The sequence below is a fragment of the Escherichia sp. 93.1518 genome, assembly GCF_013368915.2.
Taxonomy (GTDB): Bacteria; Pseudomonadota; Gammaproteobacteria; order Enterobacterales; family Enterobacteriaceae; genus Escherichia; species Escherichia ruysiae.
The window spans coordinates 57,672-151,772 of sequence record NZ_JABWMT020000011.1; the positions used below are offsets into that span (position 1 = coordinate 57,672).

107 protein-coding genes and 6 pseudogenes (1 of these 113 cut by a window edge) are annotated in these 94,101 nt (G+C 48.4%); 69 read left to right on the forward strand and 44 right to left on the reverse strand.

Going from position 1 to position 94,101, the window contains the following annotated elements; all coding sequences use genetic code 11:
* On the reverse strand, positions 1 to 90 hold the 5' portion of the coding sequence (ribA, locus tag HEN21_RS10330) for a GTP cyclohydrolase II (RefSeq protein ID WP_001176295.1). Its footprint begins 501 nt before the window's first position; only the first 90 of its 591 coding nucleotides appear in the window; it begins with the start codon at positions 88 to 90; its stop codon lies beyond the left edge, outside the window.
* 169 nt (positions 91 to 259) lie between these two features.
* On the opposite strand from ribA, the gene pgpB reads away from it, so the two are divergent.
* The 5 genes from pgpB to yciH all read left to right on the forward strand — a co-directional run bounded on the left by pgpB (position 260) and on the right by yciH (position 3,912).
* Positions 260 to 1,024 carry a phosphatidylglycerophosphatase B gene (gene pgpB / locus HEN21_RS10335; RefSeq protein ID WP_176251875.1) on the forward strand — a complete coding sequence of 255 codons (765 nt, stop codon included), beginning with the start codon at positions 260 to 262 and terminating at the stop codon, positions 1,022 to 1,024.
* Positions 1,025 to 1,172: 148 nt separating this feature from the next.
* On the forward strand, positions 1,173 to 1,481 hold the full coding sequence (gene lapA, locus HEN21_RS10340; RefSeq protein WP_000876294.1) for a lipopolysaccharide assembly protein LapA: 309 nt from the start codon (positions 1,173 to 1,175) through the stop codon (positions 1,479 to 1,481).
* A gap of 6 nt (positions 1,482 to 1,487) precedes the next feature.
* A complete protein-coding gene (lapB, locus tag HEN21_RS10345; RefSeq protein WP_000891364.1) occupies positions 1,488 to 2,657 on the forward strand; it encodes a lipopolysaccharide assembly protein LapB in 1,170 nt (389 codons plus the stop codon).
* A gap of 191 nt (positions 2,658 to 2,848) precedes the next feature.
* On the forward strand, positions 2,849 to 3,586 hold the full coding sequence (gene pyrF / locus HEN21_RS10350) for an orotidine-5'-phosphate decarboxylase (protein WP_000176254.1): 738 nt from the start codon (positions 2,849 to 2,851) through the stop codon (positions 3,584 to 3,586).
* Complete coding sequence (yciH, locus tag HEN21_RS10355; protein ID WP_001353236.1) at positions 3,586 to 3,912, forward strand: stress response translation initiation inhibitor YciH; 327 nt, start codon at positions 3,586 to 3,588, stop codon at positions 3,910 to 3,912. The genes pyrF and yciH overlap by 1 nt, the downstream gene beginning before the upstream one ends.
* Before the next feature lie 125 nt (positions 3,913 to 4,037).
* Here the strand turns inward: yciH and osmB are convergent, their stop codons facing one another.
* The 3 genes from osmB to HEN21_RS10370 form a co-directional block, all read right to left on the reverse strand.
* Positions 4,038 to 4,256, reverse strand: coding sequence for an osmotically-inducible lipoprotein OsmB (gene osmB / locus HEN21_RS10360; protein WP_000498252.1), 219 nt, complete (start codon positions 4,254 to 4,256; stop codon positions 4,038 to 4,040).
* 268 nt (positions 4,257 to 4,524) lie between these two features.
* On the reverse strand, positions 4,525 to 5,274 hold the full coding sequence (gene yciT, locus HEN21_RS10365) for a DNA-binding transcriptional regulator YciT (protein WP_001088634.1): 750 nt from the start codon (positions 5,272 to 5,274) through the stop codon (positions 4,525 to 4,527).
* Positions 5,275 to 5,362: 88 nt separating this feature from the next.
* A complete protein-coding gene (locus tag HEN21_RS10370; protein ID WP_001288366.1) occupies positions 5,363 to 5,536 on the reverse strand; it encodes a YciZ family protein in 174 nt (57 codons plus the stop codon).
* A gap of 35 nt (positions 5,537 to 5,571) precedes the next feature.
* Between HEN21_RS10370 and HEN21_RS23585 the strand changes: the two genes are divergently transcribed.
* Positions 5,572 to 5,700 carry a hypothetical protein gene (locus tag HEN21_RS23585; protein ID WP_225762567.1) on the forward strand — a complete coding sequence of 43 codons (129 nt, stop codon included), beginning with the start codon at positions 5,572 to 5,574 and terminating at the stop codon, positions 5,698 to 5,700.
* Here HEN21_RS23585 and pdeR read toward each other — a convergent pair.
* On the reverse strand, positions 5,682 to 7,667 hold the full coding sequence (pdeR, locus tag HEN21_RS10375) for a cyclic di-GMP phosphodiesterase (RefSeq protein ID WP_176251874.1): 1,986 nt from the start codon (positions 7,665 to 7,667) through the stop codon (positions 5,682 to 5,684). The genes HEN21_RS23585 and pdeR overlap by 19 nt on opposite strands.
* A gap of 53 nt (positions 7,668 to 7,720) precedes the next feature.
* Between pdeR and HEN21_RS10380 the strand changes: the two genes are divergently transcribed.
* Positions 7,721 to 7,843: a hypothetical protein gene (locus HEN21_RS10380; protein ID WP_000221850.1), complete on the forward strand. Its 123-nt coding sequence runs from the start codon at positions 7,721 to 7,723 to the stop codon at positions 7,841 to 7,843.
* Between the two features lie 65 nt (positions 7,844 to 7,908).
* On the opposite strand, the gene HEN21_RS10385 is transcribed toward HEN21_RS10380, so the two are convergent.
* The 13 genes from HEN21_RS10385 to puuA all read right to left on the reverse strand — a co-directional run bounded on the left by HEN21_RS10385 (position 7,909) and on the right by puuA (position 21,982).
* Complete coding sequence (locus HEN21_RS10385) at positions 7,909 to 9,843, reverse strand: exoribonuclease II (protein WP_176251873.1); 1,935 nt, start codon at positions 9,841 to 9,843, stop codon at positions 7,909 to 7,911.
* 67 nt (positions 9,844 to 9,910) lie between these two features.
* A complete protein-coding gene (locus tag HEN21_RS10390) occupies positions 9,911 to 11,050 on the reverse strand; it encodes a CMD domain-containing protein (protein ID WP_105285792.1) in 1,140 nt (379 codons plus the stop codon).
* Between the two features lie 143 nt (positions 11,051 to 11,193).
* Positions 11,194 to 11,982 carry an enoyl-ACP reductase FabI gene (fabI, locus tag HEN21_RS10395; RefSeq protein WP_000506490.1) on the reverse strand — a complete coding sequence of 263 codons (789 nt, stop codon included), beginning with the start codon at positions 11,980 to 11,982 and terminating at the stop codon, positions 11,194 to 11,196.
* 490 nt (positions 11,983 to 12,472) lie between these two features.
* Positions 12,473 to 12,835 carry a DUF559 domain-containing protein gene (locus tag HEN21_RS10400; protein WP_176251872.1) on the reverse strand — a complete coding sequence of 121 codons (363 nt, stop codon included), beginning with the start codon at positions 12,833 to 12,835 and terminating at the stop codon, positions 12,473 to 12,475.
* 70 nt (positions 12,836 to 12,905) lie between these two features.
* A complete protein-coding gene (gene sapF / locus HEN21_RS10405; protein WP_000573415.1) occupies positions 12,906 to 13,712 on the reverse strand; it encodes a peptide ABC transporter ATP-binding protein SapF in 807 nt (268 codons plus the stop codon).
* A 1-nt stretch (position 13,713) separates the two neighbouring features.
* Positions 13,714 to 14,706, reverse strand: a complete 993-nt coding sequence (gene sapD / locus HEN21_RS10410) for a peptide ABC transporter ATP-binding protein SapD (RefSeq protein WP_001128858.1) — start codon at positions 14,704 to 14,706, stop codon at positions 13,714 to 13,716.
* Entirely contained in the window at positions 14,706 to 15,596 is an 891-nt protein-coding gene (gene sapC, locus HEN21_RS10415) for a peptide ABC transporter permease SapC (RefSeq protein WP_001146146.1), read from the reverse strand. The genes sapD and sapC overlap by 1 nt, the downstream gene beginning before the upstream one ends.
* A complete protein-coding gene (sapB, locus tag HEN21_RS10420; RefSeq protein WP_000583302.1) occupies positions 15,583 to 16,548 on the reverse strand; it encodes a putrescine export ABC transporter permease SapB in 966 nt (321 codons plus the stop codon). Before sapB ends, sapC begins: the two co-directional genes overlap by 14 nt.
* A complete protein-coding gene (gene sapA, locus HEN21_RS10425) occupies positions 16,545 to 18,188 on the reverse strand; it encodes an ABC transporter substrate-binding protein SapA (protein WP_001250189.1) in 1,644 nt (547 codons plus the stop codon). Before sapA ends, sapB begins: the two co-directional genes overlap by 4 nt.
* A gap of 307 nt (positions 18,189 to 18,495) precedes the next feature.
* The gene (locus tag HEN21_RS10430; protein ID WP_016158382.1) at positions 18,496 to 18,741 is read right to left on the reverse strand and encodes a YmjA family protein; all 246 of its coding nucleotides are present in this window, start codon (positions 18,739 to 18,741) and stop codon (positions 18,496 to 18,498) included.
* Between the two features lie 132 nt (positions 18,742 to 18,873).
* A complete protein-coding gene (puuP, locus tag HEN21_RS10435; protein ID WP_176251871.1) occupies positions 18,874 to 20,259 on the reverse strand; it encodes a putrescine/proton symporter PuuP in 1,386 nt (461 codons plus the stop codon).
* Positions 20,249 to 20,413, reverse strand: coding sequence for a YmjE family protein (locus tag HEN21_RS10440; protein ID WP_123058196.1), 165 nt, complete (start codon positions 20,411 to 20,413; stop codon positions 20,249 to 20,251). Before HEN21_RS10440 ends, puuP begins: the two co-directional genes overlap by 11 nt.
* Before the next feature lie 150 nt (positions 20,414 to 20,563).
* Positions 20,564 to 21,982 carry a glutamate-putrescine ligase gene (puuA, locus tag HEN21_RS10445; RefSeq protein WP_000449634.1) on the reverse strand — a complete coding sequence of 473 codons (1,419 nt, stop codon included), beginning with the start codon at positions 21,980 to 21,982 and terminating at the stop codon, positions 20,564 to 20,566.
* A gap of 212 nt (positions 21,983 to 22,194) precedes the next feature.
* Here puuA and puuD point away from each other — a divergent pair, with 212 nt between their 5' ends.
* From puuD to puuE, 5 genes are all read left to right on the forward strand, one after another.
* Positions 22,195 to 22,959 (forward strand): gamma-glutamyl-gamma-aminobutyrate hydrolase, encoded by a 765-nt coding sequence (gene puuD, locus HEN21_RS10450; RefSeq protein ID WP_176251870.1) that lies wholly within the window; start codon positions 22,195 to 22,197, stop codon positions 22,957 to 22,959.
* 25 nt (positions 22,960 to 22,984) lie between these two features.
* The gene (gene puuR / locus HEN21_RS10455; RefSeq protein WP_001278727.1) at positions 22,985 to 23,542 is read left to right on the forward strand and encodes an HTH-type transcriptional regulator PuuR; all 558 of its coding nucleotides are present in this window, start codon (positions 22,985 to 22,987) and stop codon (positions 23,540 to 23,542) included.
* 150 nt (positions 23,543 to 23,692) lie between these two features.
* Positions 23,693 to 25,174: an aldehyde dehydrogenase PuuC gene (gene puuC / locus HEN21_RS10460; protein WP_176251869.1), complete on the forward strand. Its 1,482-nt coding sequence runs from the start codon at positions 23,693 to 23,695 to the stop codon at positions 25,172 to 25,174.
* 1 nt (position 25,175) lies between these two features.
* Positions 25,176 to 26,456 (forward strand): gamma-glutamylputrescine oxidase, encoded by a 1,281-nt coding sequence (gene puuB / locus HEN21_RS10465; protein WP_176251868.1) that lies wholly within the window; start codon positions 25,176 to 25,178, stop codon positions 26,454 to 26,456.
* 37 nt (positions 26,457 to 26,493) lie between these two features.
* Positions 26,494 to 27,759: a 4-aminobutyrate transaminase gene (gene puuE, locus HEN21_RS10470; protein ID WP_021550850.1), complete on the forward strand. Its 1,266-nt coding sequence runs from the start codon at positions 26,494 to 26,496 to the stop codon at positions 27,757 to 27,759.
* A gap of 121 nt (positions 27,760 to 27,880) precedes the next feature.
* On the opposite strand, the gene pspF is transcribed toward puuE, so the two are convergent.
* On the reverse strand, positions 27,881 to 28,858 hold the full coding sequence (pspF, locus tag HEN21_RS10475; RefSeq protein ID WP_016231730.1) for a phage shock protein operon transcriptional activator: 978 nt from the start codon (positions 28,856 to 28,858) through the stop codon (positions 27,881 to 27,883).
* A 166-nt stretch (positions 28,859 to 29,024) separates the two neighbouring features.
* On the opposite strand from pspF, the gene pspA reads away from it, so the two are divergent.
* From pspA to tyrR, 8 genes are all read left to right on the forward strand, one after another.
* Complete coding sequence (gene pspA, locus HEN21_RS10480; protein WP_000511032.1) at positions 29,025 to 29,693, forward strand: phage shock protein PspA; 669 nt, start codon at positions 29,025 to 29,027, stop codon at positions 29,691 to 29,693.
* A gap of 53 nt (positions 29,694 to 29,746) precedes the next feature.
* Positions 29,747 to 29,971 (forward strand): envelope stress response membrane protein PspB, encoded by a 225-nt coding sequence (pspB, locus tag HEN21_RS10485; protein WP_001274965.1) that lies wholly within the window; start codon positions 29,747 to 29,749, stop codon positions 29,969 to 29,971.
* Positions 29,971 to 30,330, forward strand: coding sequence for an envelope stress response membrane protein PspC (gene pspC, locus HEN21_RS10490; protein ID WP_176251867.1), 360 nt, complete (start codon positions 29,971 to 29,973; stop codon positions 30,328 to 30,330). Before pspB ends, pspC begins: the two co-directional genes overlap by 1 nt.
* An 8-nt stretch (positions 30,331 to 30,338) precedes the next feature.
* On the forward strand, positions 30,339 to 30,560 hold the full coding sequence (pspD, locus tag HEN21_RS10495) for a phage shock protein PspD (protein WP_176251866.1): 222 nt from the start codon (positions 30,339 to 30,341) through the stop codon (positions 30,558 to 30,560).
* Between the two features lie 74 nt (positions 30,561 to 30,634).
* A complete protein-coding gene (gene pspE / locus HEN21_RS10500) occupies positions 30,635 to 30,949 on the forward strand; it encodes a thiosulfate sulfurtransferase PspE (RefSeq protein ID WP_176251865.1) in 315 nt (104 codons plus the stop codon).
* A gap of 118 nt (positions 30,950 to 31,067) precedes the next feature.
* Entirely contained in the window at positions 31,068 to 32,465 is a 1,398-nt protein-coding gene (locus HEN21_RS10505; protein WP_176251864.1) for a YcjX family GTP-binding protein, read from the forward strand.
* A complete protein-coding gene (locus tag HEN21_RS10510; RefSeq protein ID WP_176251863.1) occupies positions 32,462 to 33,520 on the forward strand; it encodes a YcjF family protein in 1,059 nt (352 codons plus the stop codon). The genes HEN21_RS10505 and HEN21_RS10510 overlap by 4 nt, the downstream gene beginning before the upstream one ends.
* A gap of 150 nt (positions 33,521 to 33,670) precedes the next feature.
* Positions 33,671 to 35,212, forward strand: coding sequence for a transcriptional regulator TyrR (gene tyrR, locus HEN21_RS10515; RefSeq protein WP_010357009.1), 1,542 nt, complete (start codon positions 33,671 to 33,673; stop codon positions 35,210 to 35,212).
* Positions 35,213 to 35,256: 44 nt separating this feature from the next.
* On the opposite strand, the gene tpx is transcribed toward tyrR, so the two are convergent.
* Positions 35,257 to 35,763: a thiol peroxidase gene (gene tpx / locus HEN21_RS10520; RefSeq protein ID WP_000078459.1), complete on the reverse strand. Its 507-nt coding sequence runs from the start codon at positions 35,761 to 35,763 to the stop codon at positions 35,257 to 35,259.
* A 118-nt stretch (positions 35,764 to 35,881) separates the two neighbouring features.
* Here tpx and ycjG point away from each other — a divergent pair, with 118 nt between their 5' ends.
* Positions 35,882 to 36,847, forward strand: coding sequence for an L-Ala-D/L-Glu epimerase (ycjG, locus tag HEN21_RS10525; protein WP_176251862.1), 966 nt, complete (start codon positions 35,882 to 35,884; stop codon positions 36,845 to 36,847).
* Here the strand turns inward: ycjG and mpaA are convergent.
* The gene (gene mpaA, locus HEN21_RS10530; protein ID WP_010344731.1) at positions 36,822 to 37,550 is read right to left on the reverse strand and encodes a murein tripeptide amidase MpaA; all 729 of its coding nucleotides are present in this window, start codon (positions 37,548 to 37,550) and stop codon (positions 36,822 to 36,824) included. The two genes, ycjG and mpaA, sit on opposite strands and share 26 nt — an antisense overlap.
* Before the next feature lie 182 nt (positions 37,551 to 37,732).
* On the opposite strand from mpaA, the gene mppA reads away from it, so the two are divergent.
* The 3 genes from mppA (at position 37,733) to HEN21_RS10545 (ending at position 42,543) form a co-directional block, all read left to right on the forward strand.
* Positions 37,733 to 39,346: a murein tripeptide ABC transporter substrate-binding protein MppA gene (gene mppA, locus HEN21_RS10535; protein ID WP_105282427.1), complete on the forward strand. Its 1,614-nt coding sequence runs from the start codon at positions 37,733 to 37,735 to the stop codon at positions 39,344 to 39,346.
* Positions 39,347 to 39,627: 281 nt separating this feature from the next.
* On the forward strand, positions 39,628 to 40,614 hold the full coding sequence (locus HEN21_RS10540; protein WP_176251809.1) for a glycoside hydrolase family 25 protein: 987 nt from the start codon (positions 39,628 to 39,630) through the stop codon (positions 40,612 to 40,614).
* A gap of 3 nt (positions 40,615 to 40,617) precedes the next feature.
* The gene (locus HEN21_RS10545) at positions 40,618 to 42,543 is read left to right on the forward strand and encodes a GH25 family lysozyme (RefSeq protein ID WP_176251810.1); all 1,926 of its coding nucleotides are present in this window, start codon (positions 40,618 to 40,620) and stop codon (positions 42,541 to 42,543) included.
* A gap of 57 nt (positions 42,544 to 42,600) precedes the next feature.
* Here HEN21_RS10545 and ynaI read toward each other — a convergent pair whose 3' ends face one another.
* Positions 42,601 to 43,632: a low conductance mechanosensitive channel YnaI gene (ynaI, locus tag HEN21_RS10550; protein WP_000559884.1), complete on the reverse strand. Its 1,032-nt coding sequence runs from the start codon at positions 43,630 to 43,632 to the stop codon at positions 42,601 to 42,603.
* A 243-nt stretch (positions 43,633 to 43,875) separates the two neighbouring features.
* Here ynaI and HEN21_RS10555 point away from each other — a divergent pair, with 243 nt between their 5' ends.
* Positions 43,876 to 44,133: a DUF2534 family protein gene (locus tag HEN21_RS10555; protein WP_000606103.1), complete on the forward strand. Its 258-nt coding sequence runs from the start codon at positions 43,876 to 43,878 to the stop codon at positions 44,131 to 44,133.
* 49 nt (positions 44,134 to 44,182) lie between these two features.
* Here HEN21_RS10555 and uspE read toward each other — a convergent pair whose 3' ends face one another.
* From uspE to HEN21_RS23420, 4 genes and pseudogenes are all read right to left on the reverse strand, one after another.
* On the reverse strand, positions 44,183 to 45,133 hold the full coding sequence (uspE, locus tag HEN21_RS10560) for a universal stress protein UspE (protein WP_001262134.1): 951 nt from the start codon (positions 45,131 to 45,133) through the stop codon (positions 44,183 to 44,185).
* A gap of 151 nt (positions 45,134 to 45,284) precedes the next feature.
* Positions 45,285 to 46,037, reverse strand: coding sequence for a fumarate/nitrate reduction transcriptional regulator Fnr (gene fnr / locus HEN21_RS10565; protein WP_000611910.1), 753 nt, complete (start codon positions 46,035 to 46,037; stop codon positions 45,285 to 45,287).
* Positions 46,038 to 46,231: 194 nt separating this feature from the next.
* Positions 46,232 to 46,747, reverse strand: a complete 516-nt coding sequence (gene ogt / locus HEN21_RS10570; protein WP_176251811.1) for a methylated-DNA--[protein]-cysteine S-methyltransferase — start codon at positions 46,745 to 46,747, stop codon at positions 46,232 to 46,234.
* Positions 46,748 to 46,757: 10 nt separating this feature from the next.
* A pseudogene (locus HEN21_RS23420) lies at positions 46,758 to 46,979 on the reverse strand (p-aminobenzoyl-glutamate transporter); the annotation flags it as partial.
* On the opposite strand from HEN21_RS23420, the pseudogene HEN21_RS23050 reads away from it, so the two are divergent.
* Positions 46,966 to 47,097 (forward strand): annotated as a pseudogene (locus HEN21_RS23050) (LysR family transcriptional regulator); the annotation flags it as partial. The pseudogenes HEN21_RS23420 and HEN21_RS23050 sit on opposite strands and share 14 nt — an antisense overlap.
* Positions 47,098 to 47,539: 442 nt before the next feature.
* On the forward strand, positions 47,540 to 48,103 hold the full coding sequence (gene smrA / locus HEN21_RS10575; RefSeq protein ID WP_001046829.1) for a DNA endonuclease SmrA: 564 nt from the start codon (positions 47,540 to 47,542) through the stop codon (positions 48,101 to 48,103).
* Between the two features lie 20 nt (positions 48,104 to 48,123).
* Here the strand turns inward: smrA and HEN21_RS10580 are convergent, their stop codons facing one another.
* Positions 48,124 to 49,356: a sensor domain-containing diguanylate cyclase gene (locus HEN21_RS10580; protein WP_021550838.1), complete on the reverse strand. Its 1,233-nt coding sequence runs from the start codon at positions 49,354 to 49,356 to the stop codon at positions 48,124 to 48,126.
* Between the two features lie 257 nt (positions 49,357 to 49,613).
* On the opposite strand from HEN21_RS10580, the gene zntB reads away from it, so the two are divergent.
* From zntB to dbpA, 3 genes are all read left to right on the forward strand, one after another.
* Positions 49,614 to 50,597, forward strand: a complete 984-nt coding sequence (gene zntB / locus HEN21_RS10585; protein WP_016158374.1) for a zinc transporter ZntB — start codon at positions 49,614 to 49,616, stop codon at positions 50,595 to 50,597.
* 274 nt (positions 50,598 to 50,871) lie between these two features.
* On the forward strand, positions 50,872 to 51,045 hold the full coding sequence (gene ynaL / locus HEN21_RS10590; RefSeq protein WP_001296046.1) for a proline-rich small protein YnaL: 174 nt from the start codon (positions 50,872 to 50,874) through the stop codon (positions 51,043 to 51,045).
* Positions 51,046 to 51,074: 29 nt separating this feature from the next.
* Entirely contained in the window at positions 51,075 to 52,448 is a 1,374-nt protein-coding gene (dbpA, locus tag HEN21_RS10595) for an ATP-dependent RNA helicase DbpA (RefSeq protein WP_176251812.1), read from the forward strand.
* 94 nt (positions 52,449 to 52,542) lie between these two features.
* Here the strand turns inward: dbpA and ttcA are convergent, their stop codons facing one another.
* The 10 genes from ttcA to kilR all read right to left on the reverse strand — a co-directional run bounded on the left by ttcA (position 52,543) and on the right by kilR (position 59,759).
* Positions 52,543 to 53,478, reverse strand: a complete 936-nt coding sequence (gene ttcA / locus HEN21_RS10600; protein ID WP_105282424.1) for a tRNA 2-thiocytidine(32) synthetase TtcA — start codon at positions 53,476 to 53,478, stop codon at positions 52,543 to 52,545.
* A gap of 51 nt (positions 53,479 to 53,529) precedes the next feature.
* Positions 53,530 to 54,765 (reverse strand): tyrosine-type recombinase/integrase, encoded by a 1,236-nt coding sequence (locus HEN21_RS10605; RefSeq protein WP_000040851.1) that lies wholly within the window; start codon positions 54,763 to 54,765, stop codon positions 53,530 to 53,532.
* Position 54,766: 1 nt separating this feature from the next.
* On the reverse strand, positions 54,767 to 54,982 hold the full coding sequence (gene xisR, locus HEN21_RS10610; RefSeq protein ID WP_000079604.1) for an excisionase XisR: 216 nt from the start codon (positions 54,980 to 54,982) through the stop codon (positions 54,767 to 54,769).
* Between the two features lie 99 nt (positions 54,983 to 55,081).
* A complete protein-coding gene (locus HEN21_RS10615) occupies positions 55,082 to 55,270 on the reverse strand; it encodes a DUF1187 family protein (RefSeq protein ID WP_001302840.1) in 189 nt (62 codons plus the stop codon).
* Positions 55,263 to 55,457 (reverse strand): type I toxin-antitoxin system endodeoxyribonuclease toxin RalR, encoded by a 195-nt coding sequence (ralR, locus tag HEN21_RS10620; protein ID WP_042038331.1) that lies wholly within the window; start codon positions 55,455 to 55,457, stop codon positions 55,263 to 55,265. The genes HEN21_RS10615 and ralR overlap by 8 nt, the downstream gene beginning before the upstream one ends.
* 56 nt (positions 55,458 to 55,513) lie before the next feature.
* Entirely contained in the window at positions 55,514 to 56,323 is an 810-nt protein-coding gene (gene recT, locus HEN21_RS10625) for a recombination protein RecT (RefSeq protein WP_000166319.1), read from the reverse strand.
* Complete coding sequence (recE, locus tag HEN21_RS10630; RefSeq protein WP_176251813.1) at positions 56,316 to 58,916, reverse strand: exodeoxyribonuclease VIII; 2,601 nt, start codon at positions 58,914 to 58,916, stop codon at positions 56,316 to 56,318. Before recE ends, recT begins: the two co-directional genes overlap by 8 nt.
* Before the next feature lie 101 nt (positions 58,917 to 59,017).
* The gene (locus tag HEN21_RS10635; protein WP_000632297.1) at positions 59,018 to 59,293 is read right to left on the reverse strand and encodes a protein RacC; all 276 of its coding nucleotides are present in this window, start codon (positions 59,291 to 59,293) and stop codon (positions 59,018 to 59,020) included.
* A 74-nt stretch (positions 59,294 to 59,367) separates the two neighbouring features.
* Positions 59,368 to 59,538, reverse strand: a complete 171-nt coding sequence (locus tag HEN21_RS10640; protein WP_001352098.1) for a YdaE family protein — start codon at positions 59,536 to 59,538, stop codon at positions 59,368 to 59,370.
* Positions 59,538 to 59,759: a killing protein KilR gene (gene kilR, locus HEN21_RS10645; protein ID WP_000560223.1), complete on the reverse strand. Its 222-nt coding sequence runs from the start codon at positions 59,757 to 59,759 to the stop codon at positions 59,538 to 59,540. The genes HEN21_RS10640 and kilR overlap by 1 nt, the downstream gene beginning before the upstream one ends.
* 441 nt (positions 59,760 to 60,200) lie before the next feature.
* Here kilR and HEN21_RS10650 point away from each other — a divergent pair, with 441 nt between their 5' ends.
* On the forward strand, positions 60,201 to 60,689 hold the full coding sequence (locus tag HEN21_RS10650; protein WP_176251820.1) for a superinfection exclusion B family protein: 489 nt from the start codon (positions 60,201 to 60,203) through the stop codon (positions 60,687 to 60,689).
* On the opposite strand, the gene HEN21_RS10655 is transcribed toward HEN21_RS10650, so the two are convergent.
* The 3 genes from HEN21_RS10655 to HEN21_RS10660 all read right to left on the reverse strand — a co-directional run bounded on the left by HEN21_RS10655 (position 60,686) and on the right by HEN21_RS10660 (position 61,696).
* Positions 60,686 to 60,841 (reverse strand): YdaF family protein, encoded by a 156-nt coding sequence (locus HEN21_RS10655; protein ID WP_001169151.1) that lies wholly within the window; start codon positions 60,839 to 60,841, stop codon positions 60,686 to 60,688. The two genes, HEN21_RS10650 and HEN21_RS10655, sit on opposite strands and share 4 nt — an antisense overlap.
* 10 nt (positions 60,842 to 60,851) lie before the next feature.
* The gene (locus HEN21_RS23055) at positions 60,852 to 60,986 is read right to left on the reverse strand and encodes a phage protein (protein WP_000233809.1); all 135 of its coding nucleotides are present in this window, start codon (positions 60,984 to 60,986) and stop codon (positions 60,852 to 60,854) included.
* A gap of 290 nt (positions 60,987 to 61,276) precedes the next feature.
* On the reverse strand, positions 61,277 to 61,696 hold the full coding sequence (locus HEN21_RS10660; protein ID WP_000233320.1) for a helix-turn-helix domain-containing protein: 420 nt from the start codon (positions 61,694 to 61,696) through the stop codon (positions 61,277 to 61,279).
* Positions 61,697 to 61,775: 79 nt separating this feature from the next.
* Between HEN21_RS10660 and HEN21_RS10665 the strand changes: the two genes are divergently transcribed.
* From HEN21_RS10665 to HEN21_RS10690, 6 genes and pseudogenes are all read left to right on the forward strand, one after another.
* Positions 61,776 to 62,030, forward strand: coding sequence for a helix-turn-helix transcriptional regulator (locus HEN21_RS10665; RefSeq protein WP_001072340.1), 255 nt, complete (start codon positions 61,776 to 61,778; stop codon positions 62,028 to 62,030).
* Positions 62,027 to 62,449, forward strand: a complete 423-nt coding sequence (locus HEN21_RS10670) for a toxin YdaT family protein (RefSeq protein WP_000693802.1) — start codon at positions 62,027 to 62,029, stop codon at positions 62,447 to 62,449. Before HEN21_RS10665 ends, HEN21_RS10670 begins: the two co-directional genes overlap by 4 nt.
* Before the next feature lie 12 nt (positions 62,450 to 62,461).
* A complete protein-coding gene (locus HEN21_RS10675; protein WP_176251814.1) occupies positions 62,462 to 63,319 on the forward strand; it encodes a YdaU family protein in 858 nt (285 codons plus the stop codon).
* A 6-nt stretch (positions 63,320 to 63,325) separates the two neighbouring features.
* The gene (locus HEN21_RS10680) at positions 63,326 to 64,072 is read left to right on the forward strand and encodes an ATP-binding protein (protein ID WP_096251804.1); all 747 of its coding nucleotides are present in this window, start codon (positions 63,326 to 63,328) and stop codon (positions 64,070 to 64,072) included.
* Between the two features lie 22 nt (positions 64,073 to 64,094).
* Positions 64,095 to 64,855, forward strand: a pseudogene (locus HEN21_RS10685) (DUF1627 domain-containing protein).
* 15 nt (positions 64,856 to 64,870) lie between these two features.
* Positions 64,871 to 65,246: pseudogene (locus HEN21_RS10690) on the forward strand (DUF977 family protein).
* A 358-nt stretch (positions 65,247 to 65,604) separates the two neighbouring features.
* On the opposite strand, the gene HEN21_RS10695 reads toward HEN21_RS10690, so the two are convergent.
* Both HEN21_RS10695 and HEN21_RS10700 read right to left on the reverse strand, forming a co-directional pair.
* On the reverse strand, positions 65,605 to 66,957 hold the full coding sequence (locus tag HEN21_RS10695; RefSeq protein WP_176251815.1) for an SIR2 family NAD-dependent protein deacylase: 1,353 nt from the start codon (positions 66,955 to 66,957) through the stop codon (positions 65,605 to 65,607).
* 301 nt (positions 66,958 to 67,258) lie between these two features.
* Positions 67,259 to 67,602 (reverse strand): annotated as a pseudogene (locus HEN21_RS10700) (RNA-guided endonuclease InsQ/TnpB family protein); the annotation flags it as partial.
* Between the two features lie 541 nt (positions 67,603 to 68,143).
* Here HEN21_RS10700 and HEN21_RS10705 point away from each other — a divergent pair.
* The 4 genes from HEN21_RS10705 (at position 68,144) to HEN21_RS10720 (ending at position 71,079) form a co-directional block, all read left to right on the forward strand.
* Complete coding sequence (locus tag HEN21_RS10705) at positions 68,144 to 68,743, forward strand: DUF1367 family protein (protein ID WP_176251816.1); 600 nt, start codon at positions 68,144 to 68,146, stop codon at positions 68,741 to 68,743.
* On the forward strand, positions 68,743 to 69,033 hold the full coding sequence (locus tag HEN21_RS10710; protein WP_000228023.1) for a DUF1364 domain-containing protein: 291 nt from the start codon (positions 68,743 to 68,745) through the stop codon (positions 69,031 to 69,033). Before HEN21_RS10705 ends, HEN21_RS10710 begins: the two co-directional genes overlap by 1 nt.
* A complete protein-coding gene (locus tag HEN21_RS10715) occupies positions 69,030 to 69,572 on the forward strand; it encodes a DUF1133 family protein (RefSeq protein ID WP_000640108.1) in 543 nt (180 codons plus the stop codon). The genes HEN21_RS10710 and HEN21_RS10715 overlap by 4 nt, the downstream gene beginning before the upstream one ends.
* A 1,276-nt stretch (positions 69,573 to 70,848) precedes the next feature.
* The gene (locus tag HEN21_RS10720) at positions 70,849 to 71,079 is read left to right on the forward strand and encodes a hypothetical protein (protein WP_001314667.1); all 231 of its coding nucleotides are present in this window, start codon (positions 70,849 to 70,851) and stop codon (positions 71,077 to 71,079) included.
* On the opposite strand, the gene HEN21_RS10725 is transcribed toward HEN21_RS10720, so the two are convergent.
* The gene (locus tag HEN21_RS10725; RefSeq protein ID WP_000418708.1) at positions 71,076 to 71,588 is read right to left on the reverse strand and encodes a hypothetical protein; all 513 of its coding nucleotides are present in this window, start codon (positions 71,586 to 71,588) and stop codon (positions 71,076 to 71,078) included. The two genes, HEN21_RS10720 and HEN21_RS10725, sit on opposite strands and share 4 nt — an antisense overlap.
* A 216-nt stretch (positions 71,589 to 71,804) precedes the next feature.
* Here HEN21_RS10725 and HEN21_RS10730 point away from each other — a divergent pair, with 216 nt between their 5' ends.
* On the forward strand, positions 71,805 to 72,020 hold the full coding sequence (locus HEN21_RS10730; RefSeq protein WP_000839585.1) for a class II holin family protein: 216 nt from the start codon (positions 71,805 to 71,807) through the stop codon (positions 72,018 to 72,020).
* Positions 72,021 to 72,024: 4 nt separating this feature from the next.
* Positions 72,025 to 72,369, forward strand: coding sequence for a YdfR family protein (locus HEN21_RS10735; protein ID WP_000189896.1), 345 nt, complete (start codon positions 72,025 to 72,027; stop codon positions 72,367 to 72,369).
* Here HEN21_RS10735 and HEN21_RS10740 read toward each other — a convergent pair.
* Positions 72,335 to 72,607, reverse strand: coding sequence for a hypothetical protein (locus tag HEN21_RS10740; RefSeq protein WP_000369847.1), 273 nt, complete (start codon positions 72,605 to 72,607; stop codon positions 72,335 to 72,337). The genes HEN21_RS10735 and HEN21_RS10740 overlap by 35 nt on opposite strands.
* A gap of 105 nt (positions 72,608 to 72,712) precedes the next feature.
* Between HEN21_RS10740 and HEN21_RS10745 the strand changes: the two genes are divergently transcribed.
* From HEN21_RS10745 to gpJ, 26 genes and pseudogenes are all read left to right on the forward strand, one after another.
* On the forward strand, positions 72,713 to 73,246 hold the full coding sequence (locus tag HEN21_RS10745; RefSeq protein WP_176251817.1) for a lysozyme: 534 nt from the start codon (positions 72,713 to 72,715) through the stop codon (positions 73,244 to 73,246).
* Positions 73,243 to 73,707 (forward strand): lysis protein, encoded by a 465-nt coding sequence (locus HEN21_RS23590; protein WP_001362632.1) that lies wholly within the window; start codon positions 73,243 to 73,245, stop codon positions 73,705 to 73,707. The genes HEN21_RS10745 and HEN21_RS23590 overlap by 4 nt, the downstream gene beginning before the upstream one ends.
* Before the next feature lie 137 nt (positions 73,708 to 73,844).
* A complete protein-coding gene (gene trkG / locus HEN21_RS10755) occupies positions 73,845 to 75,302 on the forward strand; it encodes a Trk system potassium transporter TrkG (protein ID WP_001363926.1) in 1,458 nt (485 codons plus the stop codon).
* Positions 75,303 to 75,439: 137 nt separating this feature from the next.
* Positions 75,440 to 75,697: pseudogene (locus tag HEN21_RS23595) on the forward strand (ParB/Srx family N-terminal domain-containing protein); the annotation flags it as partial.
* Positions 75,698 to 76,223: 526 nt separating this feature from the next.
* Positions 76,224 to 77,156, forward strand: a complete 933-nt coding sequence (locus tag HEN21_RS10765) for a GREB1-related protein (RefSeq protein WP_001204033.1) — start codon at positions 76,224 to 76,226, stop codon at positions 77,154 to 77,156.
* Positions 77,134 to 77,343 (forward strand): hypothetical protein, encoded by a 210-nt coding sequence (locus tag HEN21_RS10770; protein WP_000126788.1) that lies wholly within the window; start codon positions 77,134 to 77,136, stop codon positions 77,341 to 77,343. Before HEN21_RS10765 ends, HEN21_RS10770 begins: the two co-directional genes overlap by 23 nt.
* 3 nt (positions 77,344 to 77,346) lie before the next feature.
* Positions 77,347 to 78,441: a terminase small subunit gene (locus tag HEN21_RS10775; protein WP_097700280.1), complete on the forward strand. Its 1,095-nt coding sequence runs from the start codon at positions 77,347 to 77,349 to the stop codon at positions 78,439 to 78,441.
* Positions 78,422 to 79,723, forward strand: a complete 1,302-nt coding sequence (locus HEN21_RS10780; protein WP_000625348.1) for a terminase large subunit domain-containing protein — start codon at positions 78,422 to 78,424, stop codon at positions 79,721 to 79,723. Before HEN21_RS10775 ends, HEN21_RS10780 begins: the two co-directional genes overlap by 20 nt.
* Before the next feature lie 2 nt (positions 79,724 to 79,725).
* On the forward strand, positions 79,726 to 81,132 hold the full coding sequence (locus tag HEN21_RS10785) for a DUF4055 domain-containing protein (protein WP_000763702.1): 1,407 nt from the start codon (positions 79,726 to 79,728) through the stop codon (positions 81,130 to 81,132).
* The gene (locus HEN21_RS10790; protein WP_001363932.1) at positions 81,116 to 82,228 is read left to right on the forward strand and encodes a phage minor head protein; all 1,113 of its coding nucleotides are present in this window, start codon (positions 81,116 to 81,118) and stop codon (positions 82,226 to 82,228) included. Before HEN21_RS10785 ends, HEN21_RS10790 begins: the two co-directional genes overlap by 17 nt.
* A 104-nt stretch (positions 82,229 to 82,332) precedes the next feature.
* Positions 82,333 to 83,097: a DUF6651 domain-containing protein gene (locus HEN21_RS10795; protein WP_000770042.1), complete on the forward strand. Its 765-nt coding sequence runs from the start codon at positions 82,333 to 82,335 to the stop codon at positions 83,095 to 83,097.
* 98 nt (positions 83,098 to 83,195) lie between these two features.
* Positions 83,196 to 84,335, forward strand: a complete 1,140-nt coding sequence (locus tag HEN21_RS10800) for a P22 phage major capsid protein family protein (RefSeq protein WP_000918487.1) — start codon at positions 83,196 to 83,198, stop codon at positions 84,333 to 84,335.
* A gap of 42 nt (positions 84,336 to 84,377) precedes the next feature.
* Positions 84,378 to 84,554, forward strand: coding sequence for a hypothetical protein (locus HEN21_RS10805; protein WP_000908084.1), 177 nt, complete (start codon positions 84,378 to 84,380; stop codon positions 84,552 to 84,554).
* Positions 84,555 to 84,557: 3 nt separating this feature from the next.
* Positions 84,558 to 84,953, forward strand: a complete 396-nt coding sequence (locus tag HEN21_RS10810) for a protein singed (protein WP_176251818.1) — start codon at positions 84,558 to 84,560, stop codon at positions 84,951 to 84,953.
* Complete coding sequence (locus HEN21_RS10815) at positions 84,953 to 85,336, forward strand: hypothetical protein (protein WP_000524259.1); 384 nt, start codon at positions 84,953 to 84,955, stop codon at positions 85,334 to 85,336. Before HEN21_RS10810 ends, HEN21_RS10815 begins: the two co-directional genes overlap by 1 nt.
* Positions 85,337 to 85,717: a hypothetical protein gene (locus HEN21_RS10820; protein ID WP_001029819.1), complete on the forward strand. Its 381-nt coding sequence runs from the start codon at positions 85,337 to 85,339 to the stop codon at positions 85,715 to 85,717.
* A complete protein-coding gene (locus tag HEN21_RS10825) occupies positions 85,714 to 86,106 on the forward strand; it encodes a phage tail terminator-like protein (protein ID WP_000144678.1) in 393 nt (130 codons plus the stop codon). The genes HEN21_RS10820 and HEN21_RS10825 overlap by 4 nt, the downstream gene beginning before the upstream one ends.
* 26 nt (positions 86,107 to 86,132) lie before the next feature.
* Positions 86,133 to 87,095 (forward strand): phage tail tube protein, encoded by a 963-nt coding sequence (locus HEN21_RS10830; protein ID WP_000094289.1) that lies wholly within the window; start codon positions 86,133 to 86,135, stop codon positions 87,093 to 87,095.
* Between the two features lie 150 nt (positions 87,096 to 87,245).
* Positions 87,246 to 87,605 carry a protein YdaY gene (gene ydaY, locus HEN21_RS10835; RefSeq protein ID WP_012565075.1) on the forward strand — a complete coding sequence of 120 codons (360 nt, stop codon included), beginning with the start codon at positions 87,246 to 87,248 and terminating at the stop codon, positions 87,603 to 87,605.
* Between the two features lie 182 nt (positions 87,606 to 87,787).
* Positions 87,788 to 87,913 (forward strand): hypothetical protein, encoded by a 126-nt coding sequence (locus tag HEN21_RS23425; protein WP_001635124.1) that lies wholly within the window; start codon positions 87,788 to 87,790, stop codon positions 87,911 to 87,913.
* Positions 87,914 to 88,078: 165 nt separating this feature from the next.
* Entirely contained in the window at positions 88,079 to 91,312 is a 3,234-nt protein-coding gene (locus HEN21_RS10845; RefSeq protein ID WP_000840613.1) for a phage tail tape measure protein, read from the forward strand.
* Positions 91,305 to 91,643, forward strand: coding sequence for a phage tail protein (locus HEN21_RS10850; RefSeq protein ID WP_000024051.1), 339 nt, complete (start codon positions 91,305 to 91,307; stop codon positions 91,641 to 91,643). Before HEN21_RS10845 ends, HEN21_RS10850 begins: the two co-directional genes overlap by 8 nt.
* Entirely contained in the window at positions 91,643 to 92,341 is a 699-nt protein-coding gene (locus HEN21_RS10855) for a phage minor tail protein L (protein WP_183082911.1), read from the forward strand. Before HEN21_RS10850 ends, HEN21_RS10855 begins: the two co-directional genes overlap by 1 nt.
* Before the next feature lie 5 nt (positions 92,342 to 92,346).
* Positions 92,347 to 93,090 (forward strand): C40 family peptidase, encoded by a 744-nt coding sequence (locus tag HEN21_RS10860; RefSeq protein ID WP_183082912.1) that lies wholly within the window; start codon positions 92,347 to 92,349, stop codon positions 93,088 to 93,090.
* On the forward strand, positions 92,988 to 93,635 hold the full coding sequence (locus HEN21_RS10865) for a tail assembly protein (protein WP_032158963.1): 648 nt from the start codon (positions 92,988 to 92,990) through the stop codon (positions 93,633 to 93,635). The genes HEN21_RS10860 and HEN21_RS10865 overlap by 103 nt, the downstream gene beginning before the upstream one ends.
* Positions 93,636 to 93,695: 60 nt before the next feature.
* Positions 93,696 to 94,101: TipJ family phage tail tip protein (gene gpJ / locus HEN21_RS10870; RefSeq protein ID WP_445297813.1), on the forward strand; the 406-nt coding region annotated here is incomplete at its 3' end.

Here is a 94,101-nt window from a genome sequence, read left to right on the forward strand (position 1 = left end):
GTGTCCGGTTGCCAGTTCTTCAAATCCCACCATCAGGAAATCGCCCCATGGGGTTGGCAGTTTGGCTTCTGCCACACGTTTAAGCTGCATGAAATTCTCCAGATAATGCTGGTTCTGTATTGGCTTATTTTGCCATAACGAGAAGGGGTTCACCTAATCACGACGCGTCGATCGTTCACGGAATGGCACAAATCTGTCAATTTTTCCAGGTCAGGGCATTTTCAGTTATGATTGTGAGACTTATAAGAAAGGAGAGACCATGCGTTCGATTGCCAGACGTACCGCAGTTGGAGCTGCACTATTACTTATCATGCCTGTAGCGGTATGGATTTCTGGCTGGCGTTGGCAACCAGGAGAGCAAAATGGGTTGTTAAAAGCGGCCTTTTGGGTCACTGAAATCGTCACTCAGCCCTGGGGCGTCATTACGCATCTGATTTTATTCGGTTGGTTTCTCTGGTGTCTGCGCTTTCGTATCAAAGCTGCAATTATGTTGTTTGCCATACTGGCAGCGGCGATCCTTGTCGGGCAAGCGGTAAAATCCTGGATTAAAGACAAAGTTCAGGAGCCGCGCCCGTTTGTTATCTGGCTGGAAAAAACACATCATATTCCGGTTGATGAGTTCTACACTTTAAAGCGTGCGGAGCGCGGAAATTTAGTGAAAGAACAGTTGGCTGAAGAGAAAAATATCCCGCAATATTTGCGTTCTCATTGGCAGAAAGAGACCGGTTTTGCCTTTCCTTCTGGTCACACAATGTTTGCTGCCAGTTGGGCTCTGCTGGCCGTTGGGCTGTTATGGCCGCGTCGGCGAACCGTAACCATTGCACTCTTGCTGGTTTGGGCAACGGGAGTCATGGGAAGCCGCCTGCTGCTTGGGATGCATTGGCCGCGCGATCTGGTGGTGGCTACGTTGATTTCGTGGGCGCTGGTCGCGGTAGCAACCTGGCTTGCGCAACGTATTTGTGGGCCATTAACACCACCACCGGAAGAAAATCGTGAGATAGCGCAACGAGAACAAGAAAGTTAATACTGGTTGAATTTCCGAATTTAACCCTCAAATCATCAACAATGATTGTGGCTACCATTTCGCAGACGTCGTGAAAATGGTAATTTAAAGGGCTATTGCGGTAAATTGACCATAATTTATTCGCTCTAACCACATAACGGGAAGTAATGTGAAATATTTACTCATTTTCTTACTGGTGTTAGCGATTTTTGTGATTTCCGTCACATTGGGTGCGCAAAATGATCAACAGGTAACGTTTAATTATCTGTTAGCGCAAGGGGAGTATCGTATCTCCACATTGCTCGCTGTATTGTTTGCTGCGGGTTTTGCTATTGGTTGGTTGATTTGTGGCCTTTTCTGGCTGCGAGTTCGTGTTTCTCTGGTACGCGCTGAACGTAAAATAAAGCGACTGGAAAACCAGCTTTCACCTGCGACTGGCGTGGCGGTAGCGCCTGATTCGTCAGTGGCGAAGGAATAACTTTCTATGCTGGAGTTGTTGTTTCTGCTCTTGCCTGTAGCCGCTGCCTATGGCTGGTATATGGGCCGCAGAAGTGCGCAACAAAACAAGCAAGATGAAGCCAACCGCCTGTCACGTGATTACGTAGCAGGTGTTAACTTCCTGCTTAGTAATCAACAGGATAAAGCGGTTGATCTGTTCCTCGATATGCTCAAAGAGGACACCGGCACCGTTGAAGCCCACCTTACGCTCGGAAACCTGTTCCGTTCGCGTGGCGAAGTCGATCGCGCGATTCGTATTCATCAAACCTTAATGGAAAGTGCCTCGTTGACCTATGAGCAACGCTTGCTGGCAATTCAGCAACTGGGTCGTGATTACATGGCGGCGGGTTTATACGATCGTGCGGAAGATATGTTTAATCAACTGACCGATGAAACGGACTTCCGTGTTGGCGCATTGCAACAGCTGTTACAAATCTATCAGTCCACCAGTGAATGGCAGAAAGCAATTGATGTTGCAGAACGCCTGGTGAAGCTGGGCAAAGATAAGCAACGCGTTGAGATCGCCCATTTCTACTGTGAACTGGCGCTCCAGCACATGGCCAGCGATGATCTTGATCGCGCTATGACTTTGTTGAAAAAAGGGGCTGCGGCAGACAAAAACAGCGCCCGCGTATCCATCATGATGGGACGTGTGTTTATGGCGAAAGGAGAATACGCCAAAGCGGTCGAAAGCCTGCAACGCGTCATTTCCCAGGACAGAGAACTGGTCAGCGAAACGCTGGAAATGCTGCAAACCTGCTATCAGCAACTGGGTAAAACTGCCGAATGGGCAGAGTTCCTGCAGCGCGCGGTGGAAGAGAATACCGGTGCCGATGCTGAATTGATGCTTGCAGACATTATCGAAGCGCGCGACGGCAGTGATGCCGCACAGGTCTATATTACGCGCCAGCTACAACGTCACCCGACCATGCGCGTGTTCCACAAGTTAATGGATTACCACCTGAATGAAGCAGAAGAAGGGCGCGCTAAAGAGAGCCTGATGGTGCTGCGTGACATGGTAGGTGAGAAGGTGCGTAGTAAACCGCGTTATCGTTGCCAGAAGTGTGGTTTTACTGCATATACGCTCTACTGGCATTGCCCGTCATGTCGGGCGTGGTCAACCATTAAACCTATTCGCGGCCTTGATGGCCTGTAATTTTTAAAAAAATCCAGCTTTAGTTACAACATCCTAATGGTTGTTCCCACATTTTGCTTCGGCAACTCCAGTGTAAAAAAGCCTGGCAGGGGAAAAATCGCAACTGTTAATTTTTTATTTCCACGGGTAGAATGCACGCCGTTTACCTGTTTCGCGCCACTTCCGGTGCCCATCATCAAGAAGGTCTGGTCATGACGTTAACTGCTTCATCTTCTTCCCGCGCTGTTACGGATTCTCCTGTCGTTGTTGCCCTTGATTACCATAATCGTGACGCCGCGCTGGCATTTGTCGACAAGATCGACCCACGTGATTGTCGTCTGAAAGTCGGCAAAGAGATGTTTACGCTGTTTGGGCCGCAGTTTGTGCATGAACTGCAACATCGTGGTTTTGATATTTTCCTCGATCTGAAATTTCACGACATTCCCAACACCGCAGCGCACGCTGTGGCTGCAGCGGCTGACTTAGGCGTGTGGATGGTTAACGTTCATGCCTCCGGTGGGGCTCGTATGATGACCGCAGCGCGTGAGGCTCTGGTTCCGTTTGGTAAAGATGCACCGTTATTAATTGCCGTGACTGTATTGACCAGCATGGAAGCCAGTGACCTGACCGATCTTGGCGTGACACTGTCACCAGCGGATTATGCAGAACGTCTGGCGGCATTGACGCAAAAATGTGGGCTTGATGGTGTGGTGTGTTCTGCTCAGGAAGCTGTGCGTTTTAAACAGGTATTCGGCCAGGAGTTCAAACTGGTTACGCCGGGCATTCGTCCGCAGGGGAGTGACGCTGGTGACCAGCGCCGCATTATGACGCCAGAACAGGCGTTGGTGGCTGGAGTTGATTATATGGTGATTGGTCGCCCGGTAACGCAATCGGCAGATCCAGCGCAAACGCTGAAAGCGATCAACGCCTCATTACAACGGAGTGCATGATGAGTGATTCCAATAGCCGTCTGGTTTACTCAACGGAAACCGGACGTATTGATGAGCCAAAAGCGGCCCCTGTACGCCCTAAAGGCGACGGCGTGGTGCGCATTCAACGTCAAACCAGTGGACGTAAAGGAAAGGGCGTTTGCCTGATCACTGGAGTCGATCTCGATGATGCAGAACTGACAAAACTGGCGGCGGAGCTGAAGAAAAAATGCGGCTGCGGTGGAGCAGTAAAAGACGGAATTATCGAAATCCAGGGAGATAAGCGTGATTTATTAAAATCACTCCTTGAAGCGAAAGGAATGAAAGTAAAACTCGCTGGCGGTTAACAAAAAAGCCACGGAAATATTCCGTGGCTTTCGTTTATTTTACTGTGTGTACTATTCAGTTATTTCGTAATGAACAGAGTCAAGCGTATTATAATTGCGAGTCGCTTATCGACATTTATTTACGATTATTTACCGACCTGGTGACCGATAATACCACCAACTGCTGCACCACCTAATGTACCCAGCGTGCTGCCATCAGTCAGTACTGCACCACCTAAAGCCCCTGCACCCGCACCGATTGCGGTGTTACGGTCTCGTTTTGACCAATTAGAACAGGCGCTTAGAGACATTGCCAGTGTAATTGCCAGAACAGCTGCGGTCATTTTTTTGCTCGTTACAAACATAATACTCTCTCCTGAATTTATGATTCACGGAAGTAAGCTCTCTATAACTATAATAGTTCAGAATACGCCTGGTAAAATAACTCCGTGAAATCTTCTCGCGCGCAGGGTTATATCACGCAGGTGATAGTGACTTCCTGTTATATCGCTGATAATAAGTTTATAACTTTAGGATGTTAATAACAGGTAAATAGTCTTAATTATCAACCAGGAATCATCTTAGAGCGGATGATTTGCGTCAGGGCAAACCATCCGTAGGGAGGGAAAGTGATTATATGTCAACGACGTGAACGATTAATTTACTGTGTTCCAAAAGCATCATATCGCTGGCGCGAATCTTCGAATCGGTTATAACACGTTTGATTCTCTCCACAGGACCGATGGAGTAAGAGTGTACGGCACCAAACTTAGAACTGTCAGTCAGGACTATGGTTTCGCATTCTTTTTCCAGCACGGCATTGACCACATCGGTACGCATCATGTCGCGACCTGTAAATCCAGTTTCAGGTTGCCAGCCATCGATACCAATAAATGCCTTACTGAAATGCACCTGTTGGATGCACTGACGTGTCAGTGGCCCAACCATACTTTCGCTTTTTTTCTGGTACACGCCGCCAAGTAAAATGACTTCACAAGGCGCGTCTTTCAGTAAATGCGCTATATAGCTGCTGACCGTAATGATGGTGACATTTTTCTTCTGCTCACCTAATGTGCGAGCCAGAAGGGCGTTACTGCTACCATTCTCGATAAAGATGGTTTCACCCGGTTGAACCAGTGAGGCGGCAAACTCGGCGAGTTCACGCTTCAGCGTATAATTACTCATCATACGGGTTTCGACGTCATCACTATCAAGCGAAACTGCAAAGCCATGTGCACGGCGTAGATAGCTAAGTTTTTCGAGGGTGTTGAGATCCTGGCGAATGGTAACTTCGGAAACTCCAGTGGCTTTCGCCAGATCGGTTACGCTAACCTGACCCTGCTCAATGACCATCTGTAGAATAGTTTGTTGTCGGGAATTCATCGCTGTAATTCTTATAACGTTATAATACTAAATAAAAAATGCTGACGTGCCGGGCATCCTTAAATAGGGAAAACTGAAAGCACGATTGTTAAATCTCCCACGGTGCCTTCGGGATGTCTGGCGTAGATGCAGCAACCTGGCGCAACAGTTCTGCTTTAAGTATCTCGAGATTATGGATCGCAGAGTGGTAATCGCCCGCCACAAGGATATCTAACACAATATCAATACGTTCGGCAACGCGTTGGGCATCAAATTCAGACATCAGGGTATCCTCAAGGCAAAAAGTGAAAATGAATAATGCAAAAATTGCCGCTAAAAGAGAAGTGCTTAACGGCAAAGGCTAATTATCATTCATTAATACGATATGTAATGGAATTATATACCGTTACATTTATATATTCGTCTCTTTATGCGCGCTTCAGATAACGTTTATACCAGCGTTCGAAAGCTACAGCAGGCATCGGTTTGGCAAACAAAAATCCTTGTCTCTCATTGATGCCATTTTTGGTCAAAAAGGCATCTTCTTTTGTACTCTCTACACCTTCGGCAATCACCTGAAGATTGAGCGCCTGAGCCACGGCGACGATCGCACGTACCAGCGACTGCGAGACTGGCTGTTTGTGAATATCACGAACAAAAACCTGGTCGAGTTTTATTGCATCGATGGGGAATCGTGCCAGTTGGGAAAGAGAAGAGTAACCCGTGCCGAAATCATCCAGATGAACCTGCGCGCCTAATTGACTGAATTGCTGAATAACGGAAAGCGCCAGCTGATCGTTTTCAATCAGACAGCTTTCAGTCAGTTCGACATCAATAGGGCAATACTCAAATTTAAGTTCCTGGAGTACCTGTTTCAGGTCAGTGAAAATGGTTTGATCGGCGAGTTGGCGTGCTGAGACATTCACCGCCACCCGAAGATTAATACCTTTATCTCTCCATTTTGCAACCTGGCGCACGACGTCGAGAATAACCCAACGGCCCAGTGGCACAATCAGACCAGACTCTTCGGCATAGGAAATAAAGTCCAGAGGGGGAATTAAGCCACGTTCGGGGGACTGCCAGCGTACCAGAGCTTCCAGACTGCGTACTTCACCGCGCCAGGTGATTTTCGGCTGATAGTGAATGACTAACTGATCGTTTTCCAGTGCTTTACGCAGGTTGGTATCCAGCCACAGATACTCAAATACCCGTTGATTCATTTCCGGCGAAAAGACGCAAAATTGTCCTCGTCCGCCTTCTTTGGCACTGTACATTGCCGTATCGGCATGGCGAATAATCGCCGCGCTGTCTGGACCGTGTTGCGGTGAAAGTGAAATACCAATCGAACAGCCAGTATAAACTTCGATTAAACCGATGCGAAAGGGGTGGCGCAGGCGGGTCAAAATCCGCGATGCCATTGCTTCCAGGGCACTTTGTGAGGTGTCTGGTGCGAGTACCAGAAATTCATCGCCGCCAAGACGTGCCAACACCTGATCCTGTTCAAGACAGCTTAAAATGGCCAGTGAAACCTCGCGTAACAGCTGGTCGCCAAACAAATGCCCGTAGGCATCGTTCACTTTTTTAAAATTGTCTAAATCGAGATAAACCACTCCGACCTTACTCTCGTCGGTCTGATTAATGGCGTAGTCGATTAATTCCTGCATTGCGTTACGATTCGGTAGCCCGGTGATGCTGTCAGTGTTAGCCAGGATTCGCAATCGTTCCTGGGCGTGACGTTCTTCGGTTATATCGGTGCCGGAACAGATTAAATAGATCTCATTTTTGCCGCTACCGCTGTGGACAAATTTGTTGCGAAACAGAAACAGTCGCTGACCTTTGCGCGTCTGTACCCAACGCTCGACTTCATAGGCGTTGCCACTACGAAAAAAACTGCTGTTGTTACGCCGTGAGATCGCAGCTTCACGGCGACTCATAAACAATTTAAACACGCTTTGCCCAATGACATCGTGTTCTTTCAGCCCTGTATATTCTTCACATAACCGATTAAAACGCTGGATATTCCCCCGGCTGTCCAGAATCACTATTGCGGAATGCGCTTCAGAAACGACCTGTTCGGCAAAGGAAAGTCCGTGTGATAAGTCACGAGCAACCGCCGGTGTATCATGCCATGCCGACGCGTTGCCACCCCATTCGCGCTTATTGATTTTTCGTCCCACCAGATGGACAGAAAGGTCGCTCTCATCGACTGTCAGACTCATCATCAGGCTGGAGGTGATGACCGTCATTTCCCGGATGCGAGCAGCCTGTTCGGCGGATAACTGCAGAGTACGTTCAGGTTCTGTTGTTTCAGTGGTGGAAAAGCGCAAAACATCACTGTTTTCCGACAACCGCCAGTATGGGTTGTGCGATCCGAGAAAGTTGTACAACGTTGTGGACTCCCTAACGGTTTTCATGATGCATACCCTACGGTTAACGGCGAACCATGCCATTAAATGGAAGGTCCAACATGACTTACATGAAATTAATGTCGGCTAAACGTATTGTTTTTTTTATATATTTATTTGTAATCCAGTTTTGGGAAAACGCCAGTTTTCAAACGGAAGTCATTAAAAAAAATCTGCTGAGATAAAACGAATGCGAAGGGAGGGGGGAAAGCAAACGGCCCATCCGTAATGAACGGGCCGTGAAGGGGGATTACGCGACCGGGCGCGCAATAATACTGCGGGTTTCCATGCGTACTTCGGCGATGGTGACGTCGATAACGTCGGTTACTTTGTAAACTGTTTCACCTTTAATTTGTACGGTGCCGTTTTCCTGACTGCAAACCAGTTCATCGCGCACAGCGTGTAAGAATGGTGCAGGGATAAAGGCAATAGCGCCGTTATCGACCAGCCGCACACGCATACCGCCACGGCTGATATCGACGATTTCTGCCGCAAAACGGGTGTCGGTTCCGGCTTTGTCTTTCAGGAAACGTGCGTATAACCAGTCGCCGACATCACGTTCTGCCATCCGGTTAAGACGGCGACGTTCTGCCATTTGGACGGTGATTTCATCCTGCGGGCGCGTCGCTGTTTCGCCTTTGATGATCGCTTTCAGCAGACGATGGTTGATCATGTCGCCATACTTACGAATCGGTGAAGTCCAGGTGGCATATGCTTCCAGACCGAGGCCAAAGTGAGGGCCAGGTTCGGTGCTGATTTCTGCAAAAGACTGAAAACGGCGAATGCGGCTGTCGAGAAAACCTGTCGGTTGCGCATCCAGCTCACGGCGCAGTTTGCAGAAGCCGTCCAGTGTGAGCACTTCTTCGGCGTCAACATGTAGGCCGTGCGTTTTCAGTAATGCTGCCAGCGCGTCGGCATTTGCCGGATCAAAGCCCATATGTACGTTATAGATACCGAAACCGAGCTTATCGCGCAGCACGCGAGCCGCACAAATGTTAGCGGCGATCATCGCTTCTTCGACGATACGGTTAGCAATACGACGCGGTTCAGCGACGATATCCAACACTTCACCTTTTTCACCGAGAATAAAACGGTAATCCGGGCGATCTTTAAACACCAACGCATGGTTATTACGCCATTCGCCGCGACGCTGGCAAATTTGCGCTAACAGGCGGATTTGTTCCGCAATCGCATCACTTTCTGGCTGCCAGTCACCGGTGTTTTCCAGCCAATCTGAAACCTGGTCATAAACCAGTTTGGCTTTGGATTCGATGGTAGCAGCAAAAAATTCGATGTCGTCTTCAATGGTGCCGTCAGCGGATAGCGTCATCCGACATGCCAGCACCGGACGCACTTCATTGGCACGCAGGGAGCAGAGGTCGTCGGAAAGTTCCCGTGGCAGCATTGGGATATTGAAGCCTGGCAGATAGTTGGTGAACGCACGAATTTTCGCGGCTTTGTCCAGCTTGCTGCCTTCTGCGATCCACGCGGTTGGGTCGGCAATCGCGACAATCAACTGTAGTTTGTCATCCGGCAACGCCTTAGCGAAAAGGGCATCATCCATATCCTCCGTGCTGGCGCTGTCAATGGTGACAAAGTCCAGAGCAGTCAGATCTTCACGTTGCAGACCTTCATCGAGCATTTCGGTAGCAACACCGTCTGGCGCTTCTTTTTCCAGATTATGGCGTGCCAGGGTTACCCACCACGGTACGAAGTGGTCGTCACCAAAAGTGATGTATTGTGTCAGTTCCGCATAGAAGGAGCGATCGCCTTTCAACGGATGGCGGCGCATTTCGGCAACCGCCCAGTCGCCTTCTTTAAACTCATGGGTCAGGCCACGAGCCGCGCGACAAGGAATGGCGTCTTTTAAGAGTGGATGATCAGGAACGATGGTCAGACGATCATTTTTACCCTGAACTTTACCCACGAAACGAGTCAGAAACGGTTCAACCAGTTCTTCTGGCTCTGCGGATTCACGTTCTTTTTCACAGTGGATCACCGCGATAATTCGGTCGCCATGCATGACTTTTTTCATCTGCGGCGGCGGAATGAAATAACTTTTCTGTGCGTCGACTTCCAGGAAGCCAAAGCCTTTTTCAGTGGCTTTTACCACCCCTTCAGCGCGGGGCGTCTGGGAGTGCAGTTGCTGTTTAAGCTGCGCTAGCAGCGGGTTGTCCTGAAACATAATTGTCTATTTTGGTGGCCATTAGAGCGGCTGACAGTTTTACGCGATTCTGCCTGACGCAGCAAGGTTAATGTGTTTCACCCAACGCGATTTTTAAGCGATTTATCCAACCACAAAACCCGCTCCATACCAGCAGATTGATAACCTGAGCTGATGATATTTCATGTTCGAGTAATGGGCTAAACTGGGCGGCGCTAAAGCGATCGGGTGCTCGTGTCAGCCATTGTATCGCCTGAACGGTAGCGCGCTCAACAGAATGACGGTCAGCCCATTGGTTTATTTCGTTTTCGCCCTGACGCAGAATGCATATTGCTTCTTTATATTCAAAATTTGAATGAATTAAAGAGGTGAAACAGGCAACGCTACCATTAATTCGCGCACTGAGTAAGGCAGCAAGTTGATGGCTGGATTTTGTTGTTACCAACGAGCTGGATAGCAATGTCACAAAGAGTGAAAGTGAGGCCGGGTGCAGATTCAGGATTGCTACCAGTTGGCGAAGTTCGGATGGTAACTGTCGGTGAGCATTCATCTCTTGCTCCTGCGGAGATTTCTCCACTTCGTAGCAGGCACGCCAACCAGTTGATGCTTCAGCAAAAAGTGAACCGTCTGCGTAGCTTTGCACTTCCAGACCGGGTAGCCAGCGTATCGGTTGCTCAAGATAAGCCTGAAATGTGGCGATCGCTCGTGCCTGAAAACCAACAAAGCCGATGATTTGGTTGATAATCACACAATCCCAGGCGGTAAGCCCGACATCGTTAAGATGCTGGCGGGACTGACCGTCGATGATTGATGGAGAACCAGCCAGTTGACGGGCATATTGCGTGATTTGCGCCAGCCGATGATTGCTTTCCCTGGAGGAGTCAGGTCCGGGAAGCGGTGTCAGACGCGCGGAATAGTAGTTGCATAGCCGCTGGACGCCGCAGACCTGAGCAACGGTCAGTGCGGTCGTCAGGCGTTCATAGGCGGTGAATGTCTGTAAACGGGTCACCGCAAGCTGGTCGGGGAAGAACTCTACAGCAAGAGCACGCGCCGGGATCAGCCACGAATGAAAGGGATCAAGTGTTTCTTCATCAAGGATCACGTCGAGCAGAAAAGGATCGGTTACCTTTGCGGCTCCCGGAACCAGTGGCAAAACGTCATACTCCGAAGTACTGGATTGCGTTTCATGATACCAGTGGCTTTTGCCGGTAATGTGGCGTTGTTCCATGGGGACTCCTTGGTCGTAAAGGAAATCGTTATCCTGACGCAAGGCTGGGAGGGGAGAAAGACGGATCGGCGATAACAAATATCAGAAAGGTATAACAGAGAAATCGGGCGGCAGAACGCCGCCCATCTTTATCAATAGAACGATTATTTCAGTTCCAGTTCGTTCATGGCAGCGATGCTGAAACCGCCGTCAACGTGAACGACTTCACCGGAGATACCTGCGGAGAGGTCGGAGCACAGGAACGCTGCAGAGTTACCCACATCTTCGATGGTAACGGTACGACGAATCGGTGTAACCGCTTCGCAGTGAGCCAGCATTTTACGGAAGTCTTTGATGCCGGAAGCCGCCAGAGTACGGATCGGACCAGCAGAGATGGCGTTAACACGCACACCTTCCGGACCCATCGCGTTAGCCATATAGCGTACGTTCGCTTCCAGAGACGCTTTTGCCAGACCCATAACGTTGTAGTTCGGGATAGCGCGTTCGGCGCCCAGGTAGGAGAGGGTCAGCAGGGCAGAACCCGGATTCAGCATGGAACGGCAAGCTTTTGCCATTGCAACGAAGCTGTAAGAGCTGATGTCGTGGGCAATTTTGAAGCCTTCACGGGTAACGGCGTTAACATAGTCACCATCCAGCTGATCGCCAGGTGCAAAACCAATAGAGTGTACGAAGCCGTCAAATTTCGGCCAGACTTTACCGAGTTCAGCGAACATGGTGTCGATGCTGGCATCTTCGGCAACATCGCACTGCAGAACGATGTCAGAACCTAATTGAGCGGCAAATTCTTCTACGCGGCCTTTCAGTTTGTCGTTCTGGTAGGTGAATGCCAGTTCAGCTCCTTCGCGGTGCATCGCCTGAGCGATACCGTAGGCGATGGACAGTTTGCTGGCAACACCGGTTACCAGAATGCGCTTACCGGAAAGAAAACCCATAGCTTTAATCCTTATTGTTGATGCTTGTTGTGCCTGAAAATCAGGCGATTCGTCGTTTTAGTAAACAGTACGAACAGATAAACGGTTATTATAATCAACCAGGCTGTGGGTGGCTATAGTTGCCAGGTCCGACCGGAGCAGGGCGCGGGCAGGGTGGGTGCTTTTCCCCTCACCCTAACCCTCTCCCCAGAGGGGCGAGGGGATCGTATTGTGCAAATATTGTCACCCCAGCAACAAACAGGCACATACAGCCCCCTAGTCCTTTCAGGGAGAGGGTGACCGGCAGTTCAGTCCTGGTCGAATATTCTTTATCATCCGCCTCTATATTTTCACCACAACAGCCACCCGGCTCGGTCGGCTTCCTCGCCCTTTCAGGGAGAGGGCTGGGGAGAGGGTGACCGGCGATTCAGTCCTTGCCGAATATTCTTCACCATCCGACTCCATATTTTCACCACAACAGCCACCCGGCTCGGTCGGCTCCCTCGCCCTTTCAGGGAGAGGGCTGGGGTGAGGGTGACAGGCGACTCAGTTCCTGCAGAATAATCTCCAGCACCGCCTCCTCATTACAATCGATCTCATTATTCCAGAAACGCAGCACGGTCCAGCCCTGCGACTCAAGCCAGCGTGTGCGCCTGATATCATAGGCAACGGTCGAATCATGTTGCCCACCATCCAGCTCAACAACTACACGCGCCGAGCAGCAGGCAAAATCGAGAATGTAGCTCCCCACCGGATGTTGACGGCGAAATTTGAAATCACCAAAACGTCGGCTGCGAAGATATCGCCAGAGCTTTCGTTCCTGCGGGGTGAGATTGCGTCTTAAATAACGCGCATTTGATTTTATTTTATCCATCCACTCATTCTGACAAGATTTAATCCCTTGTCAGAATGAGGTGAATTATCTGGAAGGCGGGTTCAGAAAATCAACGATCTTTACGCCACGCATCCGCCGTTAACGCTTCGCCAAAGTGCCCGGAAATGAGCCGTTTGGTTAGTTCATGTAGCGGCGATGCCAGCACGTCAGCCGTACTACCGCGCTCGACCACCTCGCCCTGATGCATGACCAGAACCTGGTCGCTGATATGCTTCATCATCCCGATATGTTGGGTAACATAAATATAAGAAATACCCTGTTTCTCTTGTAGCTCCAGCATCAGATTAATCAACTGCGAACGCATCGACATATCCAGCGAGGCGAGAGCTTCATCCGCGATAATGACTTTTGGGCGCAATATCAGCGCGCGCGCCAGACCCAGACGTTGTTTTTGCCCTGGTGCCAGCATATGCGGATAGTAACTGACGTGATCCGGTAGCAGCCCGACCATACGCATTGTTTCAATAATCTGTTTGCGGCGCTGTTCAGGCTCCAGATCGGTGTTCAAACGCAGAGGAAAATCAAGGATCTGCGAGATACGCTGACGCGGATTCAACGAGGTCGATGGATCCTGAAAAATCATGCGAATCCGCTGGCTGCGGAAGGAGTAATCGCCAAAATGCAGCGGATGATCGTCAATCAATAACTCACCGCTGGTTGGCTCAATCATTCCTGCCAGCATTTTCGCCAGCGTCGATTTACCGGAACCGTTTTCACCAATAATCGCCAGCGTCTGGCGTTCACGTAGCGTAAAGCTCAAGGGTTTTACGGCTTCTACGGTCTGACGACGAAACCAGCCAGTTCGGTAGCGGAACGTTTTGCTTAAATTACGCACTTCGAGCAGAGTTTCTATCATCTCACTCTTTCTCCATGTTCAGCGGGAAATGACAGGCATAGAGATGATTTTTCGCGCCCGTCAGGCGCGGCGTCACTATACATTCTCGTTGTGCATACGGGCAACGTGGCCCCAGACGACAACCTATGGGCAATTGTTCCAGAAGCGGGATTGCACCAGGCAGCGTATTGAGGCGACTTTTATGCGGCATTGCGCTGCCGAAATCTGGTATCGCGCGGATCAGCGCCTGGGTATAAGGATGATGCGGCATCGTCACCAGCTCCTTACTCGGCGCTGTTTCCACGGTTTGTCCGCAGTAAAGCACGTTGATTTTGTCCGCCCATTGACTAAGCATTTGTAAGTCATGACTAATAAGCAAAATAGTGGTATTGCTGTTTTGATTCAAACGCGTCAGCAGGCGAAATATTTGCGCCTGGGTGGTTGGCTCCATCGAGTTTGTTGGTTCGTCAGCTATCAGCAGACGTGGTTGATTCGCCAGCGCGATGGCAATCATCACTTTCTGGCATTCACCTTCGGTCAACTCATACGGAAAACTGCGCATCGCATCTTTGTGATCTTTAATCCCCACGCGGTGCAGCAGCTCAATGGCACGGCGTTTGCGCCAGCCAAATCGCTGCCACCAACGGCCTTTATAGGTCCAGGCCGGGATGTTTTGCATTAACTGACGCCCCACACGTTCAGAAGGGTCTAGACACGATTGCGGTTCCTGAAAAATCATCGACACGTTGTGCCCAACCAGCTTGCGCCGTTCGCGCGCGGAGAGGCGCAGCAGATCGATGTCATCAAAACGCATACGGTCAGCGGTAACACGCCAGTTATCTTTATTGACGCCACAAATCGCTTTCGCAATCAAACTTTTGCCGGAGCCGGATTCACCAACAAGGCCACGGATTTCACCTTCGGTTAAGGTCATACTCACGCGGTCAACGGCTTTAACCCACTCATCACCGGTTTTAAATTCAATGGTCAGGTTACGAATATCCAGTAACGGCATTATTCTACCCCCGCAATAATCGCACGACGCACACCATCACCAAGGAGGTTAACCAACAACACGCTGATCATAATTGCAGCACCAGGCAGCATGACGGTCCACGGGGCGACATAAATCAGTTCCAGCGCATCGCCGAGCATCGCTCCCCATTCAGGTGAGGGGAGTTGCGCGCCGAGATCAAGAAAGCCCAGTGCGGCGATATCAAGAATTGCCATCGACAGTGCGCGGGTGATCTCCGTGACCAGCCCAGCGGTGATGTTTGGCAGCACGGCAAACCAGAGAATATTCAGCGTCGTTGCACCATCCAGGCGAGCAGCGATAACGTACTCTTTTTCCAGCTCATCATGCACCATGCTGTAGACCGAACGCACCATACGCGGCAGTAGTGCCAGCCAGACGGCAAACATCGCGTGCGACAAACTCGGCCCGGCAAACGCCACAACGATAATTGCCAGCAGCAGGGACGGGATCGCCAGTAAGGTATCCAGAATATGATTAAGCACCGCTGACCGTAGGCCATGCGTCGCGCCGGCGAAGGTGCCGAGCACCAGGCCACAGACGGTAGCAGCAAGTGTCACCACAAATGCGCCGCCAACGGTAGGCGCCGCGCCGCTCAATAAACGGCTTAAAACGTCGCGTCCGAGGTCGTCAGTCCCCAGGAAGAAAGAGACTTCGCCATAGCGAGACCATGACGGTGGCAACAATTGATAACCGAGAAACTGCTGGTCAATGCCGTAAGGCGCAAACCAGCCGCCAAAAATACACAGTACAGCCAGCCCCGCGCAGCCGTACAGGCCGACCATTGCAGCGGCGTCACCATAGAATTTGCGCCAGGCGGTACGTAGCGTGCCCGGCGGGCGCTTCTCGCTGTATACGCTATCGTAAGGCATACCATTCCTTATGTTTCAGAGGGTTAGCCATAGCACCCAAAATATCAGAAATCACATTAACAATAATGACCAGCGAACCACACACCATCACACCGGCGGAAATCGCTGCGTAATCTTGTTGGCGAATGGCGTTAATTAACCAGCGCCCCAAACCAGGCCAGCTAAAGACCATTTCGGTGATCATCGCCAGCGTCAGCATGGTGGAAAACTGCAAACCCAGACGAGGGATGACAGGGGGTAACGCGTTATGCAGCACATGGCGACGCAAAATAGTAAAGCGTGACAAACCACGAGTCGCCGCTGCTTTCACATAATTCTGGTCATAGACTTCGATGGTGCTGATACGCATCAATCGGATCACTTCAGTTGTTGGCGCAACCGACAGAGTGATGACCGGCAATACCATATGGCGTATTGCGCTCATGATCATTTCATCCCGCCACGGAGAGTCCGAAAGCCAGGCATCAATCAACGCAAAGCCGGTAACAGGTTTCACTTCATAGAGCAAATCGAAACGCCCAGAAACGGGCAGCCAGCCCAGCGTCAGCGAACAAAACAGCGTCAGCAGAAGCGCCAGCCAGAAAACCGGGATTGAAAAGCCCAGCAACGCGATGGCATTGATCAAGTTATCTTGCCACTTATGGCGCGTAATCCCGGCAATCATGCCCACCGGGATGCCGACAATCAACGCAAAACCGAAAGCGAGAATGCATAGCTCAATCGTCGCCGGAAAGACCTCTTTTAACTGTTCGGCTATCGGCTGACCGTTAATGCTGGAAACACCAAAATCCCAGTGAATCAGGCCGTTAAACCAGAATACCCAGGCATTCCCCAGTGAGGCGCCTTGTAACGGTGCATGTGGCGTGAAATAGCTCAAACTGAAGCCAACGAACGTCAGCAGGAACAAGGTCACGATCAATAATAAAACGCGGCGTAAGGTGAAGATAATCATGGTTTTTTCACCTCATTTTGCTTTTCGCGGTACACACCAGCGAAGGAGGCGTTACCAAATGGGCTAAGAACCAGCCCTTTGATATCGTACCGATAGGCCTGCAAGCGTAGTGATGAGGCCAGCGGTAGAATGGGTAACTCCTGCGCCAGAATACTTTGCGCTTCGTCATAGGCTTCAATACGCGCCGCCAGTTGCTGCGAGGAGAGCGCCTTACGCAACACGCTGTCGAATTTCGGATCGCACCAGTGGGCAAGGTTGGTCTGCGAATGAATTGCCGCGCAGCTCAGTAACGGGCGGAAGAAACTGTCCGGGTCGTTACTGTCCGTCGCCCAGCCGGATAACGTCAGATCATGGCTCATATCCATCAACCGCGCCTCCTGAAAACGACCTTCTACCGGCACAATCACCACTTTCACGCCGACCTGCGCCATATCCGCCTGAATCAGTTCGGCAGTTTTCAGCGGACTGGGGTTCCACGCTTGCGAGCGTGTTGGCACCCACAGTTTCAGCGTTAAATTTTCCAGCCCCAACGCCTTCAACTGTTCGCGTGATTTCGCCGGATTGTATTCGGTAATTTTAGACTCGTTGTCATAAGCCCACGAGGCGCGCGGTAAAATAGAGGCCGCCGTTTCAGCCGTACCGTAATAGATAGATTGCATCAGGCGCTGGTTATTAATCGCCAGTGCCAGCGCATGACGTACTGCCGGATTATTAAGCGGTGGTTTGGCAGTGTTAAACGCCAGATAGGCAACGTTCATCCCCGGACGCAGCGTTAAACGCAAACGCGGGTCGTCGCGCAAAATAGACAGTTGGCTGGCAGCAGGCCAGGCCAGAACGTCACATTCACCGGTCAAGAGTTTCGACAGACGTCCGGTGCCACCAGAACCTAAATCCACCACCACCTGTGGCATCAACGGTTTGCCTCGCCAGAACTCATCATGACGTTGTAAGCGAATATATTGTCCCGTGCGATTTTCCGACAGTTTATACGGTCCGGTGCCTACGGGTTGGCGGTCGAGTTGTTCCTGACGATCTTCTTTTTCTAATTTCTGCGCATATTCGGCAGACATTACCGACGCATAATGGGTCGCCAGGTGCCATAAAAAGGAAGCATCCGGCTGGGCGAGACGGAACTCAACGGTGTGATTATCCAGCTTGCGGACGCTTTTCACGTTATCAGCAAATTGCAGGCTGTCGAAATAGGGGAAGTTGCTACCGTTGACGTTATGCCACGGGTTGTTACGGTCAAAAATTCGCTGGAAGGTAAACACCACATCATCAGCATTCATTTTGCGAGTAGGTGTAAACCAGTCGGTTTTTTGAAACGGAACATCGTGACGCAGGTGGAAGCGATAGGTTGCGCCGTTGTCGAGCACTTCCCAGCTTTCGGCAAGTTCCGGCATCAGACGATAAGTATAGGGATCGACATCCAGTAGTCGATCATAAAACTGGGCGGCAAGGGTATCGACAATTAACCCACTGCTCGCTTTGGATGGGTTAAAGGTGTTGACCTGCCCGCTGACGCAATAGACAAAACCGCTGTCGCGGATATCAGCGTGCGGGGTGGGTTCAGGCGCGGCGATTGCCTGACCACTCACAAGTCCAGCAATCACCAAAAGAGACGATAATACCTGGCGCATAATATTAAGGGATTTTATGTAAAGAGGCTATCTTACTAATATTTAATGACATTTGCCATTACCGTTTGTGTTCAGGGGTCGCAATGAGGGCAGTATGGTTGGTTGTTGCACATGTGGCGTCGCCATCTGTTCAACATTCGTACCCGTGATTTCTCTATAACTATAACTCACAGAACTACTTAGCGAGGAACAGCGTGGCGCGATCGTGAGAAACCCATTAAAGCTGGGTTCATGTCATTTTTAGCCGGATGCGGCATGAACGCCTTATCCGGTCTGCGATACTGACCGGGCATCCGCAATTAAATGATTACTCATTACCCCATTGATTCAAAAACTCTGCGATCTCATCAATGCGTGCGGGATTAATCCCCGCTTCAGCGGCCATTTCATGCTGGGCTGCTTCGCTGATCTCTTCATTATTCATCAAACGGGTGAGTAGTAACTGGAAGTAGTGAGCCAGTGGCGTGCGTTCAGTTTCTGCGACAGGTTCTGCGCATTCAGTCGCGTACTCATCGGCAATATCAAAATATTTCAGTGGGATATCGTGGTTCATTTTTTGCCCTGGGGTTAATGCGTTAAGCATAAGGGCGGATGATAGCACTCGTGATCCGGGTCATACATCTTTTTATAGATAATGGCGCGGCGCATTGCCCCCGGCAGGACAATGCGCCGCGCATCCTACGTATTACGTTTCGCTCACCGGCGTTCTGTCGCCCTCGTACAGCGGCACTTTGCGATAGCGACGGATCAGATACCACAGATATACGCCGCCTAATGAGGCCCATACCAGACCGAGCGTCAGTGACGTTGACTCGAGGTTAACCCACAACACGCCCACCGTCAGCGCGCCAACCAGCGGCATTAATAAATAGTGGAAGTGTTCCTTCCAGCTTTTATTCATCCCTTTGCGTCGCCAGAAGTGATTAAACACAGACAAATTAACGAAGGTAAACGCCACCAGTGCGCCGAAATTAATCAACGCCGTGGCGGTGACTAAATCAAAGAACAGCGCCGACAGTGCCACAATTCCTACCATAATGACGTTCAACGCCGGGGTGCGCCATTTCGGGTGCACATAGCCAAACACGCGTTCCGGGAACACATTGTCGCGGCCCATCACATACAGCAGACGCGAGACGCTGGCGTGCGACGCGAGGCCAGACGCTAACGTGTTCACAAAAGTGGTACAGAGAAAAATCGACTGGAACAGCTTGCCGCCGACGTACAGTGCAATCTCCGGCAGTGCGGCATCCGGGTCTTTAAAGCGGCTGATATCCGGGAAGAACAGTTGCATAAAGAACGATGCGGCAATAAAGATAACGCCACCGTAAACCGCCGTCAGGAAGATGGCTTTCGGGATCACGCGTGCGGCGTCTGGCGTCTCTTCCGAAAGCGTAGTCACTGCATCAAAACCGAGGAACGAGAAGCAGACTATCGTCGCCCCGGTAATAATCGGAATCAGATGCGCGTTCTCGCTAATAAACGGTTGTAGCGACCAGACGGTGCCGACGCCTTCACCTTTATGTAGCCCCTGAACCACCAGGAAGATAAACACCACCATAATGGAGATTTGTACCAGTACAAACAGGGTATTGAAGTTGGCGACCAGGTTGACGCTCTTCAGATTCGCGGCGGTTAAAATGGCGACGAAGGTTACCACCCACACCCACGGCGGCACTTCCGGGAAGAGGGCGGAGAGATAGATTTTCGCCAACAAGACGTTGATCATCGGCAAAAAGAGATAATCCAGCAGCGATGACCAACCGACCATAAAGCCGACATGCGGGTTAATCGACTTTTGTGCGTAGGTATAGGCCGAGCCAGCTTCCGGGAACTGGCGAACTAGCTTGCCGTAGCTGATCGCGGTAAACAGCACGCCTGCCAGCGCCAGCAGGTAGGATGCCGGAACGTGACCGTCGCTAATGCCGGACACAATGCCAAAAGTATCGAACACGGTCATCGGTGTGAGATAGGCCAGACCCATCATCACCACCTGCCACAATTTCAGTGATTTTCGCAGGCGGGTTTTGCCCGGTTGTGTAGTAATGTCCAGCGGTGAATTAATAGCCATAATCGCTGCCTCCACTGCGTAATCGGGTTTGCGGTCGCGTCGACCTGAAATCAAACCTGTTTAGCAGGGGAAGCAAAGGGGGCGGAGTCCGGTCAGTCGCAGGGGGAGCGCATACGCAGCCTCCCTCGCCATGCGGGAATTTCATCATCGGCATCATCTCATTTCCTCGTCACAGTCTTAATCGTTAACGGAAGCCCGTTGCCGCCTGCGCTCCATAACGCGACATCCGGGAAATGTCTGGATTACCAGCAAATGTCAGGCCTGGCTCCGCTCAGGCCGATGAGACAACCCCCGCAAGGGGGCACTACGCGTTTTTCAACATCCACTCAATTTCTGTTTCTGTGATGAGGCGCTCAAACTGCAACAGCTCATCATTTTTACAGGCGTGATACACATGACAGAAACGCTCGCCTAAATAGTGGCGCAGGTGATCGTTTTCGATAAACTCCCACAGGGCATCGCTCTGGCGAATCGGGAAGGGTAATCCTTCCTGTTCCAGCCCGTTACCTTCGACTTCTTCCTGCAACGGCAGCTCGTTATCAAGACCGTGCAGAATACCGGCGAAAATCGCCGCCATCACCAGATACGGGTTGGCATCGGCACCCGCCACGCGATACTCCACGCGGTGGTTATGACGATCGCCGCACGGAATTCGCAGGGCAACGGTACGGTTGTTATGACCCCACGATGCCTGCGTCGGCACATACATGCCTGGCTGGAAGCGGCGATATGAGTTTACGTTCGGCGCCAGCAATGCCATTGATGACGGCATCAGGTCGATCATCCCGGCGAGCATCTTTTTCAGCAGCGGCGAATCTTCGCCTTCCGCGTCAGACAGCACGTTCTCGCCACGATTATTTTGCATACTGATATGGATATGCATCCCGCTGCCCGCGTGCTCTTCATACGGCTTCGCCATAAAAGTGGCGTGCATCTTATGCTTTTCCGCCATCAAGCGCACCAGGCGTTTAAGGGCTAATGCATCATCGCAGGCTTCCAGCACGTTATCGGTATGGTAGAGGTTGATTTCAAACTGACCTGGCGAAGCCTCGGCGACCGCACCATCTGCCGGAATCAACTGTAATTGCGCCAGTTCATCAATATCATTGAGCACATCGGCGAAGTGGTTGAGGTTATCGACAGAGTAGACCTGGCTTTGGGTATTGCGGTCATCGGTGCCTGGCGCGCAGGGCGGTTGCAGATACCCTTCGGCGTCGCGCTGGCGATCCAGTAAATAGAACTCCAGCTCTACCGCTACGACCGGGAACAATCCGCGCTGGCGTAGCTGTTGCCACAGGCGGTTGAGTACATTCCTCGGCTCAACGTCAAAGGGAGCGCCATCTTCATCGACCATGGTCAGAAGCATTTGACCAATAAACTCAGGATCGGCAGCGGAAGGGGTCAAAGAACCGAGAATGGGGACACAGGTACGATCGGGTTCGCCCATTTCTTGTCCTAGCCCAGCTTCTTCTACCACATTGCCCAGAATATCCATCGCAAACACCGAAGCCGGGAAGTAGCATCCTTTCTCCAGTTTTTTCAGGCTGGAGAAGGGGACGCGTTTTCCACGAAAACAGCCATTAAGATCGGTAAGTAAAACATCAACATATTGCGTATTAGGGTAGCGTTCCAGGTAGCGTTTCACTTCCTGCGTAAAGGCGCTACCCCGCCTCTCTTCTGACTGCTGAACAAAGTTCTCTACTTCAACGATATTGGTTTCCATGATTCTTCGCCTTTGGTTTTGTTTTCCACTCGTTATCAGAGCGTAAAATATAATGACCACTCTTCGAATCTGTATGCAAACTAAATGTTTGTCAAATGTTAAATTGAGTTTGCAAAAAAGAAAACTCACTGCTAGATTGAAAAAATATTGAACAGAAAGGTCATTTAAACCGCAGTAATGGCGATAATTTAGTCCACTTTGTGAGATTGAGCATGGAAAATATAATGAACAATCCTGTTATCGGTGTCGTAATGTGCAGGAACAGGTTTAAGGGTCATGAGACCCAGACTCTGCAAGAAAAGTACCTGAATGCCATCATTCACGCGGGTGGTTTGCCGATTGCGCTGCCCCATGCGCTGGCGGAACCGTCCTTACTTGAACAACTTCTGCCGAAACTTGACGGTATTTATCTTCCTGGTAGCCCCAGCAATGTGCAGCCGCACCTATATGGTGAAAACGGCGATGAGCCTGACGCCGATCCCGGGCGTGATCTTCTGAGCATGGCGTTAATTAACGCCGCACTCGAAAGGCGCATCCCCATTTTCGCCATCTGCCGAGGGTTACAGGAAATGGTGGTGGCAACAGGTGGCTCGTTGCATCGCAAGTTGTGCGAACAGCCTGAGCTACTGGAACATCGTGAAGATCCCGAACTGCCGGTGGAGCAGCAATATGCACCGTCACACGAGGTTCAGGTTGAAGAGGGGGGATTACTGTCTGCGCTGTTACCTGAATGTAGCAACTTTTGGGTAAACTCTCTGCATGGACAAGGGGCGAAGGTTGTTAGCCCACGGTTACGTGTGGAAGCTCGCTCGCCGGATGGCTTAGTTGAGGCGGTTAGCGTCATCAATCATCCTTTCGCGCTGGGCGTACAGTGGCACCCGGAATGGAACAGTAGCGAGTATGCGCTTTCGCGTATATTGTTCGAGGGCTTTATCACCGCTTGTCAGAACCATATCGCTGAAAAACAGCGACTCTGACCACTACAGTTAAGGAAATGCAAATATGAGTGATGAGGGACTGGCGCCAGGAAAACGCTTGTCGGAAATCCGCCAGCAGCAGGGGCTTTCACAACGTCGTGCCGCCGAACTCTCCGGGCTGACTCACAGTGCTATCAGTACGATAGAACAAGATAAAGTCAGCCCTGCCATCAGTACGCTGCAAAAGCTGCTGAAAGTGTATGGACTGTCACTCTCGGAATTCTTTTCCGAGCCGGAGAAACCTGATGAGCCGCAGGTCGTCATTAATCAGGACGACTTAATTGAAATGGGCAGTCAGGGTGTGTCAATGAAGCTGGTGCATAACGGTAACCCGAATCGCACGTTGGCGATGATCTTTGAAACGTACCAGCCGGGCACAACCACTGGGGAAAGAATTAAGCATCAGGGTGAGGAAATAGGCACTGTACTGGAAGGTGAAATTGTTCTGACCATTAATGGACAGGATTATCACCTCGTCGCGGGGCAAAGTTATGCCATTAATACCGGCATCCCGCACAGTTTCAGCAATACGTCGGCAGGTATTTGCCGGATTATCAGCGCCCATACCCCCACCACGTTTTAATCTTTTTGTTCTGTAAGCCGGGTAAGCGCAATGCGCCCGGCAATCTATAAAGAATGTCGCCGGAAATAAACGGGCTCATCGCCCGGGGATCTCTGCGCACTGACGTTCACAAACTGCATATATCTGATAGACGTGAAAACAGGAGTCATAATGAATTTTCATCATCTGGCTTACTGGCAGGATAAAGCGTTAAGTCTCGCCATTGAAACCCGCTTATTTATTAACGGTGAATATACCGCTGCGGCGGAAAACGAAACCTTTGAAACTATTGATCCGGTCACCCAGGCACCGCTGGCGAATATTGCGCGCGGTAAAAGCGCCGATATTGACCGCGCGGTGAGCGCGGCACGCAACGTATTTGAACGCGGCGACTGGTCGCTCTCTTCTCCGGCTAAACGCAAAGTGGTACTGAATAAACTCGCCGATTTAATGGAAGCCAACGCGGAAGAACTGGCGCTGCTGGAAACCCTCGACACCGGTAAACCGATTCGTCACAGCCTGCGTGATGATATTCCCGGCGCGGCGCGCGCCATTCGCTGGTACGCCGAAGCTATCGATAAAGTTTACGGCGAAGTCGCTACCACCAGTTGCCATGAGCTGGCGATGATTGTGCGCGAACCGGTCGGCGTAATTGCCGCCATTGTACCGTGGAACTTCCCGCTGCTGCTGACCTGCTGGAAACTCGGCCCGGCGCTGGCAGCAGGTAACAGCGTGATTCTGAAACCGTCCGAAAAATCGCCGCTCAGTGCGATTCGCCTTGCGGGGCTGGCGAAAGAAGCCGGTCTGCCGGATGGTGTGTTGAACGTGGTAACTGGTTTTGGTCATGAAGCCGGGCAGGCGCTGTCGCGTCATAACGATATCGATGCCATCGCCTTTACTGGTTCAACCCGCACCGGGAAACAACTGCTGAAAGACGCAGGCGACAGCAACATGAAACGCGTCTGGCTGGAAGCAGGTGGTAAAAGCGCCAACATCGTTTTCGCCGACTGCCCGGATCTGCAAAAAGCGGCGAGCGCGACAGCCGCAGGTATCTTCTACAACCAGGGCCAGGTGTGCATCGCCGGAACCCGTTTATTGCTGGAAGAGAGTATCGCCGATGAATTCTTAGCCCTGTTAAAACAGCAGGCGCAAAACTGGCAGCCAGGGCATCCACTTGATCCTGCAACCACGATGGGCACGTTAATCGACTGCGCTCACGCCGACTCGGTACACACCTTTATTCGTGAAGGCCAAGGGCAACTGCTGCTGGATGGTCGCAACGCTGAACTGGCTGCGGCCATCGGCCCGACCATCTTTGTGGATGTGGACCCGAATGCGTCCTTAAGTCGCGAAGAGATTTTCGGCCCAGTGCTGGTGGTCACCCGTTTCACCTCAGAAGACCAGGCGCTACAGCTTGCCAACGACAGCCAGTACGGCCTCGGTGCGGCGGTATGGACGCGCGATCTCTCCCGCGCACACCGCATGAGCCGCCGCCTGAAAGCCGGCTCCGTCTTCGTCAATAACTACAACGATGGCGATATGACCGTACCGTTTGGCGGTTATAAGCAGAGCGGCAACGGTCGCGATAAATCCCTGCACGCCCTTGAAAAATTCACCGAACTGAAAACCATCTGGATAAGCCTGGAGGCCTGAAATGACCGAACATACCAGTAGTTATTACGCCGCCAGTGCGAATAAATATGCGCCTTTCGACACGCTGAATGAGTCAATCTCTTGTGATGTTTGCGTGGTTGGCGGCGGCTACACCGGGCTTTCCTCTGCGCTGCATCTGGCGGAAGCGGGCTTTGACGTGGTGGTACTCGAAGCCTCACGCATTGGCTTTGGCGCCAGCGGACGCAACGGCGGCCAGCTTGTGAACTCCTACAGCCGTGACATCGACGTTATTGAAAAAAGCTACGGCATGGACACCGCCCGTATGCTCGGCAGCATGATGTTCGAAGGCGGAGAGATCATCCGCGAACGTATCAAACGTTATCAGATTGACTGCGATTACCGCCCCGGCGGCCTGTTTGTAGCGATGAATGATAAACAGCTCGCCACGCTCGAAGAGCAGAAAGAGAACTGGGAACGCTACGGTAATAAACAACTGGAACTGCTGGACGCCAGTGCCATTCGCCGCGAAGTTGCCAGCGATCGCTACACCGGTGCGCTGCTGGATCACAGCGGTGGGCATATTCACCCGCTGAACCTCGCCATTGGCGAAGCGGACGCAATTCGTCTGAACGGCGGACGCGTGTATGAGCTTTCTGCGGTGACGCAGATCCAGCACACCACGCCAGCCGTTGTGCGTACTGCTAAAGGCCAGGTGACGGCGAAGTATGTGATTGTCGCCGGGAATGCGTACCTGGGCGATAAAGTGGAGCCGGAACTGGCGAAGCGCAGTATGCCGTGCGGCACGCAGGTAATCACCACCGAGCGGCTTTCCGATGATTTAGCCCGTTCGCTGATCCCGAAAAACTACTGTGTCGAAGACTGTAACTATCTGCTTGATTACTATCGTCTCACTGCTGACAACCGCCTGCTGTACGGCGGCGGCGTGGTGTACGGTGCGCGTGACCCGGATGACGTTGAGCGCCTTGTGGTGCCGAAACTGCTGAAAACCTTCCCGCAGTTGCAGGGAGTGAAAATTGATTACCGCTGGACGGGCAACTTCCTGCTGACGCTGTCGCGTATGCCACAGTTTGGTCGCCTCGATAAAAACATTTACTACATGCAGGGCTACAGCGGCCACGGCGTGACCTGTACCCATCTCGCCGGGCGTTTAATTGCTGAACTGCTACGCGGAGATGCCGAGCGTTTCGACGCCTTCGCCAATCTGCCGCATTACCCGTTCCCCGGCGGACGCACGCTGCGCGTACCGTTTACCGCGATGGGTGCGGCGTATTACAGCCTGCGCGATCGTCTGGGCGTTTAATTTCCGATTAACCGTGAAGAGTCAAAAGGTGTGAAACATGAGCAACAATGAATTCCATCAGCGTCGTCTTTCTGCCACTCCACGTGGGGTTGGCGTAATGTGTAACTTCTTCGCCCAGTCGGCTGAAAACGCCACGCTGAAGGATATTGAGGGTAACGAATACATCGATTTTGCCGCAGGCATTGCGGTGCTGAACACCGGACATCGCCATCCTGAACTGGTGGCAGCGGTGGAACAGCAACTGCAACAGTTTACCCACACGGCGTACCAGATTGTGCCATACGAAAGCTACGTCACGCTGGCGGAGAAAATCAACGCCCTTGCGCCGGTCAGTGGTCAGGCTAAGACCGCGTTCTTCACCACCGGTGCGGAAGCGGTTGAGAATGCGGTCAAAATCGCCCGCGCCCATACCGGACGCCCAGGCGTGATTGCGTTTAGCGGCGGCTTTCACGGTCGCACGTATATGACCATGGCGTTAACTGGCAAAGTTGCGCCGTATAAAATTGGCTTCGGCCCGTTCCCGGGTTCGGTGTATCACGTGCCGTATCCGTCAGATTTGCATAGCGTTTCGACGCAAGATTCCCTCGACGCCATCGAACGCTTGTTTAAATCAGACATCGAAGCGAAACAAGTCGCGGCGATTATTTTCGAACCGGTGCAGGGCGAGGGCGGTTTCAACGTGGCGCCAAAAGAGTTGGTTTCTGCGATTCGTCGCCTGTGCGACGAGCACGGCATCGTGATGATTGCCGATGAAGTGCAAAGCGGTTTTGCGCGTACAGGTAAACTGTTTGCCATGGATCATTACGCCGATAAGCCCGATTTAATGACGATGGCGAAAAGCCTTGCGGGTGGGATGCCACTTTCGGGCGTGGTCGGCAACGCAAACATTATGGACGCGCCCGCGCCGGGCGGGCTTGGTGGTACCTACGCTGGTAACCCGCTGGCAGTTGCCGCCGCGCACGCAGTGCTCAACATTATCGACAAAGAATCCCTTTGCGACCGTGCGAATCAACTTGGTCAGCGCCTGACGCAAACGCTGATTGAGGCTAAAGAAAGCGTTCCGGCAATTGCTGCGGTACGCGGTCTGGGGTCAATGATTGCGGCAGAGTTTAACGACCCGCAAACGGGTGAGCCGTCGGCGGCGATTGCGCAGAAAATCCAGCAACGCGCGCTGGCACAGGGATTGTTACTGCTGACCTGCGGCACCTACGGTAACGTGATTCGTTTCTTGTATCCGCTGACCATCCCGGATACGCAGTTCGATGCGGCCATGAAAATTTTGCAGGATGCGCTGAGGGATTAATACGCAGAAGCGGAGGCCAACGCAATAATGCCTGATGCGCTGCGTTTATCAGGCCTGCAAACGGCGTCTTGATTTTGTAGGTTTGATCGCCTTATCCGGCAAGCTACATTGCCCAACTCCGCTAAATCTGGTGCTTTTTAAGCAATGCGCGGAACTGATGATAGGTTAACCCCAGCAACTCAGCTGCGCGCTTCTGGTTATATTTCCCCTGTTGCAAACTGAGTTGCAGCAACTCTTTTTCCTGCTGCATCTGAAACTCACGTAAATCCAGCGGCAATGCCGGAAGAGAGGTGGTTTCTGAAACGGCGATAGCGTCTTCAGGCGGACGCCGTTTAAAGGGATCAATAATGATCTCATCAAGCGGATAATCGCTGTTGCCGTGGCGATACACCGAACGTTCCACCACGTTTTTCAATTCACGGATATTTCCCGGCCAGCGATAGCTCAGTAACGTTTCTCTGGCGCGCTCGGTAAAACCCGGGAACAGAGGCAGCTTGATTTCCCGACACATCTGGATGGCAAAGTGTTCCGCCATCAGCATAATGTCGCCTTCACGCTCGCGCAGGGGCGGCAGTTGCACCACGTCGAAAGCCAGGCGGTCCAGCAGGTCAGCGCGAAAAGTGCCTTCATCGACCATCGCCGGAAGATCGGCATTTGTCGCACATACCAGCCGCACATTGACCTGTAATGGCTGGCTGCCGCCAACGCGCTCCAGTTCACCGTACTCAATTACGCGTAATAATTTTTCCTGCACCATCATTGGTGCCGTAGCGAGTTCATCAAGAAACAGCGTTCCGCCGTCGGCACGTTCAAATCGTCCCGGATGGCGTTTTTGCGCCCCGGTAAACGCGCCCGCCTCGTGCCCAAACAATTCGGAATCCAGCAGATTTTCATTTAACGCCGCGCAGTTAAGGGAAATAAACGGCCCTTGCCAGCGGGAGGAGAGATAATGCAAACGGCTGGCGATCAGCTCTTTACCAGTGCCGCGCTCGCCAATAATCAAAACCGGTTTGTCCAGCGGCGCGAGATGCGAAACCTGTTCCAGCACTTCAAGAAAGCTGTTCGCCTCACCGAGTAAGTTATCTTTGTATTCTGCCATGATGAAATTCGCCACTTGTTAGTGTAATTCGCTAATTTATCCTGGCATGTTGCTGTTGAATCTTCAATCAGATCTTTATAAATCAAAAAGATAAAAAATTGGCACGCAAATTGTATTAACAGTTCAGCAGGACAATCCTGAACGAAGAAATCAAGAGGACAACATTATGGGTATTTTTTCTCGCTTTGCCGACATCGTGAATGCCAACATCAACGCTCTGTTAGAGAAAGCGGAAGATCCGCAGAAACTGGTGCGTCTGATGATCCAGGAAATGGAAGATACATTAGTTGAAGTGCGTTCTACCTCGGCGCGTGCGCTGGCAGAAAAGAAACAGCTGACTCGCCGTATTGAACAAGCGTCGGCGCGTGAAGTTGAGTGGCAGGAAAAAGCCGAACTGGCGCTGCTGAAAGAGAGAGAAGATCTGGCGCGTGCGGCACTAATTGAAAAACAGAAACTGACCGATCTGATTAAGAGCCTGGAACATGAAGTGACGCTGGTGGACGATACGCTGGAGCGTATGAAGAAAGAGATTGGCGAGCTGGAAAACAAATTGAGCGAAACTCGCGCTCGCCAGCAGGCATTGATGTTGCGTCATCAGGCTGCAAACTCGTCGCGTGACGTGCGTCGTCAACTGGACAGTGGCAAACTGGATGAGGCGATGGCGCGTTTCGAATCTTTCGAGCGTCGTATCGACCAGATGGAAGCGGAAGCAGAAAGCCACAGCTTCGGCAAACAAAAATCGCTGGACGATCAGTTTGCCGAACTGAAAGCCGATGATGCAATCAGCGAGCAACTGGCACAATTAAAAGCCAAAATGAAGCAAGATAATCAATAATAACACCCAGGCGGCGTCTGAACGCGCCGCCGCTCATTCTTTAAGGAGTACTTATGAGCGCGCTATTTCTGGCTATTCCGTTAACCATTTTTGTGCTGTTTGTTTTACCTATCTGGTTGTGGCTGCATTACAGCAACCGCTCCAGTCGCGGTGAATTGTCGCAAAGCGAACAGCAGCGATTAGCGCAACTGGCTGATGAAGCAAAACGGATGCGCGAGCGTATTCAGGCGCTGGAATCCATTCTTGATGCAGAACATCCGAACTGGAGGGATCGCTAATGGCGGGCATTAATCTCAATAAAAAATTATGGCGTATTCCACAGCAAGGCATGGTGCGCGGCGTCTGCGCGGGGATTGCTAATTATTTTGATGTACCGGTAAAACTGGTGCGTATCCTCGTGGTGCTGTCGATTTTCTTTGGCCTGGCGCTATTTACCCTGGTTGCTTACATCATTTTGTCATTTGCCCTTGACCCGATGCCGGACAACATGGCGTATGGTGAACAACAACCTTCCAGCAACGAATTGCTGGATGAAGTCGACCGTGAACTGGCGGCCAGTGAAACGCGTTTACGCGAGATGGAACGTTATGTCACTTCCGATACCTTCACGCTGCGTAGCCGTTTCCGTCAATTGTGAGGAAAGTTATGAATATTCGCTGGCAACAGGCCGGGCAAAAGGTGAAGCCTGGTTTTAAATTAGCAGGCAAGCTGGTACTTCTTACCGCACTACGCTACGGCCCGGCGGGTGTGGCTGGCTGGGCGATAAAATCTGTTGCTCGCCGCCCGCTGAAAATGTTGCTGGCTGTGGCGCTGGAACCGCTGTTAAGTCGGGCTGCCAATAAACTGGTGCAGCGTTATAAAAGGTGAGGGGAGTTTCGCAAAAATTGTTAAATCTCAGGCGTATAATGGATGGCAATTTTCATCCATAGAAGGACGCTTACATGTTTAAAAAAGGCTTACTTGCTCTGGCACTGGTGTTTTCACTGCCCGTTTTCGCCGCTGAACACTGGATCGATGTTCGTGTTCCAGAGCAGTATCAGCAAGAGCACGTTCAGGGGGCCATCAATATTCCCCTGAAGGAAGTGAAAGAGCGCATTGCCACCGCCGTTCCGGATAAAAACGACACCGTTAAAGTGTATTGCAACGCCGGACGCCAGTCCGGGCAGGCAAAAGAGATCCTCAACGAAATGGGATATACCCACGTTGAGAACGCCGGTGGTCTTAAAGACATTGCGATGCCGAAGGTCAAAGGTTAACAAATTACTTATTGAGCGGTGTAAATAACGCCGCTTATTCATTTGATAAATCAAAATTAACCCACATTATTATCTCCAGCATCTCATCCTTTCTACAGCTTTCTGGCACAGGACAGCAATGAAGCGACTCAAAAATGAACTTAACGCGCTGGTGAATCGTGGCGTCGACAGGCACCTGCGACTGGCGGTAACCGGACTTAGCCGCAGCGGCAAAACGGCGTTTATCACCGCGATGGTCAATCAGTTGCTCAATATTCATGCAGGAGCACGCTTGCCGCTGTTAAGCTCGGTGCGTGAAGAGCGCCTGCTGGGTGTGAAGCGTATTCCACAGCGCGATTTTGGCATTCCGCGTTTTACTTACGACGAAGGGGTAGCGCAGCTGTACGGCGACCCTCCCGCCTGGCCGACGCCAACGCGTGGCGTCAGTGAAATCCGCCTGGCATTGCGTTATAAATCGAACGATTCGCTACTGCGTCACTTCAAAGACACCTCCACGCTGTATCTGGAGATTGTGGATTATCCCGGCGAGTGGCTACTCGATCTGCCAATGCTGGCGCAGGACTATTTAAGCTGGTCACGGCAGATGACGGGCCTGCTTAATGGTCAGCGCGGCGAGTGGTCGGCAAAATGGCGGATGATGTGCGAAGGGCTTGATCCGTTAGCGCCTGCCGACGAAAACCGTCTTGCCGATATCGCCGCCGCGTGGACCGATTATCTTCACCACTGCAAACAGCAGGGGCTGCACTTTATCCAGCCAGGCCGCTTTGTTCTGCCGGGAGATATGGCAGGCGCGCCCGCGCTGCAATTCTTCCCGTGGCCGGATGTCGATGCCTGGGGCGAGTCTAAACTGGCACAGGCCGATAAGCATACCAACGCCGGAATGCTGCGCGAGAGGTTTAATTATTACTGCGAGAAAGTGGTGAAGGGGTTCTATAAAAACCACTTTTTGCGTTTTGACCGCCAGATTGTGCTGGTGGATTGCCTGCAACCGCTGAACAGTGGGCCGCAGGCGTTTAATGACATGCGTCTGGCGCTGACACAGTTGATGCAAAGTTTCCACTACGGGCAACGTACACTTTTCCGGCGCTTATTCTCGCCAGTTATCGACAAATTGCTGTTTGCCGCGACTAAAGCGGACCATGTGACCATCGATCAGCACGCCAATATGGTTTCATTACTGCAACAACTAATTCAGGACGCCTGGCAAAATGCGGCATTTGAAGGGATCAGCATGGATTGTCTGGGACTGGCCTCAGTACAGGCGACCACCAGCGGCATCATCGACGTCAACGGTGAGAAAATCCCGGCTCTGCGCGGTAATCGACTGAGCGATGGCGCACCGCTTACCGTTTACCCAGGTGAAGTTCCCGCACGTTTGCCCAGTCAGGCGTTCTGGGATAAACAAGGCTTCCAGTTTGAAGCGTTTCGCCCGCAGGTGATGGATGTCGATAAACCACTGCCGCATATTCGCCTTGATGCCGCGCTGGAATTTTTAATAGGAGATAAATTGCGATGACCGAACCGTTAAAACCACGTATTGATTTCGACGGTCCGCTGGAGGTCGATCAGAACCCTAAATTTAAGGCGCAGCAGACCTTTGATGAAAATCAGGCGCAAAATTTTGCCCCGGCGACGCTCGACGAAGCGCCGGAAGAAGAGGGGCAAGTCGAAGCGGTAATGGATGCGGCGCTGCGTCCGAAGCGCAGTTTGTGGCGCAAAATGGTCATAGGCGGGCTGGCGCTGTTTGGTGTGAGCGTTGTTGGTCAGGGTGTGCAGTGGACGATGAATGCCTGGCAAACTCAGGACTGGGTGGCGCTGGGCGGTTGTGCCGCTGGTGCATTGATTATCGGGGCTGGCGTTGGCTCTGTGGCAACAGAGTGGCGACGATTGTGGCGCTTGCGCCAGCGCGCGCACGAACGCGATGAAGCGCGCGATTTGTTGCATAGTCACGGCACGGGTAAAGGGCGCGCATTTTGCGAGAAACTGGCGCAGCAGGCCGGCATCGATCAGTCGCATCCGGCGCTGCAACGCTGGTATGCCTCAATCCATGAAACGCAGAACGATCGTGAAGTCGTCAGTCTGTACGCACATCTGGTTCAGCCAGTGCTGGATGCGCAGGCGCGTAGAGAAATCAGCCGTTCGGCGGCAGAATCGACGTTGATGATTGCCGTCAGCCCGCTGGCGCTGGTGGATATGGCATTTATTGCCTGGCGCAATCTGCGGTTGATTAATCGTATCGCCACGCTCTATGGCATTGAACTGGGTTATTACAGCCGTTTGCGCCTGTTCAAACTGGTATTGCTGAATATCGCTTTTGCCGGTGCCAGCGAACTGGTGCGCGAAGTGGGGATGGACTGGATGTCACAAGATCTCGCCGCTCGTTTGTCGACACGTGCTGCCCAGGGGATTGGCGCCGGACTCCTGACCGCGCGACTGGGAATAAAAGCTATGGAACTTTGCCGTCCGTTGCCGTGGATCGACGATGACAAACCTCGCCTGGGGGATTTTCGTCGCCAGCTTATCGGTCAGGTAAAAGAGACACTGCAAAAAGGCAAAACGACCAGCGAATAATAACGCAATATCGGGTGCTGATCGGATATCTTTACGCCGAAGTGCCCGATAATCCGTCTTTGTGTCAATCTTTGTTGACAGAAATCTTCCTGCCACTCGAATAGTGTCATATCATCATATTAATTGTTCTTTTCTCAGGTGAAGGTTCCCATGCGTCTGGAAGTCTTTTGTGAAGACCGACTCGGTCTGACCCGCGAATTACTCGATCTACTGGTTCTAAGAGGCATCGATTTACGCGGTATTGAGATTGACCCAATCGGGCGGATTTACCTCAATTTTGCCGAACTGGATTTTGACAGTTTCAGCAGCCTGATGGCGGAAATTCGCCGTATTGCAGGTGTTACCGATGTGCGCACTGTGTCATGGATGCCTTCCGAGCGCGAACATCTGGCGTTGAGCGCATTGCTTGAGGCGTTGCCTGAACCCGTGCTTTCTGTCGATATGAAAAGCAAAGTGGATATGGCGAATCCGGCGAGCTGTCAGCTATTTGGTCAAAAACTTGATCGTTTACGCAATCATACCGCTGCGCAATTGATTAACGGATTTAATTTTTTACGCTGGCTGGAGAGTGACCCGCAGGATTCGCATAACGAACATGTGGTGATTAACGGGCAAAATTTCTTGATGGAGATAACACCGGTTTATTTGCAGGATGAACACGACCAACACGTCCTGACCGGTGCGGTAGTGATGCTGCGCTCAACGATTCGTATGGGGCGTCAGTTGCAAAATGTGGCTGCGCAGGATGTCAGCGCCTTTAGTCAGATTGTCGCCGTTAGCCCGAAAATGAAACACGTTGTCGAGCAGGCGCAGAAACTGGCGATGTTAAGCGCGCCACTGCTGATCACGGGTGACACTGGTACTGGTAAAGATCTCTTTGCTTATGCCTGTCATCAGGCCAGCCCTCGCGCCGGTAAACCTTATCTGGCGCTGAACTGCGCGTCTATCCCGGAAGATGCCGTTGAGAGCGAACTGTTTGGACATGCCCCGGAAGGGAAGAAAGGGTTCTTTGAGCAGGCGAACGGCGGCTCGGTGCTGCTGGATGAGATTGGTGAGATGTCTCCACGGATGCAGGCTAAATTGCTGCGTTTCCTTAATGACGGCACTTTCCGTCGGGTTGGCGAAGATCACGAAGTGCATGTCGATGTGCGGGTGATTTGCGCGACACAAAAGAATCTGGTTGAGCTGGTGCAAAAAGGCGTATTTCGGGAAGATCTCTATTATCGTCTGAACGTGTTGACGCTGAATCTGCCACCGCTGCGCGACTGTCCGCAGGATATCATGCCGTTAACCGAATTGTTCGTCGCCCGCTTTGCTGACGAGCAGGGAGTACCCCGGCCGAAATTGGCTGCCGATCTGAATACTGTGCTGACGCGTTATGGCTGGCCGGGTAACGTGAGGCAGTTGAAAAATGCTATCTATCGTGCACTCACGCAACTGGACGGCTACGAACTGCGTCCACAAGACATTTTGCTGCCAGATTATGACGCGACAACCGTTGCCGTGGGTGAAGATGCGATGGAAGGTTCGCTGGATGAAATCACCAGTCGATTTGAGCGTTCGGTGTTAACCCAGCTTTATCGCAATTATCCCAGCACGCGCAAACTGGCAAAACGTCTGGGCGTTTCACATACCGCGATTGCCAACAAATTGCGTGAATACGGCCTGAGCCAGAAGAAGAGCGAAGAGTAAACACGTAAAATGCCTGATGGCGCAATACCATCAGGCATAATAAATTACGCCTTCAGTACCGCCAGAGCTGCTTCGTAATCCGGCTCAGTGGTGATTTCATTCACCAGCTGGCTGAAAATCACATTGTCATTTTCATCAATTACGACAACTGCGCGCGCAGCCAGACCTTTCAGTGGGCCTTCAGCGATCTCAACGCCGTAAGCTTGCAGAAATTCGCTATTACGGAAAGTGGAAAGGGTGATGACGTTGTTCAGACCTTCCGCACCGCAGAAACGAGACTGGGCGAACGGCAGATCGGCGGAAATACACAGTACAACGGTGTTGTCGATTTCTGTCGCCAGTTGGTTAAACTTACGTACTGATGCGGCGCAAACACCGGTATCAATACTCGGGAAAATGTTCAGCACTTTGCGTTTACCCGCAAACTGACCGAGGGTGACGTCAGACAGATCTTTTGCCACGAGAGTAAAAGTCTGCGCTTTGCTACCCACTTGCGGGATGGAATTGGCGACTGTAACCGGGTTGCCCTGGAAATGAACGATTTGTGACATGATTATCTTTCCTGTTTACATATAGTTAACGTCACACCTAGTTTATGCTAACTGTCAATAACACAGCAATCGCTATTTGCGCTTAATCCGCAGTCCATCGCGGCAACAAGGAGTAAAGATGAGAACCGTAAAGGTATTTGAGGAAGCCTGGCCGTTACATACCCCGTTTGTAATTGCTCGTGGCAGCCGCAGTGAAGCGCGTGTGGTAGTTGTTGAACTGGAAGACGATGGCGTTAAAGGTGCCGGGGAATGCACTCCCTATCCGCGCTATGGTGAAAGTGACGCTTCAGTAATGGCGCAAATTATGAGTGTTGTACCGCAACTGGAAAAAGGGCTGACACGTGAAGAATTACAAAAAATTCTGCCTGCGGGCGCGGCGCGTAATGCGCTGGATTGCGCATTGTGGGATCTCAGTGCACGTAAACAGCAGCAGACTCTGGCTGAATGTATCGGTATAACGCTTCCCGACACCATTACCACTGCACAGACGGTTGTCATCGGTACGCCTGATCAAATGGCCAGCAGTGCTGTGGCACTATGGCAAGCAGGGGCGAAATTGCTGAAAGTGAAACTGGATAACCATCTTATTAGCGAGCGGATGGTGGCAATTCGCTCGGCTGTACCCGATGCAACGTTGATTGTTGATGCGAATGAATCCTGGCGCGCAGAGGGATTGGCTGCGCGATGTCAGTTGCTGGCTGATTTAGGCGTCGCGATGCTGGAACAACCGCTTCCCGCACAGGACGATGCGGCGCTGGAGAATTTTATTCATCCGTTACCCATTTGTGCTGATGAAAGTTGTCATACCCGTAGCAATCTGAAGGCGCTGAAAGGGCGCTATGAGATGGTTAATATCAAACTCGATAAAACGGGGGGGCTGACCGAAGCCCTGGCATTGGCGACCGAAGCGCGCGCCCAGGGTTTCAGCCTGATGTTGGGCTGCATGTTGTGCACCTCGCGCGCCATTAGCGCCGCTTTACCATTGGTGCCACAGGTCAGTTTTGCCGATCTTGATGGACCGACCTGGCTGGCGGTGGATGTGGAGCCGGCGCTACAGTTTACGACCGGCGAATTGCATCTTTAGGATGCCAGCGCAGTAAATTCGCCATTGCAAAGAGATACTTTTCACTGGCTTCATCGGAGGAGATGGGCGGAAACTCGGCGGTAATACAGTGCAGGTTCAGATCCGCACACCAACTGCCGAAGGAGCCGGGGGTTTCGTATCCGACGCTGGTCACCAGCGGCAATTCAAATGCCTGAGCCAGCCACTCACCTAATTCACTGTGTCGGGGATCTTCAATACAAGCCAGAGGATCGTGAAAAGAGACAATCCAGGCGGGGTGGATACGATGAATGAGCTGGCACAACGCCTGAGTTTCAGGTTCGGAGCCGGGTTTATCGCCGGTCAGCAAGACCACGTCGCGCTCTTCGGCGGCACTGTTCCAGCGATACACCGTTTCACCTTCCTTCCAGTTCGCCGCCGGAAAGTTTCTGTTTAGATCCACACCATTGGCATTAGCCCGCAGACCAAGCTGGCAACCGTCAGGATTCACACAGAGCACGACATGATGGCGGCGCAGAGACGGTGTTAACGTGCGTAATGCGCAGGAGAGGGTGACGACGGAAGAATTTTCGTCGCCGTGGGTGCCAGCCAGGATTAAACCACTTTCGCTGCTGGCGGCAGAAGCCGGAAACCAGATCAACGGCGCACCTAATAAAGAACGTCCGTAATGTTCGGTTCCTGGCGGAAAAGCGCCCCGTTCGGCGCGCGGGCGGGTCACGGTCATAATCGTCTCGAATATAAGAAGTATTACAGGCAGTGTTGTGCAAATTTTGCGGATTATCAAATCCTTTTCGACAACGATATGTTATCGATCCTTTATCACTTTTTTGCCGGAAGTTATTTGCATTTCTTCAAGGAGAAACAAATAATTACGCATCAATCTTAACATCATTTTGAGGGTATCTTATGCAGCACTCTGTTTCAGTTACTTGTTGTGCGCTGTTAGTTAGCAGCATTTCCCTGTCGTATGCTGCAGAAGTTCCGGGCGGCACAGTACTGGCAGAGAAGCAAGAGCTGGTACGCCACATTAAAGATGAGCCAGCTTCGTTAGATCCCGCGAAAGCCGTGGGTTTGCCAGAGATTCAGGTCATTCGCGATTTGTTTGAAGGTCTGGTGAATCAAAACGAGAAAGGGGAGATTGTGCCTGGTGTCGCCACGCAGTGGAAAAGTAATGACAATCGTATCTGGACTTTTACCCTGCGCGAGAACGCCAAATGGGCCGATGGTACGCCGGTAACGGCGCAAGATTTTGTCTATAGCTGGCAGCGTCTGGTGAACCCGAAAACGTTGTCTCCGTTTGCCTGGTTTGCCGCGCTGGCAGGGATCAATAACGCTCAGGCGATTATTGATGGTAAGGCTACGCCTGACCAACTAGGTGTCACCGCTGTTGATGCTCATACCCTGAAAATTCAGCTTGATAAACCATTGCCCTGGTTTGTGAATTTAACGGCTAACTTTGCTTTCTTCCCGGTGCAAAAAGCCAACGTTGAAAGTGGTAAAGAGTGGACGAAACCAGGGAATCTGATCGGCAATGGCGCTTATGTACTTAAAGAGCGCGTGGTTAATGAAAAGCTGGTCGTTGTGCCGAATACTCATTATTGGGATAACGCCAAAACGGTGCTGCAAAAAGTCACTTTCTTGCCGATTAACCAGGAATCTGCTGCCACTAAACGCTATCTCGCAGGTGATATTGATATCACTGAATCCTTCCCGAAAAATATGTATCAAAAGCTGTTGAAGGATATTCCAGGGCAGGTTTACACGCCGCCACAGTTGGGGACGTATTATTATGCATTTAACACGCAAAAAGGACCGACGGCAGATCAACGAGTGCGGCTGGCATTAAGTATGACAATTGATCGCCGTCTGATGACGGAAAAAGTGCTGGGCACGGGTGAAAAACCAGCATGGCATTTCACGCCAGATGTTACTGCCGGATTTACGCCAGAACCTTCGCCGTTTGAACAAATGAGTCAGGAAGAACTGAATGCCCAGGCGAAAACATTGTTGAGCGCCGCCGGGTATGGTCCACAGAAGCCGTTAAAACTTACACTGTTATATAACACGTCGGAAAATCACCAGAAAATTGCCATCGCTGTGGCGTCGATGTGGAAAAAGAATCTTGGCGTAGATGTCAAACTGCAAAATCAGGAATGGAAAACCTATATCGACAGCCGTAATACCGGCAATTTTGATGTTATCCGCGCCTCGTGGGTGGGGGATTATAATGAACCCTCCACCTTCCTGACGCTGTTAACGTCAACGCACTCAGGGAATATTTCACGCTTTAACAATCCGGCATACGATAAAGTGCTGGCTCAGGCATCGACTGAAAACACCGTCAAAGCACGCAACGCCGATTACAACACGGCAGAGAAAATCCTCATGGAGCAAGCACCGATTGCGCCAATTTATCAATACACCAATGGACGGCTAATCAAACCGTGGCTGAAAGGTTATCCCATTAATAACCCGGAAGATGTGGCTTATAGCCGGACTATGTATATTGTAAAACATTGATTATGATGTCATCTGGCGCAAAAGTTGCGCCAGATTTTACAACCCCGATAAAATCCCTCTCTTTTTTAAACTTACCCTATAAAAATTGCTCTCAAGATGAGACTGTGAAATTTCCAGTTTATATTAAGTACAAACTCTAATCATAAATTTTATTTGCCTGCTGTATTACATACTCCAAATATAAGCTGTGCTTTACTTTTTTTATAACGTGAAGTGTATTTCATTACTTGTAAAACATCTTCATATGAAAATAAACACACAGCTAAAAATGGGGTGGTAAAATGAAAAAAGCCTCCGCTATTCAGTTAGTTATCTCGCTATTCCTCTCTCATTATTCTTCTTTTAGTCTGGCCGCAGAGCCGCTTCCCGATGCCGCATCACTGGGACTGGAAAACTTAACTAATGATCTCTCACGACAGCAGTTATTTGTAAAAATCCTGGGATCAGATCTTTCCCGTGAAATGGAATATGACACGTTCGCAGTAAAAAAATATTTTAAATTTCCGACTGATGTCTCTTATGACTCGGTATTAAATCAACCGCGACCAAGTTCTTTATTTGGAGTGGATATCAGCCATCATAACGGTAAGAATTTTCCAATCGAACTGTTGGCAAAAAATAAGTCTGTGTTTCTGTATATGAAGTCCAGTCAAGGAACGCGTTATGTCGATCCCGAATTTTCCGGTTTCTGGCAACGGGCCGGGGATACGGAACGGGGGATAAAATTACACCGTGGAGCATATCATTTTCTTTCCAGCGGTACACCGGCAGACGACGCTGAAACATGGGGACGCAAGCAGGCGATGACGTTTGTTAAAATTATTAAAGCTAACGGGGGATTACGCGCAACGGATATGCCACCGGCGGTGGATGTGGAGTGGGATGTGGACTCATCAACGGGTAAGGATCGTTGGCAAAAGCGTAAACCAGCTGAAATTATAACGATGATCAAGGCGTTTACCGCACAGGTCGAAGCCGATTTAGGGCGTAAACCGGTTATCTACACTGCGCGAGCCTGGTGGAAAGATGCCGTTGGTGGGGAAAATAGTTTTGCCCAGGTTGCAGATCACAAACTGTGGCTGGCTGATTACTCTAATCAGGCTCAGGCCAGTGAAACACCGCGTTCAATCAACCAGACAAAATGGGCGATCTGGCAGTTCACCGACGCAGCACAGCTTAATTTAGGATCGAGTAAGAAGTTTGATGCCAGTATTTATAAAGGTCCAATTGCTGAATTTTATACCACTTTGGGCGTGCAGGAATTTTAACTTATGAACAGACGATGGCTTACTTTATGTATATCGGTTCTGGGGCTATTTGTTGCCGGAATATCACATGGAATATCAGATGCACGTGCAGATGATATTTGTAAAAATGGTGCAATGGTTCCTGATGAGTATTGTCATTTTTTTATCCATTATGGGCCTGAGGCTCCTGGTAAACTGGATATCCGTATCAGTGATGCATTAAAAATACCAGATCAGGATGCAGCGAAAACTCGCGCGATTGGGCTGATTATTTCAATTTCAAAATATCCACTGTTACATGCAGATATTCCAGCAGCTGCAGTAGACGGTCAAAGAATGGCTGATTTTCTTATTAATGGGCAAAAGTTTGATGAGGTTATTTTACTGAAAGATCAGGATGCGTCACTGGATAACATTAATTATTTTCTGAAAGAATATCTCCCTGCCAGAGGGATGATGTTTGATAAGAAAGCTCGCTTGTTAATTGCTTATTCAGGTCATGGGCGTTTTGGCACTCAAAATGGTAATTCTGATAAGGCACCGGCATTTGTTTTGAGTAATGCTACAGATATCGATGGTTCAAAAGGCATGTATGAAATGCCAGCTTTGAATGCTCAACTCAACATTCTGGCAAAGCGTTATTTCCATGTTTTGACTTTAGTTAATGCTTGTTTTGGTTCAGGTCTTTTTGGCATGACAGATGGCGCAGGGAATTCAAACGCGTATAGTAAACCAGGTGCGTATGCGATAGCCGCTGGTGATGATAAAACAGAAGTTTATTCCCTGGAAAAAGATAAAGCCAGTGTATTTTTTGATACCCTTATAAAAGGCGTTGCTGATGGCGTTGCCGACGAACGCTTCGGGAAATCGTATATGGTAAAAATTGATGGTAAAAAGGAATACTACGCGGGCATTACCCGAATATTAAGTTTGTTTATCTATGTGAACGACCAATATATAAAAATCAATGAAAAACTGGACGAGGAAGGGAAAGGAATACATCTCAGTGATGCCTGGATAGGAGCAACAGAAAACCCAGCCGGACCGGGTGGTTTCTTCTTTATTAACGATCCTGCGGTCAGTCGTCTGGATAAAAAAACACAATTATCAGCCGGGAATGCAGATGAATTTATAAATGTTGATAAGACCGCATATTCTATTAAAGAACTGCCTACTGCGCCAGATGAACCAAAGAACAAAGATATAACACCTATTGAAATTCCTTATGGCCCCGTAAGTGCAATTCCCAACCGACCTGATATCCGTATCTTCAAAACACCGGATATTTACCCGATCAGTGGTCATGATATTTCGTCTAACGATGGCGAAATCGACTGGAAATTGTTTCAGGAGAAATCACCTGCGCGTTTTGTCTACGTGAGAGTGGTTGGCTGGAGAGGGCCAGACTCGTCGTTTAAGGCTCACTGGAAGCAATTAGCAGATTCAAAATTTGATCGCGGAGGCTATTTTAAATTTGATTTTTGCCACACTCCTGAGGCGCAACTGGAAACAGCAAAAAGCCTGCTGCCTGAAGACCCGAAAATGTTGCCTCCCGGTATTTTACTGGTGAATCCAGAAGGTGAAGATACAACCCAACTGGCTTGTTTTAAAAAATCGGGAATGGTGAATGCACGGAATGATATTTTACGTTTTGCTGCCCTGATGTATAAAAATTACCATAAAATACCAATATTTTATGGCAATCATAATAATTTGTCCCATTTCATGGACAGTCGGTTCGACCAGTATATGGTGTGGATGGGGTATTGGGGACAAGCTGGTGTGAAACTCGAGGGGCGTAATCCCTGGACGCTTTGGCAATATTCAGGAAACGAAAAGGTGCCGGGCATTGGTCACAGCACAGAGTCAGAAGTTTTCTTTGGTACTGAAGAACAGTATGCCCAGTTTAAAGCGGGTGAGAATAATGTCGCTCTGGCTGCGGTAAATTAAGGTAATAAATAAAACCGGATGTCGAATATTATTATCGTCATCCGGTTTTGTTGAGTGTTATTTAAGCTGTTCGGGGGGTGTAATATTATCCATATACAGCGTCTGGCTGGGGAAGGCAAAGTCCGCGCCGTGTGACTGCACAATATCAATAATCTTCAAATAAACATCCTGCTGGGCGGCCAGCCATTCGGCCCAGACCGTGGTTTTAGTAAAGCAATAGACCATAATATTTAATGACGAATCGGCAAACTGGTTGAAATAAACCAGTAAGGTTTGTCGCTGGTCGATAGCAGGGTGATTTTTCAGCATCTCACGTACGGCTTCGACAATAGCCCCAACTTTTGCGGCATCTTCATAACGTAAACCAATGGTAGTGGTAATACGCCGGTTGGTCATTCGCCCTGGGTTTTCTACGCTAATGGACGAAAAAAGCGAGTTTGGTACGTACAGTGGGCGATTATCAAAGGTGGTGATTTTTGTGATACGCCAGCCAATTTCTGCTACTGTGCCTTCGATATTCCTGTCCGGTGAACGGATCCAGTCGCCAATACTAAAGGGGCGATCGAAATAGAGCATAATCCCGGAAAAGAAGTTACTCAGAATATCTTTACCGGCCATACCGACAGCCAGACCACCAATACCACCAAAGGTCAACAAACCAGAAAGGCTCATGCCGAAATGTTCGCCATAAAGCAGAACAATCACCACGATAATACTGATTTTGATGATGCGCGACATAATCCGCGCGCTGGTGATGTCTCGACCTTTTTTTATCTGTTGCCTTTCAAACTGATTAATCAGGAGAAATAACTTAACCGTCAGAATAAGCGCAATCAGTGACGTACAGATAAAATCGATAACGCCTGGGGTGATAAATTTGAGTTTGTAATTTTCAATAACATAATTAATGATGCTGCCGACAGCACTGATAATTATGGTGTAGATTAAAAATTGAACCGCATGGAATAAGAATCCTTTTCTTTTACGATTTCCACGACGAAACCAAAAGCTCATCAGAATCAATGCTGCGCAGCTACCGAAAATAATGACCAGATTAAGCGCATTATTTGTAAACAGTTCAGCGATCATTGTTTTATCAGGCTCCTCCAGATAATTGATGTCATGCCGGAAACCCCTGGCCGGGGTATTTTATCGCGATAATTCATTCATATCATCAATAGACAGGGAAGGAAGTAGCAACATTAGCGAATTTATCAATGGGTTGATGATTTGAACAGCAACAATCTCATGCTTTCGGGGCAGACAACGAGGAAATGTCATGATATTGTTACACACAAGTAACAAAGGGTTTATCTGCATAAGGATTACATCATGATCATGACGAAGCTGAAGTCAGCAAAGGGGAAGAAGTTTCTCTTTGGTCTGTTGGCGGTTTTCATTATTGCGGCGTCAGTTGTGACTCGCGCGACTATCGGCGGTGTTATCGAACAATATAATATTCCGCTTTCTGACTGGACGACATCAATGTATGTGATTCAGTCATCGATGATTCTTGTTTATAGTCTGGTCTTTACTGTATTGCTGGCAATCCCGCTGGGAATTTATTTCCTCGGTGGTGATGAGAAGTAAATAAAAGAAAGGCCCGAGATATCGGGCCTTGCAAGTAATTGATAAACAATTAATCGTCTTCTTCGTCATCCAGTTCGACAGGCGTCTGGTACTGGTCAGGTTTAATCACCAGCAAATCGCAGCGGAGATGATCAATCACCTGTTCTGCCGTATTACCAAGGAATGCCGCAGAGATACCGGTGCGTCCCACAGTGCCAAGAACGACAATCCCTGCCTGCAAATGTTCGGCCAGATCTGGAATCACTTCTTCAGGCAAACCTTTTTCAACGTGCGTCATGTTTTCATTAATGCCGAATTTCTGCCGCAGGGCTTTCATCGCCAGCAAATGTTGTCCACGAATGGCATCGTTATAAACGCTTGGATCAAATTCCGGCAGTTCAATGGCAATATTGATAGGTGTTACGGGGTAGGCGCCAACCAGATGGACTTCGGTGTGATTTACCTGTTCCGCCAGCTCGATCGTTTCTTTCACCAGTTTTTCATTGAGCGCATTATGATACGGCTCTTCACTGGCGAGATTCACCGCCACCAGCGCCTTACCACCTTCCGGCCACGGCTGGTCTTTCACCATCCACACCGGGCTTGGGCATTTGCGTAACAGGTGCCAGTCGGTAGGGGTGAAAATAACCGCTTCCAGACGGTCATGTTGGTGCGCCATTTTTAGCACCAAATCGTGCCCACTGCTAACCACTTCCTGAATGATGGCTTCGAAAGGACGGTTATGCCATACCACTTTAATTTCAATCGGGACGCCAGCGTTGAGATAATACTTTGCCTGCTCATGGATCCAGGCAGTACGCTGGCTGATAACCCCCTGACGCATAGCGGTACGCTCGTCGGGAGAGAGCAGGGTAGTCATTTCGTATGAGAAGTCATAAATCGGCAAAAAGGCTTTAATTTTGCCACCAATCCGTTGATGTAAATAAACAGCTCGCCGTAATGCCGGTTGATCGTCCTGGTTAGGGTCGATAACAACGAGCATGTTCTGATACATAGCCATACAGGGTCTCCTTACAACAACTGTCAACGCAGTTTGTAATTAAAAGATTAACCCATATCTGGTGAATGAAACAGTGATGAACCTTCTGCCAGATCAATAAATCAGAAAAATTTAATGATATGACAGAAGGATAGTTGATTATGCGGAAAAATCAGGCAACGTTACGCGTATGACCAGCAAGCAGGGCCAGCGCATCGTTATTTTCGATGGTGATGTATTTACCTTTGACTGCCAACATGCCGCTTTTCTGGAAACGACCCAGCAGACGACTGATAGTTTCTACCGTCAGGCCAAGATAGTTACCGATATCGCCACGAGTCATCGTCAGGCGGAATTCACGAGGGGAGAAGCCGCGTTGGGCAAAACGACGGGACAGGTTGTAGATAAAAGCAGCCAGGCGTTCTTCTGCATTTTTCTTCGACAACAGCAGGATCATGTCCTGATCGCCTTTGATTTCACCGCTCATCAGACGCATCATCTGCTGACGCAGATTCGGCATTTTACCAGACAGATCGTCCAGGGTTTCGAACGGGATTTCACATACCATTGAGGTTTCCAGCGCCTGGGCGAAACTCGGGTGATGACCGCTGCCAATAGCGTCAAAACCTACCAGATCGCCTGCTAAATGGAAGCCAGTGATTTGCTCGTCGCCTTGCTCTGTGATGGTATAACTTTTAATTGTACCGGAGCGGATGGCATAAAGCGATTTAAGTTCATCACCAGCCTTAAACAGCGTCTGGCCTTTCTGAATAGGCTTCTTTCGCTCGATGATATTATCAAGCTGATCAAGCTCATGTTCGTTGAGTGTGAACGGGATGCAAAGCTGACTGATGCTGCAATCCTGGCAATGGATAGCACAACCGCCAGACTGAATGCGCCGTATAATTCGCTTTTCCGGGATCATAGGTCTGCTCAAGCCGTAATTGATATTTGTCAATTTTAACATCTTTTTAGGGAGCAAGTAAGTCTAAGCAAACCTTAACAGCGGAGAATTCCGATAATAGATGTAAATTTATGTCTATCCCTTTGAAAACCTTTAAATTGTTAAGGGTAACTTTACATAAAACTGTGAACAAATCGGCACAAATTGTTTAAGGTTTATAGCAGCAGATAGCCTTCATGGCGCAATAACCACTCTTTTCGCTGCACTCCGCCTGCATATCCTGTCATCGTGCCGTTTCGTCCAATAACCCGGTGGCAAGGGACGACAATGCTGATCGGATTAGAGCCATTTGCTGCGCCAACGGCACGCGCTGCGCCTGGTCGACCCAGATGTTCAGCAAGTTGACCGTAATGCATTACCTGCCCGCAGGGGATAGTGCGCAGTGTTTTCCAGACCTCGCGCTGAAATGGCGTGCCTCCTGTGGCGGTAGGAAGGGTATCAATAATGCTAAGATTCCCGGCAAAATAGTCACGAAGTTTGTCGCTTAAGCCCCCTGGATTGGTGGCAGAAATGCGCTCATAACCTTCTTTGCGATAATGGATGTCCAGCAGCTGCCCCATGCGTTCGCTGTACTCTTCCCATTCAACCGCCCGTAGACGAAATTGTTCATCGCAAATCACCCACAGAGGTCCCAGTGGCGTGGCAATTTTTTCTTCAAGTAATCTCAGCATCCGTTCTCTCTTAAGTCAAACGTGGGTAAATCCCCGAACCAATAGGCTGACCGATAAGATACCACGCCAGCAACATTAGCAGCTATACCACCAAAAAGATTAAGACTAACAAAGAGTAAGTACCTGGTTTCGCGTCTGGTTTGTCGCGATCTGGTAGCATAAAGCGATTTTTCTGCCTGAATAAATGGGGGTAATCCATCACCTGGCTCGAGGCTGGAATAATTCCAGTCAGCGAAATTTTACCGAAGGCGACCTGTTATTTGATTCAGCAGCGTGATAGCCGCCTGGCACCACTGAACTCGCCATTCATCACCCAATCCCGGCGAGAATGTAGTTATTTACAGAGCTAAAAAATGAATAAAAAAATAGAGCCTGTCGACATCCGCCAGACTCTACAGTACACACAGCAGTGCATCCGCGTCTTAAATCCGGCCTGGGTTCCTCGTGACCGGTGACAGTGTTATAACGGTTTTGCCCATCCGTTGCCAATTTTCTTCAGTGACAGATTTCACGAAAATATAAGTTAAATCATTCGTCTCGTGATTGCATAATCATGCATCGCTAATCTGCGTTCTGCTCTTCATCGCATTTTTGTTAGTTCCTGCTATGAATAAATCACCCTGATCGGATACCTGAATTAAACCCGGCCTAAACTGTTCGATACTGTCACCAGGCTAGTATAAAATGCCCCGCCTGTGCAGACACCAGCAGGTATGGAGCAAAGTATTGTTTCAATCTGCGAAGTGAACGATGCAGCAAATATCAGATGTGTGAAGGTGCATAGGAGGTTACATGAACCTTGACGACAAATCGCTGTTTCTTGACGCCATGGAAGATGTCCAGCCACTGAAGCGCGCTACAGATGTCCACTGGCATCCAACGCGTAACCAACGTGCGCCGCAGCGTATCGACACGCTGCAACTTGATAATTTCCTTACCACTGGATTTCTCGACATCATCCCGCTAAGCCAGCCGCTGGAGTTTCGGCGGGAAGGGCTGCAACATGGGGTGCTGGATAAGTTACGCAGCGGTAAATATCCGCAGCAGGCCAGCCTGAATCTTCTACGTCAGCCGGTGGAAGAGTGCCGCAAAATGGTGTTCAGTTTTATTCAACAGGCATTGGCGGATGGTTTGCGTAACGTGCTGATTATTCATGGCAAGGGGCGGGACGATAAATCGCACGCCAACATTGTTCGCAGCTATGTGGCGCGCTGGCTGACCGAGTTTGATGATGTTCAGGCATATTGTACCGCGCTACCGCATCATGGCGGCAGCGGGGCGTGTTACGTCGCACTCCGTAAAACAGCGCAGGCGAAGCAGGAAAACTGGGAGCGCCACGCTAAACGCAGCCGTTGATCACGGGACGCTTCCGTGGCTTATGCTGCCAGCACGCGGTTGCGTCCATCATTTTTTGCCCGATACAACGCATCATCGACCCGTTTAAACAGTTCATCAATACTTTCATTTCCTTCGTGATGCGCCACGCCAATACTGACGGTGAAGCGCGGCAAGCCCGAAATGCTCACTTTTGCCACGCTCAAGCGGATAGTTTCAGCCAACGAAAGTGCAGTATCCAGAGGGGTTCTGGGCAATAATAAGACGAACTCTTCACCACCCCAGCGAAACACCAAATCACCTTTGCGGGCGCAGCTTTCGAGTGTACGGGCAAGTGCGTATAACACTTCATCCCCTTTCTGATGACCGTATAAGTCATTGATATGTTTAAAACGATCGGTGTCGATGAGCAGCAAACTGTAGTCCTGAGCGATTGCCAGGTGCTGCATCTGTCCTGGTTCAGTTATGTGGTAAAACTGTCGACGGTTAAGTAATCCCGTTAGCGCATCATGGTGGGCCGCATGTTCCAGCTGTTCCTCGAGCCTTTTTTGCTCAGTAATATCATGTACGATGCATAACATTAACCTGTCACCGTAAATCTCAATTGGTCCAGCATAAGTTTGTACGTGTCGAACGGAACCATCTGCCAGTTTATGGACAAAATTGAGGGGCTTATGCCCGCCGGGTAAACGTGAAATTTCATGCATGACAGGCATAACGCGACGCCCAAGCATATTAATTTCCCAGGTGTGTTTCTGACACATTGTTTCATGGTTATAGCCATAGAAATTAAGCGCGGCCAGATTGGCATCGACGATTTGGCCATCACGCGAGGGATCTATCAACAACATTGGCGCGGAGTTAGTCAGAAAAAAACGCGCATAAAACCCTTGTTTTTTACGTTGATAATTCGCAGAGCGGCTGGCTTTTAAACCCAGAGTTGCGGGTGTTTCCATTCCTTCAAATATAATTACTTTCTCTATGTCATTAATCTCTTTGAGGGTCAACCGACAGCTTAATGCTGTATCTTCACCATTACGCTGGACAGTGAGGATTTCTACAATATCAAGCTGGTTATGCAGGTCTGTAAGGTATTTAGGCAGTTCGTTTTGCGAGGAGATGGAATAGAGGCCGGTACGTAGCTGACTAAAAGTGAGTTCTTGCATCAACAGTCGCGCAGCACTATTGGCATAAATTAATTGTTCCTCGAAGGGTGAAACGATCCAGACAGGACTGGTTAATAAGTCCAGGGTATTGAAGTTGTGCGTAGTCATTGAAATCCCGTTATTTTTATCAATCTTTTGTTGCTACCTGATCGCAAAAATGCCACGACAAATGATCAGATAATTCTGATAATGATAGACGCTATTTAACGCTTCACACGTTTTCAAATCAGGAAAAGTATTTTGCTTTCTGTATTTAATTTTGACAGGATTTTATTAATCATTTCAGGGTAATGGGGTGATGAGATTTTGCGTAACATGACCAGAAGACTAGACTACAAAATAATCCGTTGATGATGGGAGGCACTGTGGAAGTGATTAAGGGAGCGGACGTAAATGTCCCGGATGCAGTATTTGCCTGGATTCTGGATGGCAAAGGTGGCGTTAAACCGCTGGAAAATACAGATGAGATAGATGAAGCGCATCCTTGCTGGCTCCACCTCAATTATGTGCACCATGACAGCGCCCAGTGGCTGGCGACGACACCACTGCTGCCAAATAATGTGCGCGATGCGCTGGCGGGAGAAAGTACACGGCCCAGAGTCAGTCGTCTTGGCGAAGGGACGCTGATTACTTTGCGCTGCATTAATGGCAGTACTGATGAACGTCCCGACCAGCTGGTGGCCATGCGTGTTTATATGGACGGACGGTTAATTGTCTCGACCCGACAACGTAAAGTGTTGGCGTTGGATGATGTGGTTAGCGATCTGGAAGAGGGCACTGGTCCGACCGATTGCGGCGGCTGGTTGGTGGATGTGTGTGATGCGTTGACCGATCATTCCAGTGAGTTTATAGAACAACTGCACGATAAAATTATCGACCTGGAAGATAATCTACTCGATCAACAAATTCCTCCGCGCGGTTTCCTGGCGCTACTGCGTAAACAATTAATTGTTATGCGTCGCTATATGGCGCCGCAACGTGATGTTTATGCTCGTCTTGCCAGCGAGCGCCTGCCGTGGATGAATGACGACCAACGCCGTCGAATGCAGGATATTGCCGATCGTCTCGGACGTGGTCTGGATGAGATTGACGCCTGTATTGCCCGAACTGGCGTGATGGCAGATGAAATCGCCCAGGTCATGCAGGAAAATTTAGCGCGTCGCACGTATACAATGTCCTTGATGGCAATGGTCTTTTTACCCAGTACGTTTTTAACGGGATTATTTGGCGTCAACCTTGGTGGTATTCCTGGTGGGGGATGGCAATTCGGCTTTTCGCTTTTTTGTATTCTGTTAGTTGTTCTTATTGGTGGTGTTGCTTTATGGTTGCATCGTAGTAAATGGTTGTAACAAAAGAAAATTTGTCTACTTCCTGTATACAAAAACGCCGTAAAGTTTGAGCGAAGTCAATAAACTCTCTACCCATTCAGGGCAATATCTTCCTCGCAGGTGAATGCAACGTCAAGCGATGGGCGTTGCGCTCCATATTGTCTTACTTCCTTTTTTGAATTACTGCATAGCACAATTGATTCGTACGACGCCGACTTAGATGAGTCGGCTTTTTTTTGCCTGTTATTTGTCAGCGTCTACCCTTTAAGAGTCCACCCAATGACCGGAGGGAAATATGACGACACTCATTTATTTGCAAATTCCTGTCCCTGAACCGATTCCTGGCGATCCTGTTCCAGTGCCTGATCCGATTCCTCGTCCGCAACCTATGCCCGATCCGCCGCCAGATGAAGAACCGATTAAATTGTCGCATCGTGAGCGTAGATCTGCGAGGATACGCGCCTGCTAATTTTGCGTCGATGACCACGAGAATAGATTGTGACCGCTTTTTCTACCCTGAACGTTTTGCCTCCCGCCCAGCTCACTAACCTTAATGAGTTGGGTTATTTAACCATGACGCCGGTGCAGGCCGCTGCGCTTCCAGCGATCCTTGCCGGAAAAGACGTTCGCGTGCAGGCAAAAACCGGCAGCGGCAAAACGGCGGCATTTGGCCTCGGGTTGTTACAGCAGATTGATGCGTCGCTGTTTCAGACCCAGGCTTTGGTACTGTGTCCTACGCGTGAGCTGGCGGATCAGGTTGCCGGGGAATTGCGTCGGTTGGCGCGTTTTCTGCCAAATACTAAAATCTTGACCTTATGCGGCGGTCAGCCGTTCGGTATTCAGCGTGATTCGCTGCAACATGCGCCGCATATTATCGTGGCAACGCCGGGTCGTTTGCTCGATCACCTGCAAAAAGGCACGGTATCGCTGGATGCGTTGAATACGCTGGTGATGGATGAAGCCGACCGCATGTTGGATATGGGATTTAGTGATGCCATTGATGATGTGATCCGTTTTGCACCTGCTTCTCGTCAGACGCTTTTGTTTTCGGCGACCTGGCCAGACGCAATTGCTGCGATTAGCGGTCGTGTACAACGCGATCCTTTGGCGATAGAAATTGATTCGACAGATGCTTTACCGCCTATTGAACAACAATTTTATGAAACATCCAGCAAGGCTAAAATTCCGTTATTACAACGGTTATTAAGTTTGCATCAACCCTCGTCTTGTGTTGTGTTTTGTAATACTAAAAAAGATTGTCAGGCTGTGTGTGACGCGCTGAATGAAGTAGGGCAAATTGCATTGTCGTTACATGGCGATCTGGAGCAACGTGACCGCGATCAGACCCTGGTACGTTTTGCTAACGGTAGCGCCCGAGTGCTGGTAGCGACCGATGTCGCAGCGCGCGGTCTGGATATCAAATCTCTTGAGCTGGTAGTGAACTTTGAACTGGCGTGGGATCCTGAAGTTCATGTACATCGCATCGGGCGTACAGCGCGTGCAGGAAATAGCGGACTGGCGATCAGTTTCTGTGCCCCGGAAGAAGCACAGCGCGCCAATATCATTTCTGACATGTTGCAGATAAAACTTAACTGGCAAACGCCGCCAGCCAGTAGTTCCATTGTGCCGCTGGAAGCAGAGATGGCGACGTTGTGCATTGATGGCGGGAAAAAAGCCAAAATGCGACCGGGCGATGTGTTAGGTGCGTTGACGGGCGATATTGGCCTTGATGGCGCAGATATTGGCAAAATTGCTGTGCATCCGGCGCATGTCTATGTCGCCGTGCGTCAGAGTGTCGCCCATAAGGCATGGAAGCAGTTACAGAGCGGGAAGGTTAAAGGGAAAACGTGCCGGGTGCGATTATTAAAATAACGAAATGTTGAATTGCCGGATGCGACGCTGGTTGCGTCTTATCCGGCCTATGCAAGAGTAGCCCGATAAGTTTGCGCATCGGGCGCTATCCTGGTTATTTCACTTCAACCACATTCAGCCGTAATTCATCCAGCTGATTCTCATCTTCTTCAGGCTGCCAGCCCGCAGGCTGTAGTGGGATCTCTTCGCGATCGAACGCCAGATCACCGCCGTTAACCACTTCGGAACCGTGGGTAATGCCTTTGAAATCGAAAAGACTGGTATCGCACAAATGAGACGGCACCACATTCTGCATCGCGCTGAACATCGTCTCAATTCGCCCCGGATAACGCTTATCCCAGTCACGCAGCATATCGGCAATCACCTGACGTTGCAGGTTAGGCTGTGAACCGCACAGGTTGCACGGAATGATCGGGAATGCTTTCGCATCGGCAAAGCGTTGAATATCTTTTTCGCGGCAGTAGGCCAACGGGCGAATAACGATGTGCTTGCCATCATCGCTCATCAGCTTCGGCGGCATACCTTTCATCTTGCCGCCGTAGAACATATTCAGGAACAACGTTTGCAGGATATCGTCACGATGGTGACCCAGCGCGATCTTCGTCGCACCCAGTTCCGTTGCGGTGCGGTAAAGGATACCGCGACGCAGACGAGAGCACAGTGAGCAGGTAGTTTTGCCCTCAGGAATCTTCTCTTTCACGATACCGTAAGTGTTCTCTTCAACAATCTTGTACTCAACGCCCAGCTTTTCGAGATACTCCGGCAGAACATGTTCCGGGAAACCAGGTTGTTTCTGGTCGAGGTTAACGGCAACCAGCGAAAAACTGATTGGCGCACTTTGCTGCAAATTACGCAGAATCTCCAGCATGGTATAGCTGTCTTTACCCCCGGAGAGGCAAACCATAATGCGATCGCCATCTTCAATCATATTGAAGTCAGCAATGGCTTCGCCTACGTTACGACGCAGACGTTTTTGCAATTTGTTCAGGTTGTATTGTTCTTTCTTTGTAATTTGTTGATTTTCTTGCATTATTTCAGTTCTCTGGTACTAAATGGGGCAAATTGGGGGCAAACTTTGCAACTATGATAACCGCGCATTCAACATGGCTATCTGTTCGTCGTTCATGTCATCAATCCACATACCGTAAATTTCATACACCATCTGCGCAGTTTCATGCCCCATTTGGCTGGCTATAAATGCCGGGTTCGCTCCTGCCGTCAACAGCCAGCAGGCAAAAGTATGCCGCGTATGGTACGGATTACGGCGGCGAATACCAGCACGTTTTACTGCTGCATTCCACCTTGCCCCCAAACTGCTTACCGAGTAATAAGGTTTTTGTTTTCCGTTACACACCCTGGGCATGAAAACAAAATGCAGTTTTTGCTTTTCGGTTCTGCCGTACTCCCGATGATAAAAGGTGATTTCGCTTTTGCGATGATGCCCGGTCAGTTTGTATTGCTCCTTCAGTGCTTCAAGAGCAGGCTGCAGTAGTGTTACTGTCCGGATCCCGGCATTTGTTTTTGGGGGACCGAACATATCAAGTATCGTCAGGTTTCTTCTGACATTCACTATTCCCTTTTCGAGATCCACATCCTCCCACGCCAGAGCTGCCAGTTCCCCGTGACGAAGTCCTGAGTAAACTGCAAATTTCCACATGTTCTGGCTCTGTCCTTTTTCACTTTCCATTAATGCATTGAATTCTGTTTTAGATAACGGATCAGGCTTTATTCTGTTTCGCTGTAATTTTTTTACTCCTTCAAATGGTTTGGTTGATATAAATCCCGACTGATACGCAAAACGTAACAGCGAACAGAGCAGGGCGATATAGTTATCAACTGTGCGCACGGTTCTTCCTTTTTTGTTGGATCTTGGATTATCCAGGTAAAGCGTTTCTCCATGCAGCAGTTCATTCCGGTAGTTTAAGATATCGCTATAACGAATATGTGATATCAGGGTACTTTCACAAATTATTATTCTGAGTGTTTTTAATTGTGATTTCGTTTTCTTCATTGTGTTTGTTGTTAACTCTGTCTCTTTAATTTTCGTCCAGATATCACAAAGCTCTCCGAACGTTTTTATGACTCTCGTTGTCACCATTTTTGCCCCAGTGCTGGACTGGGGAAAACGTCTTAAATACTCAAATTCACCGGAGTTTATTTCATGAACTATCAGCGCTCTTAAATTTCCGGCCTTTTTAATATTACTGTTTGTAATCTCCCAGCCTTTTAATGTTTCCCGACATCGTTTTCCTCGAAACATGAACCAGATGCGAATGTATCTACCTCTAATCTCGACACCTGTTGGTAATTTAGACATATCATGAGTCTTTGATAAACTGATTTATCTTTGGATAGTTGTACCAGATAATCCCTCGTTTGCTGTCTGGCTTACCTAAAGGAGATACTCGTTTGAAGTGGAAGCCCTCCACCCAACAGTTCTGGCGGTATGCTTCAATTTGTCTGGCCCCCAGACCAGTGCGAAGCATCAGGCCGTATTCAACCATCCACTCTTCATTAAAGATTACTTGTGCCATCGCATCACCTCTGGCAGGCGCCAATGTTAGACTGAAATTGACGCCCGATGTTGATTATTAATAATCAGCTATGAAGTTTTAATTTGAATACAATGCAATTCACGAGGACTGAAGTTTCTCGCAATTAAAATTTATCAGTTTTACTTTCTGCTCTCTGGAAACGCCTGCTTCTTTTTTACCTGAGAGCATTTTTTCGCATTCTGATTTCGTTAGTTTAGATTTTGAATATCTTGTCCAGTTAGTAGGAGTGCCACCTTCCTTTTCAATAGTGGCGGTAATTTTATACATGAACACCTCCGTTATTATTTCCAGTGGTTCGTTTATTCCATCTTTCGAGTGCTTCTTTTTCACTTCCACCATAACCGGTTCGGGATTCGCATCCGTTACACTTCGCTCGGTAATATCCTGAAATGACTTTCACCGTTACTGATGGACAACCACAAAATGGACATGGTTTAACATTGTCATATCTCATGATTTTTCTCATAAAAAATATTTCAAGTTGGCGGTGCATTACACCGCCAGGCTGAATTATTCCTCTGAATTATCGATTACACTGTATTCCCCGGTTAATACAGAGGAATCTGCAGGATCGATTGTCAGTGGTTCCTTTTCATCCATTGATACTGCACGCTGGATCTCAATTGATACGGGCAGATATTTGAACAGGCGACGAATAGCCGTTTTCTTTGCCATTTCTTCCCAGTGAGTTACCCACGGCCCGTTATTACCAGCTTTACTCAGGCTGCGCACCAGCTCAATCTGTTTGCGCGTCATAACTTCAAACTGAGTACCTCCGTCTTTAAGTCTTGCGACAGCATAGACGTGGGTAACCGGGGCATCTTCGTTTTCTCCCGGGCGGTGTATTAACTTTTCATCAAGGCCAAATTCGAAGCTAAACTCGTCACCTTCACGGACAACACGGGCTGACAGGCTGGCGATTTGACCAGAACGGCGAGCCAGATCAATCATGCCGCGATAGCCAATGATTAGCTGAACGTTCTTTTTACCGCTCTTTTCGTTTTTATTACCAAAAGGCAGTAAATATGCATGACCGAGGGCGCTACCTGGCTCAAGTCCGAGCTGTGAACACTGTACGATCGCACTGACAAAACTCATAGTGTCACAGTTTCCTAACGCCGGAACTTTACGAATTTCTGTGGTGGCGATACGGATCATACGTTCAGCCGTCATATGGCGTGGAAGAGCTGCTGCCAGTTGCTCTTTCATTGATGGCTGGTTAATAAAACTAATCACGTCGCTATTTTTAACTGCTGCTGGTGCACGGTTTCCCTGAGTTTTTTGCAGATCGGCTTTTGCGATTGGTGGTTGCTTAGTCATTTGCATATTCCTTAGCCCAGCGGGGCAGTGATAATGTCTTAATAGCTGGCCATTCATCGGTATTCAGGCAGTCAGACAGGGTTCGCAGATTGCGGTGATATTCCTGTTGACCTGCCAGTTTTGCTTCTTCGCCCATCATGAAAATTTCAACCGGATAACGTCCGCATTCAATAGTTGTGCTGGCAACCAGAAAAACGAAAGTTGGCTGCACTCCAAACTGTGCTTCATAACCGTCACTGTAGAATGCATCCTGAACGTGATAGCGGTAGTCGTAATAAGCGGTTTTGAATCGTTGAATATCCGCCGTAGTTTTCACGTCCATGATCCAGTGAAATTCAGGGATAATTTTGTCCGGACGGCACCGACACAAAATTCCTGTTTCAGGATCTTCCCAGTAAATTGATGATTCAGCGTGTCCGGCGCTTTCAACAAGCCATTGCCCCAGCGGCAAAGCCATAACGCTTTGATACATGAGTTCAATTTTCCGGCCTTCTTCCGCAGTGATAACTGTTTTTCCTGTGCTTGCGCATTCCATCAGAAACGCTTTCTCTTCTTCTTTTCCGGCGTTTGTACGGCGGTTAAATTCAGGTGCTACGATAAAGCGGTTACTGAATTCTTCCGGTTCAAGTACCCGGCAGTGGAAAGCGGTTCCTAAATCGAGCGTTTTTGTCTTTGTGGTGTCCACGGGGGCATTTTTACGCCACAAATATAGTGCCGGAGTATCAGCAATGTCATCGAGCTGAGACTTACTGACACCGGGACCCGCGTGGTAATTCTCATTCGAAATTCCGTAATAAATACCTGGCTCTATGTCTTCTACGATTACGGGATCTGCGACTTCGCCAGTTTCATCACTGCAATCGCGATGCGGATCGCTGCCAGCATTCTCATTGTGCGGATGTTCAGCGCCTTCCATTTCCTCCGGATCATTTTCCTTAGCTTCAACCTGACTCTCTTCATCGAATGTTTCCTGGTATGTTGCGTCGCCCATCACCGCACCACAGTCAGGGCAGTTATCCCCGCCAGTCTGGCCGCAGGCATTGCAGGCTATTTCCGGTTCCTGTTGCACTACTGGCTCAGGTTGATTCATATCCGGGCTGGTTTTTTCCGTTTCTGGCTGGTTCTGGTACACACAATTGTGAGTCTGGATCCCCTTTACCCATTTCGGATCGTTCGGGTCGCTAATTCCGTCAACAAATTCACCACGTGATGCAGCAAGCAATTTATCGGCATCGACAGGATCTTTTGATGGAATGTTTTTCCGGGCTTCATGGAGTTCTGCCCGCAGTTCCTGATATTTCGCATCAACAGAATTTACCTGTGACTGAGCATCCAGCGGCTGCGTGTCCTGATGATGTTCAGTTGCGTCCGGTTCCATTGTTTCAGCCTCTCCCTGTTCAACTGCCGTTGTTCCAGATGGTTGCGGTTTTTCTTCATCATCCTGTTTTCCTTCTTCTGTTACTCGCTGCGGCATCGGGGCAGAGGAGCGACCGCAGGCAATATCCACGATTTCCGGATCAGGGTTGGCATGATCGGTTTCAGTCAGTACTTTGTTCAGATATTCAGTGACGTGCGCGGGGATGACCTCGATCCCAATTGGTGCTTCTTTTACGGACGCAACCACGATGGCGCGGGAATAATCCAGCCCGCCAGGCATGGTGATGAATTTGTCGCGGAAAACAGAAAAGGGCGGTTTATTTTCAGCGATAATTTCCTCAATGCGTTTAGCGTGTGCCGGATGAAGGTTATAGATGTCCAGATCCATTGAACGGGCCAGTACGCCAGTGGCTACGTCGCGCGCCAGTGACGTCAGATCGTGTACGAAACCTTCGCCGCGATCGGTGAGGTTTCCGCCGCCAGCATTAGCACCGGAAGCCGTGCGAGTGATGTGTGAAACACGATTACCCTTCATCCACTCTTTTGTCAGCAGTCCTCGATCGGTGTAGTCAGCGTTCAGGTATGCTTCGAAAAAAGCAGTTATCAGTCCCAGGTTTGAATTACCAGGATTAGGGAAAACTTTGTCAGTGTCACGAACCAGTTTGTGGAGTTCGCGAATTTCCAGCGGGTCGAGCAGGCTGGTTTTGTGGGAAACAGCCAGGGCAGTAACAGCCGGTAGTTCTTCAGCCCGAGCAATGTGTAATGCCTGGAGTCCTTCGCGTGAAACGTGCGTTACCGGTTTTTCGCTGCCGTGTTGAGCAAGCCAACGAATGGGCAGTTCCTGGCCAGAAATTGGGAGTAGCATATTCTCCTCAATCTCAGTCATGTCTTCGCCGTTGACGTTGGTATTGCCTTGATAGTGAGCGTTGTCTGGTGCTGCTCCCGGTTTTAGTTCCCATGTCATGGAGTCTTTGCTGAGTTGATAGCGTTCACTCCAGGTAAAATCGATCTCACCTTCAGCGGGCAGGTCATTAACGACAGGAAAATTCGTGGCAACAGCTTTAAAATAGCTGCTCAGTTTTTTACCTGACTTAACGATCAGGTAGTCCAGAGTGGCACAGGTCGATTCAAAATCGTTGCTTGCCCACAGGACGACGTCAGGTTCACCGGATGATTTTTTCGCTTTCCGTAACAGGAAGAGTGGTTTTGTGCTCATTGTTTTTTAACCTCAACTCAGATTAAAATTCGTTTTGTTCAGTGAATGATCTTGCCGGATACACACTGTTCATAGCCTGCGCCATACGCAGGCTATTTCTTTCAGATTTCACCTTTTAATTTCATTGCAATTAGAGTTGCCAGAAATTCGGCTTTTTTTTCTGCGGGCAGATTCTTTCCGATATGCACCAGGCACATTTTTTTGACACCTTCATCAAGTGTTTTTACGTTGCCTGATGGACCATCGATATCAACCACAGTGAATGGGGTTTCTTTATTTTCTGTTTTAATTACGTAGCCAATGCGCTTTCCTTCCAGATTCACCTCGTGAACAATGTCATCGGTAGTTACAACAGTGGCTTCATAATTGGTAATCATGTTTTTCTCCTTAATTAAGGTTGAGCGAATACCTGCCATTTCTGGCATAAATTCAGTTTCGAATAGTCAATTAATTAAAGTTCATGTGCCATCTGGTCTTTTTCGGCACAAGCTTCACTGCAATATTTTCTCGGTTCGTCTTTTGATAAAATCCCGTGCATGAAGTGAAGCATTCTTTCAATAGCTTTGCTTTCTTCAACGTCTTTTTTGCAAAGGTGGTAAGCACATTTTATTTTCTTAGTCATCACCATGACTCCGCCTTTACAGGTAAACCATCACGACCGAGGAAGACTTTAATCATGCGGTCAGTAATGCATGTCTTTGTGGTCAGGTTACGAATATATAGTTTTCGCTTTTTAATATTGTTTGCCGAGGCAATATATGTCCGGCCTTCATGAAGAACATAATCGCCAGGAGTCACACACTGACGTGGTATTTCATCAGTTCCGAAGTGATGTGCAATCATAATTATCTCCATTTTTACAAATGAACTTTGTTGATGCGGTGCCTGGTGCCTCCAGGTGACTGCAACCAGTTAACAATTACAGTCGGCTTTCCCACCCAAACCAATAAGGACTAACATGACTTTTAACTGTGCCACGTGCGCTTAGCCGCATTCACCGCATCACAAAATTCACTTTAAAAAGGGCGGACATCAGCCGAACTTCAAGAAAAAAACTGATGCCGCCAGGACTACACACAGCAATGTCGTTATTTACAACCGGAGGCGCACTCCCACCATTTAAATTTAACAGACAAGACCGACTCTTTATGGATATCGGAAATGCGCCTTCGTGTTGTGCCCGGTTTTATTTCACCACCTCCGGGCTTCGGTGGTCTCGGCTATACCCCTACAGCGAGAGCTTGTGTTAACATTTCAATACCCTTACAGTTGAGAGTTATTGATATGTTGGATGTATTTACTCCATTGTTGAAACTTTTTGCTAACGAGCCACTCGAAAGACTTATGTATACGATTATCATTTTTGGTCTCACTCTCTGGCTGATACCGAAAGAGTTTACTGCCGCATTCAATGCTTATACTGAAATACCTTGGCTCTTTCAGATTATCGTTTTTGCCTTTTCTTTCGTGGTCGCCATTTCCTTCTCAAGATTGCGAGCACATATTCAAAAGCATTATTCATTACTACCAGAGCAACGAGTATTGCTTCGTTTATCTGAGAAAGAAATCGCTGTATTTAAAGATTTCCTTAAAACAGGAAATCTTATTATCACTTCTCCTTGCCTTAACCCGGTTATGAAAAAATTAGAACGGAAGGGCATCATTCAACATCAGAGTGATAGCGCAAACTGTTCTTATTATCTCGTCACCGAAAAATACTCCCATTTTATGAAGTTATTCTGGAACAGCAGGAGTAGACGTTTTAATCGTTAGCTTACTGTGTGCTTCTCCAACCATCGGCGCGCACCAGTTTCGGTTTTAAATGTTTTGCTTTTGGTATACGTCATGGCAGTGAACGTTCCATCCTGGTTGGGGAACACGCCGCACACCAGGGATTCGTTGTTGCCGAGGTCGATTTTTTGCATTTTGCGAATCTCACATCTTGTTGCTACGTATAGCGACTTCTGCCTGCCAGAGATCCCAGTCGTTGCTGCGTAAAGCCTGCACAGCCTGGTTGTAAGTGATACCGCAACAATCCATCAAATACTGAACTACTTCGTAATGCACCATCTTATCTCTCCCCTTAACGCCGGGTGGCGGAACTGAAACCTGCTGCACTGCAAAATCTGAACCCTGCCGTCATGTTCATACGCCTCGGGCTGGCTACTTAACCTCTGACCACTGCCTGGTAACTCGAAGTATTGCCCGGCGTTCTGTGGGACGGGGTGGGTTGGTAGGCATATAATGTACTTTGTGTTCATTGTTGTAAAGTACTTTAAGTACATTTTGTGTGTAAAAAAATGAGATGGGATAAAGTGAAGCACAAACCCGGAGGGGGACGCTACCGGATTTATGCTGGTTTAAGAGGCTTTTTGTTTTTTCTTTCGTGCTAACTCTTCGTAAATTGCATTGTACTTCTGTTTTTTCTCCTCAAGAGTTTTTAAAAGTTCATCTGTCTCACTGTCAGGGAGCTCGTCCAGAAGGTCAATGATGATTTTTTGTCTTGGATTTAACTCCTGATAGAAACGTACCTGTCCACTTTCTTCTGTATCCTCTCCCAAAAGATAGGTTGGTGTTGTTCCAATGAGTGTTGCTAATTCCCTTAATTTCTCTCGGCGAGGAATTGTTTCGCCATTAAACCATTTGCTAACCGCTTTTGGTGTTAATTTCATTCGACGGGCAATTTCTGCCTGCCTTCCATGTTGTTCATAACCAGCGTTTTCACAGGCTAGCGCAAGCCTACTGGCGAACTCTTTACGCGCTTTATCTTCATGAACCATAAGTTCAATGATATTCGCTCTTGAATGTACTGTCAGTTCTGTTATAGCATGTACTCAAAGTTCACATTGTGAGGGTGATATGAACCAGAAAACACTTGAAGATGTAATCAAAACTGTTCGCGTTTCTGTTGTGGCCGACGTTTGTGGTGTCAGCCAAAGAGCAATCTACAAATGGATGGATAACGGAAAACTGCCTCGCACAGAATATACCGGCGAAACAAATTACGCTGAAAAAATCGCTCATGCATCAAACGGATTATTTTCTGCCGATGCAATTTTAACTATTGGCAAAAATAAAACTACTACGAAAAAGCTGATGGGAGTTGATTCATGAAAATCAAGCATGAGCACATCGAATCAGTGTTGTTAGCCCTGGCAGCCGAAAAAGGGCAGGCATGGGTAGCCAATGCAATTACTGAAGAATATCTGCGCCAGGGGGGCGGCGAATTGCCCCTAGTTCCAGGCAAGGACTGGAACAATCAGCAGAATATCTATCACCGTTGGTTGAAAGGTGAAACGAAAACGCAAAGAGAAAAAATTCAGAAGCTGATCCCAGCAATTCTGGCAATCCTTCCGCGCGAGCTGCGTCACCGACTCTGCATCTTCGATACCCTGGAACGCCGTGCATTACTGGCGGCGCAGGAAGCGTTAAGTACGGCAATTGATGCGCATGATGATGCAGTCCAAGCCGTTTACCGGAAAGCGCATTTCAGCGGCGGCGGTTCTTCCGACGATTCTGTCATTGTTCATTAAGCAAAAGTTTCCATGCTGTTTGTGCTTATTCTAAGCCACCGGGCAGCATCATACGGGGCAATTATGGCCGCATTACCATACATGCAACTGTACATAGCTGATTACCTGGCTGACACCATGCATTTGTCAGCAGAGGAGCATGGTGCGTATTTGTTGCTGATGTTCAATTACTGGCAAACAGGAAAGCCAATACCTAAAAACAGGCTGGCAAAAATTGCCCGTCTGACTAACGAGCGATGGGCTGATGTTGAACCATCCTTGCAGGAGTTTTTTTGCGATAACGGCGAGGAATGGGTGCATCTTCGGATTGAGGAAGATCTGGCATCAGTCAGGGAAAAATTAACCAAAAAATCAGCCGCAGGAAAAGCATCTGTTCAGGCCAGAAGAAGCAGAAAGGAAGCAGATGTTCAAACAAAACAAGAGAGAAATTTAACAGGTGTTCAAACAGATGTTGAAGTGGTGTTTGAACATGATGTCAACACAAAGGCAACTAATAAAGATACAGATAAAGATCTAAAAACAGATCCCCCCCTAAATCCCCCCCGGGGGAATCTAGGTGTCAAAAAGTTTGACCCTCTGGATATTGCTTTGCCGAACTGGATTTCTTTCTCGCTTTGGCGTGAGTGGGTTGAATTTCGCCAGGCATTGCGTAAACCGATTCGAACGGAGCAGGGCGCTAACGGGGCGATACGGGAGCTGGAAAAATTCCGCCAGCAGGGTTTTTCACCTGAGCAGGTGATTCGACACAGCATCGCCAACGAATACCAGGGCTTGTTCGCGCCGAAAGGTGTTCGACCTGAGACGTTACTCCGACGGGTTAACACCGTTTCGTTACCGGGCAGTGCGATCCCACCAGGCTTCAGGGGGTAACTGACCATGAAAAATATTGCGACAGGCGGCGTTCTTGAACGTATCCGCAGACTGGCCCCGTCACATGTAACCGCGCCATTCAAGACGGTGGCGGAGTGGCGTGAGTGGCAACTTTCCGAAGGCCAGAAACGTTGTGAGGAGATCAACCGTCAGAATCGTCAGTTGCGGGTGGAAAAAATTCTGAATCGCTCTGGCATCCAGCCATTGCACCGCAAATGCTCGTTTTCGAATTACCAGGTGCAGAACGACGGTCAGCGATACGCGTTGAGCCAGGCGAAATTCATCGCCGATGAACTGATGGTCGGGTGTACAAATTTTGCGTTCAGTGGAAAACCTGGTACCGGGAAGAACCACTTAGCGGCAGCTATCGGGAATCGCCTGCTGAAAGACGGTCAGACAGTGATTGTGGTTACCGTGGCTGATGTTATGAGTGCCCTGCACGCCAGCTATGACGATGGGCAGTCAGGCGAAAAATTTTTGCGGGAACTGTGCGAAGTGGATCTGCTGGTTCTTGATGAAATTGGCATTCAGCGCGAGACGAAAAACGAGCAGGTGGTACTGCACCAGATTGTTGATCGCCGGACAGCGTCGATGCGCAGCGTGGGGATGCTGACAAACCTGAACTATGAGGCCATGAAAACATTGCTCGGCGAGCGGATTATGGATCGCATGACCATGAACGGCGGGCGATGGGTGAATTTTAACTGGGAGAGCTGGCGTCCGAATGTCGTCCAGCCAGGAATTGCGAAGTAATTTTTACCGGGAGAAAAATTTAATGGAGACTGTTTTTGACGCACTGAAAGCAATGGGAAAAGCCACATCCATAGAACTTGCTGCGCGACTTGATATCAGTCGTGAAGAAGTGCTGAACGAACTATGGGAACTGAAAAAGGCTGGTTTCGTTGATAAAAGCGCATACACCTGGCGTGTGGCTGATAACAACGTTCAGCAGGAACAGCCAGCGCCGGCAGAACTGCCGGAAGAAACTACCACGGCAACAGTCGCGAAAATTTCAGAGAGCGATTTAACTGCGACGATTGAACAACGTGACCACAAACGGCGGATGAGCTGGCTACATTGTTTGGTACCACATCACGCAAAGTAGCTTCAACGCTGGCAATGGCAATCAGCAAAGGTCGTCTGATTCGCGTAAATCAGGGCGGTAAATTTCGTTACTGCATACCGGGCGATAATTTACCAGCAGAGCCGAAAGCCGCATCGGTAGCGGAAACTGATGGTAAAGCCTTTCCTCAGCCAGCCGGTGTTGCGTTACCAGTACAGGAAGCGGCAACACAGGAAGATATTAAAACAGAAACTGTAGCGGACATTGTGCAGTCGCTGCCATCGTTTACTGCAACGCGAGAAGATGATTTGATTTTGCCATCGCTGCATATGGCAAACCGCGAACTGCGTAGGGTGAAGGATCATGTCCAGAAGTGGGAGCGAGTCTGCGCCGCGCTGCGGGAGCTGAACAAGCACCGGGATATTGTTCGTCAGATTGTCGATTCCTCCAGTCGTATTGTGTCGGAAAAGTGATTGCCAGAGGCGCTTATGGCAAAAGTATTTACACAAGAAGAGCGGGAAAAAATTAAAGGACAGGTTGTTGAACTCGTACGCCTGAGTGGGCGCGAGACGTTACGACAACTGGAAGCTAAAACTGGGGCAACAAGATATCTGATGAGCGTTCTGGCCAGAGAGCTGGTTGCCAGTGGCGATGTATACAACTCTGGTTACGGGCTATTTCCCTCTGAACAGGCTCGTAAGGACTGGCAAAACGCCCGCAAAAAACTATCGAGGGCAAAGGTGAAGAAACCTGCTGTAGTTGATCCGGACCTTATCTGGTCATTTACCAGACGGAGAAATACGCCGCTATGACAGGCGTCTGAATATAATCTGTCGCGAGTGCCGGAAGAGCGAAGTCATGTAGCGTGTATTGGCGTTTTATCCGGGAAGTTTTTAGGAGGTGTTGTTGTTGGAAAAAATTATTCTGACCCAGATGTTATTTAGGCCGAGAGCCAAAGTTTTTATTGTTTGTTCCTTACCAATGCGTTCATTTCTTGCATTTATCTGCGCGCCACGGAGGGGAGTAGAACACAAAATTGTTCAACGAGAGGGGTTAAAGTGAGAATATTTCTTGAATGGCGTGAGATACTCTAGAACGCTACATAAGATGTCAAGAATTACAATAATTATCTAATTATTGTTTTGTTGGAGCTACTGTTCTATTGAAAGGCCGCTAACATTTCTCTGACGGCCTTTTCAGTATGAATTATTATGCGGGATAATTATAAATTAAGTTTATATTCATGGCCATTAATAATGCTTTTGATTAATTCTAATGTCGCAGGAGAGTATTTATGAACCCCTTGCTTCCCTGTCTTCACTAAAACATGGTAATTATTATCTGAGGATTTAATATTAGTACCAGTTTCTTTTTGTATTTTTTCTAAAATTTGGTGAACATAATGCCAAGATCCCATATTAAGTAGTTTTGCAAGCTCAGAGATGGTGTAAGGATAACTTGCATTAAGTGCTTGTCCATTATTTAACTCTGCGATACCATAAAGTTTAGCTAATACATTATCTTGTTCGGCAATGTTCTTAAGCATTTCAAAATCATATGGAAGTTCTTGTTTTACAAGTGATTGTGAAGCAAACGTATAGGTCCTGGCTAAGAGTGCTCTAACTAGTTTGGGGTTAACACTAATTTCAGGAGTATTAGATGAGAGAGCATCATAAATCCAACCGAAATCATTGGCATATATCACTTTGATTCTGATGCTTTTATTCTCACCTACGCCAATTAGAATCTCTTTCTGATGTGAGCCAGTGGTTTCACATTCTGGACTAAAAGAAACCAGATAGATATTAGGGATTAATGCATTGTTAGGTGCAATTATCTCATCAATGTCGGATAGGATATCTTTAATGTTTTCATCGTTAATACTATAACCGATGAAGAACAAAGGATGTTCAACAAAATATGTTAATAGTTTTGCACTAATGTATTTTCTGCGTTTATAGAACTCATCATAATCTTCATTTGTTATAATTATACTTTCGGGTTCTTTACTACTTCCATGAATCTTCATGATTTCGCCGTAAGTAGTATAATTTACAGTAACAACATTATGACCGACTATTGGTTGATAGTTGTCAAATATTTTTTCAAGCAGGTCATCATAGTTTGTTGTAATAATGGCATGGGGCCTTACTCTTTTTAACTTTTCAATTTCTTCAGCATATTCTATAGTTGGAAAATCAATTGACTCTGAAAGTTTATTCAACAATGTCGCAATTTCATACTTGATATATATGTCTTTAGGGGTTTTGCTATTGAAATATTCTTCAGGATAGCGAGAAGTTCTGACATCCCAAGCCCATTCAGCGTATAATTCAGAAAAATCGCTGGCTATCAATGGCTTGTTGTCATTTTTTGTTTGACTGTAGTAACCATACGGACGAGTGATTAATGGACAAGTTTCAGCAAGATACTTTAACAGGTTTTCCCAATCAGGAGCTTTTAAGTAACGTTGAGATACTCCCGCGCCCATAAAGAGAATTGGCTGTACTTGCAAACCTTCAAGACATGATTTGATATCTTCAATTATTTCTGTCTGATATTCAGTGAAGTCCATACTTTAACCTTTAGGTTGTTTGATGCCGGAGTAGCAAATCGCTGCGGAGCGGTCCGGAGTTTTGTGATTCTCTGACTTTACCTTGGTATCTCCGGAGCGTTCTTTGTCAATCATATCATTGAAAGCACTATTTTTATCGAAAATTTCACCAGCACATGGTTGGTAGTATCTTCAATGTATCAACTATGGTGTTATCGCCCAGTGAACGCTGTTTTTCTGCCCCATCGAAAAGAGTCAATATCAGTGTTAATCGTCAGTGAACAAAAATACGGCTGTTCCCTTGGTCGAGTTTCACTCCTTACGGATAGCGAAATGCATCATTCCGTCCCCGCTTTTTGAAACGGAGGAAAGCCGCCCATTTCTGGAAGAAATTTTTGCAGGCCCGCTCAAGGTCTTTCAGTGACTGCTGCAATGGCTGTGACGGGGCATCTTTAAGCCACTGCATTTCCGGTGATTTTTTCCACTCAACCAGCCACGAAGTCATTTTCGTGTAGGAAATATATCTGTTTCCGGCCTCATGATTCTCATTCTGACGTGCCAGAGCACGATTGAAAACGAAACGACTGTGCCAGCAAAGCGCCTCATTTCACGCTCCTGTTGTCCATCGGGTCTTAACCGGAATTTGAAAGCCTGTCGTCGTTTCATACCACTAAAATAGTCAGGTAGAAAACGGAGCCTTATATCCCCGCCCTGAAGGACGGGGATATAAGGCACATCGGGTAAGAGACTGGGCGGGATAAACCCCCGCCACCTCTGATGTGTCAGGCATCCTCAACGCACCCACACTTAACCAGCTTTGGCGGGTTTATTTTATCTGTGAATATTTTTATAAAAATAATGCCCACGCACAGCATAAAACAAAAAGTATTACAGATAAAAAAGGAACGTAATGTGCAGATTTGTTGTTTTCCATATTTACTCACCTTAATATGATTAACCCTGATAGGGTTGTTATTTCAGCGGTTTTCAAATGAGATATTATGGTGATCTGGCAGATTTGCATAACATTAAAATTTAATTTGTTTAACCGCTTTTAATAATAAGCGTTGTTTGTATCCCAGCAATCTGTTGTTTGGTTTTTATTCCATTAAGGTGGGGGCTTTACACTGGAACCAGTTTATTTATACTTTATACGTCAGCCTGAACAACTGGCATCTGCTGCACTGCGCCATCGAGAGATTGAGAAATGGCGCATATACAACTGGTCAAACAAACTTCTTCTGGTTTACTTCTCCCGGCGACGCCGGAGAGTTGCGATTTTCTGCATCAAATCAAAATAGGTGAGTGGATACACGCAGACTTTAAGCGTGTGCGTAACTACGCATTCCACAAGCGTTTTTTCAAACTCCTGCAACTGGGATTCGATTACTGGACTCCGGTCGGTGGGGCGATCACGCCTCGCGAACGAGAACTGCTGTCTGGTTTCGTTGATTACCTGTGCGAATCAGTTGGTCGGGAACACACGCCAGCCCTGAGTGATGCCGCAGAGCAATATCTGAATACAGTTGCGACACGCAGAACCCGGGATACGGCATTGCTAAAGTCGTTTGAGGCTTTTCGCGAGTGGGTAACCATTCAGGCTGGATTTTACGCCGAACATTTTTATCCGGACGGTAGCCATGGGCGTCGGGCGAAATCCATCGCTTTTGCGAATATGGACGAAACCGAGTTTCAGCAGGTTTATAAATCTGTTCTGAATGTGCTGTGGAACTGGATTCTGTTCCGTAAATTTTCCTCTCCGGAACAAGTCGAAAATGTGGCCGCGCAGCTGCTGGAGTTTGCGTAATGGTGGATTTACGTAAAGCGGCGCGGGGGCAGATGTGCACCGTCAGAATTCCTGGCTACTGCAATCACGATCCGGAAACGTCTGTGCTGGCGCATTACCGACTGGCGGGAACGTGCGGAATAGCGACAAAACCACACGATATGCAGGCGGCGATTGCCTGTAGCTCATGCCACGATCTAATCGACGGGCGGGTAAAAACCAGCGATTACACCAAAGAAGAATTACGCCTGATGCATGCAGAAGGTGTTTTTCGCACACAAGAAATCTGGAGAAAGGAGGGATATTTGTGATTTACCCAACGAATACAGGAAAAAGCGGAGAACACCTTCGTCTCGCCACGCTGGAAAGTGTCTGGATTCAGGGCAAACTGCGTATGTGGGGGCGCTGGTCGTATATTGGCGGTGGCAGGTCAGGAAATATGTTCAATCAGTTGTTGGCATCCCAAAAATTGACGAAAACAGCCATCAATGAAGCCCTGCGCAGAATGAAAAAAGCGGGAATAGAGAAAGCTGAGCTGGAAGCGTTTTTGAGAGAGATGATCAACGGCAAGCAAAAGAGCTGGCTGGCGCATTGTACTGATGCAGAGGCGTTATGTATTGATCGAGTCATAAGTGAGGTGCTGGCAGAGCATCCAGGATTGATTTGCATTCTCCGGCAACGCTATGAAGGGCGGGGGATGACTAAGCGTAAAATGGCTGAATTGCTACATGATGCACACCCAGAGTGGTGTTTTAGCACATGCGAAAAACGGATTGCTAATTGGTTAGCTGTTGCTGAGTATGTCCTATATATTCCCATGCGTGAATCATTTGCTGAGAAAATGGCTTGATTTCTTACGTATAAACTGCTTCAATTTCGCTATGCTTCGCAAAGCTGTATCGCGAGGCGAACAATCCCACGGATACAAAAAAACCACCTAAAGGTGGTTTTTTTGTATCTGTAAGAAATGAGATATTAGTGTTGATATATTGTTGTTGTTTTGATGCATATTTCTATGCCTAAATAATGTGATGTAGATCACTTATATTATTAATGCTGTAATTTAATCTATTAAGGATCTTGAGGTGTTCCCCAGGGCGGGGGTGGCAAGGTATAACTGTTTAGCGGGAGGGAAGCCACAGTGTATTAGTCAGGAGCTGATATACTTCGGGAGGCACCCGACGCCTCAGATCATAATAATAATGACCTCTTTAGCTAACCATCTTTTTACCGCCTTGACGGGCGGTTTTTTGTTTATATAGAAAGTATTTGGCAGGGATTTTAGGCTAAAAATCACCACGTAGTCTTAATTCAGGACTGAGGAGACGTTGATGTTGGTGAGATGATGCAGCACGGCTTCTGGCATAATTTCAGGCAAAAAAAACGGCCCGTGAAAGAGCCGTAAAATCTAATGCATTTCAAAATTCGCCTCCAGAAAAACTCTTATATCTTTAGGTGTCATGATTTGTTTTTCCTTGACCTTAGTCAATATTACTATGTCATTATTAATGGTTGATTGTTTTTCATCCAGATAAAAAAGCCCTCTTGCGAGGGCACTAGTATGAAAATATGTGAAGCAATATTTATTAGCGTTTATGTAGTGGAGTTTTGGATTTTGTGATTTTTTTATAAGTTTTTTTGTGATGCAGATCTTTTTTTGACATTGTGTCGGTGATAGTCCGAAAAAAAGCGACCCGTTAAAGAGTCGCTTGTGAATAAAGGAAGTATATAAGTAACCGCGTACGTTATTAATTCTATTGCTCTATGCCTGTGACGGATATTGATTTTGGTCAATTCATCTGTAATGAGTGGTTATTTACGATAAAAAATAGCTCCCCGGAAGAGGAGCCCGTGAAAATTCATGGTGAGAAGAACAAGGATTTACAAAAGATTCCGACAGACAAAGAATCGTAGGTATTTTATGAGGCGATATTGGTTTTGTGGTGATTTATATCAATATCTTGATGGTTTCTTGAATGCTTGATGGCTAATTATAATTATGCATATTAAATGATTATTATTGTTTTCATATAGAAATAAGTAGCATCCTTGATATGGTAACAGCACAACTCGAATTTTCTTTCACTGGGAGACTATTTATGCACTCACACCATCATCAAATATCTATGAGCCAACTTACCATGAGTTCACCCATTAAAGGTTTTTCACTGTATGTAGAAAGCGAAGACGTGGCTGTCGCGATAGCTGAACTTGAAAAGGCCTTATCACAGCTCAGGAACGGAGATAAGGCATTCAAAGAAAGTGGTACGCTGGTTGGTAACGTCAGAGCAAGTTATTGCTATCCTTACCGCCCCCATTGTGTCGCGAAAGGTCTTTATTGGGATGAAGGGGATTAAGCAAGGACTTGTTCACCGATAGTTACTGGTAGCGGACAAATGTATTCCCAGACTGGATCAGGGTTAAAGGTTTTACCTGCCCAGTAAAGTTCCATTCTGTAGGTGAATTCCAGTACTGATGTATCATTTCTTAATAATGACATATCTCCGCGATGATAACTATCTGTTTGTATTATGAAGATTTTATCTGATGGTTTCCCGTCTGTAAGTCGAAAATGTTTAGCCTCCTCCAGGTTACCCCATGCGAAGAGTGACGTATAGCGAGAAGGTTTTTGCGGGTAAACTCCTCTTCGGTAAAACTCTAACCCCCAGTCGATGAATTCGTTTTTATTATAAATTTTTGCCGCATTGTTAATAAGGTATCCCTCGCCATGTGGTGCAAGCCCGCACGGAAAAAGTTTGTCTACCAGAGATGACATTTCGACAGGACTTATATCGGAGAATCGCTTTGGTGTAACAATATCGCCAGTTGAGTATATTCCTCGGCGATCAACCAAAAATAGTTCCATTCATTTTCTCCATTGATAGTTGTTACTTTTGGCGATGTAACGATATCAAGTGCGAGGTTATGCCGCCAGATTCTTAATCTGGTACTTCATCAGGCCCTTGCATGTACCAGGGCTTTTTCATTGTCAGGCTACGGATAACATCTCTGACTTCTTGTTAGTAAATCTGAGAGCCTGGACCCTACGTTTAGCACCATCCGAATTCTCGGAGGTGAGGCTATGAAATCCATGGACAAGTTAACAACGGGCATTGCCTACGGCACCTCCGCAGGCAGTGCTGGATACTGGTTTTTACAGTGGCTGGATCAGGTCAGTCCGTCACAGTGGGCTGCAATTGGTGTGCTGGGAAGTCTGGTTCTGGGCTTTTTGACTTATCTGACAAATCTGTACTTCAAAATCAGAGAAGACAGAAGAAAGGCTGCGAGAGGAGAGTAATATAATGACCCAAGACTATGAACTGATTGTGAAAGGGATCCGCAATTTTGAGAATAAAGTTGCGGTAACTGTAGCATTACAAGACAAAAAACGCTTTGACGGTGAAATTTTTGACCTGGACATCTCGCTGGACCGTGTTGAAGGTGCCGCGCTTGAGTTTTATGAGGCAGCAGCGAGAAGGAGCATCAGACAGGTCTTCCTGGATGTTGCTGCCGGGTTATGTGAAGGGGATGAGCAGTCACCGGAAAAGCGCCCCGTAATTTTAGAGGCGCAGAATGTGTGGATAACCTACAAAGGAAAGCTACCAGGAAGAATTACTGATTTTCTGAAGACTCCACCGAAATGGTAATTTTACCAGCATATTTTTCTTCCAGTAATGTCGCCAGCCACTTAAAAGAATTTTGTTGTTCCTGGGACCATTTGGGGTTGCGTGATTCAAGCAGGAGCGATGCCAGTGTTGGTTGCATTTGTTCTCTGGGAATTGATAAGGCCAGATATGAAAATGCAACAGTGAGGGCATTTACATCATCCCGAAGCCTGGAAATGCAGTCGAGCAACTCCTGTAGAGAAATGGTGTTATTGTCCATAAATAATCCTCTTGATTGTATTTACCTTTTCCCCGCCTGATTCAACAGGCCGGGGCAGATAAACATATCCAGGGTTCAGAAACCGATAAATCCTGATAAATATCCATGAACGCAAAAATCAAATACGGCCTGTCAGCGGCCGTTCTGGCGCTGATTGGAGCAGGCGCATCTGCTCCTGAGATACTTGACCAGTTTCTGGATGAAAAAGAGGGTAACCACACTACGGCATACCGCGATGGTTCCGGCATATGGACCATCTGTCGCGGTGCCACGATAGTAGATGGTAAACCTGTTATTCCGGGCATGACACTGACGAAGGAAAAATGCGATCAGGTTAATGCCATTGAGCGTGATAAGGCGCTGTCATGGGTGGATCGCAATATTAAAGTAACACTGACCGAACCACAAAAAGCGGGTATCGCGTCATTTTGTCCCTATAACATTGGCCCCGCTAAGTGTTTTCCGTCGACATTTTATAAGCGGCTGAATGCAGGTGATCGTAAAGGTGCCTGCGAGGCGATTCGCTGGTGGATTAAGGACAGGGGGCGCGATTGCCGCCTTCGTTCAAATAACTGTTACGGTCAGGTTATTCGTCGTGATCAGGAGAGCGCATTAGCCTGTTGGGGGATAGAGCAGTGAGCAGAGTTGCCGTGATTATTTATGCTCTGGTTATCTGCATCATCGTCTGCCTGTCATGGGCTGTTAATCATTACCGTGATAATGCCATTACCTACAAAGCGCAACGCGATAATGTGACGGAAAAACTCAACCAGGCGACCGCAATCATTACTGACATGCAGATACGCCAGCGTGATGTTGCTGCACTCGATGCAAAATACCTGAAGGAGTTAGCTGATGCGAAAGCTGAAAATGATGCTCTGCGTGATGATGTTGCCGCTGGTCGTCGTCGGTTGCGCATCAAAGCAGTCTGTCAGTCAGTGCGTGAAGCCACCGCCACCTCCAGCGTGGATAATGCAGTCTCCCCCAGACTGGCAGACACCGCTGAACGGGATTATTTCACCCTCCGGGAACGACTGGTAATGATGCAGGCCCAACTTGAAGGTGCTCAGCAATACATAACCGAACAGTGTTTAAAGTAAAATCTTAACTACAATATGATTCATTTTGATGATTGTTTCATAAGGAACAGTGAAGTAAGATCTAAGAGGAGTTAAATTTTATACAGTATAATCATAATATTGCAGCAAGGTGGTTATAATTGAAAGAATATTTAGATATGAATACATCTCATGTAAGAGTTGTTACTCATATGTGTGGGTTCCTGGTTTGGCTCTATAGTCTTTCAATGTTGCCACCAATGGTTGTAGCATTGTTTTATAAAGAAAAAAGCCTGTTCGTTTTCTTTATAACTTTCGTTATATTTTTTTGCATTGGTGGCGGAGCGTGGTATACAACTAAGAAATCTGGCATTCAATTACGTACCCGTGATGGGTTTATTATAATTGTAATGTTTTGGATTTTGTTTTCTGTTATTAGTGCATTCCCTTTATGGATTGACTCAGAACTTAATTTAACGTTCATTGATGCTCTGTTTGAAGGGGTTTCTGGAATAACAACAACAGGAGCAACTGTAATTGATGATGTTAGTTCATTACCTCGGGCATATTTGTACTATCGGTCACAGTTAAATTTTATAGGTGGTTTAGGAGTTATTGTTCTGGCGGTTGCAGTATTGCCATTATTGGGTATTGGTGGTGCAAAGCTTTATCAGTCAGAAATGCCGGGGCCATTTAAGGATGACAAACTCACTCCCCGCCTGGCCGATACGTCACGGACACTGTGGATAACTTATTCTTTATTAGGTATTGCTTGTATTGTCTGTTATAGACTTGCAGGAATGCCTTTGTTTGATGCTATTTGTCACGGGATTTCCACAGTTTCGCTTGGTGGTTTCTCAACTCATAGCGAGAGTATCGGATATTTTAATAACTATTTGGTTGAGCTGGTGGCTGGTGCTTTTTCCCTGCTATCGGCTTTCAACTTTACTCTTTGGTATATTGTTATTAGCAGAAAAACGATAAAACCTTTAATCAGAGATATTGAACTTCGTTTCTTTCTGTTAATAGCCTTAGGGGTGATCATTGTTACCTCTTTCCAGGTCTGGCATATAGGTATGTATGACTTGCATGGAAGTTTTATTCATTCGTTTTTTCTTGCCAGCTCCATGCTCACTGATAATGGTTTAGCTACGCAGGATTATGCAAACTGGCCCACGCACACGATAGTGTTTTTGCTGTTGTCAAGTTTCTTTGGGGGATGTATAGGTTCAACCTGTGGTGGAATTAAGTCACTTCGATTTCTTATACTTTTCAAACAAAGCAAACACGAGATAAATCAGCTTTCTCATCCCAGAGCGTTGTTGAGTGTAAATGTAGGAGGGAAGATAGTTACAGATCGTGTAATGAGGTCTGTATGGAGTTTCTTTTTTCTTTATACTCTCTTCACGGTGTTTTTTATACTGGTGTTAAATGGTATGGGGTATGATTTTCTTACATCATTTGCAACAGTGGCTGCATGTATTAATAATATGGGATTAGGTTTTGGGGCTACTGCATCGTCATTCGGAGTGCTTAATGACATTGCAAAATATTTAATGTGCATAGCTATGATTCTTGGTCGCCTTGAAATTTATCCTGTTATTATATTGTTTTCAGGTTTTTTTTGGCGCTCCTAATATATGGCTGATTTATAATTGTGAGTTTAATATTATGTTGACTCACTCATTGATCCAATACCTAACTTTACCAGCAACACCTCCGCCCCCAGTAGCACTGGCTGCTGGGGTGCGTTTTATTCATAAAGCAAGGCTGTATGAGCGAGAAATTAAAGATAGTCTATCGCCCATTACAAGAATTGTCACCGTATGCGCACAACGCCAGGACGCACAGTACTGAGCAGGTGGCACAACTGGTAGAAAGTATTAAGCAATTCGGCTGGACTAATCCGGTGCTGATTGACGAAAAGGGCGAAATTATTGCGGGTCACGGTCGTGTTATGGCGGCTGAAATGCTCAAAATGGATTCTGTTCCGGTCATTGTTCTGTCTGGCCTGACGGATGAGCAGAAAAAGGCGTACCGCCTGGCAGATAATCGCCTGCCGATGAATGCTGGCTGGGATGAAGATCTGTTGCGGATGGAGCTGTCGGACCTAATCAATGCTGATTTTGATGTCTCCCTGACAGGCTTCATCCCGACAGAAATTGATGAACTGTTGACGGATGTTTTGCCCGGTACAGGAAATGAGGAGGAGCCGTATACGACGAAAATTGATACGCCTGTTTATGAGCCGTCGGACGGTAAACCGGATATCAGTGAACTGTACGACGATACGAAAACTCAGGAGCTGATCAGCCGGATACGTTCGGCGTCCCTTGATCCTGATATTGAGAAATTCCTCCTGTGTGCGGCAGAACGTCACACAGTGTTTAATTTCAGCAGAATTGCGGACTATTACGCTCATGCCCCCGCTGAAATTCAGTGCCTTTTCGAGGAGTCGGCGCTGGTGATCATTGATTATCAGCAGGCTATTGAAAATGGATTTGTCCGAATGACGCAGCGCATGGTGGAGATCATGCATGGCGGGGAGGAGGAGGAATATGCGTGATGATTTTTGCGCCTTTATTCTGACTCACGGGCGACCGGACAAAGTTCTGACTTACCGGACGTTGCGTCGTGCTGGCTATACCGGGAAAATTTTTATCGTTGTTGATGATGAAGATAAGACACGGCATCAGTACATGGCTGAATTTGGTGAACAGGTGCTGGTATTTTCCAAAGCCGATATTGCCAGTCGTTTTGACGAAGCCGATAATTTTGGTGACCGCCGCTCAATTTTTTACGCCCGTAATGCCTGTTTCGACCTGGCAAAACTGGTCGGGTGTAAATACTTCATTCAGCTCGATGATGATTATCACGAGTTCCAGTTTCGGGTGGATCGCAACTATGACCAGGCCTATTTCCCGATAAGGAAACTGGATGCGATCCTTTCTGAAATGCTGGCGTATTACGAATCAATACCCGCGCTTTCCATCGCTATGTCGCAGGGCGGGGATTTTCTTGGTGACAATGGCGGCCATGCTTCGTGGGTGAAACGCAAGGCAATGAACAGCTTTATCTGTTCGGTTGATCGACCGTTCTCATTCATGGGGCGCATTAACGAGGATGTGAATACGTACACGAATCTCGGTCGCTGTGGTGAATTGTTTATGACGATCGGTGCTGTCCAGTTAGGGCAGAAACAGACGCAGAAAAACAGCGGCGGAATGACCGAGCTGTATCTGGACTCCGGAACCTACGTTAAAAGTTTTTACTCCGTCATGTATTCGCCGTCGTGCGTAAAAATCTCACTGATGGGTGCCAGCCATAAACGCATTCACCATCAGGTCACCTGGAACAACGCTGCAGTAAAAATCCTTCACGAAAAATACAGGAAGAAGACACCCTGCATATCAATGGGGGTGACAAATGATTCCGTATTCGAAAGTCGAGTCTCTGGCAGCGTGCCGGATGACTGCACAACAAATCGCTGACGTTCTGGATGTTGATCTGAACCGACTGAAAGAAAATCGGGAAGCAATGACAGATTTTTATGCGGCCATCCGTAAGGGCAGAGCGAAAGGTGAAGCCGAGTTACGAGCGGCATTGTTTAAGCTTGCCAGAAAAGGGGATGCCTTTGCTCTGCGCGAACTACTCAGGGTGGATAAAAATCAGGACTAACTGATGAGCAGACCGGACTGGGGGGCGTTGCAGCAGGAGTATATTGCTGAATACACCCGCTCCGGTATATCTCCGGTGGCATGGTGTGAAGCAAGGGGACTGAACTACGCAACAGCCCGTCGTTACATCAAAAAAACTCCGAAAAATGCGCAGAAAGAAATGCGCAAAACTGCGCAAAAAAGTGCGCGAAAAAAAACTGCGCAGACTGCGCAAAGGCAGAACGGAAAATCTCAGAAAAAAAAGGCTGTATCCGATGCACTCCTGATTGAGGGGGACACGGAAGAAATTTCGTTCTGCCCCGATGAATTCGGTATTTCTGACCAGCAGGCAAAATTCGCCATGTTGGTTGCTCAGGGGAAAAAGCCGACAGAGGCATACCGACTGGCTGGTTATGAGGGGCAAGGTGCGACAGCTAACAGCAACGCCAGCCGTATGCTTAGAAATGCCAGGGTTTATCGTGCTATCAGCTACTTCCGCAATCAGTACCAGAAACGCTATATCGCAGACCTGGATTTACTGGTGAGCCAGTTGATGGCCATTGTCCAGGCCGACCCCAATCAGTTGGCACAATTTCGCCGTGTTAACTGCCGTTATTGCTGGGGCGAGAATCATCTCTACCAGTGGCGTGATATTGCAGAATTCGATAAGGCTGCGGCACAGGCCTCCAGAGATGGTAAACCCGAGCCGGAATATGGAGGCCTCGGCTTTGTTGATAACGCCATACCCAATCCTGATTGCCCGAAGTGCTGCGGTGAGGGAACAGGACAGCTTTATATGGCTGATACCACACTGCTTGATGGGGATGCGCGGCAATTATATGCAGGGTCAAAGCTCGGAAAATACGGTGTTGAGATCCTGCTGGAGGATAAGGCTGCCGCCCGGCGTGAATTGTTGCGTTTGTTTTCTGCTGGCGGGGCTTTATGTGCAGATAAACGGCTACAGGAACTGGAAATTGAACGGCGCAGAATGGAAAACCAGAAGCTGCGCAAAGAGATCGAAACGGTGGAAGATAATGAACATCCCCAGCCTGTGGCGATCAATATTAATGTGGTTGATGCCAGAGTAAGGAGTGATGAAGATGATCTCTCCGACGCTTAATGTGCCTCAGGCGCGATTTCTTTCAATGCCCCATAAATTTAAAGCCTATATTGCTGGTTTTGGCTCGGGCAAAACATGGGTTGGGTGTGGCGGCATATGCAAGGGGATTTGGGAGCATCCAGGTATAAATCAGGGATATTTTGCGCCAACGTATCCCCAAATTCGCGATATTTTTTACCCTACAGTGGAAGAAGTTGCTGCTGACTGGGGATTGAACGTAAAAATTAATGAGGGAAATAAAGAGGTTCACTTTTATTACGGACGCCAGTATCGGGGAACCACTATCTGCAGATCGATGGAGAAGCCACAAACGATCGTCGGTTTCAAAATTGGTAATGCGTTGGTGGATGAACTGGACATTTTGCCGAAGGAAAAAGCCAGAACGGCGTGGCGCAAGATAATTGCACGTATGCGTTATAAGATTGATGGACTTCGCAACGGTATTGACGTTACAACCACGCCGGAAGGATTCAAATTTGTCTACGAGCAGTTTGTTAAAGCCGTGCGTGAAAAAACAGAGCTGGCCTCACTGTATGGTCTGGTGCAGGCATCTACTTTCGATAATGAAAAGAACCTGCCAGCAGATTACATTCCTTCGCTTCTTGAATCATACCCTCCAGAGCTGATTAAAGCCTATCTTCGAGGACAGTTTACTAACCTGACAAGTGGTACTGTTTACCATCAGTTTGACCGGAAACTGAATAATTGCGAAGAAGTGGAGCAGCCAGGGGAGCCGATTTATATTGGGATGGATTTTAACGTTGGAAAGATGGCGGGAATCGTCCATGTGCTGCGTTTGGGGCTTCCATGTGCGGTAACTGAAATCATCAATGCCTACGATACGCCGGATATGATCCGCATCATTAAAGAACGCTTCTGGCTGTATGATGGGAATGATTACCGGAAAGTGAGGGAAATTTATATTTATCCAGATGCTTCCGGGGATTCCAGAAAATCAAGTAACGCAAGTACGACGGATATAGCCCAGCTTAAGCAGGCTGGTTTTAACGTTGTGGTGAACAGCTCGAACCCGCCAGTAAAAGATCGCGTTAACTCAATGAATGCAATGTTCTGCAATGCCAATGGTGAGCGTCGCTATAAAGTTAATGTGAAGCGTTGCCCGTTATATGCCGAATCTCTGGAGCAACAGGTCTGGGATGAGAAGGGGGAGCCTGATAAAAAATCTGGCAATGATCACCCGAATGATGCCGGAGGTTATTTCATCGTTAAGCAATTCCCTATTGTCAAACCGACCGGAAGAGTCACATCACTTCGGATTTAATTATGGCTGATATATCAACACCCAACCTCGACTATAACGATATGCTGGAGGCGTGGGATATTAACGACGCACTGATGGGCGGTACGCTTGAAATGCGCAGGCAGGGGGAAAATTATCTCCCAAAATGGCCTAACGAAGATGAAGACGCTTATAAAAAACGCCTGTCTGTGGCTACGCTACTTCCTGTGTATGAAGAAAGCATCAAGCAAAATATTGGGCGCATATTTGCAGAGCCGACAGTATTGAGTGAGGAAACGCCGGCAAAAATCAGGGAATATGCAGAAAATATCGACATGGAGGGGAGCCGACTGGATGTGTGGGCGCAGCAATTTTTCAGCCTCGCATTTCAGTATGGTGTGGCACATGCGCTGGTGGACTATCCACGAACGGATATGAAAGAGATTCGGACAAAAGCCGATGAAAACGCGACCGGTGGTCGTCCGTACGTTACGATGCTGAATCCACGCCAGGTTATTGGATGGAAATCGAAAGTTGAAAAAGGGAAAGTTGTTCTCACTGATTTGCGTATAAAAGAGGTCATCATTATTGATGGTGATGATTTCGGGCAGAAGAAGGTGGAGCAGATCCGCCATATTATGCCCCGTCGAGTTGAAATTTATCGACGTAGCGAAGGCACTAATGGCGAATCTGTCTGGACGCTTCATGAGTCATGGAATACCAGCCGTGATGATATTCCTCTGGTAACACTGTACACGAAGAAAACAGGATTTATGCGTGGTACACCGCCATTGCTTAATCTTGGCTTGCTGAATATCAAGCACTGGCAAAGCCAGAGCGAGCAGGACAATATTCTTCATGTTGCCCGCGTTCCATTGCTGGTGGCCTACGGGCTGGACAGGAATGAAGAACTGACGGTTGGTGCATCCACCGCTACGATTTTTGAGGACAGAACAAAAAATGGCCTCGAATATGTTGAACATAGTGGCGCAGCGATAGAATCTGGCGAAACATCACTTGAGAAGCTGGAAAATCAGATGCGTCATGCCGGCGCTAAACTTCTGCGTGCTGAAAATACATCCACCAAATCTGTTGATCAGACTAATGAAGAGCGAATGCAGGAAAACTCGCCGCTTTATACAATGGCGAACTCCCTCGAAGATGCCCTCGATAATATTCTCCAGATAATGGCGGAATGGATCGGAGAGAGTTGCGGTGGCAATGTGGATGTGCGCACTGAACTGGATGTATCTGCCCAGGTGTTTGACTCATCCTCCGCGCTGGCTGTTCAGTCATTGCGTCAGGGCGGTGATATACGTCAGATTGATGCGGTTCGGGTGTTGCAGGCGTTGAAATTTATCGATCAGGATTCCCGTCCAGAGGAAGTGATCGATGAATTAAAAAATCAGAGTGTAATGCTGATGGAAATCAATGATGCAAACCGTGAATGAACGGCTGCGTGATGAATCAATTGCTCATGCAGTCTGGATATCCCGCTATAGCACTGGCGTGGCTGCCAGAATGGTGAAAATACTGAATGACAGCGATGCGGAACTTACTGCTCGCCTGCTGATAGCACTGGACAGCCTCGATCCAGGTAGTTTTACCGTTAAGCGCCTGGAGTCACTTCTGGCGAGCGTCAGAGAGGTTAACCGCACTGCTATTAACAGCATGTTTACCAGTCTCTCCGGAGAGCTGAACGAGCTGGCAATTTATGAGGCTGGTTATCAGTTAAGTCTGTTTGATTCTATGCTACCTGATTTTGTTGCTGATGTTCACCCTCTGGTTGGTATCTCTCCTGATGCACTTTATGCCGCTGCAATGGCGCGACCATTCCAGGGACGACTGCTCAGTGAGTGGGCCTCAGATCTTGAGGCGGATCGGCTCAGACGCATAACAAATACAGTGCGTCAGGGTTTTTTGCTGGGGGATACCAATGAGCAGATCGCAAGAAAAATTCGGGGACATGTCAGTAAGGGATTTCAGGATGGTGCATTGCAGATGAGCCGGGCTAATGCGGCCAGCATTGCAAAAACAGCGGTTGGACATCTTGCTGCTACTGCCCGTGAGAGTTTTGCCAGCGCGAATAATGATTTGATTAAGGGTAAGCAATGGTTATCAACGCTTGATAATCGTACTACGCCACAATGTCGAATCAGGGATCGCCTCAAATATACGCTGAATAATAAACCTGTAGGTCACAGCGTGCCTTATTTGCAGGGGCCGGGAAAAATTCATTTCTGCTGCCGCTCAACGGAAACGTTCATTCTGAAATCAGCGAAGGAACTGGGTATTGATGTTCGCGATATTTCCCCGGCTGAGCGGGCCAGCATGGATGGAGTGGTGGCCGGAGATACAACCTACAGGGAATGGTTTTTGCGTCAGCCTTACACCAGACAAAAACAGATTGTGGGGGAAACCCGAGCAAAGCTGATTCGGGATGGTGGTATGTCGCCAGATGAATTTTACACCGATAAAGGCGAATGGCTGACGCTGAAGCAGCTCCGTGAGCGTGATGCACAGGTATTCAGAAAAGCAGGGATTTAAATAAATCATTTATTACAACAGGCTACCTTCGGGTGGCCTTTTTTATTGCTGCGATCCGGATGGTGAGCAGCGTAACTGTCGGAAGAATTAAACCAGGTACTAATATGAAACTGAAAACGGTCGAGATTAACGGAAAACAATACGCAGAAATTGATACTGCTGGCCTGCCAGTTTATGTGCACGACGATGGTAAAGAAATTGGCTTCGATGCACCGCTGGCGACAAAAAAAATTACAGAGCTTAATGGCGAGGCAAAAAATCATCGCCTGGCTAAAGAAGCTGCAGAGGAAAAACTGGCTAAGTTTGCCGCTATCGAAGACCCGAAGAAGGCGATCGAGGCACTGGAAATGCTGTCAAAAATCGACCAGAAAAAGCTGCTCGATGCGGGACAGGTTGACCAGGTTAAGGCAGAAATTACGAAAAATTTTCAGCAGCAATTAGATGAAGAAAAGCAACGCTCTCAGATGCTGGAGAAGCAGCTTTACGATTCTATGATTGGCGGTAGTTTTGCGGGTTCAAAATATATTGCCGATAAAATTGCGATCCCGGCAGATTTATTACAAGCCCGCTTCGGGCAGGCATTCAAAGTGGAAGAAGGGAGGATCGTTGCTTATGACGCTTCCGGCAACAAAATTTATTCCCGCGCGAAGCCTGGCGAACTGGCGCAGTTTGATGAGGCGCTGGAGTTCCTTGTCGAAAATTACCCTCAGAAAGACTACATCCTGAAAGCCAGTGGCAACAATGGCGGCGGCTCCCGTCCGACACAGCATGATATTGGTCAGAAAACGATGAAACGCTCTGCTTTTGATGCACTGGATGTTGCAGGTAAGCAAAACGCATTGAAAGACGGTATCACAATCGTTGATTAACACATTTGTCAGCTTCCGGATGGGAGCTGGTGTCAGGGCTGGATAGCTCATTACTCCATCTATTCACAATTACGCAAATTTTTAAGGAATATTTAATTATGGCTGGAAATACCCTGACCGGGTTGATCCCGACTATTTATACCGCCCTGGATGTTGTATCCCGTGAGCAGGTAGGTTTTATCCCTGCGGTAGCAAAAAACGCAAAAGCTGACGCCGCAGCAAAAGATCAGACGGTAACCGCGCCAGTTGCGCCTGAGGCGAAAACCGAAGATATCGTACCGGGGCCGTCAGCTCCGAATACCGGTGATCAAAATATTGGCACTGTTGATGTAAAAATTACTAAATCCAAAATGGCACCGGTTAAATGGAATGGTGAAGAACAACTGGCTCTTGGCCCTTCAGGGACTTACAACACCATTCTGGCTGATCAGTTCAAGCAGGCTTTTCGCGCCCTTGCAAACGAGGTTGAGGCTGATCTTGGTGCGTTGTATTTCGGTGCTTCCCGCGCCGTGGGAACCGCAGGGACAACGCCGTTTGGTGTTAAAGATGATCTTTCTGATGCTGCTCTGGCTCGTCAGGTTCTGGAGGATAACGGCGCACCGACAACCGATCTGCAGATGGTGCTTGGCTCCACTGCCATTGCTAATTTGCGCGGAAAACAGTCTGTATTGTTTAAAGTGAATGAATCCGGCACTGAACAGCTACTGCGTGAGGGCGTGTTGGGGCGTCTGGAGGGATTCAATATTCACAGTTCGGCAGGTGTGAAACGAGCGCCAAAGGTTGCTGCAACTGGTTATCTCGTGAATGGAGAGAAAAAAGAAGGCGATGTTCTTATTTCCATTGATACTGGTTCGGGGAGTATTTCTGCAGGTCAGATTGTTACGTTCGCTGGTGATCCGAATCAGTATGTTGTGGCAGCAGCGACCAGCAATCTGATTACTCTTGCAGCGCCCGGACTGCGTCAGGATCTGGCCGATGATACTGCCATCACAGTTGTTGGGGCCTTTACTGCAAATATGGCGTTTGATCGCAACGCGTTTCTGCTGGCATCCCGTACTCCGGCAATGCCGGAAGGTGGCGATAATGCTGATGATGTAATGAATGTTACGGACCCGATTTCAGGGATTACGTTCCAGATTGCACTGTATCGTCAGTATCGCCAGGTGCGCTATGAAGTTGGACTGGCATGGGGTGTTTCATCAGTGAAGCCGGCACATGGTTGTCTGATTCTTGGTTAAACATTCAAACGGGGCTTCGGCCCCATTTTTAATGGGGGGCATATGGCCGGATTAACTAAAGAGCAAAGAGCACAGCGTGAAGCCGCACAAAAAACGCAAATTGAGTTAGTGGTTATGGTGACCGATTATCAGATGTTTCCCGGCGCACCAACTATCGCTAATGTTCATCCTGATGAAGTTGACAACTGGAAGGCTATGGGCTGGAAAACTCAGGAGTAACACATGATCACTTACGTGACCTGTGATGACGTTGATAATGCGTTTGGGAACGCCTGGACGAGTGAGAACGCTAAAAATAAAGCTGTTTTAATGGCTAATGCCTGGCTTAATGGCTTCAACCTGAAAATTAACCCATCCCGTATTCCGGAAGAGGTAAAACTTGCGGGAGCATATGCAGCCAGAATTGCCTCATTCGGTAAGTTGTTTCAGCAGAAAAATGATTCTGGCGTTGTTATCAGTAAAGCCGTGTCGGCTGACGGGGTCAGTGTATCGAAATCATTTTCTGAGTTGCCAGCAAACAGTACTGCATTGCTTGAACCCGATTTACAGCTTGCGATAGCACTGCTGAAACCGTACGGACTTAGTCGCTCACAAGCCAGGGTTGTGAGGGGGGGATAATGGGGCTTCGTGAAGAGATTCAGTCAGAGGTTGCCGCTGCTTTTGATGAGGATTTAGCGGACGCCGTGAGTGATTTTTCTGGTTCTTACGTTACGCACCGGCACTGGGATCCTGTGACGGAAACTGGCGGCGAATCCACCGCAATCTATACCGGGCGAGGCGTGTTGACACGTTATAAGCTGGGCAGAATTGATGGGATTAATATTTTGCATGGTGACCTTAAATTAACCGCTCTGGTATGCGAGGTTACGGATAAACCAGCTGTCGACCATATTATTGAGATTTATGATCCTGTATTAAGGCAGTTACAACGATACGAGGTAATTACAGCGAGTGTAGATCCTTCCGCATCAGTTTACTCTATCCAGTTAAGGAGAGCGTAAATGGCAAAGGCATGGGATATAGAACCGTCAATATTTGCCGGGATGATTGAGGAAGATGTGGGGCTGAAAATTCGCTACATCGCTATGCAGATTCTTACTGCTATTGATATTGCTGCTCCGGTTGATACCGGACGTTTCAGAAATAACAACCTGGTGTCGTTACAGCATCCCGATTTTGGTATATCTGATAACGTGGATCCGAACGGTACGATTGCGGTTCAGCGTGGGATCGGGGTTATTTCGAAAGCTGCAAATTACGGAGTTATTTATATCCAGAATAACCTTCCTTATGCAGAGGCTCTTGAAAACGGTCATTCACAACAAGCGCCAACTGGCGTGTATGCCAACGCTTTTCATGGTGTTTTACAGGCTTACAAATGACGTTTACTGAAATCAGAAATACGGTTATTTCCAGAATGACGGCACAGACGATTATTGATGGAAAAGACGTATTGTATCCGAACGCGCCAACGTTCGATCCTTCCGGTAAGTTAATCTGGGCGCGGTTAAGTAATATTCCCGGGCAGGCTGGAGTTAATGAAATTGGCGCGGGGCCGATTGTTTATCGCACGGGGATAATCATTATTCAGTTATTTGTCCCCGCAGGTTCTGGTTCAAAACTCATTACTGAGACAGCCGATAAATTGCGGGAACTGTTTGAGTTTCAGGATGACGATCGTCTCAGTTACCAGGCTGTTTCCTCAATAGCCGTTGGCGAAAAGAATGGCTGGTTCCAGCTTAATCTTCAAATTCCATATCGCGCGCTCTAGCGCAATTAATGACATAGGAGGCTCCTGTGAGTTCAGGTGCAAAGGTTATCTCGGCATTTATCCGGGAGACGGTTGCAGGCACTACGCCAGCAAGTGGTGACTGGAGTTTATTAAAACGCACAAGCTGGGGAGTAAAACCCACCCAGAATAAAGGCGAAAATAATGAGATTGGTGGCTCCCGGATGGCTCAGGGGGCGACGCCTGGCACTGTGGATGTCGGCGGTGATGTTGGTACCAAATTTCGCTGGGGTCAACATGATGATTTTCTTGCATCCTGTTTCGGCGCGGAATGGTCAGGCGATTCTCTGACAATGGGGAATGAGCGAATAACATTTTCTCTAGCGACCTATGCGTCCGATGTCGGAATTGCCTCTGTCGTCAGAGGAGCGCAGGTTGGCTCATGGAAAATGCAGATCCCTAACGACGGCGATATTACAGCGACCGTAACCTTTGCCGGACTGGACTGGGAATCAAAGGCCGATGATACGAATTTTATCAAAGGCGAACCTGTGGATAGTGCAGGAAAGCTACGTTATTCGTTTAAGGAGGTTTCAGCAGTAAGCCTGAATGGTGTTGCCGGAGGTAACGGTTTTTGTATCGACAGTTTTGATATTCAGTTCGATAACAAACTCCAGACACAGCGTTGTATCGGGACTGGCTCGCCTTATGCAGGAGCAAATATTCCGACTACTTTTACACCGTCCGGTACGGTGACGCTTTCATGGTCTAAAGCCGCGTGGGAAATCTGGAGTAAAACACTGACTGGAGAAACAGTTCCGTTCAACTTTACGCTTTCGAATGGAGAGGGGGCATACACTTTCAGTTTCCCGAAGGTTCAGGTGTCAGGTGAATGGCCTGATGGGGGTAATAGCGACATTATCCAGGTTCAATTGAGCATTACCGCAGCAGATGAAGCACCTACGATAACCAGAAAAAAAAATTCCCCGGCTGCCGTGATCGCAAAAGCCAGTGCTGAGGCGATTAGTTGATTTTCCGTTATTCCTCCTGTGGTACTGCCCTACAGGGGGACGCATTGAATGAGGTTATGGATGTTTATTCTTAATCAGAAAATTATCATTGGTGGAGAACGCTGGTTTACGCCAATGAAGGACTTAAAACCTGTAGACGGGTTAAAACTGTTGGTGGCAAGCAGCGATAACGATCAGTATCGCTCCCGTAATGCATTAATCCGTCGCCACATTGAGAAAATGGATGCCAGTTTGCACGTCGGAACGAAGGAGTTTGATATTTCAAAGGTTTCCGAGGTGGATTCTGTTGATGATTTACTCATTGATAATGCCGCTCGTTATCTGCTGAAAGACTGGAAAGGGGTTGGTGAACTGGTTAATGGTGTTGAGGTTGCACTGGAATATACGGCAGAACGAGGGATCGCGCTGCTTAAGCAGAATCCAGAGTTGTACTGGCAGATCCTTGCAGAAGCAGCCAGCATCGCCCAGGGTAAAGAGCAGCAGAAGCAGGATACGATAAAAAAGCCATAGCTGCCCAGCGGTGGTTATCGGAGTTCGGGGGAGAAAGGGGGGAAAAGGCAAGATGGAAGCGAGAAAAACTCAGGTTGCCACCGATACCGGAACCAGAAATAGACCCGGTGCTTAAGGAGTTGTTGTACGCCTATTCGGTAATATCCCGTGCCCGACGTTATGCTGGAATGGCTGGGGTGCCTTTGCCTTTATCTCTGACAGAGATAAATGAATATTTAGCCACTCATCCGGTATTGATTGAGCGCGATGAATTTGAAGCAGTGATCTTTGCACTGGATGACCAGTATTTTCAGGAGCAGTGTGTGTAGTTGTTAATTACGTACACTCTGTTACAGAGATGTGATGGTGTCTTTAATTAAATCGATGATGCTCCTGGAGAAAAGCATTGCGTGGCCTCGTAATCGCTATATCTACTATTATGTCGCCTGAAACCCACTTCGCGGTGGGTTTTTTGTTGTCAGGAGTTTTAATAAATGGCAGAGCAAACCTCGCGTCTCGCAATAATTATTGATAGCACTGGAGCGAAAAATAATGCTGACAATCTGACCTCCTCATTAGTCAAAATGACGCAGGCTGGGGAAACTGCTGCAAATAGCGCAGGGAAAGTGACTAAGGCAACAGAAGATGAGAAGAACGCGCTCGCAAAATTAAAAGCAGCTATTGATCCAGTTGGTGCCGCAATTGATACTGTCGGTCGACGCTATTCTGAATTAAAGAAATTTTTCGATAAAGGGCTTATTGATAAAGAAGAATATGAATTTCTTGTCCGTAAACTTAATGAAACCACAGAGGAATTGAGCGGGGTTGCGCAAGCGCAGAGAGAAGCCGAGAAGGCCGGAAAACTTGCTGCCGCCCAGCAGGAAGCGCAGGCTCAGGCCTTTCAAAGAATGCTGGACAAGATCGACCCTCTGGCTGCGGCGCTAAGAAATCTTGAACAACAGCATGATGAACTTAATGCTGCGTTTGCATCCGGGAAAATAAATGGTTCTCAGTTTGAGAATTATAGCCGAAAAATACAGGAAACACGGCGAGAGCTTATCGGAGAGGCTCAGGCAGAGCGAGAAGCAGCAAAAGCGCATGATGAACAGGTTGTTGCTTTGCAACGTCTGATTGCTCAACTTGATCCTGTCGGAACTGCTTTTAATCGTCTGGTAGAACAACAGAAACAGCTCAATGAAGCAAAAGCTAAGGGGATGCTTTCTCCTGAAATGTATGAGGAGCTTTCTGGAAAACTTCGTGCTATGCGGAGTGAGCTTGAGGTTACTCAATCACAATTAAGCAAAACCGGAATGTCGGCAAAACAAACGGCTTTTGCTATGCGCATGTTGCCTGCACAAATGACGGATATTGTTGTTGGGTTGTCCACTGGTCAGTCACCATTTATGGTGTTAATGCAGCAGGGCGGCCAGCTAAAAGATATGTTCGGTGGGATTGGCCCGGCGATCAAAGGTGTAGGTTCTTATGTGCTGGGATTAGTTAATCCTTTTACCCTGGCCGCAGCAGCCGTTGGGGTCTTAGGACTGGCTTACTATAAAGGCTCTCAGGAGCAGGACGAATTTAATAAATCTCTTATTCTTACCGGAAATCAGTTGGGGACAACCAGCGGGCAATTGGGCGATATAGCTCAACGTGCCGGGAATGCGGCTGATTCGACAACTGGTGCTGCGGCGGCAGTATTAAATCAGCTTGTGCGTTCGGGAAAGGTAGCGAGCAGTTCGCTGGAGCAAGTGACGACAGCGATAGTAAAAACGAGCGAAGTAACAGGAATATCAACCGAACAACTGGTTAATGACTTCAATGAAATTGCAAAGGATCCTGTCAGTGCCATATCAAAACTTAATGATCAGTACCATTTTCTGACACTTGCGACTTATAACCAGATTAAGGCGCTACAGGATGAAGGGAACCAGCAGGAGGCCGCCCGCATTGCGACAGAAGAATACTCATCCTCAATGATCCAGCGCACCAACCAGATTAAAGAAAATCTTGGTTATCTTGAGACTGCATGGAAAGCTGTCGCAGACTCCGCAAAATGGGCATGGGATTCCATGCTGGATATTGGCCGTGAGACCTCCCTTGATCAAAAAATCTCAGATGTTCTCCGTCAAATTGATGAAATAGAAAAAAATACCCGACCCGGAGTTTTCGGGTTAGGTGGCATTGGAGATGGCGGAGCTCAAAATAAAAGGCTGGCACGATTAAAGCAGCAATTGGGCGTACTTCAAGCAGAAAAAATTGCTCAGGACGTACTAAATTCATCAATAAACGATTACAACAAGCGACAACAGGAAGGAATTGAACTCAGACAGAGAGCAGATGCCTTTTCAAAACAATATCAGACCCGGGAGCAGCAGAGAGCTAGTGAACTTGCAAAACTGGAAAAGCTAAAGAATCAGTATTCAAAGGAAGAATATAATAATCTTATCGCTCAAATAAATGAGCGTTATAAAGATCCAAAGCAACCAAAGGCGAAAGGTTATTCTGATGATGCAGCCCAACGAATGATTGATCATCTGAATCAACAGAATGCGTTACTAAGTTCACAAGCTGAGTTGACCGTTAAATTAAGTTCCTCTGAACAGGAACTGGTTAAGTGGCGTCAGCGGATTGCCGACCTAGAGTCACGACCATCAACGAAATTAACCCAGGATCAGAAATCGCTTCTCTTACACCGGGAAGAAATAACCGCGTTGATGGAGAAAAATGTTGCGATTGAAAAAAATAACAGGCTAATCAAGGAATCCGCCGAAATAACAGCATGGCGTGATTCATTGCAGGCTTCGATTGATAATCGTCAGCAGGGGTATGATATTCAGATTGCTGGTTATGGGGTTGGCGATAAAAATCAGCAACGCCAGCAGGAATTACTGCGGATTGAACATGGATATAACAATCAGCGTTTGCAACTTGAACGTGACTATGCAGATAAATCCCGTGGAATGTCAGATCATGTTTTTCAAGAGAAAATGCAGGCTCTGAATGATGCTCTGGAACGGGAAAAAGAAATTGTCAGACAGAAAAACGAGCAGCTCGATATTCAGGCAGGAGACTGGGTTAGTGGTGCCTCCCAGGGATTCAATAACTGGCTGGATGACACTAAGGATATCAGTGAGCAGATAAAATCAACCACGACTCAGATGTTTGATGGGATGACCGATGCGCTGGGTGATTTTGTCACGACAGGCAAGGCAAATTTTCGTTCTTTCGCTACTTCCGTGATTTCGGATCTTAGTCGAATAGCATTAAAGGCTTCAATTACTGGGATTTTCGACAGCATTAGTAACAGTTCTTCTGGGGGGATTTTAGGAACTATCGGGAGTGCTATTAGTAAATTTATTCCGAATGCAAAGGGCGGTGTTTATGAGTCTCCGTCATTGAGCACGTATTCGAACGGTATTTATGATTCCCCGCAATTTTTTGCTTTTGCAAAAGGGGCTGGTGTTTTTGGTGAGGCTGGACCGGAAGCTATTATGCCATTAACACGAACTTCCGATGGTTCTCTTGGTGTCAGAGCTATTAATAGTAAAAGTGGTAATGGAGGCGGAGATATTACCTATGCCCCTGTATACCAAATCACTATTCAAAATGACGGCCAGAATGGAGAGATTGGCCCTCAGGCAATAAAAGCACTTATGGGGATGGTTGATCAGCGGGTGCAGGGCAATCTGTTAAATATGCGACGTGATGGGGGAATGTTAAGTGGCTAATACGGAAGAATTTCACTGGTTACCAGAGGATGGAATGAAAACAGAAAATAAACCATCGATAAAAACTGTAAGATTTGGTGATGGTTATGAGCAACGAAGTCCAAATGGACTTAACCATTCTCTGCGCGTTTTCACCTGTGATTTCAAAGTTGAGGCGAATGAACGTGATTCATTTGAAAAATTTTTAGCCCGGCATGAAGGCTATAAATCTTTTTTTTGGCGCCCGCCGGGTATTAACAGAAAAATCAGAGTGGTGTGTCGAACGTGGTCAGCGACAGAACATATCACCTATACCGATTTTTCGTGTCAGTTTGACGAAGTGGTGATCTGATGCAGGACATACGACAGGAAACACTGAATGAATGCATCCGTGTGGAGCAGACGGCCAGCGTGGTGCTCTGGGAAATTGATCTGACAGAGGTCGGTGGGGAGCGTTACTTTTTCTGCAATGAGCAGAATGAAAAAGGTGAACCGGTTACCTGGCAGGGGCGAAAGTATCAGGCGTACCCCATTCAGGGAAGCGGCTTTGAGATGAACGGTAAGGGCAGCAGCGCACGTCCCACACTTAAGGTATCTAACCTGTATGGCATGGTCACCGGGATGGCCGAAGACCTGCAGAGTCTGGTCGGCGGAACGGTGGTCAGGCGTAAGGTTTATGCCCGTTTTCTGGATGCGGTGAACTTCGTCAACGGAAACAGCGACGCCGATCCGGAGCAGGAGGTGATCAGCCGCTGGCGCATCGAGCAGTGCAGCGAACTGAGCGCGGTCAGTGCCTCTTTTGTACTGTCCACACCGACTGAAACGGATGGTGCCGTTTTTCCGGGGCGCATCATGCTGGCTAATACCTGCACCTGGACCTATCGCGGTGATGAGTGCGGTTATAACGGTCCGGTTGTTGCGGATGAATATGACCAGCCGACGTCCGATATCACGAAGGATAAATGCAGCAAATGCCTGAGCGGCTGTAAGTTTCGCAATAACGTCGGCAACTTTGGCGGCTTCCTTTCCATTAACAAACTTTCGCAGTAAATCCCATGACACAGACAGAATCAGCGATTCTGGCGCACGCCCGGCGATGTGCGCCAGCGGAGTCGTGCGGCTTCGTGGTAAGCACGCCGGAGGAGGAAAGATATTTTCCCTGTGTGAATATCTCCGGTGAGCCGGAGGCGTATTTCCGTATGTCGCCGGAAGACTGGCTGCAGGCAGAAATGCAGGGTGAGATTGTGGCGCTGGTCCACAGCCACCCCGGTGGTCTGCCCTGGCTGAGTGAGGCCGACCGGCGGCTGCAGGTGCAGAGTGATTTGCCGTGGTGGCTGGTCTGCCGGGGGACGATTCATAAGTTCCGCTGTGTGCCGCATCTCACCGGGCGGCGCTTTGAGCACGGGGTGACGGACTGTTACACGCTGTTCCGGGATGCTTATCATCTGGCGGGGATTGAGATGCCGGATTTTCATCGCGAGGATGACTGGTGGCGTCACGGTCAGAATCTCTATCTGGATAATCTGGAGGCCACAGGGCTGTATCAGGTGCCGTTGTCAGCGGCGCAGCCGGGCGATGTGCTGCTGTGCTGTTTTGGTTCATCGGTGCCGAATCATGCCGCCATTTACTGTGGTGACGGCGAGCTGCTGCACCATATTCCTGAACAACTGAGCAAACGAGAGAGGTATACCGACAAATGGCAGCGACGCACACACTCCCTCTGGCGTCACCGGGCATGGCGCGCATCTGCCTTTACGGGGATTTGCAACGATTTGGCCGCCGCATCGACCTTCGTGTGAAAACGGGGGCCGAAGCCATCCGGGCGCTGGCCACACAGCTCCCGGCGTTTCGTCAGAAACTGAATGAGGGCTGGTATCAGGTGCGCATTGTCGGGCGTGATGCAGGAGAAAATGAATTATCTGCCCGTCTTAATGAGCCGCTGGCAAATGGTGCCGTGATCCACATTGTGCCGCGTCTGGCGGGAGCTAAAAGTGGCGGTGTTTTTCAGGCAGTGCTGGGTGCGGCGCTGATTGCGGTGGCATGGTGGAACCCTGTGGGCTGGCTGGGTGCCGCGGCTGTATCGGGCATGTATGCGGCAGGGGCCAGTATGATCCTGGGCGGTGTGGCTCAGATGCTGGCACCGAAAGCCAGAACTCCCCGCACACAGACAACGGATAACGGTAAGCAGAACACCTATTTCTCCTCACTGGATAACATGGTTGCCCAGGGCAATGTTCTGCCGGTTCTGTACGGTGAAATGCGCGTGGGGTCACGGGTGATTTCTCAGGAGATCAGCACGGCAGATGAAGGAGATGGTGGTCAGGTTGTGGTGATTGGTCGCTGATGCAGAATGTTTTGTGTGAAACCGCCTGCGGGCGGTTTTGTCGTTTATGGAGCGTGAGGAATGGGTAAAGGCAGCAGTAAGGGACATACCCCGCGTGAAGCGAGGGACAACCTGAAGTCCACGCAGTTGCTGAGTGTGATCGATGCCATCAGTGAAGGGCCGATTGAAGGTCCGGTGGACGGATTAAAAAGTGTGCTGCTGAACAGTACGCCAGTGCTGGACAGTGAGGAGAATACCAATATCTCCGGTGTCACGGTGGTTTTCCGGGCAGGTGAGCAGGAGCAGACACCGCCGGAGGGATTTGAATCCTCCGGCTCCGAGACGGTGCTGGGTACGGAAGTGAAGTACGACACGCCGATTACCCGGACCATCACGTCTGCAAACATCGACCGTCTGCGCTTTACCTTCGGTGTGCAGGCACTGGTGGAAACCACCTCAAAGGGGGACCGGAATCCGTCGGAAGTCC

Coding starts and splice junctions, on each gene's coding strand:
- HEN21_RS10555 (WP_000606103.1), top strand. CDS start 43,876: ATGATCATGACGAAGCTGAAGTCAGCAAAGGGGAAGAAGTTTCTCTTT.
- pspB (WP_001274965.1), top strand. CDS start 29,747: ATGAGCGCGCTATTTCTGGCTATTCCGTTAACCATTTTTGTGCTGTTT.
- sapA (WP_001250189.1), bottom strand. CDS start 18,188: ATGCGCCAGGTATTATCGTCTCTTTTGGTGATTGCTGGACTTGTGAGT.
- HEN21_RS10730 (WP_000839585.1), top strand. CDS start 71,805: ATGAAATCCATGGACAAGTTAACAACGGGCATTGCCTACGGCACCTCC.
- fabI (WP_000506490.1), bottom strand. CDS start 11,982: ATGGGTTTTCTTTCCGGTAAGCGCATTCTGGTAACCGGTGTTGCCAGC.
- HEN21_RS10670 (WP_000693802.1), top strand. CDS start 62,027: ATGAAAATCAAGCATGAGCACATCGAATCAGTGTTGTTAGCCCTGGCA.
- ralR (WP_042038331.1), bottom strand. CDS start 55,457: ATGAGATATGACAATGTTAAACCATGTCCATTTTGTGGTTGTCCATCA.
- pspD (WP_176251866.1), top strand. CDS start 30,339: ATGAATATTCGCTGGCAACAGGCCGGGCAAAAGGTGAAGCCTGGTTTT.
- HEN21_RS10655 (WP_001169151.1), bottom strand. CDS start 60,841: ATGCAAAAAATCGACCTCGGCAACAACGAATCCCTGGTGTGCGGCGTG.
- HEN21_RS23585 (WP_225762567.1), top strand. CDS start 5,572: ATGCAAAAATTGCCGCTAAAAGAGAAGTGCTTAACGGCAAAGGCTAAT.
- xisR (WP_000079604.1), bottom strand. CDS start 54,982: ATGGCACAAGTAATCTTTAATGAAGAGTGGATGGTTGAATACGGCCTG.
- HEN21_RS10795 (WP_000770042.1), top strand. CDS start 82,333: ATGAAACTGAAAACGGTCGAGATTAACGGAAAACAATACGCAGAAATT.
- sapB (WP_000583302.1), bottom strand. CDS start 16,548: ATGATTATCTTCACCTTACGCCGCGTTTTATTATTGATCGTGACCTTG.
- ycjG (WP_176251862.1), top strand. CDS start 35,882: ATGAGAACCGTAAAGGTATTTGAGGAAGCCTGGCCGTTACATACCCCG.
- HEN21_RS10765 (WP_001204033.1), top strand. CDS start 76,224: ATGCGTGATGATTTTTGCGCCTTTATTCTGACTCACGGGCGACCGGAC.
- recE (WP_176251813.1), bottom strand. CDS start 58,916: ATGAGCACAAAACCACTCTTCCTGTTACGGAAAGCGAAAAAATCATCC.
- mpaA (WP_010344731.1), bottom strand. CDS start 37,550: ATGACCGTGACCCGCCCGCGCGCCGAACGGGGCGCTTTTCCGCCAGGA.
- HEN21_RS10400 (WP_176251872.1), bottom strand. CDS start 12,835: ATGGATAAAATAAAATCAAATGCGCGTTATTTAAGACGCAATCTCACC.
- HEN21_RS10810 (WP_176251818.1), top strand. CDS start 84,558: ATGATCACTTACGTGACCTGTGATGACGTTGATAATGCGTTTGGGAAC.
- HEN21_RS10705 (WP_176251816.1), top strand. CDS start 68,144: ATGGCGCATATACAACTGGTCAAACAAACTTCTTCTGGTTTACTTCTC.
- HEN21_RS10665 (WP_001072340.1), top strand. CDS start 61,776: ATGAACCAGAAAACACTTGAAGATGTAATCAAAACTGTTCGCGTTTCT.
- HEN21_RS10640 (WP_001352098.1), bottom strand. CDS start 59,538: ATGACTAAGAAAATAAAATGTGCTTACCACCTTTGCAAAAAAGACGTT.
- tpx (WP_000078459.1), bottom strand. CDS start 35,763: ATGTCACAAATCGTTCATTTCCAGGGCAACCCGGTTACAGTCGCCAAT.
- mppA (WP_105282427.1), top strand. CDS start 37,733: ATGCAGCACTCTGTTTCAGTTACTTGTTGTGCGCTGTTAGTTAGCAGC.
- HEN21_RS10780 (WP_000625348.1), top strand. CDS start 78,422: ATGATCTCTCCGACGCTTAATGTGCCTCAGGCGCGATTTCTTTCAATG.
- HEN21_RS10825 (WP_000144678.1), top strand. CDS start 85,714: ATGACGTTTACTGAAATCAGAAATACGGTTATTTCCAGAATGACGGCA.
- puuB (WP_176251868.1), top strand. CDS start 25,176: ATGACCGAACATACCAGTAGTTATTACGCCGCCAGTGCGAATAAATAT.
- HEN21_RS10725 (WP_000418708.1), bottom strand. CDS start 71,588: ATGGAACTATTTTTGGTTGATCGCCGAGGAATATACTCAACTGGCGAT.
- HEN21_RS10860 (WP_183082912.1), top strand. CDS start 92,347: ATGACACAGACAGAATCAGCGATTCTGGCGCACGCCCGGCGATGTGCG.
- HEN21_RS10770 (WP_000126788.1), top strand. CDS start 77,134: ATGACTGCACAACAAATCGCTGACGTTCTGGATGTTGATCTGAACCGA.
- pgpB (WP_176251875.1), top strand. CDS start 260: ATGCGTTCGATTGCCAGACGTACCGCAGTTGGAGCTGCACTATTACTT.
- ttcA (WP_105282424.1), bottom strand. CDS start 53,478: ATGCAAGAAAATCAACAAATTACAAAGAAAGAACAATACAACCTGAAC.
- puuR (WP_001278727.1), top strand. CDS start 22,985: ATGAGTGATGAGGGACTGGCGCCAGGAAAACGCTTGTCGGAAATCCGC.
- trkG (WP_001363926.1), top strand. CDS start 73,845: ATGAATACATCTCATGTAAGAGTTGTTACTCATATGTGTGGGTTCCTG.
- HEN21_RS10675 (WP_176251814.1), top strand. CDS start 62,462: ATGCTGTTTGTGCTTATTCTAAGCCACCGGGCAGCATCATACGGGGCA.
- HEN21_RS10865 (WP_032158963.1), top strand. CDS start 92,988: ATGGCAGCGACGCACACACTCCCTCTGGCGTCACCGGGCATGGCGCGC.
- HEN21_RS10370 (WP_001288366.1), bottom strand. CDS start 5,536: ATGTCTGAATTTGATGCCCAACGCGTTGCCGAACGTATTGATATTGTG.
- HEN21_RS10390 (WP_105285792.1), bottom strand. CDS start 11,050: ATGGAACAACGCCACATTACCGGCAAAAGCCACTGGTATCATGAAACG.
- sapF (WP_000573415.1), bottom strand. CDS start 13,712: ATGATAGAAACTCTGCTCGAAGTGCGTAATTTAAGCAAAACGTTCCGC.
- HEN21_RS10660 (WP_000233320.1), bottom strand. CDS start 61,696: ATGGTTCATGAAGATAAAGCGCGTAAAGAGTTCGCCAGTAGGCTTGCG.
- puuC (WP_176251869.1), top strand. CDS start 23,693: ATGAATTTTCATCATCTGGCTTACTGGCAGGATAAAGCGTTAAGTCTC.
- pspC (WP_176251867.1), top strand. CDS start 29,971: ATGGCGGGCATTAATCTCAATAAAAAATTATGGCGTATTCCACAGCAA.
- yciT (WP_001088634.1), bottom strand. CDS start 5,274: ATGAATTCCCGACAACAAACTATTCTACAGATGGTCATTGAGCAGGGT.
- lapB (WP_000891364.1), top strand. CDS start 1,488: ATGCTGGAGTTGTTGTTTCTGCTCTTGCCTGTAGCCGCTGCCTATGGC.
- HEN21_RS10740 (WP_000369847.1), bottom strand. CDS start 72,607: ATGGACAATAACACCATTTCTCTACAGGAGTTGCTCGACTGCATTTCC.
- fnr (WP_000611910.1), bottom strand. CDS start 46,037: ATGATCCCGGAAAAGCGAATTATACGGCGCATTCAGTCTGGCGGTTGT.
- HEN21_RS10855 (WP_183082911.1), top strand. CDS start 91,643: ATGCAGGACATACGACAGGAAACACTGAATGAATGCATCCGTGTGGAG.
- HEN21_RS10510 (WP_176251863.1), top strand. CDS start 32,462: ATGACCGAACCGTTAAAACCACGTATTGATTTCGACGGTCCGCTGGAG.
- HEN21_RS10680 (WP_096251804.1), top strand. CDS start 63,326: ATGAAAAATATTGCGACAGGCGGCGTTCTTGAACGTATCCGCAGACTG.
- pyrF (WP_000176254.1), top strand. CDS start 2,849: ATGACGTTAACTGCTTCATCTTCTTCCCGCGCTGTTACGGATTCTCCT.
- HEN21_RS10440 (WP_123058196.1), bottom strand. CDS start 20,413: ATGCCGATGATGAAATTCCCGCATGGCGAGGGAGGCTGCGTATGCGCT.
- uspE (WP_001262134.1), bottom strand. CDS start 45,133: ATGGCTATGTATCAGAACATGCTCGTTGTTATCGACCCTAACCAGGAC.
- kilR (WP_000560223.1), bottom strand. CDS start 59,759: ATGATTGCACATCACTTCGGAACTGATGAAATACCACGTCAGTGTGTG.
- HEN21_RS10775 (WP_097700280.1), top strand. CDS start 77,347: ATGAGCAGACCGGACTGGGGGGCGTTGCAGCAGGAGTATATTGCTGAA.
- HEN21_RS23055 (WP_000233809.1), bottom strand. CDS start 60,986: ATGGTGCATTACGAAGTAGTTCAGTATTTGATGGATTGTTGCGGTATC.
- recT (WP_000166319.1), bottom strand. CDS start 56,323: ATGACTAAGCAACCACCAATCGCAAAAGCCGATCTGCAAAAAACTCAG.
- puuA (WP_000449634.1), bottom strand. CDS start 21,982: ATGGAAACCAATATCGTTGAAGTAGAGAACTTTGTTCAGCAGTCAGAA.
- HEN21_RS10605 (WP_000040851.1), bottom strand. CDS start 54,765: ATGTCTAAATTACCAACAGGTGTCGAGATTAGAGGTAGATACATTCGC.
- HEN21_RS10505 (WP_176251864.1), top strand. CDS start 31,068: ATGAAGCGACTCAAAAATGAACTTAACGCGCTGGTGAATCGTGGCGTC.
- HEN21_RS10635 (WP_000632297.1), bottom strand. CDS start 59,293: ATGATTACCAATTATGAAGCCACTGTTGTAACTACCGATGACATTGTT.
- tyrR (WP_010357009.1), top strand. CDS start 33,671: ATGCGTCTGGAAGTCTTTTGTGAAGACCGACTCGGTCTGACCCGCGAA.
- pdeR (WP_176251874.1), bottom strand. CDS start 7,667: ATGAAAACCGTTAGGGAGTCCACAACGTTGTACAACTTTCTCGGATCG.
- puuE (WP_021550850.1), top strand. CDS start 26,494: ATGAGCAACAATGAATTCCATCAGCGTCGTCTTTCTGCCACTCCACGT.
- ogt (WP_176251811.1), bottom strand. CDS start 46,747: ATGCTGAGATTACTTGAAGAAAAAATTGCCACGCCACTGGGACCTCTG.
- yciH (WP_001353236.1), top strand. CDS start 3,586: ATGAGTGATTCCAATAGCCGTCTGGTTTACTCAACGGAAACCGGACGT.
- HEN21_RS10710 (WP_000228023.1), top strand. CDS start 68,743: ATGGTGGATTTACGTAAAGCGGCGCGGGGGCAGATGTGCACCGTCAGA.
- puuD (WP_176251870.1), top strand. CDS start 22,195: ATGGAAAATATAATGAACAATCCTGTTATCGGTGTCGTAATGTGCAGG.
- HEN21_RS10615 (WP_001302840.1), bottom strand. CDS start 55,270: ATGTATAAAATTACCGCCACTATTGAAAAGGAAGGTGGCACTCCTACT.
- smrA (WP_001046829.1), top strand. CDS start 47,540: ATGAACCTTGACGACAAATCGCTGTTTCTTGACGCCATGGAAGATGTC.
- puuP (WP_176251871.1), bottom strand. CDS start 20,259: ATGGCTATTAATTCACCGCTGGACATTACTACACAACCGGGCAAAACC.
- HEN21_RS10380 (WP_000221850.1), top strand. CDS start 7,721: ATGACTTACATGAAATTAATGTCGGCTAAACGTATTGTTTTTTTTATA.
- osmB (WP_000498252.1), bottom strand. CDS start 4,256: ATGTTTGTAACGAGCAAAAAAATGACCGCAGCTGTTCTGGCAATTACA.
- HEN21_RS10385 (WP_176251873.1), bottom strand. CDS start 9,843: ATGTTTCAGGACAACCCGCTGCTAGCGCAGCTTAAACAGCAACTGCAC.
- HEN21_RS10800 (WP_000918487.1), top strand. CDS start 83,196: ATGGCTGGAAATACCCTGACCGGGTTGATCCCGACTATTTATACCGCC.
- ynaL (WP_001296046.1), top strand. CDS start 50,872: ATGACGACACTCATTTATTTGCAAATTCCTGTCCCTGAACCGATTCCT.
- HEN21_RS10545 (WP_176251810.1), top strand. CDS start 40,618: ATGAACAGACGATGGCTTACTTTATGTATATCGGTTCTGGGGCTATTT.
- ynaI (WP_000559884.1), bottom strand. CDS start 43,632: ATGATCGCTGAACTGTTTACAAATAATGCGCTTAATCTGGTCATTATT.
- HEN21_RS10805 (WP_000908084.1), top strand. CDS start 84,378: ATGGCCGGATTAACTAAAGAGCAAAGAGCACAGCGTGAAGCCGCACAA.
- HEN21_RS10580 (WP_021550838.1), bottom strand. CDS start 49,356: ATGACTACGCACAACTTCAATACCCTGGACTTATTAACCAGTCCTGTC.
- HEN21_RS10815 (WP_000524259.1), top strand. CDS start 84,953: ATGGGGCTTCGTGAAGAGATTCAGTCAGAGGTTGCCGCTGCTTTTGAT.
- pspA (WP_000511032.1), top strand. CDS start 29,025: ATGGGTATTTTTTCTCGCTTTGCCGACATCGTGAATGCCAACATCAAC.
- HEN21_RS10650 (WP_176251820.1), top strand. CDS start 60,201: ATGTTGGATGTATTTACTCCATTGTTGAAACTTTTTGCTAACGAGCCA.
- HEN21_RS10695 (WP_176251815.1), bottom strand. CDS start 66,957: ATGGACTTCACTGAATATCAGACAGAAATAATTGAAGATATCAAATCA.
- sapD (WP_001128858.1), bottom strand. CDS start 14,706: ATGCCGTTACTGGATATTCGTAACCTGACCATTGAATTTAAAACCGGT.
- sapC (WP_001146146.1), bottom strand. CDS start 15,596: ATGCCTTACGATAGCGTATACAGCGAGAAGCGCCCGCCGGGCACGCTA.
- HEN21_RS10785 (WP_000763702.1), top strand. CDS start 79,726: ATGGCTGATATATCAACACCCAACCTCGACTATAACGATATGCTGGAG.
- HEN21_RS10820 (WP_001029819.1), top strand. CDS start 85,337: ATGGCAAAGGCATGGGATATAGAACCGTCAATATTTGCCGGGATGATT.
- HEN21_RS10790 (WP_001363932.1), top strand. CDS start 81,116: ATGCAAACCGTGAATGAACGGCTGCGTGATGAATCAATTGCTCATGCA.
- HEN21_RS10745 (WP_176251817.1), top strand. CDS start 72,713: ATGAACGCAAAAATCAAATACGGCCTGTCAGCGGCCGTTCTGGCGCTG.
- pspF (WP_016231730.1), bottom strand. CDS start 28,858: ATGGCAGAATACAAAGATAACTTACTCGGTGAGGCGAACAGCTTTCTT.
- HEN21_RS10430 (WP_016158382.1), bottom strand. CDS start 18,741: ATGAACCACGATATCCCACTGAAATATTTTGATATTGCCGATGAGTAC.
- HEN21_RS10735 (WP_000189896.1), top strand. CDS start 72,025: ATGACCCAAGACTATGAACTGATTGTGAAAGGGATCCGCAATTTTGAG.
- HEN21_RS10845 (WP_000840613.1), top strand. CDS start 88,079: ATGGCAGAGCAAACCTCGCGTCTCGCAATAATTATTGATAGCACTGGA.
- pspE (WP_176251865.1), top strand. CDS start 30,635: ATGTTTAAAAAAGGCTTACTTGCTCTGGCACTGGTGTTTTCACTGCCC.
- HEN21_RS10720 (WP_001314667.1), top strand. CDS start 70,849: ATGAGCCAACTTACCATGAGTTCACCCATTAAAGGTTTTTCACTGTAT.
- HEN21_RS10540 (WP_176251809.1), top strand. CDS start 39,628: ATGAAAAAAGCCTCCGCTATTCAGTTAGTTATCTCGCTATTCCTCTCT.